This is a genomic window from Rhodococcus sp. 1168 (assembly GCF_002091955.1).
Classification (GTDB): Bacteria; Actinomycetota; Actinomycetes; order Mycobacteriales; family Mycobacteriaceae; genus Rhodococcoides.
In genome coordinates this window covers 1-115,343 of record NZ_MKKY01000073.1, presented here as the reverse complement: position 1 = coordinate 115,343, position 115,343 = coordinate 1, and the positions used below count along the sequence as shown (strand labels likewise).

99 protein-coding genes, 4 tRNA genes and 1 pseudogene (1 of these 104 running past the window's edge) are annotated in these 115,343 nt (G+C 61.8%); 34 read left to right on the top strand and 70 right to left on the bottom strand.

Going from position 1 to position 115,343, the window contains the following annotated elements:
- The 18 genes from BJI47_RS16685 to BJI47_RS16600 all read right to left on the bottom strand — a co-directional run.
- A protein-coding gene (locus BJI47_RS16685) for a ComEA family DNA-binding protein (protein ID WP_088944766.1) crosses the window boundary here: on the bottom strand, positions 1-307 show its beginning. The gene continues 569 nt to the left of window position 1, outside the view; only the first 307 of its 876 coding nucleotides appear in the window; the start codon lies at positions 305-307; its stop codon lies beyond the left edge, outside the window.
- Positions 308-439: 132 nt separating this feature from the next.
- Complete coding sequence (locus tag BJI47_RS16680) at positions 440-1,273, bottom strand: DegV family protein (protein ID WP_088944765.1); 834 nt, start codon at positions 1,271-1,273, stop codon at positions 440-442.
- Positions 1,270-2,031, bottom strand: a complete 762-nt coding sequence (gene octT / locus BJI47_RS16675) for a diglucosylglycerate octanoyltransferase (RefSeq protein WP_254900644.1) — start codon at positions 2,029-2,031, stop codon at positions 1,270-1,272. Before octT ends, BJI47_RS16680 begins: the two co-directional genes overlap by 4 nt.
- A complete protein-coding gene (locus BJI47_RS16670; protein WP_088944764.1) occupies positions 2,018-2,683 on the bottom strand; it encodes a histidine phosphatase family protein in 666 nt (221 codons plus the stop codon). The genes octT and BJI47_RS16670 overlap by 14 nt, the downstream gene beginning before the upstream one ends.
- Positions 2,680-3,069 (bottom strand): ribosome silencing factor, encoded by a 390-nt coding sequence (gene rsfS, locus BJI47_RS16665; RefSeq protein ID WP_088944763.1) that lies wholly within the window; start codon positions 3,067-3,069, stop codon positions 2,680-2,682. Before rsfS ends, BJI47_RS16670 begins: the two co-directional genes overlap by 4 nt.
- The gene (gene nadD / locus BJI47_RS16660; protein ID WP_254900643.1) at positions 3,066-3,839 is read right to left on the bottom strand and encodes a nicotinate-nucleotide adenylyltransferase; all 774 of its coding nucleotides are present in this window, start codon (positions 3,837-3,839) and stop codon (positions 3,066-3,068) included. The genes rsfS and nadD overlap by 4 nt, the downstream gene beginning before the upstream one ends.
- Positions 3,840-3,914: 75 nt before the next feature.
- On the bottom strand, positions 3,915-5,333 hold the full coding sequence (locus tag BJI47_RS16655) for a VWA domain-containing protein (RefSeq protein ID WP_088944761.1): 1,419 nt from the start codon (positions 5,331-5,333) through the stop codon (positions 3,915-3,917).
- A 1-nt stretch (position 5,334) separates the two neighbouring features.
- Positions 5,335-6,222 (bottom strand): MoxR family ATPase, encoded by an 888-nt coding sequence (locus BJI47_RS16650; protein WP_088944760.1) that lies wholly within the window; start codon positions 6,220-6,222, stop codon positions 5,335-5,337.
- A gap of 21 nt (positions 6,223-6,243) precedes the next feature.
- A complete protein-coding gene (locus BJI47_RS16645; RefSeq protein WP_088944759.1) occupies positions 6,244-7,527 on the bottom strand; it encodes a glutamate-5-semialdehyde dehydrogenase in 1,284 nt (427 codons plus the stop codon).
- Positions 7,528-7,599: 72 nt separating this feature from the next.
- The gene (locus BJI47_RS16640; protein ID WP_088944758.1) at positions 7,600-8,562 is read right to left on the bottom strand and encodes a D-2-hydroxyacid dehydrogenase; all 963 of its coding nucleotides are present in this window, start codon (positions 8,560-8,562) and stop codon (positions 7,600-7,602) included.
- Positions 8,559-10,010, bottom strand: a complete 1,452-nt coding sequence (locus tag BJI47_RS16635; protein WP_368655901.1) for an MFS transporter — start codon at positions 10,008-10,010, stop codon at positions 8,559-8,561. Before BJI47_RS16635 ends, BJI47_RS16640 begins: the two co-directional genes overlap by 4 nt.
- Positions 10,011-10,108: 98 nt before the next feature.
- A complete protein-coding gene (locus BJI47_RS16630; protein ID WP_088944757.1) occupies positions 10,109-11,332 on the bottom strand; it encodes a M20 family metallopeptidase in 1,224 nt (407 codons plus the stop codon).
- Positions 11,329-12,600, bottom strand: a complete 1,272-nt coding sequence (locus BJI47_RS16625; protein WP_088944756.1) for a PLP-dependent aminotransferase family protein — start codon at positions 12,598-12,600, stop codon at positions 11,329-11,331. The genes BJI47_RS16630 and BJI47_RS16625 overlap by 4 nt, the downstream gene beginning before the upstream one ends.
- A 3-nt stretch (positions 12,601-12,603) precedes the next feature.
- Positions 12,604-13,818 (bottom strand): M24 family metallopeptidase, encoded by a 1,215-nt coding sequence (locus tag BJI47_RS16620; RefSeq protein ID WP_368655904.1) that lies wholly within the window; start codon positions 13,816-13,818, stop codon positions 12,604-12,606.
- 251 nt (positions 13,819-14,069) lie between these two features.
- Positions 14,070-14,795, bottom strand: coding sequence for a GntR family transcriptional regulator (locus BJI47_RS16615; protein WP_254900641.1), 726 nt, complete (start codon positions 14,793-14,795; stop codon positions 14,070-14,072).
- Between the two features lie 15 nt (positions 14,796-14,810).
- Positions 14,811-16,271: an NAD-dependent succinate-semialdehyde dehydrogenase gene (locus BJI47_RS16610; protein WP_088944755.1), complete on the bottom strand. Its 1,461-nt coding sequence runs from the start codon at positions 16,269-16,271 to the stop codon at positions 14,811-14,813.
- Positions 16,268-19,186: an FAD-binding and (Fe-S)-binding domain-containing protein gene (locus BJI47_RS16605; RefSeq protein WP_088944754.1), complete on the bottom strand. Its 2,919-nt coding sequence runs from the start codon at positions 19,184-19,186 to the stop codon at positions 16,268-16,270. The genes BJI47_RS16610 and BJI47_RS16605 overlap by 4 nt, the downstream gene beginning before the upstream one ends.
- Positions 19,183-20,448 (bottom strand): aspartate aminotransferase family protein, encoded by a 1,266-nt coding sequence (locus BJI47_RS16600; RefSeq protein ID WP_088944753.1) that lies wholly within the window; start codon positions 20,446-20,448, stop codon positions 19,183-19,185. The genes BJI47_RS16605 and BJI47_RS16600 overlap by 4 nt, the downstream gene beginning before the upstream one ends.
- A gap of 102 nt (positions 20,449-20,550) precedes the next feature.
- On the opposite strand from BJI47_RS16600, the gene BJI47_RS16595 reads away from it, so the two are divergent.
- Both BJI47_RS16595 and BJI47_RS16590 read left to right on the top strand, forming a co-directional pair.
- Complete coding sequence (locus BJI47_RS16595; protein WP_088944847.1) at positions 20,551-21,426, top strand: ribokinase; 876 nt, start codon at positions 20,551-20,553, stop codon at positions 21,424-21,426.
- Positions 21,423-22,313: a LysR family transcriptional regulator gene (locus BJI47_RS16590; RefSeq protein WP_088944752.1), complete on the top strand. Its 891-nt coding sequence runs from the start codon at positions 21,423-21,425 to the stop codon at positions 22,311-22,313. The genes BJI47_RS16595 and BJI47_RS16590 overlap by 4 nt, the downstream gene beginning before the upstream one ends.
- Before the next feature lie 79 nt (positions 22,314-22,392).
- On the opposite strand, the gene crcB (BJI47_RS16585) is transcribed toward BJI47_RS16590, so the two are convergent.
- Both crcB (BJI47_RS16585) and crcB (BJI47_RS16580) read right to left on the bottom strand, forming a co-directional pair.
- A complete protein-coding gene (gene crcB / locus BJI47_RS16585) occupies positions 22,393-22,764 on the bottom strand; it encodes a fluoride efflux transporter CrcB (protein WP_088944751.1) in 372 nt (123 codons plus the stop codon).
- Complete coding sequence (gene crcB / locus BJI47_RS16580) at positions 22,761-23,312, bottom strand: fluoride efflux transporter CrcB (protein ID WP_368655900.1); 552 nt, start codon at positions 23,310-23,312, stop codon at positions 22,761-22,763. Before crcB (BJI47_RS16580) ends, crcB (BJI47_RS16585) begins: the two co-directional genes overlap by 4 nt.
- Before the next feature lie 18 nt (positions 23,313-23,330).
- Here crcB (BJI47_RS16580) and BJI47_RS16575 point away from each other — a divergent pair, with 18 nt between their 5' ends.
- The 5 genes and pseudogenes from BJI47_RS16575 (at position 23,331) to BJI47_RS16560 (ending at position 28,893) form a co-directional block, all read left to right on the top strand.
- Complete coding sequence (locus BJI47_RS16575) at positions 23,331-25,436, top strand: ATP-dependent DNA helicase RecQ (RefSeq protein ID WP_088944845.1); 2,106 nt, start codon at positions 23,331-23,333, stop codon at positions 25,434-25,436.
- 135 nt (positions 25,437-25,571) lie between these two features.
- Positions 25,572-26,144, top strand: a pseudogene (gene ectA, locus BJI47_RS24735) (diaminobutyrate acetyltransferase); the annotation flags it as partial.
- 48 nt (positions 26,145-26,192) lie between these two features.
- A complete protein-coding gene (gene ectB / locus BJI47_RS16570; protein ID WP_254900655.1) occupies positions 26,193-27,467 on the top strand; it encodes a diaminobutyrate--2-oxoglutarate transaminase in 1,275 nt (424 codons plus the stop codon).
- 45 nt (positions 27,468-27,512) lie between these two features.
- Complete coding sequence (locus BJI47_RS16565) at positions 27,513-27,911, top strand: ectoine synthase (protein ID WP_088944750.1); 399 nt, start codon at positions 27,513-27,515, stop codon at positions 27,909-27,911.
- A gap of 118 nt (positions 27,912-28,029) precedes the next feature.
- Complete coding sequence (locus BJI47_RS16560) at positions 28,030-28,893, top strand: Sir2 family NAD-dependent protein deacetylase (RefSeq protein ID WP_254900640.1); 864 nt, start codon at positions 28,030-28,032, stop codon at positions 28,891-28,893.
- Here BJI47_RS16560 and proB read toward each other — a convergent pair whose 3' ends face one another.
- The 12 genes from proB to BJI47_RS16500 form a co-directional block, all read right to left on the bottom strand.
- Positions 28,894-30,000, bottom strand: a complete 1,107-nt coding sequence (gene proB / locus BJI47_RS16555) for a glutamate 5-kinase (protein ID WP_088944842.1) — start codon at positions 29,998-30,000, stop codon at positions 28,894-28,896.
- Between the two features lie 40 nt (positions 30,001-30,040).
- Positions 30,041-31,489: a GTPase ObgE gene (gene obgE, locus BJI47_RS16550; RefSeq protein WP_088944749.1), complete on the bottom strand. Its 1,449-nt coding sequence runs from the start codon at positions 31,487-31,489 to the stop codon at positions 30,041-30,043.
- Between the two features lie 181 nt (positions 31,490-31,670).
- Positions 31,671-31,934, bottom strand: coding sequence for a 50S ribosomal protein L27 (rpmA, locus tag BJI47_RS16545; protein ID WP_072802495.1), 264 nt, complete (start codon positions 31,932-31,934; stop codon positions 31,671-31,673).
- A 60-nt stretch (positions 31,935-31,994) separates the two neighbouring features.
- Positions 31,995-32,306: a 50S ribosomal protein L21 gene (rplU, locus tag BJI47_RS16540; RefSeq protein WP_084344673.1), complete on the bottom strand. Its 312-nt coding sequence runs from the start codon at positions 32,304-32,306 to the stop codon at positions 31,995-31,997.
- A gap of 231 nt (positions 32,307-32,537) precedes the next feature.
- On the bottom strand, positions 32,538-35,966 hold the full coding sequence (locus BJI47_RS16535) for a translation initiation factor IF-2 N-terminal domain-containing protein (RefSeq protein WP_088944748.1): 3,429 nt from the start codon (positions 35,964-35,966) through the stop codon (positions 32,538-32,540).
- Between the two features lie 508 nt (positions 35,967-36,474).
- Complete coding sequence (ndk, locus tag BJI47_RS16530) at positions 36,475-36,888, bottom strand: nucleoside-diphosphate kinase (RefSeq protein WP_084344669.1); 414 nt, start codon at positions 36,886-36,888, stop codon at positions 36,475-36,477.
- 81 nt (positions 36,889-36,969) lie between these two features.
- Entirely contained in the window at positions 36,970-37,374 is a 405-nt protein-coding gene (locus tag BJI47_RS16525; RefSeq protein ID WP_088944747.1) for a DUF4233 domain-containing protein, read from the bottom strand.
- Positions 37,371-38,750, bottom strand: coding sequence for a folylpolyglutamate synthase/dihydrofolate synthase family protein (locus BJI47_RS16520; protein WP_088944841.1), 1,380 nt, complete (start codon positions 38,748-38,750; stop codon positions 37,371-37,373). The genes BJI47_RS16525 and BJI47_RS16520 overlap by 4 nt, the downstream gene beginning before the upstream one ends.
- Positions 38,751-38,794: 44 nt before the next feature.
- On the bottom strand, positions 38,795-41,497 hold the full coding sequence (locus BJI47_RS16515) for a valine--tRNA ligase (protein ID WP_088944746.1): 2,703 nt from the start codon (positions 41,495-41,497) through the stop codon (positions 38,795-38,797).
- Between the two features lie 69 nt (positions 41,498-41,566).
- The gene (locus BJI47_RS16510; protein WP_254900654.1) at positions 41,567-43,492 is read right to left on the bottom strand and encodes an alpha/beta fold hydrolase; all 1,926 of its coding nucleotides are present in this window, start codon (positions 43,490-43,492) and stop codon (positions 41,567-41,569) included.
- A 132-nt stretch (positions 43,493-43,624) separates the two neighbouring features.
- Entirely contained in the window at positions 43,625-44,410 is a 786-nt protein-coding gene (locus tag BJI47_RS16505) for a SigB/SigF/SigG family RNA polymerase sigma factor (RefSeq protein ID WP_088944744.1), read from the bottom strand.
- Positions 44,410-44,832 (bottom strand): anti-sigma factor, encoded by a 423-nt coding sequence (locus tag BJI47_RS16500; protein WP_088944743.1) that lies wholly within the window; start codon positions 44,830-44,832, stop codon positions 44,410-44,412. Before BJI47_RS16500 ends, BJI47_RS16505 begins: the two co-directional genes overlap by 1 nt.
- Before the next feature lie 294 nt (positions 44,833-45,126).
- On the opposite strand from BJI47_RS16500, the gene malQ reads away from it, so the two are divergent.
- Complete coding sequence (malQ, locus tag BJI47_RS16495; RefSeq protein ID WP_088944742.1) at positions 45,127-47,259, top strand: 4-alpha-glucanotransferase; 2,133 nt, start codon at positions 45,127-45,129, stop codon at positions 47,257-47,259.
- Between the two features lie 65 nt (positions 47,260-47,324).
- The gene (fdhD, locus tag BJI47_RS16490) at positions 47,325-48,149 is read left to right on the top strand and encodes a formate dehydrogenase accessory sulfurtransferase FdhD (protein WP_088944741.1); all 825 of its coding nucleotides are present in this window, start codon (positions 47,325-47,327) and stop codon (positions 48,147-48,149) included.
- A 73-nt stretch (positions 48,150-48,222) separates the two neighbouring features.
- On the opposite strand, the gene clpX is transcribed toward fdhD, so the two are convergent.
- From clpX to BJI47_RS16465, 5 genes are all read right to left on the bottom strand, one after another.
- Positions 48,223-49,503, bottom strand: a complete 1,281-nt coding sequence (gene clpX, locus BJI47_RS16485; protein WP_088944840.1) for an ATP-dependent Clp protease ATP-binding subunit ClpX — start codon at positions 49,501-49,503, stop codon at positions 48,223-48,225.
- Positions 49,504-49,803: 300 nt separating this feature from the next.
- Positions 49,804-50,445, bottom strand: coding sequence for an ATP-dependent Clp protease proteolytic subunit (locus tag BJI47_RS16480; RefSeq protein WP_084344656.1), 642 nt, complete (start codon positions 50,443-50,445; stop codon positions 49,804-49,806).
- Between the two features lie 48 nt (positions 50,446-50,493).
- Positions 50,494-51,144 (bottom strand): ATP-dependent Clp protease proteolytic subunit, encoded by a 651-nt coding sequence (locus BJI47_RS16475; RefSeq protein WP_084344654.1) that lies wholly within the window; start codon positions 51,142-51,144, stop codon positions 50,494-50,496.
- Between the two features lie 81 nt (positions 51,145-51,225).
- Positions 51,226-52,602: a trigger factor gene (tig, locus tag BJI47_RS16470; RefSeq protein WP_176224914.1), complete on the bottom strand. Its 1,377-nt coding sequence runs from the start codon at positions 52,600-52,602 to the stop codon at positions 51,226-51,228.
- A 145-nt stretch (positions 52,603-52,747) separates the two neighbouring features.
- Positions 52,748-52,821: transfer RNA gene (locus BJI47_RS16465), tRNA-Pro, on the bottom strand.
- Positions 52,822-53,046: 225 nt separating this feature from the next.
- Between BJI47_RS16465 and BJI47_RS16460 the strand changes: the two genes are divergently transcribed.
- Positions 53,047-53,120, top strand: a tRNA-Gly gene (locus BJI47_RS16460).
- Positions 53,121-53,185: 65 nt separating this feature from the next.
- On the opposite strand, the gene BJI47_RS16455 is transcribed toward BJI47_RS16460, so the two are convergent.
- From BJI47_RS16455 to BJI47_RS16445, 3 genes are all read right to left on the bottom strand, one after another.
- Positions 53,186-53,938: a maleylpyruvate isomerase N-terminal domain-containing protein gene (locus BJI47_RS16455; protein WP_088944739.1), complete on the bottom strand. Its 753-nt coding sequence runs from the start codon at positions 53,936-53,938 to the stop codon at positions 53,186-53,188.
- 105 nt (positions 53,939-54,043) lie between these two features.
- Positions 54,044-54,841 carry an Fpg/Nei family DNA glycosylase gene (locus BJI47_RS16450; RefSeq protein WP_088944738.1) on the bottom strand — a complete coding sequence of 266 codons (798 nt, stop codon included), beginning with the start codon at positions 54,839-54,841 and terminating at the stop codon, positions 54,044-54,046.
- A gap of 2 nt (positions 54,842-54,843) precedes the next feature.
- Positions 54,844-55,347: a ribose-5-phosphate isomerase gene (locus BJI47_RS16445; protein ID WP_088944737.1), complete on the bottom strand. Its 504-nt coding sequence runs from the start codon at positions 55,345-55,347 to the stop codon at positions 54,844-54,846.
- A gap of 16 nt (positions 55,348-55,363) precedes the next feature.
- Here BJI47_RS16445 and BJI47_RS16440 point away from each other — a divergent pair, with 16 nt between their 5' ends.
- Positions 55,364-56,041, top strand: coding sequence for a DUF429 domain-containing protein (locus BJI47_RS16440; protein ID WP_254900639.1), 678 nt, complete (start codon positions 55,364-55,366; stop codon positions 56,039-56,041).
- A gap of 22 nt (positions 56,042-56,063) precedes the next feature.
- Here BJI47_RS16440 and BJI47_RS16435 read toward each other — a convergent pair whose 3' ends face one another.
- Positions 56,064-56,681: a DsbA family protein gene (locus BJI47_RS16435; protein ID WP_088944736.1), complete on the bottom strand. Its 618-nt coding sequence runs from the start codon at positions 56,679-56,681 to the stop codon at positions 56,064-56,066.
- Between the two features lie 154 nt (positions 56,682-56,835).
- On the opposite strand from BJI47_RS16435, the gene pepN reads away from it, so the two are divergent.
- On the top strand, positions 56,836-59,409 hold the full coding sequence (gene pepN, locus BJI47_RS16430; RefSeq protein ID WP_088944838.1) for an aminopeptidase N: 2,574 nt from the start codon (positions 56,836-56,838) through the stop codon (positions 59,407-59,409).
- 86 nt (positions 59,410-59,495) lie between these two features.
- On the opposite strand, the gene BJI47_RS16425 is transcribed toward pepN, so the two are convergent.
- From BJI47_RS16425 to BJI47_RS16415, 3 genes are all read right to left on the bottom strand, one after another.
- Positions 59,496-59,987, bottom strand: a complete 492-nt coding sequence (locus BJI47_RS16425) for a DUF5130 family protein (protein ID WP_088944735.1) — start codon at positions 59,985-59,987, stop codon at positions 59,496-59,498.
- The gene (locus tag BJI47_RS16420; protein WP_088944734.1) at positions 59,974-60,225 is read right to left on the bottom strand and encodes a hypothetical protein; all 252 of its coding nucleotides are present in this window, start codon (positions 60,223-60,225) and stop codon (positions 59,974-59,976) included. Before BJI47_RS16420 ends, BJI47_RS16425 begins: the two co-directional genes overlap by 14 nt.
- A 62-nt stretch (positions 60,226-60,287) precedes the next feature.
- Complete coding sequence (locus tag BJI47_RS16415) at positions 60,288-60,950, bottom strand: HNH endonuclease (protein ID WP_176224913.1); 663 nt, start codon at positions 60,948-60,950, stop codon at positions 60,288-60,290.
- Positions 60,951-61,233: 283 nt separating this feature from the next.
- Between BJI47_RS16415 and BJI47_RS16410 the strand changes: the two genes are divergently transcribed.
- On the top strand, positions 61,234-62,112 hold the full coding sequence (locus tag BJI47_RS16410; RefSeq protein WP_088944836.1) for a mechanosensitive ion channel family protein: 879 nt from the start codon (positions 61,234-61,236) through the stop codon (positions 62,110-62,112).
- Positions 62,113-62,163: 51 nt separating this feature from the next.
- Positions 62,164-62,559 carry a globin gene (locus tag BJI47_RS16405; RefSeq protein ID WP_088944733.1) on the top strand — a complete coding sequence of 132 codons (396 nt, stop codon included), beginning with the start codon at positions 62,164-62,166 and terminating at the stop codon, positions 62,557-62,559.
- Positions 62,560-62,564: 5 nt separating this feature from the next.
- Here the strand turns inward: BJI47_RS16405 and BJI47_RS16400 are convergent, their stop codons facing one another.
- On the bottom strand, positions 62,565-63,026 hold the full coding sequence (locus BJI47_RS16400) for a cupin domain-containing protein (protein WP_088944732.1): 462 nt from the start codon (positions 63,024-63,026) through the stop codon (positions 62,565-62,567).
- A gap of 161 nt (positions 63,027-63,187) precedes the next feature.
- Between BJI47_RS16400 and BJI47_RS16395 the strand changes: the two genes are divergently transcribed.
- Positions 63,188-64,771, top strand: coding sequence for an alpha-amylase family glycosyl hydrolase (locus tag BJI47_RS16395; protein WP_088944731.1), 1,584 nt, complete (start codon positions 63,188-63,190; stop codon positions 64,769-64,771).
- A 30-nt stretch (positions 64,772-64,801) separates the two neighbouring features.
- Here the strand turns inward: BJI47_RS16395 and BJI47_RS16390 are convergent, their stop codons facing one another.
- From BJI47_RS16390 to BJI47_RS16350, 9 genes are all read right to left on the bottom strand, one after another.
- Positions 64,802-65,488, bottom strand: coding sequence for a hypothetical protein (locus BJI47_RS16390; protein ID WP_088944730.1), 687 nt, complete (start codon positions 65,486-65,488; stop codon positions 64,802-64,804).
- A complete protein-coding gene (locus tag BJI47_RS16385; RefSeq protein ID WP_088944729.1) occupies positions 65,481-65,945 on the bottom strand; it encodes a thioesterase family protein in 465 nt (154 codons plus the stop codon). The genes BJI47_RS16390 and BJI47_RS16385 overlap by 8 nt, the downstream gene beginning before the upstream one ends.
- A gap of 53 nt (positions 65,946-65,998) precedes the next feature.
- Positions 65,999-70,855: an NAD-glutamate dehydrogenase gene (locus BJI47_RS16380; RefSeq protein WP_088944835.1), complete on the bottom strand. Its 4,857-nt coding sequence runs from the start codon at positions 70,853-70,855 to the stop codon at positions 65,999-66,001.
- Between the two features lie 120 nt (positions 70,856-70,975).
- Entirely contained in the window at positions 70,976-71,410 is a 435-nt protein-coding gene (locus tag BJI47_RS16375; protein ID WP_088944728.1) for a thioesterase family protein, read from the bottom strand.
- Between the two features lie 3 nt (positions 71,411-71,413).
- Complete coding sequence (gene ettA, locus BJI47_RS16370; RefSeq protein WP_084344622.1) at positions 71,414-73,093, bottom strand: energy-dependent translational throttle protein EttA; 1,680 nt, start codon at positions 73,091-73,093, stop codon at positions 71,414-71,416.
- Positions 73,094-73,103: 10 nt separating this feature from the next.
- Positions 73,104-74,294: a lipase family protein gene (locus BJI47_RS16365; protein ID WP_088944834.1), complete on the bottom strand. Its 1,191-nt coding sequence runs from the start codon at positions 74,292-74,294 to the stop codon at positions 73,104-73,106.
- A gap of 118 nt (positions 74,295-74,412) precedes the next feature.
- Positions 74,413-74,898 carry a single-stranded DNA-binding protein gene (locus BJI47_RS16360; protein ID WP_088944833.1) on the bottom strand — a complete coding sequence of 162 codons (486 nt, stop codon included), beginning with the start codon at positions 74,896-74,898 and terminating at the stop codon, positions 74,413-74,415.
- Positions 74,899-75,107: 209 nt separating this feature from the next.
- Positions 75,108-75,734 (bottom strand): YigZ family protein, encoded by a 627-nt coding sequence (locus BJI47_RS16355; RefSeq protein ID WP_088944727.1) that lies wholly within the window; start codon positions 75,732-75,734, stop codon positions 75,108-75,110.
- A gap of 35 nt (positions 75,735-75,769) precedes the next feature.
- Positions 75,770-77,512 (bottom strand): ABC transporter ATP-binding protein, encoded by a 1,743-nt coding sequence (locus BJI47_RS16350; RefSeq protein WP_303393531.1) that lies wholly within the window; start codon positions 77,510-77,512, stop codon positions 75,770-75,772.
- A gap of 160 nt (positions 77,513-77,672) precedes the next feature.
- Between BJI47_RS16350 and BJI47_RS16345 the strand changes: the two genes are divergently transcribed.
- Positions 77,673-78,098 (top strand): MarR family winged helix-turn-helix transcriptional regulator, encoded by a 426-nt coding sequence (locus BJI47_RS16345; protein ID WP_088944725.1) that lies wholly within the window; start codon positions 77,673-77,675, stop codon positions 78,096-78,098.
- Between the two features lie 12 nt (positions 78,099-78,110).
- Here the strand turns inward: BJI47_RS16345 and BJI47_RS16340 are convergent, their stop codons facing one another.
- Positions 78,111-80,174, bottom strand: a complete 2,064-nt coding sequence (locus BJI47_RS16340) for a cytochrome c oxidase assembly protein (protein ID WP_088944724.1) — start codon at positions 80,172-80,174, stop codon at positions 78,111-78,113.
- A gap of 255 nt (positions 80,175-80,429) precedes the next feature.
- Here BJI47_RS16340 and BJI47_RS16335 point away from each other — a divergent pair.
- The 3 genes from BJI47_RS16335 to BJI47_RS16325 all read left to right on the top strand — a co-directional run bounded on the left by BJI47_RS16335 (position 80,430) and on the right by BJI47_RS16325 (position 83,423).
- Positions 80,430-80,502, top strand: a tRNA-Arg gene (locus BJI47_RS16335).
- Between the two features lie 58 nt (positions 80,503-80,560).
- The gene (locus BJI47_RS16330; protein WP_217808554.1) at positions 80,561-81,706 is read left to right on the top strand and encodes a N(5)-(carboxyethyl)ornithine synthase; all 1,146 of its coding nucleotides are present in this window, start codon (positions 80,561-80,563) and stop codon (positions 81,704-81,706) included.
- A gap of 76 nt (positions 81,707-81,782) precedes the next feature.
- Positions 81,783-83,423 carry an MFS transporter gene (locus tag BJI47_RS16325; protein WP_088944722.1) on the top strand — a complete coding sequence of 547 codons (1,641 nt, stop codon included), beginning with the start codon at positions 81,783-81,785 and terminating at the stop codon, positions 83,421-83,423.
- Here the strand turns inward: BJI47_RS16325 and BJI47_RS16320 are convergent.
- Genes BJI47_RS16320 through BJI47_RS16310 form a run of 3 tightly spaced genes read right to left on the bottom strand, consistent with a single transcriptional unit; the run spans position 83,379 to position 85,994 of the window.
- Positions 83,379-83,606, bottom strand: coding sequence for a hypothetical protein (locus BJI47_RS16320; RefSeq protein WP_088944832.1), 228 nt, complete (start codon positions 83,604-83,606; stop codon positions 83,379-83,381). The genes BJI47_RS16325 and BJI47_RS16320 overlap by 45 nt on opposite strands.
- 41 nt (positions 83,607-83,647) lie before the next feature.
- Positions 83,648-84,832, bottom strand: coding sequence for an acyl-CoA desaturase (locus BJI47_RS16315; RefSeq protein WP_088944721.1), 1,185 nt, complete (start codon positions 84,830-84,832; stop codon positions 83,648-83,650).
- A 49-nt stretch (positions 84,833-84,881) separates the two neighbouring features.
- Complete coding sequence (locus tag BJI47_RS16310) at positions 84,882-85,994, bottom strand: ferredoxin reductase (protein WP_217808550.1); 1,113 nt, start codon at positions 85,992-85,994, stop codon at positions 84,882-84,884.
- Positions 85,995-86,204: 210 nt separating this feature from the next.
- On the opposite strand from BJI47_RS16310, the gene BJI47_RS16305 reads away from it, so the two are divergent.
- Both BJI47_RS16305 and BJI47_RS16300 read left to right on the top strand, forming a co-directional pair.
- Positions 86,205-86,846, top strand: coding sequence for a TetR family transcriptional regulator (locus BJI47_RS16305; RefSeq protein WP_088944830.1), 642 nt, complete (start codon positions 86,205-86,207; stop codon positions 86,844-86,846).
- On the top strand, positions 86,843-87,667 hold the full coding sequence (locus tag BJI47_RS16300) for an alpha/beta fold hydrolase (protein ID WP_088944720.1): 825 nt from the start codon (positions 86,843-86,845) through the stop codon (positions 87,665-87,667). The genes BJI47_RS16305 and BJI47_RS16300 overlap by 4 nt, the downstream gene beginning before the upstream one ends.
- Here BJI47_RS16300 and BJI47_RS16295 read toward each other — a convergent pair.
- Entirely contained in the window at positions 87,664-88,986 is a 1,323-nt protein-coding gene (locus BJI47_RS16295) for an MFS transporter (RefSeq protein ID WP_088944719.1), read from the bottom strand. The genes BJI47_RS16300 and BJI47_RS16295 overlap by 4 nt on opposite strands.
- 133 nt (positions 88,987-89,119) lie before the next feature.
- Here BJI47_RS16295 and BJI47_RS16290 point away from each other — a divergent pair, with 133 nt between their 5' ends.
- Genes BJI47_RS16290 through cmrA form a run of 3 tightly spaced genes read left to right on the top strand, consistent with a single transcriptional unit; the run spans position 89,120 to position 92,520 of the window.
- Positions 89,120-89,647 (top strand): PadR family transcriptional regulator, encoded by a 528-nt coding sequence (locus tag BJI47_RS16290; protein ID WP_088944718.1) that lies wholly within the window; start codon positions 89,120-89,122, stop codon positions 89,645-89,647.
- Complete coding sequence (locus BJI47_RS16285; RefSeq protein WP_254900638.1) at positions 89,644-91,680, top strand: NADPH-dependent 2,4-dienoyl-CoA reductase; 2,037 nt, start codon at positions 89,644-89,646, stop codon at positions 91,678-91,680. The genes BJI47_RS16290 and BJI47_RS16285 overlap by 4 nt, the downstream gene beginning before the upstream one ends.
- Before the next feature lie 36 nt (positions 91,681-91,716).
- On the top strand, positions 91,717-92,520 hold the full coding sequence (cmrA, locus tag BJI47_RS16280; protein WP_088944716.1) for a mycolate reductase: 804 nt from the start codon (positions 91,717-91,719) through the stop codon (positions 92,518-92,520).
- A 31-nt stretch (positions 92,521-92,551) separates the two neighbouring features.
- Here the strand turns inward: cmrA and BJI47_RS16275 are convergent, their stop codons facing one another.
- Positions 92,552-94,297 carry a helicase HerA-like domain-containing protein gene (locus BJI47_RS16275; protein WP_088944715.1) on the bottom strand — a complete coding sequence of 582 codons (1,746 nt, stop codon included), beginning with the start codon at positions 94,295-94,297 and terminating at the stop codon, positions 92,552-92,554.
- Positions 94,298-94,384: 87 nt separating this feature from the next.
- Between BJI47_RS16275 and orn the strand changes: the two genes are divergently transcribed.
- The 3 genes from orn to BJI47_RS16260 all read left to right on the top strand — a co-directional run bounded on the left by orn (position 94,385) and on the right by BJI47_RS16260 (position 96,205).
- Positions 94,385-94,987, top strand: coding sequence for an oligoribonuclease (gene orn, locus BJI47_RS16270; RefSeq protein WP_088944829.1), 603 nt, complete (start codon positions 94,385-94,387; stop codon positions 94,985-94,987).
- A gap of 86 nt (positions 94,988-95,073) precedes the next feature.
- A tRNA-His gene (locus tag BJI47_RS16265) sits at positions 95,074-95,149 on the top strand.
- 312 nt (positions 95,150-95,461) lie between these two features.
- The gene (locus BJI47_RS16260) at positions 95,462-96,205 is read left to right on the top strand and encodes a M23 family metallopeptidase (RefSeq protein ID WP_088944714.1); all 744 of its coding nucleotides are present in this window, start codon (positions 95,462-95,464) and stop codon (positions 96,203-96,205) included.
- 47 nt (positions 96,206-96,252) lie between these two features.
- Here the strand turns inward: BJI47_RS16260 and BJI47_RS16255 are convergent, their stop codons facing one another.
- Positions 96,253-97,407 (bottom strand): Ig-like domain-containing protein, encoded by a 1,155-nt coding sequence (locus BJI47_RS16255; protein WP_254900653.1) that lies wholly within the window; start codon positions 97,405-97,407, stop codon positions 96,253-96,255.
- Here BJI47_RS16255 and BJI47_RS24730 point away from each other — a divergent pair.
- Positions 97,310-97,510: a hypothetical protein gene (locus tag BJI47_RS24730; RefSeq protein ID WP_254900658.1), complete on the top strand. Its 201-nt coding sequence runs from the start codon at positions 97,310-97,312 to the stop codon at positions 97,508-97,510. The genes BJI47_RS16255 and BJI47_RS24730 overlap by 98 nt on opposite strands.
- Before the next feature lie 132 nt (positions 97,511-97,642).
- Here BJI47_RS24730 and BJI47_RS16250 read toward each other — a convergent pair whose 3' ends face one another.
- The 6 genes from BJI47_RS16250 to BJI47_RS16225 form a co-directional block, all read right to left on the bottom strand.
- Positions 97,643-99,088, bottom strand: a complete 1,446-nt coding sequence (locus BJI47_RS16250) for an NAD(P)/FAD-dependent oxidoreductase (protein ID WP_088944713.1) — start codon at positions 99,086-99,088, stop codon at positions 97,643-97,645.
- A gap of 113 nt (positions 99,089-99,201) precedes the next feature.
- Complete coding sequence (locus BJI47_RS16245; protein ID WP_254900637.1) at positions 99,202-99,834, bottom strand: TetR family transcriptional regulator; 633 nt, start codon at positions 99,832-99,834, stop codon at positions 99,202-99,204.
- A gap of 163 nt (positions 99,835-99,997) precedes the next feature.
- Entirely contained in the window at positions 99,998-100,765 is a 768-nt protein-coding gene (gene modA, locus BJI47_RS16240) for a molybdate ABC transporter substrate-binding protein (protein ID WP_088944827.1), read from the bottom strand.
- Positions 100,766-100,945: 180 nt separating this feature from the next.
- Positions 100,946-104,101, bottom strand: coding sequence for an HAD-IA family hydrolase (locus BJI47_RS16235; RefSeq protein WP_088944711.1), 3,156 nt, complete (start codon positions 104,099-104,101; stop codon positions 100,946-100,948).
- A gap of 96 nt (positions 104,102-104,197) precedes the next feature.
- Entirely contained in the window at positions 104,198-105,082 is an 885-nt protein-coding gene (locus tag BJI47_RS16230; protein ID WP_088944710.1) for a universal stress protein, read from the bottom strand.
- Positions 105,083-105,218: 136 nt separating this feature from the next.
- Positions 105,219-106,073, bottom strand: a complete 855-nt coding sequence (locus tag BJI47_RS16225) for a LuxR C-terminal-related transcriptional regulator (protein WP_088944709.1) — start codon at positions 106,071-106,073, stop codon at positions 105,219-105,221.
- Positions 106,074-106,198: 125 nt separating this feature from the next.
- Between BJI47_RS16225 and BJI47_RS16220 the strand changes: the two genes are divergently transcribed.
- The gene (locus BJI47_RS16220; protein WP_088944708.1) at positions 106,199-107,824 is read left to right on the top strand and encodes an acyl--CoA ligase family protein; all 1,626 of its coding nucleotides are present in this window, start codon (positions 106,199-106,201) and stop codon (positions 107,822-107,824) included.
- Between the two features lie 62 nt (positions 107,825-107,886).
- Complete coding sequence (locus BJI47_RS16215) at positions 107,887-108,552, top strand: phosphoribosyltransferase (RefSeq protein ID WP_088944707.1); 666 nt, start codon at positions 107,887-107,889, stop codon at positions 108,550-108,552.
- A gap of 29 nt (positions 108,553-108,581) precedes the next feature.
- Here BJI47_RS16215 and BJI47_RS16210 read toward each other — a convergent pair whose 3' ends face one another.
- The gene (locus BJI47_RS16210; RefSeq protein ID WP_088944826.1) at positions 108,582-109,610 is read right to left on the bottom strand and encodes an LLM class flavin-dependent oxidoreductase; all 1,029 of its coding nucleotides are present in this window, start codon (positions 109,608-109,610) and stop codon (positions 108,582-108,584) included.
- A gap of 136 nt (positions 109,611-109,746) precedes the next feature.
- Complete coding sequence (locus BJI47_RS16205) at positions 109,747-110,307, bottom strand: dihydrofolate reductase family protein (protein ID WP_088944706.1); 561 nt, start codon at positions 110,305-110,307, stop codon at positions 109,747-109,749.
- Between the two features lie 132 nt (positions 110,308-110,439).
- Between BJI47_RS16205 and BJI47_RS16200 the strand changes: the two genes are divergently transcribed.
- Positions 110,440-110,856 (top strand): VOC family protein, encoded by a 417-nt coding sequence (locus BJI47_RS16200; protein ID WP_088944825.1) that lies wholly within the window; start codon positions 110,440-110,442, stop codon positions 110,854-110,856.
- A gap of 268 nt (positions 110,857-111,124) precedes the next feature.
- Here BJI47_RS16200 and BJI47_RS16195 read toward each other — a convergent pair whose 3' ends face one another.
- Positions 111,125-111,916, bottom strand: a complete 792-nt coding sequence (locus tag BJI47_RS16195) for a hypothetical protein (RefSeq protein ID WP_088944705.1) — start codon at positions 111,914-111,916, stop codon at positions 111,125-111,127.
- A gap of 387 nt (positions 111,917-112,303) precedes the next feature.
- Here BJI47_RS16195 and BJI47_RS16190 point away from each other — a divergent pair, with 387 nt between their 5' ends.
- From BJI47_RS16190 to BJI47_RS16175, 3 genes are all read left to right on the top strand, one after another.
- Entirely contained in the window at positions 112,304-113,716 is a 1,413-nt protein-coding gene (locus BJI47_RS16190; RefSeq protein ID WP_088944704.1) for an MBL fold metallo-hydrolase, read from the top strand.
- Between the two features lie 235 nt (positions 113,717-113,951).
- Positions 113,952-114,221 (top strand): metal-sensitive transcriptional regulator, encoded by a 270-nt coding sequence (locus BJI47_RS16180; protein ID WP_088944703.1) that lies wholly within the window; start codon positions 113,952-113,954, stop codon positions 114,219-114,221.
- Between the two features lie 720 nt (positions 114,222-114,941).
- A complete protein-coding gene (locus BJI47_RS16175) occupies positions 114,942-115,334 on the top strand; it encodes a hypothetical protein (protein ID WP_176224912.1) in 393 nt (130 codons plus the stop codon).
- Positions 115,335-115,343 lie beyond the last annotated feature (9 nt).

The following is a 115,343-nucleotide window of genomic DNA, read 5'->3' as shown; positions in this document are numbered from 1 at the left end:
CCGACTCGCGCGTGACCACCGGAAGCGGTGGTACCGGAACGACTTCCGCCGAATCGCGAAGAAATCCGTAGCCGGCCACAAGAACGACGAGGAGACCGACTCCGCACAATGCGAACATGCCTTTTCGTCCCGGATCGAACCTGGCACCTCGCCAACGCTCCGGAAGATACGGCGAGAGTGCCGTCGTGCGCCCTTCTTCTACATCGAGCCAATTATGCTGTGTCGGAGCATCATCGATCCCCTCGTCGGAATCGAGATCGCTACCCGAACCAGCCAGTGATCGCAGTCGCTCTTCGGGTCTTGCCATGTCACGGACACTAACGATGGCGACATCACTTCGGCACAGAATTGCGTGGTCACCGATTGCCCTGTGGAACAAGGCCTCGCCTGTGGACAACACCCCTCGCGCAACCGCAAATTTCGTGCGACAGGACGGTGATCACCCCTGGGGACACACCGCGACGCCCACTGCGCCTGGACCCACGTGAGCACCCACAACTGCTCCGAACGGCAACGTTTCCAGCGTGTCGATCTGCGGGATGCGGTCGGCGAGCATCGAAGCGACAGTCGCCGCGCGGGCCTCGCACTGCATGTGGTGAACCGTGAGTGCAACACCCGTCTCACCCGATACTGCGGCAACCGCTTCGACGAGCTTGCCGAGTGCCTTCGTCGAGGTGCGAGTTTTCTCTTTCAACACGAGCTTTCCGTCCGCGAGGTGGAGCACAGGCTTCATGGCAAGTGCCGTTCCCAACAACGCTGCCGCTGCGCCGATCCGCCCGCCGCGGCGCAAATGATCGAGCCGATCGACCACGATGAAGCATCGCGTCCGGGCCGACACCGCCGCTGCTTCTGCATAGACCGAATCGAGAGTGCCGCCGCCAGCAGCAACACGCGCGGCCGAAAGCGCGGCATAACCAAGTCCCATGGCCACAGCAGACGAATCCACGACGCGGACGCGATCGCCCAGTTCAGCGGCGGCTTGCCGCGCCCCATCCCAGGTGCTCGACAGTCCACTCGAGATATGAACGGCCACTACTCCTGCACCGCCACTTCGCTCGAGTGCCGCGCCGTAGAGTTCGACCAGCTCGCCAGGCGAGCAGCCTGCGGTGGTCACCGGCCCGCCCGCGGCAAAGTCCGTGGGAATGTCGTCGACACTTTCACGGAGATCGACGCCGCCGACGAATACGTGCAGTGGTGCGATCGTGATACCCGCGCTGCGCGCGACACCAGGTTCGAGGCACGCCGAAGAATCGGTCACTACCGCGATGGTCATGGCGCGGTTGCCTGGGTCTTGCGAAGTTCGACCAGCATCGCTTCGGCTACGGCGACGTGGGCGTCCCAGCCCCAGTGGATCCCGTCCGGGTTGGCATTGTCGGAGTAGATGTTCTCGCGGACTGCTTCGGCAAGGTCGACCAAGGGGACGCCTGTGCTCTCACTCCAGGTTCTTAGTGCGCGCTCGGCTGCTGGTCGACCGGCATGGACCTTGCCGTATGCGTCGCTGCGATGCACGGAGGGCAGTGTGCCGATGACGGGAAGCTCCGGCCGAACGTATGCCAAAGCCGCGCGTGCCTGCTCGAGATAATCGACACTCAGCTTCGGTGGCAGCGCTACCGGCCAACGCAGATGTGCGAATCGCGGTTGTACCCACTGATATCCCGCTCGAACTACCCTCCGCAGCGCAGGTGGGCGGACGTAACGAATTTGCTCACGTAGTGCCGTCGGCAACGGTGACGGCAGAGAATCCATTCCGCCCACACCGAAAACGACTGCACCCGCTTTCGGGATGGCAGCCCAGACCCGCGGATCCTGGGTCAGAGCCCACCACACGTCACGACTGGTCCAGCCGATTCGGGCAACCAACTCGACCCGCCATCCGAGCTCGGCCGCGACAAGGTTCGGCCAAATTCTCGGATCGTCTACCGGCAGACCACCTTTGGGCCCGAAATAGCTGAGCGAATCGGCAAGCACCAGCAGTACCGGCGGAGCATCTTTCTCAGCCGCAGGCGGGGCGTAGTCGTCAGAGGATGTCACTGGCCACTCGCGCCGATGCATTCCAGACATCCAAGCGCCAACCGAGGGCTTCGCCCTCTCCGTGACTGCTCAGCTGTACCCAACTCGTGTTGGAGAGACCACCGAGAACCGGCCACCGATCGACCGGCAGGTCGAGTAGCGACGCGGTGAGAGCGGCGATCAATCCGCCGTGCGCAACGAGCACGACAGGCCGATCGGAGCCGTCGGCCCCCCACTCGGGTAGCTGCGCCAGAAGTTCTTCGACGACGGGCACACTGCGGCGGGCCACGTCGATACGGCTTTCACCCCCCGGTGGAGTAATCGACGCATCGGCGCGCCACTTCGAACGCGCTCCCGGTGCTTGCGCATCGACATCGAGGTGCGTGAGCCCCTGCCACTGACCCAGGTGCGTCTCACGCAACCGCGCGTCGGTCGAGACCGGCAGGCCCGAAGCTTCCCCGAGCGCGACGGCGGTGTCGAACGCGCGAGCAAGGTCCGAGGAGACCACGCGCAGCGGCGAACGCATCGCCAGTTCCGCTGCCGCAGTTTTGGCCTGGGTCCGCCCCAGCTCGGACAGATCGGTATCGAGCTGGCCTTGCATCCTGCTCGTCGCGTTGTATTCGGTCTGACCGTGGCGCAGCAGGATCAAATGCCGCTTGACGGCAGCGCTCACTGCTCCGTTTCCGGTTCAGCGCGCTCGCCGAGCCCCGGAACCTCCACAGTCGGGCAGTCCTTCCACAAACGCTCGAGGGCGTAGAAGTTGCGCTCGTCCTCGTGCTGGACATGGACGACGACGTCCACGTAGTCGAGCAGTGCCCATCGACCCTCGCGGGTGCCTTCCTTGCGCACCGGTTTGAAACCGGATTCACGCAGAGTGTCTTCGACGCTCTCCACGATCGCGTTGACCTGTCGCTCGTTCGATGCCGAGGCAATCACGAAGCAATCGGTAATGAACAATTGATCCGATACATCCAAGACAACCACGTTCGTTGCGAGCTTGTCGTCGGCTGCGAGTGCCGCAATTCGCGCCATTGCGACGGCCTCGTTTGTTGCAGTCACTTGACTTCTCTCCCACTGTTCAGGCTCGAGTCCTCGGTCACTGCGCTGGTGACGGACTCGGCCGGTTGCTGTTTTTGTGGCGCAGGCTCCGACATGGTGACGGAGCCGTCGAGACGCTGTGCGCCCCTGGGTCGGTATAGGTTTCTCTTCGAGATGTACTGCACCACGCCGTCGGGTACGAGGTACCAGACCGGGCGATTCTCGCTTGCCCGGAGCCTGCACTCGGTAGAGGAGATTGCCAGTGCAGGGATCTCGATGAGCGTAAGCGCATCCGGTGACAAGTCTTGCAGGTGATCCGCCAGGTGCTCGACACCCAATTCGAACCCCGGTCGCGAGACGCCGACGAATTTCGCCAGTTCGAAGAGTTCCTCCCAGTTCTGCCAGGTGAGGATACTCTCCAGCGCGTCGGCTCCGGTGATGAAGTACAGCTCCGCAGTGGGATGCTGCGCACGAAGGTCACGCAGGGTGTCGACGGTGTAGGTGAGCTTTTCGCGATCGACATCGACTCGGCTGACCGAAAACCGCGGGTTGGAGGCGGTAGCGATCACTGTCATCAGGTACCGGTCCTCGGCCGGACTGACAAGCTTGCCTTCTTTCTGCCACGGCACACCGGTCGGAACGAAGATGACCTCGTCGAGATCGAACGTATTCGCAACTTCGCTGGCCGCCACGAGGTGCCCGTGGTGGATCGGATCGAAGGTTCCACCCATCACGCCCAGCTTTCGGCGCGCTGCCGATTCGGTGGCCACGGCCGGAGATGGTTGCTGCACGATTGTCGAGCTTACTTCGCCCCGGCAATGCGTCGTCGGCCAGACACCGTCCGGAGGTCCCGGTGAGCTCGAAGATCACACAGGCAGCAGTCTCGACACGATGTCGGCCAGCTGTTGCGCCGAGCGGCATTCGTACATGTTGATGACCTCGCGATAGACATCGGCGGCAGAGTCGCCGGACCCCCATTGCCCGATCGGCTCCGGGTTGAGCCAATAGGCGTGCTTGGCAACCGACACCGTGTGGGCCAGGGCGGCGACCTTCGGATCACGGTAGTTCGTCCGGGCATCACCGAGTATCAGCACCGAGGTCCTGGAGGTGACGGATTGGGCGAATCTGTCGTCGAAGGTCTGGAACGCATTTCCGTAGTCCGAGTGCCCGTCGAAGGTGATCAGATCGGACTCGCGGATGATCCTCGACATCGCAGCGCCCAGATCGGCACTGGAATCGAAGAACTGTGTCACCTCGTCGGTGGAATCGATGAAAGCGAAGATGCGGACCTTCGAAAACTGCTCGCGGAGGGCATGCACCAACAACAACGTGAAATGGCTGAAGCCGGCAACCGAGCCCGACACGTCGCACATCACCACCAGTTCTGGCCTGGCGCGACGGGGCTTGCGCTGCACGAGATCGATCGGTACGCCGCCGGTGGACATGGATTTACGCAGGGTCCGACGCAGGTCGATGGAGCCGGCGCGGCTTCGGCTGCGTCGCGCGGCGAGCCTGCTGGCAAGAAGCCTGGCAAGCGGTGTGACGCTGCGTTTCAGTGCCACCATTTCGGTGTCGGACGCACGTAGAAAGTCGACTTCCTCAGCCAACTTGGGAACGCCGTAACTTGCTACTCGCTCGCGTCCGAGTTGCTCCGCTGCGCGACGCCGGGTTTCGTTGTCGATCATCTTGCGAAGGTCGGCGATGCGCGCTGCAGCGGTGCGCTTGGCGACCTCGTCCTCGTACGGCGACGAGGACCGGTCCGAACCGGTCTCCGCGTTACCGAGAAGACCTTCGAGAATTTTGCTCAGCAACGTATCGGGTGCGACGTCGCGTAGCGCTTGATACGCAGAGAACGACGGCCCGTTCGTCGAGGTGTACTGCCCGAGCTCCTCGACCATCTGTGCGGCGAGCATTTCGGTGAGGCTCACCGCCTCCGGGCTGCCGTCGACGAGCAGTTCGGTGATGAGTTCGCGCAGTGCAGTGATGTCGACTTCGCCGTCGGTCGTGCGCGGAAGGGCAGTGTCGATCTTCCCCGAGTCGCGTTGCCCTGACGCCGCTGGAAACCACAGGTCGAAAAGAGCGTCGAACGTGTCACGATGCGTGGGCCGACGAAGGAGTGAGCATGCAAGACCCTCGCGGAGCGCTTCGCGGTCCAGAATATCGAGCACCGAGAGCACTCGACCTGCGTCGATGGTTTCGGACGGCCCGACCGCGATCCCACGTTTACGCAACGCGGTAACGAAATCCACGAGGTGTCCAGGCAGACCGTGCGGAGGTGACTGCATGTCAGTTCAGCCGAAGCTCGGCCGCAGCTTTGATCTGGTCGGATTGGTGTTTGAGAACGACGCCGAGGGTGGCTCGGACCGCGTCGTCGTCGAGGGTGTCCATGCCGAGTGCGAGGACCGTGCGACCCCAATCGATGGTTTCGGCCACCGATGGAAGCTTTTTGAGTTGCATCGCGCGCAACACTCCGATTGTGCGCACCATCTGTTCGGCAATCGCTTCCGGAAGCTCCGGCACTCGACTGGCGAGGATCCGCAGTTCCAGATCGGCGTCGGGGAAGTCGAGATGCAGGTACAGGCAGCGCCGCTTGAGCGCCTCCGACAACTCACGTGTTGCGTTCGATGTCAGGATGACGAACGGCTTCCGCGTTGCAGTGATGGTCCCCAATTCGGGAATGGTCACAGCGAAATCGCTGAGTACCTCGAGCAGCAAACCCTCGATCTCGACGTCCGCCTTGTCCGTCTCGTCGATGAGCAAAACGGTCGGATCCGCGCGTCGAATGGCCTGCAGCAATGGCCGAGCCAGCAGGAACTCTTCGGAAAAGACGTCCAGCTTCGTCTCGTCCCAATCCTGATGCCCGGCCGAGCTCGACTGAATGCGCAATATCTGCTTGGCGTGATTCCACTCGTACAGCGCTCGTGCCTCGTCGACACCTTCGTAGCACTGCAGTCGAATCAGTTCGGCGCCGGTCGATTGAGCGACGGCACGGGCAAGTTCGGTTTTCCCGACTCCTGCCGGGCCTTCGATCAGAAGTGGCTTGTCCAGTCGATCGGCAAGGAACACCGATGTTGCTGTGGCTTTGTTCGCCAGATAGCCGGTCTCGCCGAGCCGGGTGACGACGTCGTCGACGCTTGCGAACAGCGGCGGCGACGTCGGTAGTGCTCGATCCACGTCTGCTCCTTCTGCTTCTTCTCAGACCGCGCGGGTATGTCCTTCGCCCCAGACGGTCCATTTGGTGGAGGTCAGTTCCGGCAGGCCCATGGGCCCGCGAGCGTGCAGTTTCTGCGTCGAGATTCCGATTTCTGCGCCGAACCCGAACTGCTCTCCGTCGGTGAATGCTGTCGACGCGTTGACCATCACGGCTGCGGCATCGACCCGGGTGGTGAACTCTCGGGCCGCGCTGAGGTCTGCGGTCACGATTGCTTCGGTGTGTCCGGTGCCGTATTCGTCGATGTGCGCGATGGCCTCGTCGATACCGTCGACGACCTTGAGTGCGACGTCGAGGGACAGATATTCCTCGGACCAGTCCTTTTCGGTGGCAGGCACGAGTCCGGGTCGGTCGCCGTGCACGACGACGCTATGGCTCTGGAAAGCCTGTAGGAGCTGTGGAACGGCGGTCTCGGCGATTGCCGCATCGACCAGGATCGTCTCTGCTGCATTGCAGACGCTGACGCGTCGAGTTTTCGAATTGAGAACGATCTTCTCGGCCATGAGAAGGTCGGCCGCGGAGTGGATGTAGATGTGGCAGTTACCCACTCCGGTCTCGATCGTCGGCACCGTTGCATCTCGCACGACAGCCGAGATCAGACCTGCACCCCCGCGCGGGATCACGACATCGACCAGCCCTCGCGCCTGGATCAAATGTGTGACGGAGGAGCGATCCGCGCTGGGAAGCAGTTGCACTGCGTCGACAGGAAGACCGCTTACTGCCAGCGAATTCTGCAACACCTGGACCAGTGCGGCATTGGAACGGGCGGCAGACGAAGATCCCCGCAGCAGCGCCGCATTTCCTGATTTGAAGGCAAGTCCAAACGCATCGACCGTGACGTTGGGGCGGGCCTCGTAGACCATTCCGACGACGCCGAGGGGTACCCGTACCTGGCGAATCTCGAGTCCGTTGGGCAAGGTCGAACCACGTACGACGCCGCCGATGGGGTCCGGCAGCCCTGCGACCTTCCGTAGTCCGGCAGCGATCCCGTCGATACGTGCGTCGGTGAGTCGAAGTCGGTCGAGCAGTCCTTCGTCTGTTCCGGCGGCGCGCGCGGCGTCGACATCGGCAGCATTCGCGGCCAGCACCTCGGGGACTGCAGCCAGCAGGGCATCCGCTGCGGCAAGCAGCGCAGCGTCCTTGGCTGCGGTCGTCATCAGCGCCAATGTCCTCGATGCCACGCGGGCGCGTCGGGCCGCGGCGTGGACCTGCTCACGCGTATCGAGTTCACCGATGGTCGCGTTCGCCGAAACAGGTGTGACCGTCATGCCCTACACAGTAGCCAGCGGCTTCTTCCATCAAGATGCGGTGCCCGTGAAACGAGGATCCTCAGCGTGACGCTACGGAACGAACCCCAACTTCTTGTCGACGACGTTCCGAAGTTCCTCCGCGTGCGCATATCGGTGAAAGTTGGACACGAAGACTTCGGCCAGTTGCCTCCGCCACCCAGTGGCATCACCGCTCATGTGCGGCGTCACAACAAGGTTCGCGGTGGTCCAAAGGGGATCGTCCGGCGACAGTGGTTCGCTGTCGAAGACGTCGAGCGCTGCACCGGCCACGTGTCCGCTACGCATGTAGTTCACCAGCGCATCGGTGTCGAGCAATTCGCCCCTACCGACGTTGATAACACGCACACCCGGCTTCGCTGCAGCCAGAACGCTCGCGTCGACGAGTCCTCTGGTTGCCTCGGTCAGCGGGGCGACCAGAACGAGATAGTCGACGTCGTGCACGACGTCGGCGAGGTCGAAACTGGCGTGAACGACGCCGAAATCGACATCTCCTGCCCGTGCCGTTCTACCCACGCCCGACACCGTCATACCTACCGCCGACAACAACCGAGCAATTTCACGCCCGATTGCACCGGTACCGACGATCATTGCGTGTGCAGTATCGATGCGCTCGGTCTCACGATGCTTCCAGACTCGCTGTCGCTGCAGCTCGGCTGATTCGGACGAATGCTTGGCAAAACCCAGAATGTGGGCGAGCACGAACTCCGCTATCGGGCGATCGAATACTCCTCGCGAATTCGTCACCACCACATCCGAAGCCACGAGATCGTCGAACATCAGGGAATCGACGCCCGCGGCAGCTATGTGGATCCACTTCAGATTGTCGAACCGATCCCACACTTGCCGCACGGCGGGCGAGAAAAAATCCCACAGCAACAGAACGTCCGCCCCGGACACCGCATCACCTAGGGAGTCCACTGTGGCGTAGCGCAGGTCGGCCACAGCGGCTACTGACTCGAGGCCTTCGGGGACATTATCGGCGTGAAATATCACGACGACGGGCCGGGTTGTCATTTCGATTTGTATCCAACCAGTTCGATGCCCTGAGCGGCCAGCTCGGCGTCGTTGTCACCGGGACGCTGATTTCCGCGAAGCGAACGCCCAGCCGTCTCCGGCATCAGAAGAATCGGCACGAATGCGATAGCCGCGGCCAGCATCATGTACCAGCCCGGGATCAGGTTCGATCCGGTCCGGTCGATGAGGAATGTCAGAATGAGTGGAGCTGTACCACCGAAGAGTGAAGTGGACACGTTGTAGCCGATTGCAAAGGCGCCGTAGCGAACCTGTGTCGGAAAAAGCGCCGGCAACGTCGAGGATACGCAAGACAACATGATCACGAGAAGAATTCCGAGCCCGAGCAGACCCACGGTCTGTCCGACGATGCCGGTATTGATGATCAGCAGAAACAGCGGAACACTGAACACGAAATAGCCAGCACAAGCAGTGAGCAACAGCGGCTTTCGACCGACCCGATCGGACAAAGCACCGATCGGATTGATGATGGCCATCAAGATCAGCATGATGACGACAAGCGTGAAATTCGACTGTGTGGTGCTGTGCCCCAACGTGTCGCTGAGGTAGGACGGCAGGAAGGTGAGCACCGTGTAGTACGCAATATTGAGTAGCAGCACGAAACCCATGAGGATGAGGATCCGTTGCCAGTAGGTCATCGTGGACTTCAGCGAGGCGATCGCTCCGCCCTGCGAGCCTTCCGAGATGGTCTCGCCGTCGGCCTTGGCCTCGGCGAATACCGGTGAATCTTCGAGTCGGGTACGCAACCACAGCGCGACCATGCCGAGAGGAAGAGTCAGCAAGAACGGTATACGCCAACCCCAGGCCTCCATGGTGTCGTCTCCGAGCCCGAGGTTCAGCAGGGTGCACAGCGTCGCGCCTGCGACAGTGCCTGCCAGCGTACCGAATTCGAGAAACGAGCCGAAGAAACCGCGACGCTTGTCGGGCGCATACTCCGCCATGAAGACAGCCGCACCACCGTACTCACCGCCGGTCGAGAATCCCTGCACCAGGCGGCATACCAACAAAAGAATCGGAGCGAAGATCCCGATGCTGTCGAAGGTCGGCAGTATGCCGATAGCCGCGGTCGCCAGGGACATCATCGTCACGGTCAGGACGAGCACCTTTTGACGACCGATTCGGTCACCTAGAGGTCCGAGTACGACCCCACCGATCGGCCGAATGATGAACGATGCCGCCAGAACTGCGAATGTCGACAGCAGGCTCGCTCCCCCATCCTCGGATGGGAAGAAATTCGCAGCGATGTACACCGCCAGGTAGCCGTACACGGCGTAGTCGAACCACTCGACGGCGTTGCCCAGGGCAGAACCACCGATGGCGAGGTGGAGAGTCTTGGTTTCTTTCGGGGTCAGTTCCTTGGTGTTCGGCGGATACCCGGTGATCGGGTGACCAACTGCATCTACAGTCGGGCTTTTGGGTGACTGTGTCACTGTCCAATACCTCTCGCTTTGTGAACAAATGGAGCGTCGGGTTGGTCCTGTGCAGCGATTCACGTTACTTGCGCGTAAGTCTCGGTTTCTTACAACCCCTACGTTGCCGCCATAACACCTGGTAACGCCACACTTCTGCACGCAATCAGTGCATACGCCGCTGCGCTGTCACACAATTGGCGCACCGACACGGACTCGTCGGGCTGGTGGGCCTGCAATTCGATCTCACCCGGACCCAGCACGATGGCGGGAATACCCATGTCTCGCACAATGAAACCGCCGTCGCACGACGCAGTCCAGATATCGGTGCCGTGATGACCGGCGGAATCGGCCACTGCAGTGACAGCCGATTGAACGATGTCGGAGTCCGTGCTGGTGAGAAAGCCTGGCATCTCCATCGAGACGTCCACTGCTACTTCGATCCCGTCGCCGATGATCCCGGCGGCGAGAATACGTCGATGCAGCTGTGCTGCCACGACATGGGCGTCTTCTCCTGGCAGCAACCGCCGGTCCACCGTGATCACAGCACAGTCGGCAACCATCGAGGTACCGGTTCCGCCGGAGACAGTTCCTACGTTGAACGTTGCCGCTCCCAGCACCGGATGGGCGTCGGCGCGTAACTCCTCGCCCATCGAATCGATGACCACGATGATCCGCGCGGCCGCCGAGATTGCGTTACGCCCGTTGGACGGCCGCCCCGCGTGAGCCGAACGACCCCGAACGGTGATCTCGAGATTCGCCGCACCCCGACACCCGACGATGGTCATCAGATCCGTAGGTTCGGCGACAATACACCGAGAATAGCTACGGCGCATGGTTGTTCGCACAAAGGATCGAATCCCCAGTCCGGTATCTTCCTCGTCGACCAGACACGCCAACGACACGGGTGCTGAACCTACTGCACCGCAACGCTTCAGGGCGGACATAGCGACTACGACGGCCGCCAGTCCCCCCTTCATATCGCATGCGCCCCGTCCGTACAGTCGCCCGTCGCGCACTGTGGCCGCGAAGGGATCTCTCGACCATCCGCCTCCCGCCGGTACGACATCGGAGTGCCCGAGAAACAACACACCAGGTTCTTCGCTTCCCCCGACCGACACCACGACGTTCGGCCGTCCCGGTGCAACGTCGTCGATCTCGATGTCGAACCCAAGCCGGCGACAGGTGTCAACCAGCACTCTGGCTACGGATTCCTCGGTACCACCGGGGTTTTCTCCCCCCGCATCGATCAGCGCCGACCCCAGCGCCACCAGCTCACCTTCGTCGATCGCAGCCAGTACCCGAGCCTCCAGTTCGGCTTGACTGTTCGATCTCCCCGTCATCGAGTGGAATCGGCATTTCGTCGAATGGCATGTGCGTTCCGCGGCGCGGAATCGAGGGATCGAATCGAGAGGGATTTGTCCACTGCCGCTGCCAACCGCTTGACGCCCTCGTCGATACGCTCGGGCGAGGAGGATGCAAAGCACAGCCGCAGGGAATCTTCGAATTTGCCGCCGACCGACAACGCCGGGCCGGGTATGTAGGCAACGCCTTCGGCAAGAGCGACTTCGAACAGCGCCTGCGTGGACAGCGCTGCGGCGTCGCCTCTCAGTGTCGCCCAGAGAAAGAAGCCGCCTTCCGGGTCGGTACTCGAGATCCGATCGCCGAAGTACTTGTCGAGACTGCGTTGCATGGCGATTTTGCGTGGGCGATACACCGCACTCAACGAACGCAGGTGCGTCGCGAGGTGTCCACGTCGGATGAATTCGGCGATCATTCGTTGCCCCGGAAGGTTGGTGCACGTGTCCATCGCCTGCTTGGCGTTGATCAACAGCTGTCGCGCCTCGGGCGCCGCGTCGACCCAACCGACCCGAAGCCCGGGGGCGATCATCTTGGAGAAGGTCCGCACGGAGAACAGGAGTGGATCGTTCGGGCTCAGAGATTGGAAGCTCGGGATGTGGTCACCCTCGAATCGGAGCAGACCGTACGGATCGTCGTCCAGAATCACCGAGCCCCACCCGTGCGCCAATTCGAGCAGTAGTTTCCTTCGCGCCAGTGACATCGTTGTGCCCGAAGGGTTTTGAAAGTTCGGAATGACGTAGATTATCTTGGGCAGCCGGCCTGCGGCCTCGACCAGATCGGGCAGCGCCTCCACCACGAGACCGTCGGCATCCATCGGTGCTTCGAGCACGTCGCCACCGTAGCTCAGGACGGTAGCGGTCCCGTTGGTGTACGTGGGACTTTCGACGATCACGAGGTCGCCGGGATCGACGAACAACTTGCACGCGAGATCGAGGCCCTGCATGCCACCGGAGGTGATGACGATGCGCTCGGCAGAGGACGGTTCACCGACCGAATCGAGATATCCCAGAAGCGCGTCGAGCAAACCCGGGTCCCCCTCAGTGGCCGCGTAGTCCATCGCGTCGGCCGTGAGGACGGTGGCGGCGATCTCGGAAAATAGCTCGGCTGGAACGGTTTCCGTAGCAGGAGAGCCCATCGCGAAACGAACGATGTCGTGCTTTTGAGCAGCGAGAAGCGATGTCGACGAGTCGATCACCGATCCCACCAGCTTGTCGGTGCGCAGGGCCCACGGAATAGTGGTGGCGATCATGTCTCACTCCTTCGTCAGTAGTTGCCGCGGGTAATCGGTAAATGTCTCCACGCCGCGTTCGGTCACGCGAACCGCCTCGGATACTTCGTATCCGTAGTCGTCCATCCACATTCCTCCGATGATGTGGAACGTCATGTTCTCGGTCAGGACCGTGTCGTCGTCGGTTCTGATGCTCACTGTCCGCTCGCCCCAGTCGGGTGCGTAGGCGATGCCGATCGAGTACCCGATGCGCGACGGCTTGTGCAGTCCATGCTTGGCAAGACTGACGTTCCATACCTGAGCCAGTTCGGTCGTACTGGCACCGGCGCGGACGGTGTCGAGCACCTCGTTCAGCGCCTCACCGGTGGCATGGGCCAGGTAGTCCAGTTGCTTGCTCGGCTTACCCAGAACAATCGTTCGGGCCATCGGGATGTGGTAACGCCGGAACACCCCGGCAAGTTCGACCACCGTGGTCTCGCCTTCGACGAACACCTGATCCGACCAGGTGAGGTGAGGAGTGTCCGCCCCTGCCCCGGTCGGCAGCATCGGCACGATCGCGGGATGGTCGCCACCGAAGTCGACTGTGCCCTTGATCTGGGCATTCATGATCGCCGCTGCCGCGTCGCACTGCCGCAGTCCGACGCCGATCGATTCGAAGGCCGCACCCATCGCCGACTCGCACACCTGTGCGGCACCCCGCATGAGTTCGATCTCGGCCGAGCTCTTGACCACGCGAACCCAATTGATCAACTCGAACGAGTCGGTGAACTGATACTCGGGCAGAGATTTCACCAAGGCTTCGAACGCTTTGGGGCTGAAGTAGTAGGAATCCATCTCCAAGCCCACCAGGCCGTGGGAGAAGTTGTTGACCATTCCCAATTCACGCAACTTCTGTGCAACCCACACGAACGGGTGTGTCTCCTTGCGCTGCACGAATGTTTCCGGATACCCGAACGTCTGCTCCCGAGGAAGCCAGGAGGTACGAAATGCGCCGTTGGCATCCATCTCCCTGGCGAAGAAGTACAGATTTCCCTCGAGCGGCACGTACAGAACTTGCGGTGTGTAGAAGGAGAGCGCGTTGTAACCCAACAGGTAGTAGAGATTGGACGGGTCCGTGACTATCAGCGCCGTGAGATGCTGCCGGGCCATTCGCTCTCGCACCGTGGCCAGGCGATGGGAGTACTCGTCTTCGGTGAACGTGATCGGCGTGCTGTTGGGAAGGTCTGCATACTCCGCCAGCCCGGGAGCATGGCGTGGACCGACAGCGCTGGTGAATGTGACTGCTGGTTCGACTGGATTGATCGGTTCGACTGGGAGCCCGGACTCGTTCACTCGTACCCCCTTTCGGGGCGTCGCGGGAGGCACTGAGACCCCACGTGCATTTTGCAGATTGTTAACAATCAGGCTATGCGGACGAGTCCTGGTGCTGCAAGAGAACTCGTGTTACTTCTTCGTTTCGATCAGTCGCACGCAATCCACCCCGCGCAAGCTCAGTCGGCCGCGGCGCCGACGCGGCCGCCGAGCCCATCAGTGGCCGCCTCTGCCTGCATGGACCGACTCAGGTCCTGAATCGCAGTGTCCATGTGCTCGTGCAGACCGGCTTCGAGTGCAGCCCAATCCGAACCCAGGAGTAGGTCCACCAACAATTGATGCTCCTCGACCAACGCCTCGGGCCGGAAGTAGGCCGTCTCCAGGTTGGTCATACAGATGCGCGCCTCCGCTGCCAATGTGGCGTACATCCTCGACATCCGACTGTTCGACGTCGCAGCAACCATCGCCGTGTGGAACGCCAGGTCCCGCTCGGCCAGACCGAACCAATCCGCTGAGTCGATGAACGGTTGCATCTGGTCGACGATTGCCGACAACTGAGCCGCCGTCGCCTTCAGGACGGTGATCTCGCCGTGGACGAGCGTCCATGCGGCACCGACTTCGATCGCCGCGCGGGCCTCGTATATCTCGGCGACGTCGTCGACGCTGAGCTCGACAACGAACACACCGCGATTTCGGTAGCTGATCAACAGGCCTTCCTGATTCAGCCGCTGGAGCGCTTCGCGAACCGGACCACGCGAAATCCCTAGCTCGGCAGCAACATTGGCTTCGTTGATCTGCTCGCCCGGTGTGTAGGATCCGTCGATGATCCGATCGCGAATCTGATCGGCTATCACCATCGACGTATTGCGGGCATCGATCGGGGTCAGTCTTCGGGAACCTGACATATGCAAAACCTCCTGCTAGGACCTCGGGATTACGAAGTATTTGTATTCCAAGAACTCGTCGATACCGACTTTGCCGCCTTCACGGCCGAGTCCGGACTGCTTGACGCCGCCGAACGGGGCAGCGGGGTTCGATACGAGACCGGTGTTGATGCCGACCATCCCCACTTCGAGCCGCTCCCCCATACGCAATGCGCGATCGATGTCCTGCGTGAAAACGTAACCCACAAGCCCCCATTCGGTGTCGTTGGCAAGCGCGATCACTTCGTCCTCGGTGTCGTACGGAACGATCGCGGCAACGGGTCCGAAGATCTCGGTCGACATGAGATCGGACTGGGAGTCGACATCGTCGAGCACCGTTGGAGGGTAGAAATAGCCTGGCCCAGAATCTTCCTGCCCACCCACCACCGCCCGAGCACCGCGCGCGAGCGCATCGTCGACGAGTCGTTGCACCTTGGCGCGGCCGCTGCGATCGATGAGCGGCCCCACTTCCACACCCGCCCTACTGCCGGCACCGACTGTCAAGGCACCCATGCGAGCAGCGAGCTTGGCAGCGAAGTCCGTGGCAAGCGATCGGTGGACGAAGAACCTGTTGGCTGCAGTGCAGGCCTCGCCCATGTTGCGCATCTTGGCCACCATCGCACCGTCGATGGCCCGGTCGAGATCAGCGTCCTCGGCGACGATGAACGGGGCGTTCCCGCCGAGTTCCAGCGACGTCCGCATCACGGTCGGAGCTGCCTGCGCCAACAAAATTTTCCCGACGGCCGTGGAGCCGGTGAAGCTGATCTTCCGGGCCGAGCCGCTGGCCATCCACGATCCGACGACTCCTGCGGCGTCGGTCGTCGGGACCACGTTGACGACGCCGTCGGGAACCCCTGCTTCGGCGAGGATGGCGGCCAGCGCTAGCGCAGTCAGCGGAGTCTGTTCGGCCGGCTTGAACACCACCGTGCATCCTGCGGCAAGCGCGGGGCCGATCTTTCGGGTGCCCATGGCCAGCGGAAAGTTCCACGGCGTCACCAGAATGCTGGGACCGACCGGGGCTCTGGTGACGATGATGCGGTTGTTTCCATCGCCGGTCAGCGTGTGGTCGCCCGAGATGCGGACTGCCTCTTCGGAGAACCATCGAAAGAACTCTGCGCCGTACGCGACCTCGCCTCGGGCGTCGGCGAGCGGCTTGCCCATCTCGCCGGTGATGATGGCAGCCAATTCCTCGGTCCTGGCGATGATCAAATGGAATGCACGAGAGAGTATTTCGCTTCGCGCCCGTGGCGCCGTCTGCGCCCAGGACTCCTGCGCTGCAACGGCCGCCGCCATCGCAGCCTCGGCATCGCTGATGTCGGCATCGTCGACCGCGGCGATCACTTCGCCGGTTGCAGGATCGACGACGTCGAACTTCCTCCTGCTGTTCGCTGTTCGCCAGGACCCGCCGATGAACAGCTGGGTCGGCGAGGTGATGGCCGGGCGCGTCATGGACGTCATAGCTGATGCCCCTTCCTGGGGGTCTGTGTCGAAGGTGCGGGATCGAGGAGTTGCGCGAGGTGCATCGAGGCGGACGCGCTCTGATTGCCGGTCAGTTGGCGCACCTGCATGTGACAGCTGAAGCCGTCGGTCAGGATCGGCCTGGTCGGATCAGCGCGTCGTACCGCTGGTGCCAGGGCCTGTTCTGCGACTTTCATGCTCATGTCGTAGTGATCCGGTTCGAAGCCGAAGTTGCCTGCCACCCCGCAGCAGCCGGTCGCCTCGTCGACGCTGCCGATCCCCGCGGCAGCAAGCGCCTTTCGCTGCGTGGCTTCGCCGAACACCGCGTATTCGTGGCAGTGGGTCTGCACGGTGACTGCTTCGGGGACGTCGGCCGACGGGCTCCACCCCGCGGCGGCCTGCTCTATCACCGCACCGGCGAAGCTCTGCACCCGTGCGGCGACCCGTCGAGCCGCCTCGGTGCCCACGAGTTCGGGCATATCCTTGCGGAGCGTTGCCGCACAGCTCGGTTCGGTTACGACGATCGGCCGATCGGTGCCATCATCGAGTGCGGCAACGGTTCTGCTCAACTGCTTCTTGGCGGTTGCCAGCTGCCCCGTCGAAATCCACGTCAACCCGCAGCACACGTCGGTCCTGCACTCTGATGTCCGGTTGCCCTCGGCGAGAACGCGAACCGCAGCTCCGACGATTTCCGGCCGAAACCCCTTGGTGAAGGAATCGACGAGCAGTACGACATCACCTCCCGGCGCGGATCCCTCTGTCTGCGTGCGTAGTTCCCGTCGAGAGGCGAACCGCGGCAACGATCGCTTGGTCGTGAGACCGCCGACTCTGGCCGCGATGATACCGGTTCGCGGAGTCATTGCGCGGTTGAGTACCGGTGCCACAATCGACGTCACTTTCAACCAGCGTGGCAACCAGCCCAGTGAGTAGTGCGCCATCGGGCGCAACTTCCCCGCGTAGTGATGATCGAGAAATTCCGACTTGTAGGTCGCCATGTCCACCCCGACGGGGCAGTCGGTTGAACAGGCCTTGCAGGACAGACACAGGTCGAGCGATTCCTTGACATCTTTCGAGGCCCACCCTGCCGCGACCGTCGCGCTACTGCGAACCATGTCCTGAAGGACGCGGGCACGCCCACGGGTCGAATCCTTCTCGTCCCCGCTCGCGCGATAGCTCGGACACATGACGCCACCGGAGGTGGACCGGCAGCGCCCGACACCGACGCATGCCTGGGTGGCGTGCACGAACGGATCCAAGTCCGGCTTCGTTCCGATCTGATGCAGCTCGAAGGTCGTCTTCCATTGACGGTTCGGAACACCCTGCAATGCAAGATCGTTCATCATCGGCATCGGATCGACGATGCTGCCCGGATTGAAGATGCCCGCAGGATCCCAGATGCGCTTGAACCGCGCGAACGCGTCGAGCATCGAGGTCGAGTACATGATCGGCAGCAGTTCCGACCGCGCCCGACCGTCTCCGTGTTCACCCGACAACGAACCGCCGTGCCGGACTACCAGTTCGGCTGCCTCTTGCAGGAAGGTCGCCATCACTGCTCTTCCTGCGTCACTGCGTTGGTCGAAAGTGATACGGACGTGCATGCACCCGGCGCCGAAATGTCCGTACATCACCCCGGTGAGCGAATGCACGGCAAGAAGGTCACGGAACTCTGCGAGGTACGCGGCCAAATTCTCGGGTGCAACCGCGGAATCCTCCCAGCCGGGCCAGGATTCACCACCACCGCCGGCAAGACGCGCCGACAAACCCGCGCCATCCTCCCGCACCCGCCACAGCGACTTTCGTTCAGCAAGGTCTGCGACGATGCGCCCATCCTTCAACCTGCCGAGCTCACGTAGGCGCTCGAGCAATCGGCCAGCCTTGTCCTCGACTTCGGCGACGTTCTCACCATCGAGATCGACGTAGAGCCAGGCGTTTCCCGAAGGCAACCCTTGGACCGAGTCCGCTCCCCTTCGGTGCTGCATCGTCTCGACGATCTTCTCGTCGATCCCTTCGACCGCCGCCGGCGAGAACTCGAGGATCGTCATGACGTCCTCGGCTGCTTCGACGACATCGGCGTATCCCAAACTCAACAGCAGCGCAGCGGGCGGGACAGGAACGAGCGCGACGGTCGCGGCGACGACGATCGCGCATGTTCCTTCGCTGCCGACGAGGGCACGGGCCACGTCGAAGCCGTTCTCCGGCAACAACGTCGACAGGTGAAAGCCCGAAACCTGGCGCGGAATCCGACCGAGTTCGAGTCGGAAGTCGGCCAGATTGTCGGAAACAAGCGTATGGAGTTCGGAGGTGATCCTGGCCGCTGCGGCGACGGCGACAGCGTCGTGAGGATCGAGGGCCGTGACACCGGAGCGTGTCGCCCGCAACACCACCCCGTCGACGGTGACCAGGTCGAGAGCGATCGTGTGGTCTGCTGTACGGCCGTACCGCACCGAATGATTGCCGCAGGCATCGTTGCCGATCGAACCACCGACGGTTGCTCGTGATTTGCTCGATGGGTCGGGGGCGTAAGTCAAAATGCCGCCGGTCGCCCCCGACACGGTCTCGGCGAGGTCCGAAAGCACGATCCCCGGCTCGACCACGGCCGACTTGGATTCGGCGTCGACCGAGAGCACGGTATTCATGTGCCGCGAGAAGTCCAGGACCACACCCTCACCGATCGCGTTGCCTGCCATCGATGTTCCTCCGCCGCGGCTCACGATCGGTATGTTGCCCTTCACACACGACTTCACTACCGCGCACACGTCCGCGGTAGTGCGAGGAAACACCACGGCGACCGGCGGCACGCGGTAGTTCGACGCGTCGTACGAATACTCGGCCAGGCGCCGCGAGGTCACATCGACGTCGACCCCCGCCCTGCGCAGTTCGTCGAGGACCGGTCCGACGCCGCCGATCACCGTCACAGTGCGCGCTTCAACGTTCGGGCGATGGCATCGAGCCCCTCGGCAACTTCGTCGTCGGTGACGACGAGTGCAGGAATGACTCGTACGACATTGCCGAACGCCCCGCAGGTAAGCAACAGCAACCCTTCCGATATTGCGGTCTGCTGGACGCGGCCGGCAGCAGCGGCGTCGGGTTTGCCGTTCTCGTCGACGAATTCGAGGGCCTGCATCAGACCGAGTCCGCGCGCGTCGCCGATCGCCGAGTACTGCGCTTGCAGTGCCACCAGGCCGTCGAGCAGCACGTCGCCCTGTCGGCGCGCGTTCTCGACGAGTCCTTCGTCGCGGACGACGTCGAGCGTGGCCACCGCGGCAGCAGCGGCGACAGCGTTTCCGCCGTAGGTACCACCCTGCGATCCCGGCCACGCCTTGGACATGAGTTCGGTCGACGCCGCGATCGCCGAGATCGGGAATCCAGAAGCCAGGCCCTTGGCCGTGATCACGATGTCGGGGGTAGCAGTGGAATGCTCGTGGCCCCAGAATTTTCCGGTCCGTCCGACACCGGCCTGGACCTCGTCGACGATGAAGACGATCCCGTGCTCGTCGGCGCGGCGACGCAGACCTTCGAGGAACGCGGGTGGAGTGGGCAGGTAGCCACCGTCGCCGAGCACCGGTTCGATGATGAATCCAGCGGTGTCTGCCGGGCTCGAAATGGTTGCAAGAAGGTAGTCGAGTTCTTGCAAAGCGAAAGCGATAGCGGTGTCCATGTCCCAGCCGTAACGGAAGGCATGTGGAAACGGTGCGATGTGCACCCCGCCCATGATCGGAGAGAATCCGGACCGGAACTTGGTACCGGCGGTGGTGAGCGATGCCGCAGCAACGGTGCGTCCATGAAATCCGCCATGAAATGCGATGATGTTCGGTCGACCGGTTGCCATGCGCGCCAATCGAATCGCGGCCTCGACGGCCTCGGAGCCGGAGTTGGCGTAGAAAACACTGTTGAGTCCGGCAGGCAGAAACTCTCCGAGTTTGTCGGTGAGTTCGAGCAACGGCTTGTGCATGACGGTGGTGTATTGCGCGTGGATGATCTTGCCTACTTGATCACGTGCCGCTTCGACGACGCGCGGATGACAATGCCCGGTGCTGGTGACACCGATTCCCGTGGTGAAGTCCAGATACCGTTTTCCGTCGGTGCCGTAGATCCAACTGCCCAGTGCGTGGTCCACGACAACCGGAGTCGCTTGCTTGAGTGCGGGGCTGAGGTGCGTGCGTGTCGGCGCGGTCATGCGGTCCATCGTGATGGAGCAGTTGCAGATTGTCAACAATCTGCAACGTGCAAACTGCATGCTCGTATACAGGACATCGCGGACGCCGCATATCGTCGGATGATGACGACTCCGCGCATCGTTGTCCTGGGCAGTATCAACATGGACCTGACGACAACGACTCGACGCCTACCCGAGCCCGGCGAAACCGTCCTGGGTGACTCCTTCGACACCGCGCAGGGAGGAAAGGGAGCGAATCAAGCCATCGCGGCGGCACGGGCAGGCGCCGACGCAGCATTCCTCGGGGCGGTAGGTGACGACACATTCGCTGCCGACCTCGAACGAAGTGTCATCGAAGCCGGTGTCGACGCGTCCGGACTCCGACGCACCGATGATCCGAGCGGAATCGCAGTTGTGACCGTCGACCGTCACGGGGAGAACTCGATCGTCGTCGTCCCGGGCGCCAACGCCACGATGTCCACCTTGACCGATCATGAACTCGATATCATCGCCGCCGCGGATATCCTGCTGTGCCAGTTGGAGATTCCCCTCGACACGGTCGTGGCCGGTGCGATTCACGCCCGAGCTCACGACACTGTGGTCATGCTGAACCCCTCTCCCGTTCGACCACTCCCGGAGGCCCTCGTCGACGTCGTGGACGTCCTGATCGTCAACGAGTCCGAAGCCGACGCAGTCGGCGACAGTGTTCTCGATCGCATTGCGCACGTCGTCACCACGCTCGGCGCCAACGGCGCTCGGTACCGCGGACCGGCGTCGACGTTTCACGCTCGAGCGCCACGGGTCGACGCCATCGACACCACCGGTGCCGGAGATGCCTTCACCGGGGCTTTGGCTGCCCGCTGGCTACAGGGTCCCGAAGAATCAGTCCGATGGGCCTGTGCAGCAGGGGCATTGGCTGCTACGCGTCGTGGCACCGGAGCGTCTTCGGGATCGCGAGCGGATATCGACGCGCTCATCGCGGATGCAGCCCGACGATGACACTGTCCCCACGGGTCCCCGATCTCGCCGCGCTCGACGTGATGGTCTCGGTCGCACGGCTGGGCAGCATGAGCGCGGCCGGACGGGAACACGGATTGAGTCAGCAAGCGGTCAGCGCACGAATTCGGGCAGCCGAGCGCGACATCGGTCTCCGCGTGTTCGACCGCACCAGCAGCGGCGTGGTGCTCACTCCCGAAGGTGTCGCTGTTCTCGAGTGGGCAGGGAACGTTCTCGGCGCCGCCGAAAAGTTCGCGACGGGTGTCCAATCCCTCCTGCGGGAGGAAAATGCAAGCCTCACCGTGGCCGCGAGCATGACTGTCGCAGAGCATCTGTTGCCGGGCTGGATCGTCCTGATGCGGGCTCGGTTTCCGGACGTGCGAACGCAGATGCGTTTGATGAACTCGGCCGAGGTTGCCCACCATGTCCTCGCGGGTCGAGCCGACATCGGATTCGTCGAAGGACCGCAGATCCCGGACGGCCTCGGGATTTGCGTCGTGGCGACCGACGAACTCGTCGTCGTCGTCCCACCGCAGCACCCGTGGGTGTCACGAGAGTCAATCACCGTCGATGAACTGGCCGCAACAGCACTCGTCCAACGCGAACTCGGATCGGGCTCGCGCACCACCTACGAGAGCACCGTGCACCCGACGGTTCCGCCGCTGCTCGAACTCAACTCGGTCACCGCGATAAAATCGGCGGTGGTGACTGCGAACGCGCCGACGGTCCTGTCTTCGCTGGCGGTCGCAGCCGACCTTCGCGACGGCCGATTGACACGCATCGACGCCGTGACGATGCCGCGGGAACTGTGCGCGGTGTGGGATCTGCGTGAACCTCTTCGTGGCCCACGCCGAGACTTCCTCGACATCGCCACCTCACAGCGGACCTGACGGACATTGGAGACGATCGAACTGTGCCGCAACCTACGGCGACGATACGTCTCGCGGCCGAGGATCGCTCCGTCCTTTTTCAGACGAAGCCTGCGAGCACGAACCCTGCGGCACAGGCTCCGACCGAACCAGCCAGGGTTCCGACCGCTGTGGCCAGCGCGAGCGAACGTCTACCGACCTGAACGAGTCGGACAGTTTCGAAGCTCGCCGTACTGAAGGTCGTGTATCCGCCGCAGAACCCGGTGCCGATGATCGTCTGCAGATCGGTCGACCCTTGCGCGAACACGACAAGTCCGGCAAGAAATCCGACGAACAGGGATCCAGAAATGTTGATGCCGACTGTCGCCCACGGGAACAGTGTTCCCTGCACCTTGGATTTGACGAAGGAATCGACAACGAATCGGCAGACTGCTCCGAGCGCGCCTGCCAGCGCCATCAGCAGGACGATCACCTCGCCGACCGATCGAAATGGATCGAAGCGCCCACGACGATCCCCGCCCACGCCGCGAGCGCACCGAGGAATACCGTCGATATTCCGTACACAAGCGCTGTCGAAAGGTGGCCGTCCCTTGTGAGTAGTACCGCTTCGAGCGCAAACGTGCTGTATGTGGTGAAAGCACCACAGAACCCGGTGCCTGCGAACAAGCGAATCCGTTGCCTGACACCGGCATCAGCACCGCGTCGCGCCATGTTCTCGAGCAGAACACCGAGCACGAATGCACCGAGAAGATTGATCGAAAACGTGGCAATGGGCCAGCCTCGGATCACCTGAGGGATCGCGATCTCGATTCCATAGCGCATCGCGGTGCCGATCACTCCACCGATGAAGACGAGAGCGAGTGCACTCGGCCGAAGATGCAGAGGCCTCGCAGGCGCGGTCATCTGCGCCGCGTCGTCGTCCACATCTGGATCGAACGGCAGATCTTTGTCGAACAAGAGCACCTCCTCGTGTGTTCGATGAAGCGTAATCGCCGTGCGGGCGGTGAAACTGTCGGACACGTGCGGCACGATGAACCGATGACCACCACCGAACCGTCGACGGTAGACCTGCGCGCAGATGCGGAGCGGCTCCTTCGGGAGCTGGCCGGGCCCGCTGCCAGTCTTCGCGAGGATCAGTGGACGGCAATCGAGGCGCTCGTTGTTCACCGCCGCCGCGCGCTGGTGGTGCAACGCACCGGATGGGGAAAGTCGGCGGTCTACTTCATCGCCGCAAAACTGCTCCGCGCTCAGGGACTCGGACCCACCGTCATCGTGTCGCCGTTGTTGGCACTGATGCGGAACCAGGTAGCTTCCGCCGAGCGCGCCGGTGTGCGGGCCGCAACCATCAACTCCGGGAACATGACCGAGTGGGAAGACGTCCATGCCGATGTCGCTGCGGGCAGGCTCGACGTGCTGCTCGTCAGCCCGGAACGGCTCAACAACCCGGACTTCCGAGACCAGGTACTGCCCTCGCTGGCAGCAGACGCGGGCCTCGTCGTCGTAGACGAAGCGCACTGTGTTTCCGACTGGGGACATGACTTCCGTCCCGATTACCGACGGATTCGAACGCTCATATCCGAACTGCGCGAGGGGATTCCGGTCTTGGCCACCACGGCCACTGCAAATGACCGCGTGGTCGCCGATGTCGCCGCACAACTCGGTGTCGGTGGCGGGGACACCCTCGTTCTCCGCGGAGGACTCGAACGCGAGTCGCTCCACCTGTCGGTGGTCCAGATCGAGAACTCCACCGAGCGCGCCGCGTGGCTCGCAGCTCACCTGGCCGAACTCCCGGGGTCGGGAATCATCTATGCCCTGACGGTGTCGGCAGCACGCGACCTCGCGAGCCTGCTGTCTGACCAGGGCTTCGTCGTGTCCGCGTACACCGGCCAGACCGACACCACCGAACGCGAATCGTTGGAATCGGACCTACTGAACAACGAGGTCAAGGCCCTCGTAGCCACGTCCGCGCTGGGCATGGGCTTCGACAAACCGGATCTGGGATTCGTCGTCCACATGGGCGCTCCTTCATCCCCCATCTCGTACTACCAGCAGGTCGGCCGTGCAGGTCGCGCCACCGACCGCGCCGAAGTCATCCTCCTTCCAGGCCACGAGGACAAGCAGATCTGGAGCTATTTCGCATCCGTAGCCTTCCCGCGAGAACACGTCGTACGGCAGGTCATCGACGCTCTCGACCCCGTCAAGCCGCAGTCGACCCCGGCATTGGAGCCGTTGGTGGATCTCAACCGGAGCCGACTCGAGATGGTCTTGAAGGTCCTCGACGTCGATGGTGCCGTTCAGCGAGTGCGAGGCGGATGGATCTCGACCGGTCAGTCATGGGCCTACGATGCACCGCGTTACGAGCGCCTCGAGCAAGCCAGGGACGCGGAGCAGCAGGCAATGATCGACTATCAGCGCACCGATGGGTGCCGGATGGAATTCCTGCGGAGACAGTTGGACGATCCAGGCCTCGGCGCCGAGCCGAATCCGTGTGGCCGATGCGACAACTGCACAGGAAAGGCTTACTCGACTCAGGTGGACGCAGCCGCCGTCGAGTCCGCGCGTGAACGTCTCGACCGCCCGGGACTCGACCTGCCTCCGCGAAAGCAGTGGCCCAGCGGGATGAAGAAACTCGGAGTCTCCCGCTCCGGCAAGATCACCGACGGCCCTGAACCCGGCCGGGTCCTGGGCCGCCTCACCGACCTGGGTTGGGGTGGCCGCCTGCGAGCAGCACTCGATGCACCCGACGGTCCAGCCCCCGACGCCCTCGTTCAGGCCTGTATCGCGGTGTTGGCCTCGTGGGACTGGGCGAAGAGACCGACCTCGGTGATCGCGCTGGAATCGTCGACGCATCCGATGCTGGTCCGTTCGATCGCCGGCGAATTGGCCCGCATCGGACGGCTCGACGATCTCGGAACGCTTACCCTTCGACCGGACCATCCGCGCGTGACGGCCGCGAATTCGGCATTCCGAGTGGCCGGGCTCGTCGATTCCTGGCTCGTTCCGGACCTGAACGGGGTCTCCGGACCGATCCTCCTGGTGGACTTGGTTACCGATACGGGTTGGACTTTTACTTGCGCTAGCTCCGCCCTCCGCGGCGCAGGTGCAGATTCGGTGCTCCCGTTCGCTCTGGCAACTCCGAAGTAGCAGCATTGATATCAGTAAGGCCGCACTTGGCATCGGACGGAATGGGCCGAGATATCGCACCCTCCTCGACCAGTTGTTACGGCAACAAGCCCAGTTTGTGACTAGTATCACATTCACGCTGCCACCTGCGAAAGGATGCGTGTTTTCCACACCAATTTTGCCAGGCACATGAAATGCCAAGGGCACCTTGTTACGTTTGCATTTGCTATGAAACCCGCACAGCTGAGAGCAACCACAGTCACTGCGCCGGACGCAGTGAAGTTTCGTAAGCCAAAGATCTCCGACGGAGTCCGGCTCTGGGAAATCGCAAGAGATTCAAAGGTGCTCGATCTCAACTCGAGCTATTCGTACGTTTTGTGGTGCCGAGACTTTGCAGCAACCTCGGTCGTATCCGACGTCGACTCTCGCGCAGTGGGATTCGTCACCGGCTACACCCGACAGGATTCTCCCACAACATTCTTCGTGTGGCAGGTCGCAGTCGATGCTGATCAACGGGGTAAGGGCCTTGCCGGCCGGATGCTGAACGAACTGCTCGATCGCCTTACCCCACAGGGCATCACACACCTGGAAACAACGATCAGCCCGGACAACGAAGCGTCGATCGCCCTGTTCACGGCCCTCGCTCGAACACGAGGGACCGACATTAGAAAAACAGACCTGTTCGCGCCCGATGATTTTCCTGATAGCCACGAAGCAGAGGAGCTCTACACAGTAGGGCCAGCCGACGTGCGCGCCAGCGAAAGGAACACGCAATACATGACAGACAAGACCGAGACCACCGAAAAGCCGGACGTATTCGAAACCATCGAATCCGGTGTTCGTAGCTACAGCCGCCAGTGGCCGGCAGTGTTCAAAACTGCCAAGAATTCGACGCTGACCGACGAGAACGGGCGCGATTACCTCGACTTCTTCGGCGGCGCAGGCGCACTGAACTACGGCCACAACAATCAGATCATGCAGGATGCATTGGTCGACTACATCACCAGCGACGGCATCACGCACGGCCTCGATATGTCAACGGTGGCCAAGCGTGAATTCCTCGAGACGTTCAAGAAGAACATCCTCGAACCGCGTGGCCTGGACTACAAGGTTCAGTTCCCCGGTCCGACCGGTACGAACGCCGTCGAAGCTGCGCTGAAGTTGGCGCGCAAGGTTACCGGTCGCGAGTCGATCATCAACTTCACCAACGCTTTCCACGGCATGACACTCGGTGCGCTCGCTGTCACCGGAAACTCGATGAAGCGCGCCGGCGCCGGAATCCCACTGGTGCACACCACCCCTATGCCGTATGACAACTACTTCGGTGGAGTCAACGAGGACTTCCAGTGGTTCGAGCGTGTTCTCGACGATTCGGGCAGTGGATTCAACCGTCCGGCAGCGGTCATCGTCGAAACCATTCAGGGTGAAGGCGGCATCAACGTCGCGCGGCCGGAGTGGTTGCGCGCACTGTCCGACCTCTGCTCGCGACGTGACATCTTGCTGATCGTCGACGACGTGCAGATGGGTTGCGGCCGTACCGGCCAGTTCTTCTCCTTCGAGGATTCGGGCATCACGCCGGACATCGTCACACTTTCGAAGTCCATCGGCGGCTACGGCATGCCGATGGCACTGACACTGTTCAAGCCCGAACTCGACGTCTGGGGCCCAGGCGAGCACAACGGCACCTTCCGCGGATTCAATCCCGGCTTCGTGACCTCGAAGGTCGCCATCGACCATTACTGGTCCGACGACAAGTTCGAGAAGGAGATCCTCGCGAAGGGCGAGCACATTCGTGATCGCTTCATCGCGCTGTGCGCCAAGTACGACGGCGTTTCCACTCGCGGTCGCGGCATGGTTCAGGCTCTCGTATTCGAAGATGCAGAACAAGCAGGCAAGGTCGCCAAGCTTGCTTACGACGAGCACCTGCTGGTGGAAACTGCCGGCCCGAAGGACGAGGTTGTCAAACTTCTTCCGCCGCTGACCACCACGATCGAAGAGCTCGATCGCGGACTCGACATCCTCGAAGCTGCGACAGCAAAAGTCTGCTCGTAGAACACTTCTCACGTGTCGAATGTTTGCTGAAGGGAGCTACACCACATGATCGTACGTACCACCCAGGAAATCACCGGAACTGATCGAGACATCGAGAGCGAGGATGGACAGTGGCGCAGTAAGCGCATCATCCTCGGCGGTGACAGGGTCGGATTCTCGTTCCACGAAACGACCATCAAGGCCGGGACGGTAAACAACTTTCACTATGCCAATCACGTCGAGGCTGTGTGGCTCATCGAAGGCGAAGGCACCCTCACCGATCGTGAAACCGGCGAAACCTACGAACTCGGTGCAGGATCGATGTACCTGCTGAACGGCAACGAGCGGCACACCGTCGAGCCGCGTACGCAGATGCGCATGTTGTGCGTGTTCAACCCTCCCGTAGTGGGGAACGAAACCCACGACGAGAACGGTGTGTACCCCCTCATAGAGGTTCCCACGTAGACAAGGTGTCCAGATAAGACGGGCTCCGAGTAGCTCCGCCCCGCTCGACTTCGGTCGAGCGGGGCTTCCTGCTGCTTGCGTCGATCCCCTACGTCCACGTGCGCGCTACCCTGGGGACGTGCCTGCCCCCGCTCGTTCAGCTACCGCAGCGACAACCCGATTCGGCCAGATTGTCGACCTGTTGTCAGGAAGATCCATCGCGGTCGTCTCCGGAGCCGGCATGTCCACCGATTCAGGTATCCCGGACTACCGGGGGCCGAACTCACCACCTCGCAATCCGATGACCTATCAGCAGTTCACCGGCGATCTCGAGTTCAGGCGCCACTACTGGGCACGGAACCATGTCGGCTGGCGGCATATGGATGCGGCAAGACCGAACGACGGCCACCGCGCGCTGGCCCAGCTCGAGCGCCGAGGGATTGTTTCCGGGATCATCACTCAGAACGTCGACATGTTGCACACCAAAGCAGGTAGCCGACGAGTCATCGACCTCCACGGCGTGTACGCGCGAGTACGGTGTCTGAACTGCGAGCGACTGGTTTCCCGCTTCGCTCTCGGACAACGCCTCGAGCGCGAGAACCCGGGATTCCTCGACAGCGTCGCGCCGGCCGAGGGTGTCGAGATTGCTCCCGACGCCGATGCGATCATCACCAGCACCGCACACTTCCGGATGGTCGACTGCGAGTACTGCTCCGGTGTTCTCAAACCGGACATCGTCTACTTCGGGGAGAGCGTGCCCAAGCCGAGAGTCGCCGACGCTTTCGACCTCGTCGCTCAGGCCGATGCGCTTCTGGTCGTCGGCTCCTCTTTGACGGTAATGTCGGGTCTGCGCTTCGTTCGACGCGCAGCGAAGGCCGACATTCCCATCGTGATCGTCAATCGCGGAATCACCCGGGGCGACGAGTTCGCTACTCTGACAAGCGATGCCGGGTGCTCGGAGACCCTCACCGCACTCGTGGACGCACTGCCGTCACTCGAATGATCAGACCGGCACCAGATCGTCGGCATGCACCACTGGACGCTGTAACTCGGGAGTGAGATCGCAACTGGACCTACCGAGCATTCCGGTCAGCTCAGACGCGTCGTACGCCACCACTCCCCTGGCCACCAGTTCGCCATCCGGGCCGATCAGCGACACGACGTCGCCGCCGTAGAACCGACCCTCGACGGCGGTGATTCCCGCGGACAGCAACGACCGCCGCTTCGTCGCGACCGCGTGTACGGCACCTGCGTCGAGGTATAGATCGCCTCGTGCATCCGCAGCATGACGCACCCAGAACTTGCGCGAGGACAGGCGAGTGGGACGTGCAGTGAAGGCTGTGCCCACCGCAGCCGTCGTCAGCGCTTCCGCTGCGTCGGCGGCGGCCGCCAGAAGGACCGGAACGCCTGCATCGGCCGCCAATCGGGCAGCGGACAGCTTGGACGCCATTCCACCGGTCCCGAGCGCACCGCCGGAACCGGCGACGACTCCATCGAGATCTTCCGGGCTCGCGACCTCCCGGATCAGGGTGGCGTCACCTTTGCGCGGGTCGCCGTCGTAGAGACCGTCGACGTCGGACAACAGGACCAGCGCGTCGGCACCGACGAGGTGAGCAACGAGCGCGGCGAGGCGGTCGTTGTCACCGAAGCGGATTTCCGTGGTCGCGACCGTGTCGTTCTCGTTGATTACGGCCACTGCGCCGAGCACACGCAACCGATCGAGCGTGCGCTGGGCGTTGCGATGATTCGTTCGACGCGCAATGTCCTCGGCAGTGAGCAACACCTGGCCGACCGTTCGTCCGTATCTGGCGAACGAGGTACCCCAAGCGTGTGCAAGAGCAAGCTGGCCGACGCTCGCTGCGGCCTGCTTCGTCGCGAGATCGCGAGGCCGGGTCGTCAGACCCAGTGGCGCGAGCCCGGCGCCGATCGCACCGGAGGACACCACCACGACATCGGAGCCGGCACGCATTCGTGCCTCGACCGCATCAGCCAATCGATCGAGCCTGTCGACGTCGAGTCCGCCGACCAGTGAGGTCAGTGCCGAGGAGCCGATTTTGACGACTACCCGTTTGGCACTGGCCACAGCAGTCCTGGCCCCAGTCGAATCCATTGCAACCGACGAGGATTCAGAATTCACCGGAACCTACACTTCACTCTTCGAGGTCGAGTCCGCGGCGGGCTCGACGGGCGTGTTTGCGCTCATCTGCACCGATTCGCTCCACCTGATCGAGCCTCGCGTCGGTGCCACGACCGGTCATGGTGATCTCCACACCCGCCGGTGTCTGTGGCTCCCAATCGAAGGAGACATCACCGATGGTCACGGATGCACCCGGCTGGGCGCCCTTCTTGATCAGTGCGTCCTCGACACCGAGGCGTGCGAGACGGTCAGCAAGGTAACCGACGGCTTCGTCGTTGCTGAACTGTGTCTGGCGCACCCAGCGCTCCGGGCGCGTGCCCAGAACGATGAACCCACCCTCGATATCGGGATCCTTGATGACCTGGAAACCCTCTTCGTTGCGTGCGACGGGACGTAGCACCGGTCGACGCTTCTCGGCCGGAGGGTGCGCCACTCGGTAGTCCTCGACCATTTTGGCCAGCGCGAAGATCAACGGCTTGAGGCCTTCACGGGTGACCGTCGAGATGGTGTAAACGGGCCATCCACGCGCCTCGAACTCCGGCGTCACCATCTCGGCGAGCTCGGCGGCCTCGGGGATATCAGCTTTGTTGAGCACGACGATGCGCGGTCGATCGGCCAGGTCACCCAGGCTCGCATCGCCCAACATCGCCGGCTTGTAGGCCGCCAACTCCGCTTCCAGGGCATCGACGTCCGAGACGGGATCCCGACCCGGATCCAGGGTCGCGCAGTCGACGACGTGCGCCAGAACGGCGGTACGCTCGAGATGTCGGAGGAATTCGAGACCGAGCCCCTTGCCTTCGCTCGCACCGGGAATCAATCCGGGAACGTCGGCCACCGTGTACGTGGTGTCACCGCTAGAGACGACACCGAGGTTCGGAACCAACGTGGTGAACGGGTAGTCAGCGATCTTCGGCTTCGCGGCAGAGAGCACCGATACCAGCGAGGATTTGCCCGCCGACGGGAACCCGACGAGACCGATGTCGGCGACCGACTTGAGTTCGAGCACCACATCGCGCTCGATGCCTTCTTCGCCGAGCAGCGCGAATCCAGGTGCACGACGCGCCTTCGAGGCGAGCGCAGCGTTGCCCAACCCACCGCGACCACCGGGCGCAGCAGCGTATCGAGTGCCCTCGCCGATCATGTCGGCCAGGATGCGACCGTCCTTGTCGAGCACCACAGTTCCGTCGGGCACCTTGAGGATCAGATCTTCACCGTTCGAACCTTCGCGGTTGCCGCCCATGCCTTGAGTTCCATTGCTGGCTTTGGCATGCGAGTTGAAGTGAAAGTCCAACAGCGTGTGGACATTGCTGTCGACGACGAAGATTACGCCGCCTCCCTGGCCACCGTTTCCGCCGTCTGGACCGCCGAGCGGTTTGAACTTCTCGCGGTGAACCGAAGAGCAGCCGTTGCCGCCTTTACCGGCGCTGACGTGCAGCACCACGCGGTCGATGAATCGTGACATGACTGCCTTCGATCCTTCCTCGGTCGAGTGTGCGACCGAAATATTTTTATGCCCACAAATACGATAAGGGCGGACCGGGCATTTTCACCCTGGTCCACCCTCATCGTCGAGCTCGAGCGCGTCGAGATTTTCGCGGCGTGAGCCTTGCGAAAACCATCCGACGCAGATTGTGCAGCGGAGACTAGGCCTCTACTGCGACCGGAACGATGTTCACGGTCTTGCGTCCACGCTTGGCGCCGAATTCGACTGCGCCTGCGGACAGAGCGAACAGCGTGTCGTCGCCACCACGGCCGACGTTCACGCCGGGGTGGAAGTGCGTGCCGCGCTGACGAACCAGGATCTCGCCTGCGCTGACGGTCTGGCCGCCGAAACGCTTGACGCCGAGGCGCTGAGCATTCGAATCGCGACCGTTACGGGAGCTTGATGCACCCTTCTTATGTGCCATGTTGCATACCCTCCTCGGGGTGAATGTCAGCGCTGAAAAGTCAGTACTGAACAGACCTGGTTACTTGATGCCGGTGACCTTCAGGACAGTGAGCTTCTGCCTGTGTCCCTGGCGCTTGTGGTAGCCGGTCTTGTTCTTGAACTTGTGGATGCGGATCTTCGGACCCTTGGTGTGCTCGACGACCTCACCGGTTACCGAGATCTTCGCCAGCTTGTCGGCGTCGGTGGTCAGATCGGATCCGTCTACGACGAGGACCGGAGCAAGCGAGACAGCAGTGCCGAGCGCTCCCTCGATCTTCTCGACCTTGACGAGGTCACCAACAGCGACCTTGTACTGCTTTCCGCCGGTCTTGACGATCGCGTACGTTGCCATCGGAGGGCTACCCCTTGCTTCTTCGAACTTGCTCGCATTGCCCATGGCAACGCGACTGGTCTGGATCGTGCATGTGATTCTTGCGGTATTTCGTGCGGTGTTACTTGCCACCGGGTGCGTCCGCCGCCGCACTCGACCGAAAGGCCGTCGAGGCACAGCAGAAAATTGTCACCGGCAGCGACCTTGTCAGGTTACGGCAGACGGGCAGTCGTGGTCAAACTGCCCGTCGACTCACATATCCGCGTCTACCGGTGGCCCTGCCGGGCGTGCCGCTGCCCGACGTCGGCGAGGCTTCTTCACGGGCACCTCGTCCGTGGTGGGAGCACTGGCCACCGGTTCGACGGCTGCCGTCACCGCAGGCTCCGGCAGGGCTGTCGGCTCCTCGTGTGTAGCCGGAATCACGAACACGGCAGCAGCTTCGGGAGTTTCGGCCGTCGGTGCTGCCGCCTTACGAGCAACACGGCGACCACGACGCGCTTTCACGACAGGCTCCGGCGACTCCTCGGCAACAACTGGGTCCGCAGTCTCCTCGACAGCGTTCTCCGGGACCGTGGGATCCGGCTGTACCTCGGTTGCCGCTGACCCGGTCGATGCTGCCTCGGTGTCCCTGCCCTGCACACGAGCCACCTCGGCGGCATCGATGATCTCCGGCTGCGAGGACGAACTCGGCTCCGAGTGTGCATCGAGCACCTCGGCCGGAGTGACATCATCGACAACATCGTCGTGATGCGCAGCCATGGCCAGAGCCACGGGGTGTGCACGCTTCACCGACGGGTCCGGTGTGTGCTCGTGTGCCTCGGGTTGGGCCTTCGGCGCAGAACCGTTCGTATTGTCGGACACATTGTCGAACTTGCTGTTGTCGGACTTGTCGTTGTCGGACTTGTCGTTGTCTGACTTGTCGTTGTCGGACTTGTCGCGACCGCGCCGTTTTCGCGGCGTACTCGAATCGGAGCGCGGTGAGGAGGATCGCGAGCCGTCATCGGTCTTCGCCTCGACAGGGTACGGGTGAATCATGATCCCCCGGCCCTGGCAGTGTTCGCACGTCGTCGAGAACGCTTCGATGAGACCGGTGCCCATCTTCTTACGCGTCATCTGAACGAGCCCGAGTGAAGTTACCTCGGACACCTGGTGGCGCGTCCGGTCACGACCGAGGGACTCGGTGAGACGACGCAACACGAGGTCGCGATTGGACTCGAGCACCATGTCGATGAAGTCGACCACGATCATTCCGCCGATGTCGCGGAGACGCATTTGGCGGACGATCTCTTCGGCGGCCTCCAGATTGTTCCGCGTCACGGTCTCCTCGAGGTTGCCGCCTGCACCGGTGAACTTGCCGGTGTTGACGTCGACCACGGTCATCGCTTCGGTGCGATCGATGACGAGCGTGCCCCCGGACGGCAACCAGACCTTTCGGTCGAGTGCCTTGGCCAGCTGCTCATCGACCCGGTGCGCTTCGAAGACGTCCGGTCGACCGGGCTCGGCGATGTGGCGCTCGAGCTTGTGCAGCATGTCCGCCGCTACCGTCTCGATGTACGAGGACGTCGTGTCCCAGGCCTTGTCACCTTCGATGACAAGTTTGACGAAGTCCTCGTTGAACAGGTCACGGATAACCTTGACCAGCAGATCCGGCTCCTCGTACAGCGCCTGCGGTTGAGAACCCTTGCCTGTTTCCGCCTTGGCCGACGCTTCTTCGATGGTCGCCCATTGCGTTTGCAGACGGATCACGTCCCGCGCGAGCTCTTCTTCACTGACGCCTTCGGCTGCGGTACGGATGATCACCCCGGCCTCGGGGGGAACGATGTCGCGAAGAATTTCCTTCAGACGCTTCCGCTCGGTGTCGGGCAACTTGCGGCTGATACCCGTCGAGCTGCCACCGGGTACATAGACCAAGTAGCGGCCCGCGAGCGAGAGCTGAGTCGTCAGACGTGCCCCCTTGTGCCCGACCGGATCCTTGCTCACCTGCACCAAAACCTGGTCGCCCGGCTTGAGCGCCTGTTCGATCTTGCGAGAGTTGCCACCGAGGCCTGCTGCGTCCCAATTGACCTCTCCGGCATACAGGACACCGTTACGGCCACGGCCGATATCGATGAATGCAGCTTCCATGCTCGGCAGTACGTTCTGCACGCGGCCGAGGTAGACGTTGCCGACCATCGACGCAGAGGCACTACTGGTGACGAAGTGCTCGACCAATACGCCGTCTTCGAGAACGGCGACCTGAGTGGTCACACCGTTGTCGGGGAATGACTTCTCGCGGACGACCATGACGCGGTCGACCGACTCACGACGTGCCAGGAACTCCGACTCGGTGAGAATCGGTGGCCGTCGGCGTCCGGCGTCACGTCCGTCGCGACGGCGCTGACGCTTCGCTTCGAGTCGGGTCGAGCCGGTGATCCCCTGGACCTCGTCCTTGCTGCGGGACTTGTTCCGCGGCTCGCGCTCGTGCACGACGGTGTTCGGTGGGTCGTCCTCGGTCTCGGTGGACTCGGACGAGGCGTCACCGGTGCTGCTGCGGCGACGACGACGTCTGCGGCGTCGACGACTCGAGCCGTCGGACGAATCCTCGTCGTCGTTGTCGTTGTCGTCGGCGGAGTCGACCGGCGAATCTACAGACTCTTCCGATTCCGTATCCGAAGCCTGTTTCTGGGCATCGTCGGTATCGCTGGATCTGGCGTTCGAACGACTACGACTACGGCGACGTGAACGACGCTCGCCTGCAGGCTTGTCCTCGTTCTCGGAATCGCTTTCCGAGGTGTCGGAATCGGCACTCTCGGAGTCTGCTACGTCGGATTCAGCGGTGTCGGATTCAGTGGTGTCGGATTCAGTGGAGCCGGATACGGGAGTTTCGGATTCGGACGAACGCGTGTCCGAGGATGACGACGCTGCGTCCTCACTCGAATCGTCGTCACTTTCGGTGGCATCGTCCGAATCGTCGTCCGAACTGCCGTCCGCAGACTGTTCCCCACGTCCGCGGCCACGACCACGGCGACCGCGCCGACGCCGCCTCGGCTGCGACTGATCTTCGTTGTCGTCCGAGTTGTCGGCGTCCTCGGAGGTGTCCGAGCTGTCGACTGTGTCCGATAGTTCGGATGTGTCAGCAGCTACATCCGGGGCGGCTTCGACAACGGGCTTACCGCGAACGGGAGCCTTGTCCGGCTCGATGACCGGATCGGCGACGAGACCCGATGACTCTTCGACGACGGGCGTCGACGCGGGCTCAGCGGCAGGACCTGCTGCTTTCCGGCTTCGTCGACGCTTGGGAGCCTCGACTATCGCTTCCGGCTGGAGGAACACCGGAATCGCGAACGCAGGGCGTGCGGGAGGACTGTCCACGGCCGGAACTTCGACAGCAGGCACAGGCTCGACCACGATCGGGGCGGCCGTTTCGACTGGTGCAGCCGGCGCCTCGGTCGCAGGTGAGAACGAGGAATACACCGTCTCGGCGACGTCGCGTCCAAGGCTGGACTGTGCGCTGCGCGCCTCTATTCCGAGCTCACCTAGTTTGGCGAGTACCTGTTTACTGGTGACGCCGAGAATCTTCGCGAGTGCATGCACTCGGAGGCGCTCGGGGAACGCCGGACTTCGGCTGGATGACGATTGGTCATCGACCGAACTTCCTGAGTTCGAATTCCGTACTTCTTCGGGCGGGGCTTGGTCGGCCACGTAAGTCTCCTCGGGCCCCCGGGCGCGTCCACCTGAGTCGAAGCTGGTGCGACGCGGCCACGCGAGAGCAATCCTAGTGTGCTGACGTCGGTTTGACGCCAGATCGTAAGTCGCGCTCCGCACGGAGTGCACCGTCCACAGCGAGTGGTCGGCGTACGGATGCACGGTGCCTGGCTGGATGGCTATGGTGTCCCGAGTCCGAGCGCCTGATCATCAAGCATGCCGACGCGTGGGAGGTCTTCCTACGTGATCGGCAGCGATGACGGGCATCGCACTGCGGGTGTCATCCGGTTACTTTCACGAGAACGGCACTGGCGTGACGCTCGTGTTCGGTGTTGCACAAACTGGTAACGGCAAAATTTTTTACAGAACAAACTTGTAGAGGTGAAGCGTGTGTTGTGAAAGCAACCTTCACGAGTATCCCACACCGGGTGAAGCGAACCCGCCACGCCGCTCCGATCTTGTAGTCGGCGGCATGGCGGGCGAACCCGATCAGGGCTGTAGAGAATCAGGAAAGGCTTGGAAACCACAGCGCGATCTCACGCTCGGCGGACTCGACGGAGTCCGATCCGTGCACGAGGTTCTGCTGACCGTCGAGGGCGAGATCGCCGCGGATGGTTCCTGGAACCGCCTTCTCGACCGGGTCGGTGCCTCCCCCGATCTGACGGAACGCAGCAATAGCTCTCGGTCCCTCCAACACTGCGGCGACGACGGGTCCAGAGGTGATGAACTCGAGTAGCGCAGGGAAGAACGGCCTGTCTTTATGTTCGGCGTAGTGAGCGCCGGCCAGCTCGAGTGAGACGGATTTGAGTTCCAGTGCTGCGATACTCAATCCCTTCTTCTCGATTCGGCCGAGAATCTCGCCTACGTATCGGCGGGCAACTCCATCTGGCTTGATCAGTACAAGGGTGCGCTCGGTCACGAAAGTAGACAGTAGTGGACGGACCCCGACGACCTACGCTCAGACCCACCGCGGAGTGTCCATGCCCGACAGGCCCGGGACTCAGTCTCGCTGACCTCTGAGCATGCCGCGTTCGATCCGGCGAGTGATGTCCCGCCGTAGGTACAGCAAATATATCCACACCGCGAGGAACACCACTCCCACGATTGCGATCGACAGGTGGATGAACCCACCGAGCAGAACGAACACCTGAAGCGCGAGGTTGATCTGCATTGCCTGCGGTCGTCCTTGCATACCTGCGGCAAGGATGAACGCTACGGCCATCCCCACCAGGTACAACGTAGAGAACCAGCCGAGGCCGCCGCCGACTGTCGACACGACGGGTAACGCGAGCAAAACAACGATGGCCTCGAGAACGAGGGTCCCTGCCATGACTCCGCGGAAGCCTTTCCACGGGTCGATTGCCGGCGGCTTGAACTCGCTACCGCCCTCCCCTGTCTCACTCATACGGGCTCCTTTCCGAACAATGTTCGTGCTGCTCCGGCGGTGACTACCGATCCGGTGACGATCACCCCGGCACCCGAGACAGCCTCACCGGGATCTGCAACTTCTTCGGCGAGCCCGATGGCGGTCTCGAGCGCGTCGGCGAGCGTCGGGGCGACGACCACGCGCTCGTCGCCGAACTTCGCGACGGCCAGGCCTGCGAGTTCCTCGACGTCCATCGCTCGTGGTGATCCGTTGTGCGTGACGACGATTTCGTCGAATACCGGCTCGAGCACCGTCAACATGGCCTCGACATCCTTGTCCCCCATGACACTGACGACTCCGACCAGTTTGCGGAAGTCGAATTCGTCGGTGAGAGCCGCAGCAAGCGCTCTGGCCCCGTGTGGGTTGTGTGCCGCGTCGAGAAACACTGTTGGAGCGTTGCGCACGCGTTCGAGCCTGCCAGGAATGACGATCGACGCGAATGCCGCTCGAACGATGTCCACGTCGAGTTGATGATCGGAGCCCGCGCCGAAGAACGCCTCGACCGCGGCGAGCGCCAACGATGCGTTCGTCGCCTGATGCTCTCCGTGCAGCGGTAGAAAGATATCGGTGTACACCCCGCCGAGACCTTGCAACTCGAGTTGTTGGCCGCCCACAGCGATCCGACGTGCGAGCACCCTGAATTCCGAACCCTGCCTGGCGACGGCGGCATCGGCTTCCACCGCGGCGCGCAACAGCACTTCGGCAACTTCGGGCTTCTGCTCGGCCAGGATGGCGACGGTGTCTCGCGGAACGAGTCGCTCCGGTGCCTTCTTGATGATTCCGGCTTTTTCTTTGGCGATTCCGCCGAGATCGCCCCCGAGGAACTCGACGTGGTCGATATCGATCGGGGTGATCACGGCTACTTCACCGTCTACGACGTTGGTGGCGTCCCATCTACCACCGAGTCCGACCTCCACGACGCCGACCTCGATCGGCGCTTCCGCGAATGCCGCGAACGCCATGGCAGTGGTGACCTCGAACTTGCTCATACGCGGTCCGCCTGCGGCCTCGGACTGCGCGTCGACCATCTCCACGAACGGGGCGATTTCGTTGTAGGTGTCCACGTACAGCCGGGGCGAGATCGGGATGCCGTCGATGCTGATCCGTTCGGTCGCCAATTGCAGATGCGGACTGGTGGTCCGGCCGGTTCGGCGATGAAAATGCGTCAGCAAGGCATCGATCATGCGGGTCACCGACGTTTTACCGTTGGTACCGGCAACATGGATCGACGGGTACGCCTTCTGCGGTGACCCCAGAAGGTCCATCAATGCCGCAATCCGCGCGGTCGACGGCTCGATCTTCGTCTCGGGCCACCGCTTGTCCAGTTCCGCCTCGACAAGCGCCAGCTCGGCCATGTCCACCGGACTGGGCCGGGAAGGAGCTGAATAGGATTCGGTCACTACTGCCCCATCGTTTCCAGCCGGGCATTGATTCGCGCAATCTCTTCGACCGCGATCTGCTGTCGGCTTTTGATCTTGTCGACCACGGCGTCCGGGGCCTTGGCGAGAAACGCCTCGTTGCTCAGTTTGCTCGTCGTCTGTGTCAGTTCCTTCTCGGACGCGGCGAGGTCCTTGACCAATCGCGCGCGCTCGGCGACGAGGTCGACGGTTCCCGAAGTGTCGAGTTCGACCGTCACCGTCGCCTTCGTCAGTCGAACCTCCACGGAGGCCGTAACGGTGAAATTTTCGGCAGGTTCGATCAGTCGTGCAAGAGCACGAGTGGCGTGAACCTGGTTGGACAGATCGGCGTCGGCGATCCCGACGAGCCTCGCGCCGACCTTCTGCGACGGCTTGAGACCTTGATCGCTACGGAAGCGTCGAACCTCGGTCACGAGCTTTTGCATATCTGCAACACGCTGTGCAGCAACCACATCCGCGACGTCTCCGGAAGGGGTGGGCCACGACGCGATGACGATCGACTCGCCGCCGGTCAATACCTTCCACAGCGTTTCGGTGACGAATGGGATGACCGGATGTAAGAGCCTCAGCAGCGCATCGAGCACGTTGCCGAGCACGGTGCGAGTCGAATCAGCCTGTGCGGGATCGCCGAACTGCACTTTGGCGATCTCCAAATACCAGTCGCATACTTCGTCCCACGCGAAGTGGTACAACCCCTCGCAGGCTTTGCTGAACTCGTAGCGCTCGAATGCGACGTCGACCTCGGCGCGTACTTCGTCGAGGCGATCGAGAATCCACCGGTCGGCGTCCGTCAGTTCCGCTCGCGCCGGAAGTGGTGCGGGCGCAGCGCCGTTCATCAGGGCGAACTTGGTCGCATTGAACAGCTTGTTGGCGAAGTTTCGTGAGGACTGCGCGTGATCCTCACCGACCGACAGGTCAGCACCCGGGTTTGCACCGCGAGCGAGGGTGAAACGCAACGCATCTGCCCCGAAGCGGTCGACCCAGTCGAGTGGATCGATGCCGTTTCCTCTGGACTTCGACATCTTCTTGCCGAACTGATCACGTACGAGCCCATGCAGGAAGATGTCCTTGAACGGCACCTTACTGCCGGCCTCCCCCGAACCCAGTGCCGGATCGGACGCGACGTAGGTGCCGAACATCATCATGCGGGCGACCCAGAAGAACAGAATGTCGTAGCCGGTGACCAGCACGCTGGTGGGGTAGAACTTGGCGAGCTCATCGGTCGCATCGGGCCAACCCATAGTGGAGAACGGCCACAACCCGGACGAGAACCACGTGTCGAGGACGTCGGGATCCTGCACCCAACCCTCGGGCGGCGTTTCGTCGGCGCCGAGGCACACCGTCTCACCGTTCGGGCCGTACCAGATAGGTATGCGGTGACCCCACCACAGCTGACGCGAAATGCACCAGTCGTGCATGTTGTCGACCCACGCGAACCAGCGGGGCTCCTGACTCGCCGGATGGATAGTCGTGTCGCCGTTGCGAATTGCATCGCCTGCGGCGGCTGCGAGCCCATCTACCTTGACCCACCACTGCAACGACAGTCGCGGCTCGATCGACTCACCGCTGCGTTCGGAGTGTCCGACGCTGTGCAAGTAAGGACGCTTTTCCGCAACGACGCGTCCCTGCTCGGCCAGCGCCTCACGAACCTTGACGCGGGCCTCGAACCTGTCCATGCCGTCGAACTCGGTTCCGGTGTCGGCGATCCGACCTGCCTTGTCCATGATCGTGGGCATGGGCAGGTTGTGCCGCAGACCCATCTCGAAGTCGTTGGGATCATGGGCAGGGGTGATCTTGACTGCGCCCGTGCCGAATTCGGGATCGACGTAGTCGTCGGCGATGATCGGGATCTGTCTGCCGGTGAACGGGTGCTCGAGCGTCGTTCCGAGTAGATGCTGGTAGCGGGCATCGTCCGGGTGAACTGCCACCGCAGTGTCACCGAGCATCGTCTCGACGCGAGTGGTAGCGACGATGACGTGGGGCTCGTCGTCGTTCAATGAGCCGTATCGCAACGAAACGAGCTCGCCTTCGACGTCCTCGAACTTGACTTCGATGTCGGAAATGGCTGTCTGCAGCACGGGAGACCAGTTGACCAGCCGCTCCGCCCGGTAGATCAAGCCGTCGTCGAACATTCGCTTGAAGATGGTCTGAACCGCCTTCGAGAGGCCGTCGTCCATCGTGAAGCGCTCGCGAGACCAGTCGACGCCGTCACCGATGCGGCGCATCTGGCCGCCGATGGTGCCTCCGGACTCACGCTTCCAGTCCCACACCTTGTCGATGAAGAGTTCCCGGCCGAAGTCTTCTTTGGTCTTTCCCTCGGCCGCGAGTTGCTTCTCCACCACGGTCTGCGTCGCGATACCCGCATGGTCCATCCCAGGTAGCCAGAGGACTTCGAATCCGAGCATGCGCTTACGACGGCTCAACGCGTCCATCAACGTGTGATCGAGCGCGTGACCCATGTGCAGACTTCCCGTCACGTTGGGTGGGGGAAGCACGATCGAATACGGAGGCTTGTCGCTCGTGGCGTCGGCTTCGAAGTATCCGGCGTCGACCCAGCCCTGATACAGCTCGGCCTCTACCGCGCTCGGGTCCCAGCTCTTCGGCAATCCGCCTGGGTCGCCACCGACGCTGCGGTCCTGGGCGTCGGCAGGGTTGGCTGGGTTCTCTGGCACTGAACTGGTCACCGGTCGATTCTAGTTGTCAACCGATTCGATACCGACAGGCCCACTACCGGCCCCACTGCCGGTGCCCGGTCAGCCCAATATCTCGGGGATCTCCGTCTCGATTCCGAGCACGTGTTCGGAAAGGAACGACAGCACGACCCCGTACCAGATCTTGGCGTGCTGTGGACCGAGGACCCAGTGATTCTCGGACGGAAAATACAGCAACCGATGGTCGGTCATTCCTTCGTCATCGGTGGGCAGTCCGGATTCACTGAGCAGCTCGAACCACAGGCGAAGGCCTTCACCGATGGGTACGCGATAGTCCTTGTCTCCGTGAATGACCAGCATCGGGGTGTCGATGTCCGCGACATACAAGTGCGGTGAATTCTCGAAAGCCATCTCGGGTGACATCTCGCGCTGCCAGTAGTACGCGGCGTCGGTGGTGGGACCGAACTGATCGAGCGCCCACAGGCCGGCGTGGGTGACGATCGCATCGAAACGGTCGGTGTGGCCGGCGATCCAATTCGCCATGTATCCGCCGAACGATCCGCCCATCGCTGCGGTGCGTGTGCCGTCGACCTCTTCGAGCGCGGCAGCAGCATCGGTGACGGCCATCAGATCGGTGAACGGTTCCTTGCCCCACCGCCCCCAGCCACGATCTACGAAACTTTGGCCGTAGCCGGTTGACAGCGCTGGATCCGGCAACAACACCGCGTACCCTTGCGCGACCATCACCCAGGGATTCCAACGCCACGACCACGTGTTCCACGAGGACAGCGGCCCACCGTGCACCCAGAGCAGCAGTGGTGCCTGTGCCGACTCCGACGCATCGGCCGGTAGGGCGAGCCACGCTCGAACATGTCGACCGTCCTCGGTTATGGTCTCGACCTCGGTCAGTGTTCCAGGCAGCGTCGGTAGCGGGTCCGGGAGTGTCAACGGATGCACGGCACCCGACTCGATATCGATCCGAACCGGATGCAGAGGTTGCCGATACGACGCCTCCAACGCGAACACGACCCCGGTCGACGCCACATGGAGGTGGCTGTACGCGGAATCGGTGGTGGTCACCGGGGTGGCCGCGCCGTCGCGCACCAGGAATACCGGGGCACGACCGCGGTCGTCGGCAACCACCAACACTCCGGTGCCGTCGGACAACCACACCGGATTCGACGGCCACCGATCCCATTCAGGGGCCAGATCGGACACCGTGCGATCTTCGAATACGTACTGTTGCAGTGTCATTCGAGGTGCTTGTTCGGGCGTAGACAACGATTCACGGACAAAGACCACTCGTGAACCGTCCGGTGAGATCGACGGCGAACCAAGATCTGCACCGTCGTCGTCGACGATCGTGGTGCGCGTTCCGGTGTCGAGATCGACTCGGACCAGCACAGTGCGCGACGTTGCCAGGGCTCCTCGAACAGTCCAGGTCGATACGACGAACGAACCGTCGGCGCTGATGCTGTAGGACGCTTCGTGAAGAGCTCCTTCGGCGGCAGGGGTGACCCGACGGGCGTCGCCGTCGCCGTCACCGACGTAGAGATGCGGAGTCGCCGGTCCGAGGTCTTGATCCCAATGACGAACGGGGTAACCGGCGTGCAGTATTGCGCCGACCTTCTTGTCCTTACGCAGCTGACGAAGCCGCTCGTCTTCCTCTTCGGTCCCGGCAGAGCGCATGACATCGGACGTCGCCACGAAACGGGGGGAACGGGTCGCTGCTTTCAAGCCGGAAAAGCCCGCACCTCGCTTCGAGACGACGTGGGCCTCACCGCCACCAGCGGGTAGGCACCACACCGCTGACGACTCGTCGTCCTGTGACGTTCGACGCAGAAAATAGAGGTCCCCGGCAGCGGAGAAAGCGGGACCGCTCTCACCGTGTTCGCTCCACGTCAAGCGGCGGGCCGGTGCCGAACCTTCGACGTCGACTTCCCAGAGGGCACCGACATAGACCGCTCTGTCGGTGTCGAGCCGGGAAACGACGACGACTACCCTCGATCCGTCCACGGACGTAGCCATGTCCGTTACCCGCGGCGTCGCCACGTATCGATCCAGGTCGTCGAACACTGTCGCTACTGCGGGTTGCACCTGGGCACTCCTCGAGGCTGAAGACATCGTCGACCGATGCTACGGCGCGCGGCGGACTCGAGGTCAGCTCGGCCCGAGTTCCTCGCGCAGTTGGCTCAGAGTTCTCGACAGAATTCTCGATACATGCATTTGTGAAATGCCCATACGATCGGCAATCTGTGTCTGCGTCATCGAACCGAAGAATCGCAGAATTACGATCTGCCGCTCACGCTCCGGCAGTTTCTCGAGCGCTGGTCGTACGGTGAGGTAACTTTCCATCTTCTCTAGTTCCGGATCGTAGTCGCCGAGCGTGTCCATCAGTGGCAAGCGATCTTCGCTCACCACCGAGTCGACGGACACAGTCTGATAAGCGCTGCGAGCCAGCAGAGCCTGCGACGCTTCCTTGACATCGATGCCAAGTTCCTCGGCTATCTCACTTGCCGTCGGAGCGCGGCCCAGCTTCTGCGACAACGAACCCACCGCTCCCGAGATCATCGAGTTGAGCTCTTTCATCCGGCGCGGGACTCGTACCGACCAACCAGCATCTCGGAAGTACCGCCGCGCCTCACCCATGATGGTCGGAACGGCAAAAGAAACGAAGTCGGATCCACGTTCGATGTCGAATCGGTCGACGGCATTGACGAGACCGAGTCTGGCGACCTGAAGTAGATCCTCGTGGGCTTCACCGCGGCCACCGAAGCGTCGCGCAATGTGCTCTGCGAGAGGAAGGCACCGAGTGATGATGCGGTCGCGAAGAACCTGCCGCTGCGGTGAGTCCTTGTCCAGCAACTGCATCTCTTGGATGAGAGGGACTACTTCGCTGTAGTCGTCGGACTGACGCCGCGCGGTCTTTTCGTACGGCGCAGGCACTAGGTGTTGCTCCTCCGCTTGACCACGTCCACCGAGACGGACGTTCCCTCTTGTGTGGACTGCTCGCTCATCGCGATCGAATCGGTCAATGTCTGTAGAACGTGCCAGCCGAAACTATCGGACTTCGGCACCTGATCGGCAACCAGGACCGAACTCGAAGAAATCCGAATGCCGACGTCACTCACGGTGAATGCACAGGTGAGCTCTGCACCGGGTAGCGCCCCAGCGATCAGTTCCGAGCACACCTCGTCGACTACCAACTTGATGTCGGCGATGTCGTCGAGGGTGAAATCACCAAGGACCGCAAGCGTTTCGGCAACCGCACGTACTACCGGCAATTGCTCGGCGTCCGCGACTACGCGCAGCTCGACCGGCGCGCCAGAGTTTCGCTCCAGCTCTTCGATCTTGCCGACGCCAGTCATCCGCTCTCCCTATCAGTCGTCCAAAAGTTTGTGTCGGTCGAAGTCATGTGGCCCCTTAGGAACGCAACTACATCGGCCGGAGTCAGAGTACCCGGGTCCTCCGAGTTCAATCCTTGCGAGTTGCTTCATCTCCCACGCCGGTCGATTTCGGGACCACGGCGACACAGACCTGGACGCTGAACGACGACCAACCCGACGGCGGGGCGCACCGGGTCGGCGCTCCGTCTCATGCGTCGAGCGGCGGTTGCGGTGTCAGCAGATGACGTGAGCTGTCGATACTGGCACGATCAAGCTGTGGACTACACAGCGCAGTTGGCCGAACTCGCCGAAAGATCCGGCATCTCGACTTCCTATCGAGGCTGGGATCAGACCGAGCACGAAGTATCCGAGCAGACGCTGGAGCAGATACTCCGAGCACGTGGCATCGCCGCCGAGACCGAAGCGGACGTTGCCCAGTCCCTCGTCGATATCGACGAGGCACCATGGCGCCGCATGGTCCCACCGGTCGTCGTGACGATTTTCGGTGAGCCGCAACACGTGGAAATCCATGTGCCCCATGGGGATCCCGTCACCGTTACGATCACGACGGAAACCGGAGATCTGGTTCCGCTGCAGCAGATCCAGATCTGGGTCGAACCACGCGACATCGACGGTGCCCCAGTCGGCCGCGCCACGTTCGACATACCCGGCGACATTGCTCTCGGCTGGCACACGCTGACTGCGGTGAGTACGCCTGATTCCGAACATGCAACGACGGCGCAGTGCCCGATTGCGGTGACACCGAAGAGACTCTCGACCAACGATGCCTTGACCCGTACACAGCGAACGGGTCTGCTGACGCAGTTGTATTCCATTCGCTCGAACCGCTCCTGGGGCGTCGGTGACTATGCCGACCTCGCCGACCTCGCTGCCGTGGCAGGTCGAACCCATGGGTTCGACTATCTCCTCGTCAACCCGATGCATGCCCAACGTCCCGCTCCACCGGTGGAGGCATCCCCCTATCTACCGACGACGAGGCGTTTTTTCGATCCCATGTACATCCGGGTAGAGGACATTGCGGAAACTGCGTACCTGAGCCGTGATCAGTACGCCAAGGTTCGCGAGTCTGCTCGGAATTTCGTCAAGGCGAACAAGCGCACCCGCAGCATCGACCGCGACCCATCCTTCCGTGCGAAACTCCGTGCCTTGAAGCGCATTCATCGCGTCGAGCGTTCCGCGGCACGCAAGAACGACTTCGATGCGTTCGTCGCGAGGGAAGGAAAGGGTCTCGACGATTTCGCCCTGTGGTGCGCGCTGGCTGAAAAATATCGTCCTGATTCACCTGTCTGGTCGAGCACGGCAGCGCATCCGAGTACCGACTTCGCCACCAGCCAGCGCAGGGACCTTGCCGAACGTATCGACTTCCACAAATGGTTGCAGTGGATCTGCGACGAGCAGCTCGACCGGGCGCAGCGAGTCGCCGTTGCGTCCGGAATGGACATCGGGATCATGCACGATCTGGCCGTCGGGGTACATCGACAGGGAGCCGACGCCTGGACTTTGGGCGATGCGCTCACTGCAGGAGTCACCGTCGGGGCGCCACCGGACAACTTCAATCAGCAAGGCCAGAACTGGAACCAGCCGCCGTGGAATCCGGACAGACTCCGCGAACTGGGCTACGCGCCGTACCGCGACATGCTGAGAACGGTGCTTCGTCATGCCGGCGGCGTACGCGTCGACCACATTCTCGGACTCTTCCGACTCTGGTGGATTCCCGAGGGTTCCGCTACCCCAGGCGAAGGGGCATACGTCCACTACGACTACGAGGCTTTGATCGGAATTCTCGTCCTCGAGGCCGAGCGTGCTGGGGCTGTGGTCGTCGGCGAGGACTTAGGAGTGTTCGAACCACGTGTACAGGAATATCTGGGCCAACGCGGACTCTTCGGAACCTCGATTCTGTGGTTCGAGAAAGTCAACGGCGAGCCGATTGCACCGGAGAATTACCGCACGTTGTGCCTGACGTCGGTCACCACACACGACCTCCCGCCCACCCTCGGGTATCTGAAGGGCGAACATATCGCCCTTCGCGATCGGCTCGGACTACTCGAACGAGATCTCGACGCCGAGATCGAGCAGGACACCGCAAGCCGGGAGGCAGTGCTCGATCTCGCCCGTGAGCGAGGTCTGCTCGGCGCAGGTGCCTCCGAGCAAGAGTCGATCGAAGCGTTGTATCGGCTCATCGTTCGGACCCCTTCGCTCTTGCTGGGAGTTGCACTCGTGGACGCAGTGGGCGAGAACAGAATTCAAAACCAGCCCGGCACCGACGAGACGCAGTACGAGAATTGGCGCATTCCACTGGCCGACCACAACGGCAAGGCCGTCTGGGTCGAGGACCTCGTCGACCATCCACGAATGCTGGCACTGGTGGCCGCGCTGAGACGGGGGTAGCCCGAGGTCTGCCGCCGAGAGGGCACAATCGAGGAATGAACCATCTCGCGAGAAGTGCTTGACCGATGGGACGCATCACCACCCGCAGGCCAGTGGTTCGACTGAGAGGGCGGGTCGAGACCTCCCGCCCGGACACCCTCGTCGTAGAGGAGCCGTTGGAGATCCGGGTGAACGGCACCGCACTGGCCGTCACCATGCGAACGCCCGGGCACGACGTGGAACTCGTACATGGTTTTCTGCTGACGGAAGGCGTCATCACCAGCCGTGAGGACATCCGGGTCGCGCGCTACTGCGATGGCGTGGACGACACCGGACAGAACACGTACAACGTGCTCGACATCGAACTCGCAGAGGGCCTCGCACCGCCTGCTCCTGGTGTGGAACGCAATTTCTATACGACCTCCTCGTGCGGGGTGTGTGGAAAGAGCTCACTCGACGCCGTCCGTTCGAAGACCGTGTACTCCCCTGCCGACGATGCCGTCCGCGTCAAGTCCGAGGTGTTGGCACTTCTGCCCGACAGTTTGCGTCAGGCTCAGAAGGTCTTCGACACAACCGGTGGCCTGCATGGCGCAGCGTTGTGCGACAGCGACGGTCGAGTCCTCGTTGTCCGCGAGGATGTGGGTCGGCACAATGCCGTCGACAAAGTACTCGGATGGGCGACCGGCGAAGGACTCGTACCGTTGCGAGGTCACATCTTGATGGTGAGCGCTCGGGCGTCGTTCGAATTGGCGCAGAAGGCAGTCATGGCCGGCGTCCCGATTCTTGCGGCAGTATCGGCGCCGTCTTCGCTTGCCGTTGATCTCGCGGAAGTGTCCGGACTCACGGTCGTCGGATTCCTTCGCGGAGAGAACATGAATCTCTACTCCCATACCGAGCGCATCCTGCGTTGAAATTGCACCGGCCGAGCTGCAGACGAGTCAAGCCCCGATCAGGTGATCGGGGCTTGACTCGTGCATGTACGAACTACGCGGACTTGTCGCGGCGCTCAGGACGTTCCGGCTTGCGTGGAACGATCGTAGGCAACACGTTGTCGTTGACGGTTTCGGAGGTCACAACGACCTTGGCGACGTCGTCGCGGCTCGGAATGTCGAACATCACCGGGTTGAGCACCTCTTCGAGGATGGCGCGGAGTCCACGGGCACCTGTCCCTCTCAGAATTGCCTGATCAGCAATAGCTTCGAGAGCGTCCTGAGTGAACTCCAACTCGACGTTATCCATCTCGAAAAGCCGACTGTACTGCTTGACCAGCGCATTCTTCGGCTCCGACAAAATGGTGACGAGGGATTCCTTGTCCAGATTGGTCACCGAGGCGACAACCGGGAGACGCCCGATGAACTCTGGGATCAAACCGAACTTGATCAGGTCTTCTGGCATGACCTCGGCAAAGTTGTCTTGGGTGTCGAGTTCGGCCTTCGACCGAACCTCGGCACCGAATCCGAGTCCGCGCTTACCGATACGGTCCGAGACGATTTTCTCGAGGCCTGCGAAAGCGCCGGCGACGATGAACAACACGTTGGTCGTGTCGATCTGAATGAATTCCTGGTGCGGGTGCTTGCGACCACCCTGCGGAGGCACACTCGCCTGGGTTCCCTCGAGGATCTTCAGGAGCGCCTGCTGCACGCCCTCACCGGACACATCCCGAGTGATCGACGGATTCTCACTCTTGCGCGCGATCTTGTCGACCTCGTCGATATAAATGATGCCGGTCTCGGCACGCTTCACGTCGTAATCCGCAGCTTGAATCAGCTTGAGGAGGATGTTCTCGACATCCTCACCCACGTAGCCTGCCTCGGTCAGCGCTGTGGCATCCGCGATTGCGAACGGCACGTTGAGCATTTTCGCCAGTGTCTGAGCCAAGTACGTCTTGCCACATCCCGTGGGTCCGAGCATCAAGATATTGGACTTGGCCAACTCGACGGTCTCACCCCGCGAATCGCGAGTTTTGTCTCCGGCCTGGATGCGCTTGTAGTGGTTGTACACGGCCACAGCCAGCGTGCGCTTGGCAGTGTCCTGACCGATCACGTAGTTCTCGAGGAAGTCGCGAATCTCGGCAGGCTTCGGCAGGTCGTCGAGTTTGACCTCGCTCGACTCCGCGAGCTCTTCCTCGATGATCTCGTTGCACAGGTCGATGCACTCGTCGCAGATGTACACCCCAGGCCCCGCGATGAGCTTCTTCACCTGCTTCTGGCTCTTACCGCAGAAGGAGCACTTCAACAGATCGCCGCCGTCACCGATGCGTGCCATATTCGAGGTTCCTACTTCCTTGTTCGCGTGCGGCCGGTGGACACCATCACGATGTCGATCCAATCGTCGGCAACTTCTCGATCCACAACTCGTTCGTGCCCTGAAGCGACCGTACCCGTGTTCGACGACCATGGGTGAGAGGTTTCCGGTGATTCGCTGCCCGACTTCTTCCGACCCGAACTTCTTGCTGGTCGGCACCAGTCGAAGCGTGTGAACGTTCGTGCTACCTCGGGTTGTCGGACGTAGAAGAGCGTGGCCTACGCCCGACAACAAAAGGTCTCGCGAAGATACCTGTTCGTACTACTTCTGTGCCGACAACTTCCGGTATTCGAAGACCGTGTCGATGATTCCGTAATCCTTGGCCTGCGCGGCGGTCAGGATCTTGTCACGATCGGTGTCCTTGCGGATGACGTCGGGATCCTTACCTGTGTGCCTGCCGAGTGTGGTCTCCATGAGACGACGCATGCGTTCGATCTCTGCAGCCTGAATCTCGAGGTCCGAGACCTGACCCTGAATTCCACCACTCGATGGCTGGTGAATCAGCACACGCGCATTCGGCAGAGCGGCACGCTTTCCCGGTGTACCTGCGGCGAGCAACACGGCCGCAGCCGATGCTGCCTGTCCGAGGCATACCGTCGCCACGTCCGCGCGCACGTACTGCATGGTGTCGTAGATGGCCATCAGCGAGGTGAACGAACCACCGGGCGAGTTGATGTACATCGTGATGTCACGATCGGGATCGAGACCTTCCAACACGAGCAGTTGCGCCATGACGTCGTTCGCCGACGCGTCGTCGACCTGGACGCCGAGGAAGATGATGCGTTCCTCGAACAGCTTGTTGTACGGGTTGGATTCCTTCATGCCGTAGCTGGAGTGCTCGACGAAAGAAGGCAAGATGTACCGCGAGGACGGCATCTGATTGGGATCGAACAGGTTTGTCATCGTTTCTCCAAGATGTAAGTGATCGAGGGATCGCCGGTCCGGGCGGATCTAGTCGCCGATTCCGCCGGCCTGCCGAGCACGGCTGACGACATGATCGACGAACCCGTACTCCTTTGCCGCCTGCGCAGTGAACCAGCGGTCACGATCGGAGTCTTCGGTGATCTGCTCGACGGTCTGGCCGGTGTGCAGCGCGATCAGTTCGGCCATTTCACGCTTGGTGTGCGCGAACTGCTCGGCCATGATGGCGATGTCACTGGCACTACCGCCGATACCGGCCGAGGGCTGGTGCATCATGATCCGGGCGTGTGGGAGTGCGTAGCGCTTTCCCTTGGCGCCTGCCGACAACAGGAACTGCCCCATTGATGCAGCCAAACCCATTCCGTAGGTAGCTACATCGCACTCGGCGAATTCCATGGTGTCGAAGATCGCCATGCCCGCGGTGACGGAGCCACCGGGAGAGTTGATGTAAAGAGATATGTCGCGGGTGGCGTCCTCAGCGGACAGAAGGAGAATCTGAGCACACAGCTTGTTGGCGATGTCATCGTCGACCTGAGTACCGAGGAAGATGATGCGCTCGCGAAGCAGACGCTCGTACACGGAGTCGCTGAGATTAAGGCCGGAGGAGGCCGAAGTCATGACGGGACTCTGCTGACGCGAAGCCGCCGAATTCTGAACAGTCACGGTACCTGCCTTTTCCATACGATCGTTGGTTCCTGATACAGACACTAACGAAAGAAGGCGGCTCCGGAGTCCCGGAACCGCCGTCGTTCGCTGTAAGCGTTACTTGTCTTGTTCACCCTCGGCAGAATCGCCTGCTGCAGGCTCATCCTCGTCGGCGGGGCTGCCGAAAAGCTCTGCGGTATCCACGGTCGCACCGGCTGTGTCGGTCACGTTGACGCGGTCGACAACGGAGGCCAAAGCCTTGCCGCGACGAACGTCGGCGAAAATGGCGCCGAGCTGATTGGCCTGCTGCACCTGCTGAATGAACTCCTCGGGCGAGATGCCGTAGCGCTGCGCCTGGAAGATGATCCGCTCGGTGAGCTCGTCCTGACCGACCTGAGTCTGTTCTGCTTCGGCAATTGCATCGAGGAGCAACTGCGTGCGCACCGACTTCTCGGCAGCTTCCTTGACGTCCTTGTCGAACTCTTCACGGCTCGAGCCCTGCGCCTCCAACATCTCGGCGAGCTTGGCTTCGTCGTGGTCGAGTCCGTGAATGGCCTCATGAAGCTGGGAATCGACCTCGGCCTTGACGACAGCTTCCGGAGCCGGGATCTCGAGGGTCTCGAGTAGCGTCTCGAGAACCTTGTCGCGAATCTGACCGGCCTGCTCGACCTTCTTGACTCGTTCGACGCGAGTCTTCAGATCGGCGATCAGCTCTTCGAGGGTGTCGAACTCGCTGGCGAGCTGGGCGAACTCGTCATCGGCCTCGGGAAGTTCGCGCTCCTTGACGGAGACGACCTTGACCGTGACGACAGCTTCCTTGCCTGCGAATTCGCCTGCAACGAGCGTAGAAGTGAAGTCCTTCGACTCGTCCACCGAGACTCCGATGATGGCATCGTCCAAGCCTTCGATGAGCTGGCCGGAGCCGACCTCGTGGGACAAACCGCTGGCCGAAGCCTCTTCGACCGTTTCGCCGTCGACTGTCGCCGAGAGGTCGATCGAGACGAAGTCTCCGGACTGCACGGGGCGAGTCACACCGGTCAACGTGCCGAAGCGCTGACGCAGCGACAACAGCTGCTCGTCTACCGCTTCGTCAGTGATTTCGAGAGGATCGACCGTGATATCGATGGTCGAGTAGTCCGGAAGGACGATCTCGGGACGGATGTCGACCTCGGCGGTGAAAGTGAGCTCTTCGCCGTCCTCGATCTTGGTGATCTCGATATCGGGCTGGCCGATGACCTTGATGTTCTCCGCGGAGACCGCTTCGGAGTAGCGAGTGGGCAGGGCGTCGTTGACGACCTGCTCCAACACAGCCCCTCGTCCGACTCGAGCTTCGAGCAGCTTCGCGGGAGCCTTGCCCGGGCGGAACCCCGGAAGGCGGATCTGCTGAGCAAGAGCCTTGTAGGCGCGGTCGAAATCAGGCTTGAGCTCCTCGAAGGGCACCTCAACGTTGATACGGACTCGCGTCGGGCTGAGCTGCTCGACGGTGCTCTTCACGGGACATGCTCCTTTTGGTGGTCTTACCTTGCTGTCTGGATCATCGTCTGCCTGGATCACCGTATGTCTGGTCCACCGACTAGCGGGCGACCCGGCGGTGATTCCTTGATCGAAGCCGGATCCGAATTGGATCCGGCTTCTCTTGTCGGGGTGACAGGAATTGAACCTGCGACCCTCCGCTCCCAAAGCGGATGCGCTACCAAGCTGCGCCACACCCCGTCTACCGCACAAACCTACAGGCACCATTGAACAGCAATTGCATGGACCTTGGAACAGCAGGTGCAGGACCCATTGAACAGTATGCACTATTCGGGGCCGTCAACGGGCCACCGTTACTACGTCCAACAGGTGGCCGATCCAGCCAATTTGTAATCTCGAACCGAGGTTCGGTAGAGTCTCATAACGCAAGCGGCGCAGATGGCGATCCCATCGAGCCGCTCGCATGCCGATGTAGCTCAATGGTAGAGCCCCTGTCTTCCAAACAGGCTACGCGAGTTCGATTCTCGTCATCGGCTCCAACAAGAAGCCCGGTCCTGATCTTCATGGACCGGGCTTTTTCGTGTCCGTACCTGCACGGTTCCCTTCAGATCTGTATTCCGTCGTAGAGCGCCTGCGCTACGGCACGATCGCCGACGATGTCGAGGCCGTCCAACGGTCGTCGACGCCAGACTGTAAGCATCAGGTTCTGCGCTGAACCACGCAGCGCCACATCGCCTTTCCGGTGTAGGCGAGAGACAGCAACCTCGTCTCCGGTGAAATCGAGGAACAACTCGGCATCGGTACCGTCGTCGGTGTGTAAATGGACTGTTCGTCCCGCCACAGCGGAAAGCTTCTCGACAGGAAACCTCGTGAGGAACTGCTCCGCCCACTCTACGATCGCGTCCGCAGCACCGACCGGATCGGCCGATTCGGGTTCTGCGCCCCCGCACTCGTAAATCGCATCCTGGGCATCGAATCGATGCACAGTCACCTCGTGCAGTTGCCTTCTGATCCAATAGCCGGCCGAATCGATCCCGGCCCACGTCGCAACTTCCCGCGTTGGATCCACTGCTCGATACGCCGCGAGCATGCGGGCGGCGGACTCTCGATAATCATCGAGAACTTGCGGTCCCCGCCCCGGCTTGGTCACGGCTCCAACCACTTTCGCCATTCCTTCGGATGCAGGTGTTTCGAGTGCAGCAACCGCTATGCGGTGCACGAAGCTGACATGGCGGATCAGCTTCTCCACGGTCCAACCGGGCATCGACGGAACTGGCAACCCGAGGCAAGTCGGGGTCAGCGACGCCATGCGGTCGCACTCACGGGACAGAAGTTCGAACTGCGGGACTGGAGTCATAGCGGCGATTGTCCCTCGCACAGGACACCTCCGCGCGGGTATCCACCGCGCCTGATGGATGAGTCCGATTTGTCCGGACGGCGGCGGCGAGGATCGAGGCGGTTTCTACCCCGCCTGACACATCGGGCACCAGAACAGGTTTCTTGCCTGCATCACCGAATGCAGGATCTCGGTCCCACACACACGGCACGGACGCCCTGCCTGGCGATAGACGTACGAGCGTGGCCGTTTCGCGTCGTATCCGACGTCGCCGTGGTCGTCTTCCGGCCGAATGGTGATGATCTTCCCGCGTCGGACACCGATGTTCATCAGGTCTACGAGGTCGAGCCACAGCGCGACCCATTCAGAATGCTCGAGGTCCTGGCCTGGACGCATCGGATTGATCTCGTGGCGAAAAAGAATTTCGGCACGGTAGACATTGCCTACTCCCGCCAGGACCTTCTGATCCATGAGCAGGGTACCGATAGAGGTGCGCGACTTCGTAATTCGTGCCCACGCTCGGTCGGGGTCGGCATTTTTTCGGAGGGGGTCCGGTCCGAGTCGCGCTTTGAGGGCGTCGACTTGTTGCTCGGTGTAAATCTCGCATGCGGTCGGGCCCCGAAGGTCGGTCCCGTACTGCTCCCCCACCATGCGCATGCGCACTGCCCCGACCGGATCATCCAGCGGCACGGCTTGTTCGGTGAACTTCCCGTACAGGCCGAGATGAATGTGCACGATCAAATCGGATTCGTATCGGTGAAGAAGGTGCTTGCCCCACGCCTCGGCCTCGAGAAGAACAAGGCCGTCGATCAACGCGGCGCCCGAGGTGAACCGTCCCTGAGGACTGCACACCTCGACCGGCGCCCCGCCGAATCGTCGTTGATGCAACCGAGCCAGTCGGTGCAACGTGTGCCCTTCGGGCACAGTTACGCAGGCTTCACATCGGAACCGAGGGCTTCGCCCCCGGGGACCGCCGGAGCTACACCACTGCGCTCGTACTCGGACAAAATATCGATGCGGCGCTGGTGACGTTCTTCACCGGAGAACGGTGTCGCGAGGAACGCGTCGACGATCGCCAGGGCCTCGGGAAGTGTGTGCATGCGCCCACCGATACCGATGAGCTGCGCGTCGTTGTGCTCGCGCGCCAGTTTCGCAGTCTCGACGCTCCACGCCAATGCGCATCGTGCGCCCGGCACCTTGTTGGCTGCGATCTGCTCGCCGTTACCCGAACCACCGAGGACAAGGCCACGGCTGCCCGGGTCGGCGACTACGCGGCGAGCGGCGTCGATACAGAACGCCGGGTAGTCGTCCACGGCGTCGTATTCGAACGCGCCGCAATCGACGGGATCGTGCCCGCTCGCGGTGAGATGTTCGATGATCTGATTCTTGAACTCGAGACCGGCATGGTCTGCCCCCAGGTATACGCGCATGCATAGAGTCTGACAGGTGGGAGTGCGCGCTGGAAAAACGGTTGCCGGAGTCGACGGAGCCAAGGGCGAATGGGTTGTCGCACTTTTCGACGGAGCTGTCGTCACCTGGAGTGTCGCGGGCAGTGTCGACGCTGTTCTCGACTCGACTGCCGGGTGCTCAGCGGTCGCGGTCGATATGCCGCTGTCGATGCCGGAAGAGTCGTATCGGATCAGTGAGCTCGCGGCGAAAGCATTTCTGGGCCCGGCGCGGTCATCGATCTTCCACACGCCGGTATCGGAGGTACTCGACGCCGAGGACTACCGCGAGGCATGCGACATCTCACGTCGGATCACCGGTAAAGCGATCAGTAAACAGACGTGGCACCTGCTGCCTTCGGTGCGGGCGTGGCGGGCAGCGGAGTTCGACCGCGATCGCGTCGTCGAGGTTCACCCCGAATGTTCGTTCCGTGCAATGGCGACGACGACTGATTTCGCGTCGAAGAAGACCGGGCGCGGTGCAGGTCAACGAATGGCGGCACTGTCGACCTGGATCGACCCACACAATCTTGCCGTGGGTCTCGCCGAACTACCGCCAGGCCCCGCGCTCGACGACGCGTTGGACGCTGCTGCAGCCACGTGGTCGGCGTGGCGGTACAGCCGCGGAGAACATCAGGTTTTCGGGGCTGCGACCGGGCCGGATCGCATCGTCTACTGACCCGGCCGCGTCCCGGTGCCGACTAATCGAACTGAGGATCCTCGTTGCGAGATCTTTTGAGCTCGAAGAAGTGCGGGTACGAAGCGAATATCACCGAAGCGTCCCACAGCTTGCCTGCCTCTTCGCCGCGCGGGATTCGTGAGAGGACCGGGCCGAAGAATGCGACACCGTTGACGTGGATGGTGGGCGTGCCGACGTCGGGCCCCACCTTGTCCATTCCAGCGTGATGGCTGGTGCGCAGGTCGTCGTCGTAGTCGGTACTGTCCGCTGCCGCCGCCAACTCCGCAGGCAGTCCGAGCTCCGCGAGGGACTGTTCGATGACCTCGGAGAAGTTCTTGTTGCCCTCGTTGTGAATTCGTGTGCCCATCGCGGTGTAGAGGGGCAAAAGAATCTGATCTCCCTCGGCGCGAGCCGCAGCAATCGCAACGCGAACAGGAGCCCATGCCGTCTTCATCATCTCGGCGTAATCGTCGGGCAGGTCCCTGCCCTCGTTGAGAACTGCCAAGCTCATCACGTGGAAATTGGCATCGATATCGCGGACCTTCTCGACCTCGAGGATCCACCGCGAGGTGATCCAGCACCACGGGCACAGTGGGTCGAACCAGAAATCCGCAGTGTCCTTCTGAGCACTACCGGTCACGTGACGCTCCTTCGAATGTTCGATTCACTAATTGCCTAGGGTCAAACCGCGGCGGCTTGCCACGAATTCCGCCGACGCCTGCACCAGCATGCCGGACCCTCGGCGTGATGGGATGGTGGCACTACTCATTCCTACTCGAGAAGGTGTCAATTCTGTGGTTGCTCCCAACCTGACTCGCGACCAAGCCGCCGAACGTTCCACTGTGGTCGGCAGTTCGGCGTATTCGATAGTGCTGGATCTGACCGACGGGTCGGGCAATCCCAGCGAGAAGACGTTTCTGTCGACCACGACCATCACCTTTGCCGCCACCGCGGGTGCCTCGACCTTCGTCGACATCGTGGCAGAGCGAATAAAGTCGGCGACACTCAATGGATCGGCCCTCGACATCTCTGGCTACGACGAGGAGACCGGAATTGCGCTGACGGATCTCGCCGAGAAAAATGTGTTGGTCGTCGAGGCCGACTGTGTCTATTCGCACACCGGCGAAGGATTGCACCGGTTCGTCGACCCTTCCGACGGTTCGATCTACCTGTATTCGCAATTCGAGACAGCGGATGCCAAACGGATGTTCGCGTGCTTCGATCAGCCGGACTTGAAAGCCACCTTCGATCTCGAGGTCACTGCTCCCGAGAGTTGGAAGGTCATTTCCAACGCTGCCCACGCCTCGGAACCTACTGCGGGCAAGCACCTGTTCGACACGACGCCGCTGTTGAGCACATACCTCGTCGCCCTGATCGCCGGACCGTATGCCGAGTGGACCGACACCTACAGCGATGAGCACGGCACCATTCCTCTTGGTCTCTACTGCCGCGCCTCGCTTGCTGAGCACCTGGACGCCGAGCGACTGTTCACCGAGACCAAGCAGGGTTTCGGCTTCTATCACGCGAACTTCGGCACTCCGTATGCGTTCGGTAAGTACGACCAGCTGTTCGTCCCGGAATTCAATGCCGGCGCAATGGAGAACGCTGGGGCCGTGACGTTCCTGGAGGACTACGTCTTCCGTTCCAAAGTCACTCGTTACTCCTACGAGCGTCGCTCGGAGACGATCCTGCACGAGATGGCACACATGTGGTTCGGGGACCTCGTGACCATGACGTGGTGGGATGACCTCTGGCTCAACGAATCCTTCGCTACCTTTGCATCGGTGCTGTGCCAGACCGAGGCGACCGAGTACACGAATGCGTGGACGACGTTCGCAAACGTCGAGAAGGCGTGGGCGTACCGCCAGGACCAGTTGCCGTCCACCCATCCGATCGCGGCGGATATCCCCGACCTAGCCGCGGTCGAGGTCAATTTCGACGGCATCACCTATGCCAAGGGCGCAAGCGTTCTCAAGCAGCTGGTTGCCTACGTCGGCAAGGAGGAATTCCTCGCCGGTCTCCGCAGCTACTTCGTCGACCACGCATTCGCAAATGCCACCTTTGCCGATCTTCTGGCTGCGCTCGAGAAATCCTCGGGCCGAGACTTGTCGGACTGGGGCACCCAGTGGCTGCGTACCACCGGGCTGAATACGCTGAGCCCCGACTTCGACGTCGATGCCGACGGCAATTTCACTCGATTCGCTGTAGTCCAGACCGGGGCCGCGCCCGGCGCCGGTGAGCGCCGGATCCACCGGATCGCGGTGGGGATCTACGACGACGTCGAGGGGAAGCTGGTCCGAACCGACCGCGTCGAGCTCGATTTGGATGCAGCCGAACGCACCGAGGTCCCCGGCCTGATCGGCGTGTCGCGAGGCAAGATCGTTCTCGTCAACGACGACGACCTCACTTACTGCTCGGTGCGTCTCGACCCCGAGTCCTTGGCGACTCTGATCGCACGCATCGGCGACATCTCCGAACCACTTCCCCGGACCCTGGCGTGGTCGGCGGCGTGGGAGATGACCCGCTCAGCCGAACTGAAGGCTCGCGACTTCTTCGCACTCGTCCAGCGCGGCATTTCCGCCGAGACCGAGGTCGGCGTCGTGCAGCGGTTGTTGTTGCAGGCTCAGACCGCGATCAACAGCTACGCGGATCCAGCGTGGGCGAAGGAACATGGTCAGCCGGAATTCGCCGACCTGGTACTCGAGCTCGCCCGCGCCGCCGACGCCGGTTCCGATCACCAGCTGGCGTTCGTCAACTCACTGACGGGTTCGTCGCTGTCCGAGCGTCACGTCGTCCTAGTGCAGGCACTTCTCGACGGCGATGTGAGCGGGCAAGGCCTCGACGGGCTGGAGATCGACACCGACCTTCGCTGGCGCCTGATTTCTGCTCTGGCAGGCGCTGGCGCTATCGACAGCGCCGGTCTCGAATCCCCGGTCATCGATGCCGAGGCAGCACGTGACAACACCGCAGCGGGCGCCCGTTCGGCCGCTGCGGCCCGCACCGTTCGGCCCGACAGCGCAGTCAAAGAACAGGCATGGGCGACCGTGGTCGACGATGACTCCGTCCCGAACATCACCGCGCGCTCGATCATCGGCGGTTTCGCCGGGCCCGATCAGTCGGAATTGCTCGCGCCGTACGTGGACCGCTACTTCGGAGCGATCAGTGATGTGTGGGCTCGGCGATCGAGCGAGGTTGCCCAGACAGTGGTCATCGGGCTGTACCCGTCGTGGTCGATCAGTGCCGAATCTGTCGCGGCAGCGGATCGATTCTTGGGCGGGGACCTGCCCCCTGCCCTCCGCCGGCTGGTGATCGAAGGACGCGCAGGAATCGTGCGTTCACTTGCCGCGCGGGAGTTCGACGCCCAATAGTGACGCCCTGACAACGAGCACATGTGCCGTTCGATCGAATAATTCGATCGAACGGCACATGTGTTTCGAGTAAGCCTGCTGATTGTTTACGGGCTGACGATGGCTGCACTCATGACGCGCACCGAGCTGACGAGCCCGTCGATGAGGTTGCCTTCACGGAAGGGGCCGATCGCTGCGGTGATCCCGAGCTGTGCCACTCGATCGGTGGCGCGATCCGATACGCGACGACCGGTACGGATCTCGATGGCCCTTCGGATGGGATCGACTGCGATGAGCAGTGAACGAACTGCATCGGGAGTACCGGGGAACACCGCGTCCGCACCTGCAGCCGCATCCTCACCCAAGTCACCGATATAGATGTTGAAGCGGATCTGGGTGGCGCGAGTAGCCTCGGTCAGCGCATCGTCGATTGCGACGAGGTCCTGAGTTGCAAAGGGAAGCTGGTTGGGGTTCGGGTCGCCGAAATGGTGGACCGCAGAAATACGGCCACTGGACGTCCGTGCCGCACCGTAGGGCAGGTTGTCGACACTGCCATCCGTGACAGCGACATCCGTACGAGTCAATTCACCACTTGCCACTTGCCGAACCTCCGATCGAGTCAGCTGTAGCGACGGCGTGCGAGCCGTGACCGCCGTGTGGCGTCACCTCGTCCGTTGCGCTCCACAGCACTGAGCCATTTACCCATGTGTCGGACAGGCGGTAGGGCGTGATGTCCAAGCCGGGCTGCCTTTTCGCCAGGAAAGACAACGCGCCGACGATTCCGACAATCGCGATCGGAATCACCCCGAATATCAGCAGAGTCTCCAGAATGCTCACAGGACAAGACCGTAGTCGACTTTTCCCTGCAGGTCGACGCCGGGTTCCATCGGTGTCGAGTGTCAGGCCGCGCCCTCGCCCAAGTAGGCGAGCCACGCTGGGTCGAGTTCCTTGTTGCCTGCCAACAATCGCCAGTGCGGCCCCTTGGGCGGAACCAGTTGCGCTCGGAGTGTCCACCCCAGCTCACTGAGCATTTTGTCGGCCTTGCGGTGGTTGCATGGCGCGCAGCACGCGACGCAATTCTCCCAGGAGTGTTCTCCCCCGCGGCTGCGCGGAATCACGTGGTCGACGGTCTCGGCCTTGGATCCGCAATACGCGCATCGGAAGCGATCACGATGCATCAGCGCGGCCCGCGTCATCGGCACGCGGGCTCGATACGGCACTCGGACGTACGTCCGCAGGCGAATGACGGAGGGCACCTGCACAGAAAAATCGGCGGATCTGATGAACGGTCCGGTTGGATCGTCATGGATGACATCCGCTTTGTTGCAGACGAGGAGAACTACGGCTCGGCGCATCGGCAGCGCGGTGAGCGGCTCGAATGTGGCATTGAGGAGAAGAACTCGGCGCTTGACCCAGGCGGGAAGGCTGTCCTCGCCTACATCTCTTTCCTCGGATGAAATCAACTGCAGTTCAGGCGCCCCGGATGCCCGTTCCCGCTGGTCTGCAGGGTGGTGGTCATCGCTGGGCTGGAGTTGTCGGTGACGATGTTGCTTTTTCTTCATGTGGTTCTCCAGGAAAAGTCAGCGCCCGCGCATGGCTTGCGTGGAACACGAGAGACAGTGGAACACGAATCGAGCGGTGTGCACACCCCTTTTGTCCACGAACAACGTGGCCGCGAGGTGAATTTCCAGGGTCTCGTCGACTGTTCGCTGCGGTGGCGTGATCGCGCCGCGTCCGTAGACTCTTCGAGTGTCTGTATTCAATTCTCTTCCACGCCCCGACATCGCAGCGTCCGCGATCGACTTGCGAGCATTCGAATTGACCGAGACCAGCCGCGATTGGCTGATGCACAGGCCTCTGCAGGTCCTCGGATATCTGGTGCTCGCCATTGTGCTTCGGATCGTGCTGCACAAACTGATCGATCGGTTCACTCATCGCAACGCCAGCGAATCGGGCAGGGCCCCGTTGCTGCTACGTCCGCTGCGAGAGAGGGCTCCGACCACCCTCAAGAGTTCGATTCTGGCCGAGCGCCGTAGGCAACGAGCCAAGACGATCGGTTCGGTTCTCAAGTCCGGCGTGTCCGTCGTCATTCTCGCGTGGTTCGTCCTGTCGGCGCTCGACGTCATCGGCATCAACGTCACACCGTTCATAGCCTCGGCAGGGATCGTCGGGGTTGCCCTCGGTTTCGGCGCTCAGAACCTCGTCCGAGACTTTCTGTCGGGAATCTTCATGCTCCTCGAAGATCAATACGGTGTCGGTGACATCGTCGATCTCGGCGAAGCGACCGGAACCGTCGAGAGCGTCGGACTGCGTGTGACCACCGTCCGCGATATTAACGGCACCGTTTGGTACTGCCGAAACGGTGAGGTTCTGCGCGTGGGGAACATGAGTCAAGGTTTCGCGGTCGCCGTCCTTGACCTGCCGGTCGCGCACACTGCGAACCTGGACGAGGCGTGCGCAGTCGCCGAAAGGGCGACGCTGGCCGTCGTTGCATCCGGTGATTTCGAGGACGACTTGCTCGGTGCACCCGAGATGCTCGGGGTGAACGCCGTGAGCGCTGACACGGTGACCATTCGGATCACCGTCAAAACCCGTCCGGGTCGTCAGTGGGCTGTTCAGCGACGAGTGCATCGCGAAATTCTGCAGGCATTCGACGACGCGGGCGTGAAAGCCCCGTACCCGCAAGGCCGGCAGGGCGGCATGCAGTCCGATATGACCGTATAGGGATACTGGTGACCTAGGCCCGCCCACCGTATGAGTAGAGAAAGAGCAACCATGACCGAACCGCAGCAGACGTTCTACGACGCTGTCGGCGGCGCGGCGACGTTCGAAACACTCGTCGCCGTCTTCTATGACGAGGTGTCGCGCGACGAGATCGTCCGGCCGCTGTACCCGGAAGAGGACCTCGGCCCGGCGGAGCGCCGAATGCGTATGTTTCTCGAGCAGTATTGGGGCGGCCCTCGCACCTATTCGGACGAGCGTGGACACCCGCGGTTACGCATGCGCCACGCAGGGTTCAAGATCGGCCCGATCGAACGCGATGCTTGGTTGCGGTGCATGCACATTGCCATCGCTTCGATCGACTCGAGCATTCTCGACGACGTGCACCGCACACAGTTGGTGGACTACATGGAGATGGCGGCGAACTCCATGGTCAACTCGGCACTCTGAGGACGTCACAGACCTCGTGGGCTCGGAGCGCTCTTTCCGCGCCCCGACACCTTGCGCAATGCCCCACGGATGTTTCGTGCGAAACCGAGTGCGCGCAAGACCGGAGCAGGCAGACCACTACGCAAAATCGCATGCTTGCGGACGTAGTCCGATACATGCCACTCCGACCACGTACCTGCGTGGAACAGTGCCGCGTCCCCGGCAACGAGCGTCCGTGGCGGAGAATCTTCCGCAGAGACCGTGACAGAACCGTCCATGATGTGCACGATCTCGTCGACGTGGAAGTACCAGTTGAATCGGCCGGCAGTGCAGTCCCAGACATTGAAGGTGGTAGTCCCGTCGAGGGTGCGCGTCCACTCCGCGGTTCGCGCAACGGGCTTGCCGTCGAGGATCCAGTCCGGGTTGATCGGGCTCGCGTTCAACTGAACTTCACTCAAACGCACGGCCTCCATAGCCAATTCGGTCATTACGGGGAGCTCTCCTTCATTGCGGCTGGATGGAAGGATACCGCACAATTCGGACAACAAGACTGTTTGCGCATGAAAACCGGGCCTCCGGTCTGTGATATCAGGCCAAACGCACTCCCTGGGTCGAGGCGAGTGGGTTTCGTTTGGCACACTTGCCAGTTGTGAACGATCCGACGCTCCACGCGCCCGAAGAAACATGGTGGAAGGAAGCGATCTTCTACCAGATCTACCCTCGATCGTTCGCCGACTCCAATGGTGATGGAGTGGGTGACCTCGGGGGTATCAGGGAGAAACTCGGGTACTTGGAACTGTTGGGTGTCGACGCGTTGTGGCTCAGCCCGGTCATGCGTTCCCCGATGGCCGACCACGGTTACGACGTCTCCGATCCGCGAGATATCGACCCTCTCTTCGGTGACTTGACCATCATGGACGCGCTGATCGAAGAGGCACACGTTCGTGACATCAAGGTCACGATGGATTTGGTGCCGAACCACACCAGCGATCGACATGCCTGGTTTCTTGCAGCCCTCGAGTCCACGCCGGGGAGCCCTGAGCGTGCTCGCTACATCTTCCGCGACGGTAAAGGAGACGGCTCCGAGCCGCCGAACAACTGGCCCAGCATTTTCGGCGGGCCGGCGTGGACGCGCGTCACCGATTCGGACGGGCGTCCAGGTCAGTGGTATCTCCACATCTTCGCGCCGGAGCAACCGGACCTGGACTGGACGAATCCCGAAGTGGCCGAGGATCTGGCGAAGACGCTGCGCTTCTGGCTCGACAGAGGTGTCGACGGTTTCCGCATCGATGTCGCGCACGGTATGGCCAAGCCTGCCGAGTTGCACGACATGAACCTCGAGTTGAACACCCTGATGAAGAACGACGACGACGATCCTCGTTTCAACAACGAGGGTGTCCACGAGATTCACCGCGGCATCCGCAAGGTGATGGACGAATACCCGAACAAAGTCACCATCGGGGAGATCTGGGTCCAGGACAACGAACGGTTCGGCGACTACCTCCGACCGGACGAACTGCATCTCGGGTTCAACTTCCGCTTGGCCGAGGCCGATTTCGATGCCGCCACAGTTCGGGATGCAGTCACCAACTCGCTCGCCGCGGTCGAGAGAGTCGGCGGAACACCGACGTGGACGCTGTCCAATCACGACATCGAGCGCGAAGTCACCCGATACGGCGGCGGAACCCGAGGAACAGGGCGGGCACGGGCGATGCTGCTCCTGGAGTTGGCGCTCCCCGGAACAGTGTTCGTCTACAACGGATCCGAACTCGGATTACCGAACGCCGTCCTACCGGACGATGTCCTTCAAGATCCGGTCTGGGAACGCTCCGGGCACGCCGAACGAGGCCGCGACGCGTGCCGCGTCCCGCTACCCTGGGAGTCCCCGGTGCCTCCGTTCGGCTTCAGTACCTCCCCGAATACCTGGCTGCCCATTCCACCCGAATGGGCGCCGTTGACCGTCGAGGAACAGCTGGAAGACGTCGATTCGATGCTCAACTTCTACCGGACAGCATTCGAGCTTCGTGAGCTGCGACCCGAATTCTCTGGAAGCGGAGTCGATTGGTACGGGAGCCCTCCCGGCTGCCTTGCGTTCCGCCGGCAAGGAGGACTCATCTGCGCCCTCAATGCGACCGATGCCGCCATTGCACTTCCGCCCGGTGAGCTGCTGATGTCGAGCGCACCTCTCGTCGACGGCCAGCTCCCCGCCGATGCCGCTGCGTGGCTCGTCTGACGGCGCTGGTGATGGGTGATCCGTCGGAAGTCAGCGTTCGACGCTGAGCGACAACGGATTCCCGCGTCTACAGAAGACCGATCCGTAGCGTGCATCGAGACGCAACCACACCTTGGTGGCCCGGACGCGCACGAGCTCGTCGACGTCGATACTGGTGAGGTCGACGTCGACGGTCAACGGGTCCACCCCCGTATGGGGAACGAAACCCATTGCGGTAAGAGCGAACACCGTACGCATAGCGATCGACACATCACCGCCCGGGCCGTCGACGTGCAGTACTTCCTGGTCGAGGAGCGATACCGGTGGACCGTGACTGCTCCCGTGCTCCTTGGCCAGGGCTGCACCCCGCTGAGCAAGGTCGATCAGGACGCGTGCCGGAACGTCGTCCACATGTTGAAATCCGCTGTCCGGAGGCAGTGCACCGCGCCATGCCGAGTCCATCGAGAAGCCAGGATCCACGACCCCGTCGGATGCCGATTGCAGGGCAGCAACGAGTTGATCGGCAGCGGCCGACGTGTCGTCGGGCACGATCGTTCCCGTAATGACCCGCACCGCGAGTGCATCGAATCCGGTTGCAGCCCATACTGATACACGGCCGTCGGCACGGGTTCTCATACGTACGACAGAAGCCTCGTCGAGCCGAACTGCCTTCTCCAGGAAGGCCACGAGGTTCTTGCGTTCGACGGGATCAGGAATGGTGAGGACACGCTCAAACACGTTGCCAGCTCTCCAGATACGTCCGCTCTTCGGCTGTGAATCTCCGCAGCCCCTGAGTATTCATGTCGAACGCCGCTATTTGCGTCGACGCAACGATCGCGGCGGGTGTATCGAGAGACTTACCCTTCGCCCGAACCTCGTAACCTGCAACGAAATCCACCGCTCGGACCTTGTCCACCCACATGAACACGTCCAGCGGACCGTCCTCGTGACGTAGTTGACCCCGGTATCGAACATGCAAGTCCGCAATGACGGCACCGTGACGCAGGTTCGCCGTAGGTTTACCATCGACCAGCAGCCACGGAATACGTGCCTCCTCGAGGAGCGTCACCATGCGGGCATGGTTGATATGTTGGTAGGCATCCATATCCGACCATCGAACCTCGACGCTGGTGTGAAATCCGATTCGTTGTTCGGGGTCTCGCTCGTTCGACAGATGATTCTTGGGCACAGTCAAGTCGGTTCTCTCTCTTGTATCGGTGTCTGGTGTTCGCGGACGATCGGTAAGGATCAAGGAACCATGCTGCGGACCTGACGGGCTGCCACCGACAGCGAGGCAAGATCCAGAGTGCCCGAGTCTGCGATCTCGGCAAGCGCTGTTCGTGTTCGCATCAGCCTGGATGAGTTCATCGCTTCCCATTCGGCGATCTTCTCGGCGGCACTCTCATGCGGTTCTCCGCCCAGCACGACCACTTTGGTGATCGCTCGGAGTGAGGAGTAGAAATCGTCACGTAAGGCCAGCCGGGCCAACGAATGCCAACGGTCGCCACGCGGCAGCCTCGACACCGATGTCAGCAGCCAATCGATGCCGATGTGGGCATCCAACGCGAAGTACAACTCAGCAACTTCGGATAGGTCGTGCTCGGTGATGTCGGCGACATCGATGATGTCGAGCAAACAGAACACGTCCAGCAGTTGATAAACCGCACTCGCCAATTCCTTCGGTGTGCCCCGCTCGACCGAAGCCGCCACTCGATCGTTCAGATCTCGCACCTGGTGCCCGTCGATCCAGCCAGCTACCCGGCTCCTCAGGGAACGGACCTTGGATGCATACCTGCTGATCTCGGCACCTACGGCAAGTGGCTGGGGACGGTTGGTGAGCAGCCACCTGGCGACGCGGTCCAGCACGCGTCGAGATTCGAGCAGAAGTTCATCGGACGATGCAGTCGACATGTCGGCCGATCGAATTTCCTGCCAGAGCTCCTCGAGGTCGAAGATCTCGGTCGCGGCAGCGAATGCGCGCACTGCATCGGTACCGCTCGCCCCGGTGTCCTCGGCAAGTCGATAGACGAAGCTGATCCCGCCGCGGTCGACGGTCTCGTTGGTCAACGTCGTCGCCACCAGTTGCCGCCGGAGCGGATGAGAGGTGATTGCGCTGGAGTACTTCTTACGCAACGGCTCCGGAAAATACTTGGGCAGCCTCGGCGCGAACACGTCACTGTCCGGCAGTTCACTGGCAAGCAGGTCGCTCTCGAGAACTAGCTTGACGTGGGCCATCAACGTAGCGAGCTCAGGCGAGGAAAGACCTCGCCCGTCCTGCGCACGCTTGCGAATGTCGATATCCGAGGGCAGCACCTCGAGTTCGCGATCCAATCCGCTGCGTGCTTCGAGATCCTCGATGACACGTCGGTGGACGGTCAGCAGCGCAGGCGCGTCCGAGCGGGAAGTGCCGAGCAGCTCGTTCTGCATGATGTTGTCCCACAACACCAGCCTGCTCACCTCTTCGGTCATGGACGCAAGCAGGTCATTGCGGTCGGCGGGGTCGAGGGTGCCTTCGGAGATGGCTGTATCGAGCAGGATTTTGATGTTGACCTCGTGATCGGAACAATCGACACCTGCCGAATTGTCCACCGCGTCGGTGTTGATCCGGCCACCGGCAATGTCGTACTCGATGCGTCCGAGCGAGGTGGCACCGAGATTGCCACCCTCACCGACGACGGTGGCCCTGATCTCGCTCCCGTCCACCCGGATTACGTCGTTGGACTTGTCACCGACATCGGAGTTCGACTCGCTGGATGCCTTGATGTAGGTGCCGATTCCACCGTTCCACAGCAGGTCAGCAGGTGACTTCAGGATGGCCCGGATCAGGTCGGGTGGCGCCAATTCGGTTGTCGACTCGTCGAGACCGAGAGCCGCGCGGGCCGCGCGACTGACCGGCACCGACTTGACCGAACGTTCCCACACGCCACCGCCGTCGCTGATCAGTTGCGAATCGTAATCGGCCCAAGACGATCGAGGAAGGTCGAACAGTCGGGCACGTTCGGCGAATGCCGCCGCGCGATCCGGGTTCGGGTCGAGGAAAATGTGTCGATGATCGAACGCGGCGAGCAGGCCGATATGCTTGCTGAGCAGCATGCCGTTTCCGAACACGTCACCGCTCATATCTCCGATGCCGACGACCGTGAAATCCTCTGTCTGCGTATCGATGCCGACTTCACGGAAATGACGTTTGACGCTTTCCCATGCGCCCCGTGCGGTGATGCCCATCGCCTTGTGGTCGTAGCCTGCCGACCCGCCCGACGCGAACGCGTCACCTAGCCAGAAGTCGTACTCTCCGGCAACCGCATTCGCAAGGTCGGAGAACGAGGCGGTCCCCTTGTCCGCTGCCACCACGAGGTACGTGTCGTCACCGTCGCGACGTACGACGCGGTCCGGCGGAAGAACTGCGCCCGTCGCACGATCGAGATTGTCGGTCACATCGAGAAGACCGGCGATGAACAGCCGATAGCACGCCCGCCCCTCCTCGGTCGTCGCGGTCCGGTCCGTGGCCGCGTCTCCAGTCGCTACCGGCGGGCGCTTGACGACGAAGCCGCCTTTGGCGCCGACCGGCACGATGACAGCGTTCTTCACCATTTGTGCCTTGGCCAGTCCAAGCACTTCGGTCCGATAATCTTCACGTCGATCGGACCAGCGAAGCCCCCCACGCGCCACCGCGCCGAATCGCAGATGCACGCCCTCGACTCTCGGGGAGTACACGAAGATTTCGAACCTCGGCTTCGGTTTCGGCAGTTCGGCAATGAACCGAGGATCGAACTTGAGAGACAGAAAATCGCGTGGCGCGCCGACGGAATCGACTACATAGAAGTTGGTTCGCACTGTTGCGCGGATCAATTCGAAGATTGCACGGAGGATCCGGTCGGCGTCGAGACTCACCACCTGATCGATGAGTGAGCGCAGTTCCTTGTCGAGTTCCGCTGACCGATCCTCGGCAGCATCTTCGGGGTCGAATTGAGACTCGAACAAGGTCACCAACAGTTGGGCGGTCCTCGGGTGAGACAGTAGGACACCTTCGATATTGAACTGGCTGTACGGAAAGTTGGCCTGCCGCAGGTACTTCGCATATGCACGCAGGAGGTGCGCCTGCCGCCAGTTCAGCCCGGCACGCATAACGAGTTCGTTGAATCGGTCTGGCTCGGCCTGACCGTTCCACACCGCCGTGAATGCGTCGGTGAATCCGAGTTGCACGCGGCTTTCGTCTTCGAGTGCCCCAGCGTTGGGAAGGTCGGAGTCCAGATCACTGTCGATCGCTGCACGCAGCATCTCTCGTGAGGCGCTGACACCGAAATCATATATCCAGCAACGCATTCCATCCGGCCTACTGATGGGGTACGGACGTTCGTCGTCGACCTCGACTCCGAGACTCTGCAGGATCGGCAAGACTTGACTCAACGAGACACCTCGCCCACCGATGTACAAACTGAACCGCCAGCTTCCGACCGTGGAATCCGAGTTGCGGTACAGCTGCATGTCGATCGTTCCGTCGGCGAGAGCTTCCAGACGCGCGATATCGAACACGGCACGTTCGGGTCCGAAATCTTGCTTGTAGGCCTCCGGGAACGAATCCGTATACCGACTTGTCGAGATCGCGTCGACACTGGTGTCGTCCACGATCGCCTGCGTAAGCCCGTCTTCCCACGTCTTGATCGTCTCGGTGAGAAGTGACTCGATACGAGCGAGGTTGTCGCGAGAGAGATCAGCGCCGACCTGGTTCCGATCGTCGCGCCGAATAGTGACGTGCAACAGGGCCATATCGGACTCGGTGACCCTCGCGGTGTAATCGATACCTGTGCCTACGAGTTCACGCAACAAGCAATCTTGGACGGCGAGGCGCACTCTCGTCGTGTAGCGGTCACGCGGCAGATAGACCAAGGCCGAAACGAAGGCGCAGTTGGAGTCCTCACGTAGAAATACTTTGACTTTGCGGCGACGTCCGATAGCGAGCACCGCAGTCGCATTCTCGAACAGCGCTTCCGTGCCGGAGGCAAACAGCTCCGATCGCGGCATCGATTGCAACACTTCGAGCATCGCTTGGCCGGAGTACGAGTCGAGATCGTAACCGGCTCGGTCGATGATCGAACGCACGCGGCGCTCGATAACGGGAATGTCGAGCACGCTCTCGTGCAACGCCGTCACGGTGAAAACACCCATGAAGCGATGCTCGCCGAGCTCAGGAGCCGCACGATCCATCACCGTCACGAAGTACGGGTACACCGCGCGATGCACAGTCGCCGGGCTCGAACCCTGTGTGAGAGTCAGAAGGTCGAGACGTTCACTGATATCGAGCGACTCTCGATCGAGCGCATGATCCTGGCGCAACACACCGAGTCCACTCCCCGAAACGGACCGTGTCAGCAGCGATCCGTCCTGTGCCGGTTGCACGTCGTAACGGCGATAGCCGAGCAGGGTGTAGTGACCTTCGGCCATCCACCCGAGCAGGTTTGCCGCGTCTCGAAGCTCGGTTGCGCGTTCATCGTCACGTCCTACGGCCGAGTCCGCGAGAGTCCGGGCCACCGAAGCTTGGAGCCCGCGCATCGCTTCGGTGTCGGCGATGACCACGCGGACGTCGTTGAGAACGACGGCGATCTCGTCCTCCAGCACGTCCAGAAGAGATCCGGGCGTCGAGTGATGCAGCGAAATGTGCATCCAGGACTCCCGCCGGGCCCCGCCGTCACTGCCGTTGACTGGTCCCACACGGGTCAGATTTCCACCGCTGTCTCGAACGACGCCCACTATGGGGTGGACCATGTCGGTGACGTCGACGTCGAGTCGAGACAGTCGCGACATAACGGATTCGACCAGTAAAGGCATGTCGTCGGTCACGATCTGCAACGAAGGCCCGATTGCTCTGCCCGTAGCGTCCTCGCCGAGGCGATGCAGACGAATCTTGGCGTCCCCGGGAGCTCTGCGAGCCGCCAACTGCAGATGCATGCGGACGATGGTGCGCTCGGCCTCGGCAGCAGGACCGGTGTGCTCATCGGTGTCGACGTGCGCGAAATAGACTGCCTTCACTTCGGGCAAGGTAGTCACCAACTCTGCGGGCAGTCCGCTCGACCAGTCGATGTCCGTTGTTCCCGCCGCGTCAGGCATGTGTTGAACCACTCCCTTGTGAGGATCGCCGGCGCGGCCGAAACAGCCGCCCGCAACACGAGCCTATCGGGGAACAAGTCGAGGCGGTGCCCTTGTGGGCTAATCGGATTCGGAGTGGGATTACTCGGATTCGGACCGGTCTTCGGACGCGTCGAGGTAGTCGCTGAACACGGCCCTCTCCCGATCCGTTACCGGACGCGGAGCCTGTTCTTTCAGATCGAACATGACCATGACAGCCTCCGCATCGGCGCACAGTGCGCCCTCGACGTCACGAACGAGATGCCGAATACCGTAGGAAGTTCGTCCTATACGCGATATCGACACCTCGATCTGCAACGGCCCCGAGGCGTCGAAAATCGGGCGCAGGAAGTCGACCGTAAGTTTCCTCACGACCGACCCTCCCCGCGCCCCACCCGCAGCCTGCATGCACTCGGTGAGGAAGTGCGCGCGTGCTTCTTGCAGATACTCGACGAATCGCGTGTTGTTGACGTGCCCGAGTCGATCCGAGTCGCTCCAGCGAACCTGGAGGCTGTACCCGAACTTCTTCCCGGACAAGCGTCAGTCCCTTGTCAGTTTGCGGTGCGTGACGCGGTGCGGACGCGCGGCGTCGGCGCCGAGTCGCTCGATCTTGTTGGCCTCGTAGCCCTCGAAGTTGCCTTCGTACCAGTACCAAGCAGCTTCGTTGTCGCCGAAGCCGCCTTCCCACGCCAGGATGTGCGTGCACGTCCGGTCCAGGAACCAGCGATCGTGCGAGATCACTACGGCACAACCGGGGAACTCTTCGAGAGCATTCTCCAGTGAACCGAGCGTCTCGACGTCGAGGTCGTTGGTCGGCTCATCGAGCAGGATCAAGTTGCCGCCCTGCTTCAGCGTCATCGCCAGGTTCAGCCGGTTGCGCTCACCACCGGAGAGAACACCGGCCGCCTTTTGCTGATCGTGACCCTTGAATCCGAACGAGCTGATGTAGGCGCGCGAAGGGAATTCGGTCTGGCCGACCACGATGAAGTCGAGTCCGTCGGAGACGGTCTCCCAAACTGTCTTCTTCGGGTCGATGCCGCTGCGGTTCTGGTCGACGTAGCTCAGCTTGACAGTCTGACCGATCTTCACCTCACCGCCGTCCGGCTCTTCGAGACCGACGATGGTCTTGAACAGCGTCGTCTTACCGACACCGTTGGGGCCGATGACGCCGACGATTCCGTTACGCGGAAGCGTGAACGAGAGGTCTTTGATCAGCACGCGGCCGTCGAAGCCCTTGTCGAGGTTCTTGACCTCGACCACAACGTCGCCCAGACGCGGAGGGGCCGGAATCTGGATCTCGTCGAAGTCGAGCTTGCGAGTCTTCTCCGCCTCGATAGCCATCTCTTCGTAGCGATCCAGACGAGCCTTGCTCTTCGCCTGACGAGCCTTGGCGCCGGAGCGGACCCAGGCCAGTTCGTCTTTGAGCCGCTTCTGTAGCTTCTGGTCCTTCTTACCGGAAACCTCGAGGCGAGCGGCCTTCTGCTCCAGGTACGTGGAGTAGTTGCCCTCGTAGGGGTAGAGGCGGCCGCGGTCGACCTCACAGATCCACTGCGCTACATGATCGAGGAAGTACCGATCGTGAGTGACGGCGAGGATAGCGCCGGGATATGCAGCGAGATGCTGCTCCAGCCACAGAACCGACTCGGCGTCGAGGTGGTTGGTAGGTTCGTCGAGGAGGAGCAGATCGGGCTTGCTGAGCAGTAGCTTGCACAGCGCAACGCGACGCTTCTCACCACCGGAAAGGTTGGTGACGGGCGACTCGGGCGGCGGGCAACGGAGAGCATCCATTGCCTGCTCGAGCTGAGAGTCGATTTCCCAGGCGTCGGCGTGGTCGAGCTTTTCCTGCAGCTCGCCCATCTCCTCCATGAGTTCGTCGGAGTAGTCGGTCGCCATGAGCTCGGCGATCTCGTTGTAGCGCTTGAGCTGCACCATCGTCTCGCCGAGGCCATCCTCGACGTTTTCACGGACAGTCTTGGTGTCATCGAGAACCGGCTCCTGCATGAGGATGCCGACCGAAGCCCCGGGAGCTAGGAACGCCTCACCGTTGCCGGGCTGGTCGATCCCGGCCATGATCTTGAGAATGCTGGACTTGCCGGCACCGTTGGGGCCGACGACGCCGATCTTCGCTCCTGGGTAGAAGCTCATCGTTACGTCGTCGAGGATGACCTTGTCGCCGTGCGCCTTGCGCACCTTCTTCATGGTGTAAATGAATTCCGCCATGTGCGCAAGCCTATCGGTGCGAACGGGTCCAGGCACCATCGCCCGATCGGAGAGGAAGCGAGCGCATTTGCACAGGGTCGAGCAGACGGTGCACGAAAGGCGTCGAGTCGATCATGGAAGCGATCATCGATCCCTCGTGTCCGACGAATTCACCGCCCGAATACAGGTACGGAACGTACGTGACGTCCTGACCGTGCGCGATGAGTCCGGCGACCAGCGGGACCGACAGCGGCGAAGGCACCATCGTGTCGAGGAGTCCTTGGCCGAGGAAGATCGGCCGGTCGTAGCCGTCGACCGGTACTGAGAGATACTCCGTCAAAGCCTCGAACATCTCGGTTCCCGCCACCGGGCGCGAGAGCAGCGCGCCTACCGACCCGTGGTGCTTTCGGAGGTCCCCCGGACAGTTCGCCTCGACATTGCCCACTTCGGAGCGCCCGAAGTCCGTCAGGTAGCTGTCGACATCGAGATCGGGTCTCGATTCGCGCAGCCCCGCGAGCACGTAAGCGGCGAACACGTTCAACCCGTCCAACCCGAGGTCCGGAATCCACGGCCCACCGATCTGAAACGCATATTCGAGGTTCGACGGCGCTCCCGTGGCCACGACTCCGCGATAGTCGAGTTCGGGCGCATAGCTGGTCGCGATGCGAGCGGCTTGCAGTACTGCGTGGCCGCCCTGGGACTGCCCGATCGCCATCCACCGATCCGACAGTGCCGATTCGACGGACCGTGCTGCACGAACCATGTCGATGACGCTCCGTGCCGCCGAGGTCTTCTCGAGGTAGGCGTGTGGCCCGGGGGTACCCAGGCCCGCGTAGTCGGTTGCAACGACGGCATATCCCTCCGAGATCCAGTGGCTCAGATACTGCAGCTGGCGTCCCTGATACGGATTGCGCGACGGCGCACACTGATCTCCGACACCGACTGTTCCGTGTGCCCACGACATGATCGGCCATCCCCCGGCGGGGGCTTGACCGTTCGGTACGAAGACGGTTCCGGAACTGAGCGCGGGCGTACCCGTCGGACCCATAGTCCAGTAAGTGAGGAGGTGGGCTCGGGCTGTACCGGGCAGCCCGGCTTCCGCGGCGAGCGGCTGCACGGAGTGCACTGTTCCCGGCGCGGTGTCGACGAAATTCTGTGTCCTCCCAGAGTCCGCAGTTGCGACTCCCCCGGCGCCGATGCCCAGCAAAATCGAGAGCAACATAGTAAATACCAGTCGCGCCCACCCTCGTGTGTCGGTCCGCATGCGGTAACGATAGCGATGGACGACGAACTGTCGGGCCCGAATGGTTTCGCACGGGCCCGACACGGGTGATGTTCGGCTACACCGCCGCAGCGTGTTCGATCGGCTCGGAAACCGAATCTTCGTCGAGGTCTTCATGCTCGTCGAAGGTGTCGATACCTTCGTCGTGCGTCTCTTCCGGTTCGTCCTGCGGTACCGCCACGGGCCGTGCGCGTTCGACCTTGACGATGCATCGGGCGAGGTCGGGGCCGACGGCGCTGGCCGTCATCTCGAGATCGGACCTTTCGGCACCGTCTCGGGTGGTGTATTCGTTCGTCCTGAGCTGCCCGTAGGCCACCACTGGGTCCCCCTTCATCAGCGATCCGCCGACGCCCTTGACCAGCCGTCGCCAGCAGGTGACACCGAGATACAGCGTGCCGCCGTCGCCCCATTCACCGGTGGCTCGGTCCTGTCTCCGCACGTTACTGGCCATCCGGAAGTTCAGTACTTCGTCACCGGACGCGGTCTGTCTCTTGATCGGATTGGTGATGACTGTCCCTACAACCGCACATTGCGCCTCGTACATCGTCCGTCCCCTTGTCGCTCGGTCATCTATCTGCTCGGTGATCTGTCTGTTCGACGATCCGGTTCGGCAGCGCCGATCCGAGGACACCGACTTTGCCGTGAGCTGCGGGCGAAATGTGATGGGAATCGACATCTGTGGATAGGTACCCCGGTTGTGGACAACGGTCGTTTCCGACGGGGCTTCGGGGCTCAGTGTGTCGGTCGAGCGTGCTAGAGGAGCGCGGACTCGATATATGTGTGTCCGACGACCTCGGGACGGGCCGTTCCCCCGGTCAGGCCGGCCAACATGCCGATCACTGCGTCGACGTCCTCGACCTGAACCGTCATCACCGCACGAGAGCGATAGTCGATGGACACGATGCCGACCCCCCGCGCCCGAAGTTCCGATTCGACTCGGCCGACCTCTGTGTAATCCAGTTGGACCTGCAACAGCTCACGACGCTCGCGCCGCAGGAGTCGGGCGTTTACGAGTGCGTGCGTGACCGCATCTCCGTAGGCCCGGGCAAGCCCGCCGGTGCCGAGCTTGACACCACCGAACCAACGAGTCACGACGGCAATGACATTGGTCATCTCACGCCCGAGGAGGACGTCGAGCATCGGGCCACCGGCAGTACCGCTCGGTTCCCCGTCGTCGTTCGTCCGAAGGATTAGATTGCCCGGCACATCACCGACGACGAATGCCGAACAATGATGCCGAGCAACAGGATTGGCTGAGCGGGCTGCAGTGATCACCGCTCGCGCTGTTTCTTCCGACGCTGCGCGTTCGACCACCGCGAGGAACTTCGATCGCTTGACCTCGATCAGCGCCTCGACGCGATGTTCCACAGTGAAAAACAATGCATCCTCGCCTTCGCAATCGGGGGGACAGAGGGTTACGCGGCAACCTGCTCCGAGTTGGCAGTTTCCGATGCGTGGACGAGCTCGGCGTAGTGGCTGCCCGACGCCGTCAACTCGTCGTGGGTACCGGATTCGAGGATTCGACCGCTGCCGAGAACTGCGATGCGGTCCGCGGATCGTACGGTCGAGAGCCGGTGCGCGATGAGGATCGTGGTGCGTCCCGCCATGAGTTCGTCGAGGGCGTCTTGCAATGCACGCTCGGTCCGAGTGTCGAGGGCGCTGGTCGCCTCGTCGAGTACGAGAATCGGCGGGTTGCGCAGGACGGTCCTGGCGATGGCGAGTCGCTGCTTCTCCCCACCGGAGAATCGGTATCCACGCTCCCCCACCAGCGTGTCGTATCCCTCGTCCAGTGCTGTGATGAACTCGTGGATCTGGGCTATCCGAGCCGCGTGTTCGATCTCGGCATCGGTTGCTTCAGGTTTGGCGAACCGGAGATTCTCGCGGATCGACGCATGGAACAGGTACGTCTCCTGCGATACGACGCCGACGAGCTCGGCCACAGTCGTGGTCTGCAGGTCCCGTAGATCGACGCCGTCGATGGTGATTCGTCCGGACGTCGGGTCGTGAAGCCTCGCAGCGAGGTACCCGAGCGTGGTTTTACCCGAGCCTGTCGACCCGACCAGGGCCAATGTGCTCCCTGCTGGGACCTCGACGTCGATGTCGGTCAATGTCGGTTGCGATGCGTCGGTGTACGAGAAGCAAACATGGTTGAATGCGACGTCGCCGCGTACGTCTTGCCTGGCCAGAACCTTCGGATTCTTCGGTTCGGCGATGTCGATCGGCAGGTCGAGATACTCGAATACCCGGCCGAACAATGCCAGTGAGCTCTGCACTTCGACACCTGTGCCGAGCAGCTGCATGGTCGGTCGGAAGAGTTGAGTCTGCAACGTTGTGAACGCGACGAGTGTGCCCACGGTGAGTGCGCTTCCATTTCCTATGGTCACGCCGGCGAACCAGTACACGAGGGCAGGCATGATCGCGAAACTGATCTGCATGCTGGCCATTCGCCATTTGCCGGCCATCATCGCTTTGAGTTCGACGTCGGCGACTTCGTCGGACCGACTGGCGAACCGATCGGTCAGAACGTGCGCGGATCCGGTGGTCTTGCCGAGCAGGATGCCACTGACGGACAGGGATTCTTCGATCTGCACGGAGAGTTCTCCGAGCAGTCTCTGTCTGGTGACGGAGATCTTTCGGCGCTCGTTGCCGATGCGACGCGCTATCCGGACGAAGACCGGCAGGATCGCCAGCGAAAACAGGGCCAGACGCCAATCGAGGAGAAACAAGGCGACGACGGTCGCTGCCACGGTGGTGACGTTCTGGGCTATCGACGTCGCGGTATTGGTGACGACGGATTGCATTCCACCGATGTCGTTGGCGATCCGAGACTGCACTTCACCAGTTCGGGTGCGGGCGAAGAAGCCGAGCGACTGCTTCTGTAGATGTGCGTAGACGGAGACTCGCAGATCGTGCATGAGCTTCTGGCCGACGCCGCTGGACATCCAGGTCTGCACGACGCCGAGTGTGTTGGTGACGATGGCGACTGCGATCATGCCGACGGCGATCAGCGTGACGAGTGTGACGTCGCGATCAGGGATGGCATGGTCGAGCAGTTCGCGGAGTAGTAGAGGTGAGGCCAGTGCGATGACTGCACTGAGGACGATGATCGCGGTGACGACAGCGATACGTGCTCGGTAGGGGCGGAAGAGTGCGAGCACTCGGCCGACCGGGGCTGGATCGGTGACCGGCCCGGTGTCAGGAGCGGCGACTGCAGATTTCGTGAGTGGGCGTACCAAGAAGACCTCCAGGTTCGATGAACGACATAAAGCAGAGGTTACCTCATTATGAGGTTGCCAGCAATGAAGCTATGCTTCGGACATGCCTACGGGAGACAGCCCGACCATCGCCGATTCGTTCATGGCAGTCGCACGGCGAATACGCCACACCCACATGAATGCGCTCGAGCCGTTCGGTCTGAATCCGTCGCAATCTCGCGCTCTTCACGTCCTTGCCCGCGAGGGGCAACCGATGCGGTTGAGCGCTCTCGCCGACCGATTGCGCATCGTTGCTCGCTCGGCCACGGACATCGTCGACTCGCTCGAATCCGCGGCGCTGGTGATCCGTGAACCGGACCCGCAGGACCGACGCGCCGTACTGGTCTCGTTGACGGACTCCGGGCGCACCCAGCTCGACGCGATCGACTCCGCACGTCGGGCTGTCGCCACCGAACTGTTCGACACGCTCGATGCCGAAGAACGCAAGCAGTTGGCTCGGATCCTCGACAAGATCACCGCGGCCTGGTGAGCTCGAGAAAAGTCAGAGTCCGCTTTCGCGATCACGCTTCGCTAGCTCGGTGAACATGGCGTTGTGGGCGGCCAGATCGGCGTCGTGATCGCGTTCGGCGGCACGATCGGATCGGGTCGCGTTTCGGGTGTCACTGCGGGACCACTGGATCAGCAGCGAGAGCATGACCAGGACGAGCGGTATTTCGCCCGTCGCCCAGGCGATACCCCCGCCCAATTGCTGGTCGCCGAGCAGATCTGCGTTCCAGTCGAGTCCGAGGGAGCGGTAGAACCAGCCGCCCATCACCGTGGTCTGGCTCATCAGCGCCACACCGAAGAACGCGTGGAACGGCAGCGACCCGAACACCATCGCGAGCTTGGTAATGGGTTGGATCGGCCTCGGTGACGGGTCGACTCCGATGACCACCCAGTAGAAGAGGTAGCCGCTGAGGATGAAGTGCGCGTTCATCAACAAGTGAGCTGTGTGGTTGTCGAGGACAGCACCGAAGATCCCACCGAGATAGAGCACGTAGAAGCCGCCGACGAACAGCACTGCGGCAACTATCGGTTGGGTGAGGAATCGGGAGACTTTGCTGTGCAGACCGATCAGCAGCCATTCCCGCAACCCAGGAATTCCGTTTTTCCCTGCTGCCGGCAGAGCGCGTAACGCCAGCGTCAGCGCGCCACCGAGCGCCAGCAGAACCGGGGCAAGCATCGATAGCGCCATGTGCCCACCCATGTGCACGCTGAATACCGCAGACGAGTACTTGCCGACCCCCGAGGATGTGGCGATCAACAAGGTCAGGCAGCCGAGCATGAACGCAACAGTGCGGCCCATCGGCCACGCGTCTCCTCGTTTCCGGAGCCGACGGACGCCGAGCAGATACATCACCGCGAGCAGTATCGACGCGGTACCGAAGATCAGATCGAATCGCCAGTCGAATGCCAGAAGCGCGAGGGTCGGTGGTCCGTCCAGGTTGTAACCCAACGCGGCCTCGGTAAGCGAAAGGTTCGGATTGATATTCGAAGGCGGAGGTGTGCGGCCGAGTCCGACGGCAAGTCCGATCGTCGCAGCGAAGACGAGCACCTCAGCGCCCGCGAATCGGATGAGTGCTCCGCGAGACTCGGGGTCGGCAGCCAGGGCCGGAAGCGACCTACGCCGCTGAATCCACCCGAAGAATCCGAGCACCGTCAACGCCGTGATCTTCCCGAGAACCAGCAGACCGTACGTGGAGTCGAAAAGGTTCGACACCGATACCCGGACGAACGCGTTGATGACACCACTGACGGCCATCACCACGAAACACACAGTTGCGATCGTGGAGAACCGTCGAGTAGCGACATCGGTATGTGCGCCCTTGCGGCGTGCGTGAGCCAACACCGCGAAGAGTCCACCCGCCCACAGCGTCGCCGCGACGAGATGCAGAATCAAGCTGTTGGTTGCAAAGTCGTGTGATCCACCAGAGGACGAATGGCCGGTGGCAGCGATCGGCATCAACGTACCGAGCGCAAACACGAGAAGCAGTGGTGTCCACGACCACCTCAGCACGGCGCGCGACGCGATCGCCAGGAGAACAGCAAGGATCGCAGTCCAGCGCCACGCACTAGCGATCTCGACCTGTTCGAGCGCGACCCACAGGTTGCTCGGTTGGATCGCCGTGGTGAACGGTTGACCCGACGTATCGGACAGGGTCAGCGGGACGAGCACCAAGGCACACGCGGCCCAGATGATCGCTGCCACGGATCCCGTACGAACCGCCCGATAGCCACCGACGTCGAGGACCCCGCTCTTCTGCGGCGGAACCAAGAACGCCGCGAGCAAGAACGAGCCGATAGCAATGGATACGGCGACCTCACCGATCGCGCGCACCGCAGGAAGTCCGTAGACCGTGGCCGGTCCTGGATCCGGAATACCGAGCAGGACCAACGCGTCCGAGGCAGACAGCGTCACCACCAGCGCTGCGACAATGCCTGCTATCGCGCCCGCGGCAGCGAAAACGGACGTCGTCGCCGACCCCGACATAGCCTTGGAACCTGGCCCGGCCTCGGCTCCAGCCATGCTCGACGTCTCGGTCCGATCCACTTCCGGTGCTGCCATACCCTCCAGAGTAGGAGGTCCGCGCCGCGGCGGGAACGCCAGCGCCCGCAACTGCTACGAGCCGTCGTAGATCATGTGGCCCGCGCCACGAGCGAGGCGCGAGAAAAACCCCCTGCTGCGGTCCGCGAAAGCACCACCACGCGAGGAACTCGACACTCTCATCGAGGCGAACCCCTCCGTGCGGATCACCTTGCAATACGGAATGTAGACTGACCCACCGTGCTCGGACGGATTTATTTGTGTTGTCCGAGCCACGCCTCCGTAGCTCAGGGGATAGAGCAATGGCCTTCTAATCCATTGGTCGCAGGTTCGAATCCTGCCGGGGGCACTCCAGCCGAGAAGTGAGCACGTCCGATTGTGGTTGACTGAGCTCAACCGAAGGGGCCATAGTGCACCAGCTCACCCTCGGCGTCACGTCACGGTCGAGTAAGCCGAACGAACGCCGACTTCCCATTCACCCGCTCCATCTCGATCGCATCGCCGCCGACCTCAGAGCTCGAATGTATTTCGAAGCTGGGTACGGCGAGCCGTTCGGAATCTCCGACGACCATATCGGCACACTCGTTGCCGGCATTCGTACTCGCGAAGAACTCGTCGCAGAATGCGATGTGATTCTGCTCCCGAAGCCACTTGCCGAGGACCTCGGGACGCTGCGACCCGGTCAAGTTCTATGGGGGTGGCCGCACTGCGTGCAGGACGAGAAGTTGACGCAGATCGCTATCGATCGCAAGCTCACCCTCATCGCGTTCGAGGCGATGAATCATTGGACCTCGGAGGGTTGGTTCAACCTTCACGTCTTCCACAAGAACAATGAGCTCGCCGGATACTGCAGCGTCCTTCATGCGATGCAGCTCGTCGGTGTGACCGGGGACTACGGCCGCCGACTTCGCGCTGCAGTCATAGGTTTCGGAGCAACTGCTCGCGGCGCTGTCACGGCACTCAACGCGCATGGCATTCACGACGTGGATGTCCTCACCCAGCGCGGAGTAACCGCTGTCAGCTCACCCATACATTCCGCACGCATCGTCAATTTCGACTTGGACGGCGACAATCCGCGCCGCAGCCGCGCCTTGACCGAAACAGGCAGGGTGCCGCTGTCCGGGTTCCTCGGCGATCACGACATCATCGTCAACTGCGTACTGCAGGACACCAACGCGCCGTTGACATTCCTGATGAACGACGACTTACCGTCGATCAATCCGGGAACGCTCGTTGTCGATGTGTCGTGCGACGAGGGAATGGGGTTCGAATGGGCCCGGCCGACCTCGTTCACCGATCCCATGTTCACCGTCGGCGACAACGTTCGGTACTACGCAGTCGACCACAGTCCGTCCTATCTGTGGGACTCCGCTACATGGGAAGTCAGCGAATCGCTTCTCCCCTATCTTCGGATCGTCTTGGACGGGCCTGCGTCGTGGGACAGTGACGAAACGATAAGGAAGGCAATCGAGATTCGCGAGGGCGTAATTGCCAACCCCAACATCCTTGCGTTCCAACATCGCAGTCCGGAGTACCCACACCCCGCCGTGTAGGCCATTGCCATGAACGCGTCTGGGTTACAACTTTCGATTGATGCGCGTCAATCGACGTGAAATCTAAAGTGACACCGTGACGAAAAGCGAAAAGGCCATTGCAGTCCCTGCGGCTCCACGCGTATCGAAGTGGTGGAGCCTCGTCGTCCTCGCGTTGGGCCTGGCGATGATCGTCATGGACGGCACTATCGTCGCAGTCACACTCCCGACGATCATCGACGACTTGGGCCTGAATATCACCGATGCACAGTGGGTGAACTCGCTCTACTCGATTGTGTTCGCCGCACTGCTGCTGACCACCGGCAATCTCGGAGACCGCCTGGGCAGGCGCAACATATTCATCGTCGGCATCGCACTGTTTCTGGCCGGCAGTTTCTGGGCCGCGAAGTCCGGCAGCGCGGAGATGCTCATCTCCGCGCGTGCACTTCAGGGCGTCGGCGGCGCGTGCATATTGCCATCCACGCTTTCTACGGTCAACGCGACCTTTCGAGGCAAGGACCGGGCCGCCGCGTTCGGTGTCTGGGGTGCGGTCATGGCCGGTGCCGCCGCTATCGGCCCGCTGCTCGGAGGCTGGCTCACCAGCGCGTTCAGCTGGCAATGGATCTTCTACGTCAACGTCCCCATCGGCGTTGTCCTGATAGTCGCGGCGGTGGCCGTCGTCCCCGAGACCCGCTCCAGTGACAACCGCCCCGGCTTCGACATGGATGGGCTGTTGCTCAGCGCGATCGGTTTCGGTGCGCTGGTCTTCGCGATAATCGAGGGCAGTTCCCTCGGTTGGTGGCAGCCCCTCCAAGACTCGAGTCTTTTCGGCGTGACGTGGTCGACGGACAAGCCCATCTCGATCGTGCCGGTCTTGTTGCTCGTAGCCGCCGTCGCGCTGACGCTGTTCGTCTTTTGGGAACGCCACCGCGCCAGGGTCGCTCGATCGGCGCTGTTGGATCTGCACATTTTCTTCACCCCCACCTTCAGCTGGGGGAACGTAGCGGCGATGATGATCGCGGTCGGCGAGTTCGGTCTGATCTTCGCGCTGCCGCTGTTCCTGATCAACGCCATCGGCCTCGGCACCCTCGGCGCGGGGTTCGTACTCGCGACGATGGCGGCCGGCGCATTCCTCTCCGGCACCATGGCACGCCACCTGGCGGCCATGATCGGCGCGGCCGGCACAGTCGTTGTTGGCGTCGCACTGGAGATCATCGGTGTGCTGGTTCTCGCTGTGGTCCTCAGCGCAGACACCTCCCCCGTCACGATCGGCGCTGTGCTGGTGATCTACGGCGTGGGCCTCGGCCTGGCATCCGCGCAACTCACCAGCACCGTCCTGGCCGACATCCCGGTGGACCTGTCCGGTCAGGGTTCTGCCACGCAGAGCACCGTCCGGCAAGTTGGCTCGGCGCTCGGCTCTGCGGTAGTCGGTGCCGTGCTGTCGGTGGGGCTGGCCCACTATCTTGGCGGGATCGAAGGTCCGGCGGAAAAGTTCGCCGATGCCACTCGAGAGTCCGCAGGTGGCGCGATCACCGGATTGCGCGAAAGCCACGCTCCCGACGAAATCGTCCGGCAGTTGTCCGAGGCTTTCGCTTCGGCGACTCAGTGGTCATTGTTCGCCGCACTCTCATTCCTCGTCTTCGGCCTGGTCGCCTCCCTACGTGTACTCGAGGTCTCACGTAGGGAGCGACCCTCAGCGGCTCTCGAACTCTCCGTTGATGACCGTGCCGCCCGGTGAATCATCTCGGGCCTTGCGTGCAGCCTCACGCATTTCGACACCGTCGGAGACCCAGTCGCCGATCTCGCGGGTCACATCGCGCACTGCTCCGGCGATGATGACAGCGATTTTGCCGACGTGTGTGGCTGCGGACTCCGTCAATTCCTGAATTGTGTCCTTGTTGCGCTCGAACTTCCCTACCACCTCTGGCCACCCCTGATTCGGTCGGAACTCGGCTCCGGTCACTATGCAGCTACCTTCTTGCGCTCGACGATAACACCGACTGATGGCTTCGCACCGGTGAGTGAATTGGGCAGTGCGAGCTTGAAAATCTTGCCCCAGACGGACCCGATCTGGTTGAAGAACCCACCGGAGTTGTACGGAAATCCGTACTTTTCGCAGAGCGCTTCGACCTCGGGGGCCAACTCCGGGTATCGGTGCGCAGGTAGATCGGGGAAAAGGTGGTGCTCGATCTGATGCGACAGATTGCCGGACATGATGTGGAACAGCGGACTTCCCTCGATGTTCGCGGACCCAAGCATCTGGCGGACATACCACTCACCCTGCGACTCGTCGGATGTCTCGTTCTCGGTGAAGGTCTGCACGCCGGTGGGAAAGTGCCCACAGAAAATGATCGAGTAGGTCCACAGGTTCCGCATCAGGTTCGCCCCGACGTTTCCCACGGCTGTGGAGGCGAAGAATGGCCCGCTCAGCGCTGGGAAGATGAGGTAGTCCTTAAGAACCTGTTTGCCTGCTTTACGCCACATGCCCGCCAGCAATGGCTGGACGTCGTGCCATTTGCGCTTGCCCTGGACGACGTTCTCGATCTCCAGATCGTGGAGCATCACGCCCCATTCGAAGAGCAGCATCAGGAAGAACGCATACACCGGGTTGCCGAGGTAGTACGGATTCCACTTCTGCCCCTCGTCCATGCGAAGCAGGCTGTATCCGATATCGCGGTCCTTGCCGACGATATTGGTGAAGGTGTGGTGCATGTAGTTGTGCGAGTGCTTCCACTGATCGGCCGGGCATACCGTGTCCCATTCGAAGACCTGGGAGTTGAACTCCGGCTCACGCATCCAGTCGTACTGACCGTGCATGACGTTGTGCCCGATCTCCATGTTGTCGAGAATCTTCGACAGCCCCAGTGCACCGACTCCGGCCAGCCATGCCGGCGGCAGGAACGGTAGATACATCAGGGCGCGGCCAGTAATTTCGAGCCCGCGCTGCGCCTTGATGACCTTGTAGATGTACTCCCGGTCCTCGCTGCCGAGCTTCGCGACGGTGCGAGCTCGCATCTCGTCCAGCTCGCGGCCGAGCTCTTGGACTTGTTCGTAGGAGAGCGTTGTGGGCACGGGTTGCTCTCGGGGCGAGTCCGAAGTACTCATGAATGGCAACAGGGACAACGATGGTGATGGAATTCCGAACATTGAACACTCTCCGTTTCGGATCGATGTGTAGCGGCGCGCGGTGAACTGCTCAGATCTCGATGGCGACATCACCGACCGGCACCGAGACACACAGCTGGATCTTCTTGTCCGGCTCACTGTCCGTCTCACCGGTTTTGATGTTTTTGGTACATCCGGATGTCTTGACCGAGGTGCAGGTGAAACAGATCCCCATCCGACATCCGTATGCGGGGGTCAGACCCGCCTCTTCGGCCTGCTCGAGAAGTGTCAGACCGGAGTTGTCACCGACCTTGCCGCTCTCGGTGAAGGACACCTCGCCTTCGACGTCGCCGGTGACCACTGCCAGGGGCGGCGCAAATTCTTCGAGGTGAAGACGGTCTTCGAGACCCAGATCGGCATACACATTTTCGACGCCACGCATCAGTCCGGGCGGGCCGCACAGATACGTCTCGGCGTCCGCGTACCAAGGTGCGGCGGATCGGAGGTGCTCGGCGCCGAAGAAGCCGTGCAGATCGCCGCCTTCCTCCTGATCGGTGTAAGCGAACACGATGCGGATGTTGTCGCGTCCTGCTGCAATGGCGTCGAGCTCACTCCGATGAGAGACGTCGCTTTCGGTGTACGCGTAGTGCAAGAAGGTGAGGTCGCCGCTGTACCCCTCGTCCAGCAGCGTCCTCAACATCGACAGCACGGGAGTGATTCCGCTACCGCCGCTGATGAGAAGTACGCCGGCCGGCCTTGGCCGCGGGAGGTGAAAGGTCCCGCCCGCCTGGGAAAGACTGACAACCAGCCCCTCGCGGGCGTTTGCATGCAGATACCGAGAGACCAACCCTTCCGGATGCGCCTTCACGGTCAGTTCGATTCGACCGTCATCGCGGTACTGGGAGCAGCTCGGCGAGTAGCAGCGGGTGTGACGGACACCGTCGATGACGACTCCGACCTGCACGAATTGACCTGCCTCGAAACCTCGCCACTGCTGCGTTGGGCGCATTGTCAAGGTCACCGTGTCGCGAGTGGAGCGATGCACCGCGGTGATCTCGGCGCGAAGATCGCGGACCGTGGTCATCGGGTCGACGAGTTCCAGATAGCGATCGAGCGCGTGCGGGGTCGCCATCGCCTCGAACAAGGACAACAGAGAGAAAGTGCTCGGCAGCCGCGATCTTCGCGACTTCTGATGAAGTGTCATTTCGCCTCCCGGTACCGGTCGAAACGGCAGAACCATTTCAGTGTACGGATGTGCACTAGAATGAGTGTGGCAGATCGACACCCCGAGCTGTCAACGTCAATGTGACAGCAAGAACAAATACGCGCACGGTATGACGTGCATCACGTCCCTGGAAGAATCGAGCTCAGGACCGGGAGTACGCGCTCAGTGGACAGTCATAAACTCGAACCCGTGACAGAACCGGGCACCCGAGCCGAACGCAAGGAACGCACCAGGAAGGCGCTCATGGACGGCACTCTCGAACTGCTGAGAGATCGCTCCTTCGCAAGCGTGAGTCTGCGCGAGGTGGCTCGATCGGCGGGGATCGTTCCTACTGCGTTCTATCGCCACTTCTCATCGATGGAAGACCTGGGTGTCGCCCTGGTCGAGGATTCGATGCGAATGCTGCGACAAATGTTGCGCGACGCGCGTAAGGATCCGAGCGTCAAGAATGCGGCCGAATCGTTCGCGATCCTGGTTCGGCAGATGCGTAGCCACGAAGAGCAGTTCCGATTCCTCTCTCGAGAACGATACGGCGGCGTCACCGCGGTACGACAAGCATTCGCGACCGAACTGCGAATGTTCGTCAGCGAGTTGACCGTCGATCTCGCCCGCATGCCAGGTCTTGCGGCATGGGATGTCGCCGACTTGGAGATGGCTGCGGACCTCATCGTCTCCACGATGTTGACCGCGACCGTCGGCCTGTTGGAGATCGACCGCCAAGGAAGCCCGGAAGAACAAGAACTGGTGCGCCGCACCGAGCAGCAAGTCCGCCTCATCGTGCTCGGCATGGGATCGTGGAATCCGCGACACCGAGTGGAAGGAAACCGATGACGATGGAGACCATCACGATCGACGACCTCGTGTTCGACGTTCGGGTCGAGGGTCCCGACGATGGAACACCGGTCGTCCTGCTGCATGGGTTTCCGCAGACGTCGCTCGCCTGGAAAGAGGTAGCTCCTCGTCTGCACACCGCCGGTATGCGCACACTCGCCTCCGACCAGCGCGGCTACTCCCCCGGAGCGAGGCCGTCTGGTGTCGCGGAATACACCTCGGGCAAGCTCGTCGCCGATGTTCTCGGGTTGCTCGATGCGGTCGACCTCGAGTCCGCGCACATCGTCGGCCACGACTGGGGTGCGGCAGTGGCGTGGCAGTTGGCCGCCAGGCATCCCGAGCGCGTACGTTCCCTCACCGCGGTCTCGGTGCCGCACACAGCCGCGTTCGGTTGGGCACTGCGCGAGGACGAAGATCAGAAGGCACGCTCGAGCTACATGCAATTGCTTCGAATCGAGGGAAAAGCCGAACAGGTGCTCTTGGAGCACGACGCCGCTCGATTGCGTGCCATGTTCGGCAGCAGCTGTGCTGTCGACAGCTACGTCGAGCACCTCAGTGGACCCGGCGCTCTGACTGCAGCTCTCAATTGGTACCGCGCGATGACGAGCGACTTCGGTCGTCTCGAATCCGTCCAGGTCCCCACTACTTACGTGTGGAGTAATCAGGATTCTGCGATCGGCCGCGCCGCCGCGGAACGGTGCGCAGAGTTCGTCGACGCCGACTACACCTTCGTCGAACTGGACGGCATCTCGCACTGGGTACCCGAGGAAGCTCCCGAGCGGCTCGCGGACGAGATCTGCACACGCGCCTTATCGAGTTAGACCTTGTCCGGCGCCTTCACTGCCAGTAGCGCACCGAGGCCGACCGCGAGGACCACGAGCAGTCCACCGATCCCGGCGCGGTCCGAATCGAACAGCCAGACGAAGAGTCCGAACAAAGTGGGCGCGAGGAACGACACTGCTCGGCCCGTCGTAGCGTAAAGGCCGAAAAATTGTCCTTCCCTCCCTGGTGGAGCCAATCGCGCCAGGTAGGTACGTGAAGAAGACTGTGCGGGTCCGACGAACAGGCACAGGACGAGACCGAAGACCCAGAACATCAGTGGGCCGGACACGAAGAGCAGTACGACGCCCGCGAAGATCATCGACGCGAGCGAGAGGACGATGACCGTTTTCGGGCCGACCCTGTCGTCGAACCGTCCAGCACTGATCGCCCCGAGTCCGGCGACCACGTTGGCCGCGACGCCGAACAACAACACATCTGCCGTCCCGATGCCGTACACGCTCACTGCGAGTACCGCGCCGAAGGTGAAGACCCCGGCAAGACCGTCACGGAACAACGCACTCGCGGCAAGAAAATAGACACTGCGCCGATCCACCGACCACAGTTCACGGAGATCCCGAAACAGCACCTTGTAGGACTCGGCAATTCCTGCTTTGGCGGCATCCGGATCTGCACCCGTCGGCGGTAGTTCCGGCACCGCGAGGAAAACCGGAATGGCCGATACGGCGAACCACACGGCTGCAAGAAGGGCAACGAAACGGATGTTCAGCCCGCCGTCGGTCGTCAGACCGAACAGGCCACGAGTATCTCCATCGCCGGTGATGAAACCGAAGTAGCAGATCAGCAGCAGCACGATGCCACCGAAATAACCCATGGACCAACCGAATCCAGAGACCCGGCCGATGTTCTGCGGCGTCGAGACCTGGCGAAGCATCGAGTTGTACGGAACGCTGGCCAGTTCGAACAGAATCGAACCGAAAGCCAGCAGTACCAAACCGAGCCACAGATAGTGGTAGTCGTCCTTCACGAAGAACAGGCCCACCATGCTCAGAACGGTCAGCCCGGTCAGAATTCCCAGGGATCGCTTTCGACGCCCACGGGCGTCGAACCGCTGCCCGGAGATCGGGGCCAGGACAGCAATGAAGACCCCAGCCAGGCCGATCGACCAACTGAACCATGAGGTCGCCGAAATGGAACCCGGCAAGTCATCGCCGACCGCGTCGGTGAGATAGACCGAGAACACGAAGGTCAGGATCACGGCATTGAACGCGGCCGATCCCCAATCCCAGATCCCCCAGGCGAATACCTGCTTTCGGGTCGTCGCGACGCCCACGACGGCGGCATTCGCCTGTGCACTCATAGCGGAAGCCTAGGCGAGGGTCCCGCGTCGGGCGTCCCACTCGGGTATCGAGTCGACGTACCACTTCCGGCCGAGAGCGCGGCCGTTATGCACTTAGTTGCATAAGCAATTCGTTGCATACATACTTTGCTGCGTGGCACTCGAACACGCACTCCTCGTTTCCCTCACCGAACTGTCGGGGTCGGGGTACGAACTCGCCCGCCGATTCGACAAATCGATCGGCTTCTTCTGGAGTGCCACCCATCAACAGATCTACCGAGTACTGACGCGAATGGACGGCGCGGGTTGGGTGGTCGGCACCGCGGTGGCCCAGGAAGGACGACCGGACAAGAAGGTCTATTCCGTCAGTGCCGAAGGTAAGGCGGAACTCGACAGGTGGATCGCCGAGCCGACCGACCCCGCAGTTCTCCGAGACGAGCTGGCTGTCAAGATCCGCGGAGCCGCTCTCGGTGACATCGCGGCACTGAAGGTGGAAGTACGACGCCATCGCGACGTTCATCTCGAGCGCCTGCAGTTGTATCGATTGATCGACAAACGTGATTTTCCCGCTCCTGCAAGTCTTGTCGGAGCGGCCTTGCACCAATATCTGGTGCTCCGCGGTGGAATTCGAGTCGAGGAAGGTTTTGCCGAATGGTGCGAAGAAGTGTTGGAGAAGCTGTGAGCTCAACCGGTCGGTACCCAATCCTTTTGTCTCCGTTGAAGGTCGGCACGACGACGCTGAAGAACCGCGTCATCATGGGATCGATGCACACCGGGCTCGAGGACCGTGGCCGCGACACCGCCCGGCTCGCCGAGTATTTCGCCGAGCGCGCCAGAGGTGGCGTGGCACTGATCATCACTGGTGGATATGCGCCGAACAGAACCGGCTGGCTGTTGCCGTTCGGGGCCAAACTCACTAATCGGATCGAAGCCCGACGGCACCGACGCATCACCGACGCTGTGCATCGTGAAGGCGGGAAAATCGCCCTGCAGATCCTGCATGCCGGCCGCTATTCCTATCAGCCCTTCTCAGTATCGGCGTCGTCGATCAAGGCTCCCATCAACCCGTTTCGACCGAGAAGACTTTCCTCTCGTGGGGTTCGATGGCAAATCCGCAATTACGTGCGCTGCGCGCGCCTGGCACAGTCGGCGGGGTACGACGGTGTCGAAATCATGGGTGGCGAAGGCTATTTCATCAATCAGTTCCTCTCCGAGCGAACCAATCGTCGCCGCGACGAATGGGGTGGCAGCCCGGAGAATCGCCGACGGATAGCCGTGGAGATAGCAAAGAAGATACGCGCCGCAGTGGGTGCGGACTTCCTGGTCGTGTTCCGCCTGTCGATGGCCGATCTGGTCGAGCGCGGGCAGAGCTGGGACGACATCGTCGCACTCGCGCAGGAGCTGGAGCGGGTGGGAGTCGACATGATCAATACCGATATCGGATGGCACGAATCGCGGGTGCCGACCATTGTCACCTCGGTACCCCGCGCCGCATTCGTGGACATCACGGGAAAACTCGACAAACATGTCGGGATCCCGGTGGCCGCATCCAATCGCATCAACATGCCGGAGACAGCTGAAGCGATTCTCGCGCGCGGGGACGCCGAGCTGATCTCGATGGCCAGGCCGATGCTCGCCGACCCGTTCTGGGTGCGCAAGGCCGAAGCAAACGCTCCCGCCAGCATCAATACATGCATCGCGTGCAACCAAGCATGTCTGGACCACGCGTTCGCCCGCAAGACAGTCTCGTGCCTGGTCAATCCCCGAGCCGGTCGCGAGGTCGAATTGCAGTTGCTCCCCGCACGAAAGACGAAGAAAATCGCCGTCGTCGGGGCCGGGCCCGCAGGGTTGTCCGCGGCTCTCGAATCGGCGCGACGTGGCCACGAGGTCAGCCTCTTCGAGTCACGCCCGCAACTCGGCGGGCAGTTCGGCATCGCGGCGCTCATCCCCGGCAAAGAAGAGTTCGCCGAGACTATTCGATACTTCACCACCTCGCTTCGCGAGCAGAACGTCGCGGTACACCTCGGGCGCAAGGTCACTGCAGCCGAACTCCTCGCCGGCGGATACGACGAGGTCGTCATTGCGACCGGCGTAGTTCCCCGAATTCCGTCCATCCCCGGTATCGACCATCCGTCGGTGCTGTCCTACGCCGAGGTCGTCGAAGGGGGCATGCACGTCGGTAAGAGGGTGGCCGTGATCGGTGCGGGCGGTATCGGCGTCGACGTATCGGAGTTCCTCACCACCGACGCCTCACCGACGCTCGATGTGAAGGAGTGGAAGCAGGAGTGGGGCGTAACCGAACCCGAGGCCGCGCCCGGTGCGCTGACAACCCCGATTCCGGCCGCGTCTCCCCGCGAGGTGTATTTGCTGCAACGTAAGAGCGGGAGGATCGGGGCCGGACTGGGTAAAACGACTGGCTGGGTCCACCGCGCAGCATTGAAGGCCAAGGGCGTGCATGAACTGTCGGGCGTCAACTACGAACGTATCGACGACGGCGGTCTACATATTTCCTTCGGTGAGAAGCACGAACGGCCTCGAACTCTCGAGGTGGACACCATCGTTGTCTGTGCAGGCCAGGAGTCAGTCCGTGACCTGGTAGACGAGTTGGCTGCATCGACTATGAAGACGCACGTCATCGGTGGCGCGGACCTCGCCACCGAACTCGACGCCAAACGTGCAATCGAGCAGGCCACTCGGCTTGCGATGAGCATCTGAGGAGCCGAGGGCCCCGCTGCGCTAGCCTGTCTCATCGTGAGCCTGCCCAGTCCTTCCCCTGATGCCCGTGCCGTCGTCACCGGCGCCTCCTCCGGAATCGGAGAGGCCCTGGCCACCGAGTTGGCGAGGCGAGGACACTCGCTTGTCCTCGTTGCTCGTCGGGGTGAGTTGCTCGAAGCGCTTGCGACGAAGCTTCGCGCCGATCACGGCGTGACGGTCGAGGTTCGCGCCGTCGATCTCGCGGATCGTGTTGCTCGTGCGACACTGTCGACCGAGCTGGCCGGACGTCCGATCAGCATCCTGTGCAACAACGCAGGAATAGCGACGTTCGGCCCCCTCGCGCAGCTGGACCCTCAGTACGAGCGCGATCAGGTCGAGCTCAACACCGTTGCGGTGCATGATCTTACGCTCGCCGTCCTGCCCGGAATGATCGCGCGCGGCAGCGGCGGGATTCTGATGACCGGTTCAGCTGCGGGCAACATGGCAATACCGAACAACGCCACCTATGCGGCTTCGAAGGCCTTCGTCAACACGTTCTCCGAATCCCTGCGCCTCGAACTCAAAGACAGCGGAGTGCACGTCACGCTCCTGGCCCCCGGCCCCGTCCGCACCGAAACACCCGATCCCGCCGACGCGTCCATCGTCGACAAGCTCGTCCCGGATTTCCTGTGGATCGACAGCACCTACACTGCGAAGTTGTCGCTCGACTCGCTCGCCACGAACAAAATGCGCGTAGTACCGGGACTCCTCAGCAAGGCCATGTCCGTTGCAGGCCAATACAGCCCACGTGCAATTTCCGCGCCCATCATCGGAGGCTTCTACAAGAAGCTCGGCGGGTAGGAGGCCGCAGCTCCGACAACGATGCCGGACGTCAGCGCTTACGCCGCCGCCCGGTACCGAAGATGCTCCGCGATATCTCGCGGCCTGCCGCGGACGCCGCAGATCGCAGGAAGCTCTTCATGGCCGGATTGTCCATGATGCGCTCGGCGGCCGACGGCCCTTGCGGTTCCTCTCGCGGCAAGTCCGGTAGGTCCACCGGGAGTGGCGGTACGTCCAGGACCGGGTCCGTGTTCGGGGCATCGGACACCCGCGCTTGCAATCGCTCGTAGGCGGAGTCGCGGTCGATCGTCGCACCGTACTTCGACGTCAACGTGCTGGCGGAGGCGGAGGCCGAGATCGCGTCGTTGCCGATAGTGTCCATCAGCGAGCGTGGTGGACGAATCTTCGTCCACGCCACCGGCGTCGGGGCACCTTTCTCGGAAAGCACAGTCACAATCGCTTCGCCGGTACCGAGTGAAGTGAGGGCCTTCTCGAGATCGTAGACATCGGTGGTGGGATAGGTCCGGACAGTCTTGTTCAAAGCCTTCTGATCGTCTGGTGTGAACGCACGCAACGCATGCTGAATTCGTGCGCCGAGCTGAGAGAGAACCTCGTTGGGGATGTCCGTCGGTAGTTGAGTGCAGAAGATCACGCCGACACCCTTGGATCTGATGAGCTTCACGGTTTGTTCGACCTGTTCGAGAAACGCCTTGGACGCATCGGCGAACAGCAGGTGCGCCTCGTCGAAGATGAAGACCAGTTTGGGCTTGTCGATGTCCCCCACTTCGGGCAACGTCTGGAACAAGTCGGCGAGAACCCACATCAAAAATGTGGAGAACATGACCGGTCGCGACGCCTGAGCACCCAGTTCGAACAGTGTCACAATGCCTTTGCCGTCGCCGTCGACCCGCAGCAGGTCCTCGGTCTCGAGTTCGGGTTCGCCGAAGAAGGTGTCGCCGCCGTCGGCCTCGAGATTGACGAGCTCGCGAAGGATGACTCCGGCAGTCGCCGCCGATACTCCACCGATGCCCTTGAGATCGACCTTGCCTTCGTCCGAGGTCAGGTGTGTGATGACCGATCGCAGATCCTTGAGATCGAGCAGCGCCAACCCTTGTTTGTCGGCCCAGTGAAAAATGAGCCCCAGGGTGGACTCCTGAGTCTTGTTCAGCTCCAGCACTTTACTGAGCAAGATCGGCCCGAAAGCGGTGATCGTTGCACGGACCGGGACACCGATACCACCGGTTCCGAGAGAGAGGAACTCCACTGGGTAGCCCGTGGGCACCCAGTCCGATTCCCCGCAGTCGACGGCGCGGCTGCGTATCTTCTCGTTGTCTGCCCCCGGTACCGACAACCCTGAGAGATCACCTTTCACGTCGGCCATCACCACCGGAACTCCCGCGGCGGAGAGCTGCTCGGCGATGCCCTGAAGGGTCTTCGTCTTCCCGGTGCCCGTAGCGCCGGCCACCAAACCATGACGATTGAGTGTCGCCAGAGGAATTGCGATGCGAGCCGACGGGTCGCTGACGCCGTCGAGCATTACCGATCCCAGCTCGAGCACTGCGCCGTGCGATGCGTAGCCCGCCGCGATCGACGAGGTCACGCCCCCCGTCGGAGAGGAGGTCCCGGTCGCGCCTGCGGCGGCCTCCGCGTCGATCGCTTCCTTCTCGGCGGCGTCCGCTGCTGCGGCAGCCTCTCGCGCGATTCGGGCTGCTTCGAGTGCGACGGCTTTGGCTGCCTTTGCTTTCTCTGCAGGCGTCGAGGGCACCCCACCGCCCGCCGAATTCGGATCGACCGTCATCTTCCGTCCTCCTTGACACAGCTCATCTCGCAGTTGATCACCACCGCAAACCTTAGCGGTGACGACGCCCGCACTAGGGTGTGTCTGGTGCAGGACAAACTTGTGTGGATCGATTGTGAAATGACCGGGCTGGACTTGTCGAAGGACAAGCTCATCGAGATTGCGGCGCTCGTCACCGACAGCGAGTTGAACGTACTGGGCGACGGTGTCGACATCGTCATTCATGCCGACGACGACGCGCTGGCCGGGATGCCTGACGTGGTGAAGAAGATGCATGCCAAGTCCGGACTGACCGAAGAGGTGCGTGCATCTTCGGTCACGCTGGAAGAGGCACAGCGTCAGGTGCTCGCGTACATCCGCGAGCACGTCCCCGTTGCCGGGACGGTTCCCTTGGCCGGAAATTCGATCGGCACCGATCGCGGCTTCATCGCACGCGATATGGGTGACCTCGATACCTACCTCCACTACCGAATGATCGATGTCAGTTCCATAAAGGAACTCACCCGTCGGTGGTACCCGCGCATCTACTTCGGTCAGCCGACGAAAGGTCTGGCCCACCGCGCGTTGGCAGACATCGAAGAGTCCATCAAGGAACTGAAGTACTACCGCCAGACCGTGTTCGTGGCGCCTCCTGGGCCCTCTACCAGCGATATTGCTGCAGTTGTAGAGGGACTCGACACGCAGTCCTGATACCGATTGGCAACCAACGATTCGAACCGCTAGTATTGTCATCGCTGCTGAAACAGAACCCGCGAGGGTTTGGTCCGGTAGCTATGGTGGGTGTAGTTCAGCTGGTAGAGCACCAGGTTGTGATCCTGGGTGTCGCGGGTTCGAGTCCCGTCACTCACCCCATAGAAGCAAGAAAGCCGGTCTCCACACGGAGACCGGCTTTTTTGTGGGTTCTGCACCCCTTTGCTCGTCGTACGTCACGAAGTCGCGGCGAAAGTGCATCGAACGAGTTGCGAATTACGTTGTTGTAATTCAACTTTCGAGTGTCGCATGGGGTTCATGTGACGTACGGTTGCAAATGGCACTTTTGGGGAAGAAAAGTACCAACGTGAAAGCTGTGACTTGCACTGTTGATTCGACGCGCCCCCGAAACGCGCCACCGGTCATTTCAAGCCCCTCAGGCGATACCAGCCGAGCAGACTAGGAGCAGTTGCAGTGGGTCGAAAAGTTCACAGAGCGATCGCGGGTTCGGTGTTGTCGGCGGCGTTGTGCATCGGTTCCGCGGGTCTGATCGATCCGGCCGTGGCCACGGCGCAGCCGACCATCGACTTGCCCGTACTCCCCATCCCCCAACCCGACGCTCAGCAGCGAGCAGCAATCCTCTCAGCCGTACTCGACGCCACCGGCGTGCTGATCAACGAGGTCGCTGCGGTGATTCTCGATTCCGACTTCGGGCCGGCACCCGATACGAGCACCCCGTCCGCTCCTGAAGTCGTTCTCGCTCCCCCATCGGTCGGCCTGGGTGGGGCGATGCTGCCGTTGCCCGCGCGCAGCTACGAACTCTCTTCGAACTACGGCAGCAGGAACAACCCGACCGGCAACGGTGGTCAGTTCCACCAGGGTGTGGACTTCGCTGCCCCCTCTGGCACCCCGATCTACGCCGTGAACGGCGGAACCGTCGAACAAGCAGGTGACGCGGGCGATGGTTACGGCAATCTCGTGCGGGTCAAGAGCGGAAACACGGTGACTTATTACGGGCATCAATCCGCGATGAACGTCGGCGTCGGCGACACCGTGGCGCCCGGCGATCAGATCGGTGAGGTCGGCAGCACCGGCAACTCGACTGGCCCTCATCTTCATTACGAGGTCAGAAACAACGGCTCGAGCATCGAACCGGTCGCCTACTTGAAGACGCTGGGAGTAGATCCAGTGAGATATCAGAATCTGGATGCACACTGAGTCCATCGGGTGCGGGGTGACGCCCGATTCAGGGCGCCCCTGATCACTCACATGGTGTTGGCGTTGCCGGCCTTCCAGTCGCTCCAGGGGATGTTCCAGTCGCCGAGGCCGTCGGTACCCGACAGTGTGCCACCGACGGTGTTCTGCACGACGACGATGTCGCCACGCTTGGTGTTGTCGTAGACCCACTTCGCGTTCGCGGGACTCAGGTTGAGGCAACCGTGACTGGTGTTGGAGCTCCCCTGTTGGCCCACTGACCAGGGCGCAGAGTGGAAGAAGATACCGCTGTAGGACATGCGGGTCGCCCAATCGACGGGCGTGCGGTAGCCGGAAGACGAATTCACCGGCACGCCGTAGGTCGACGAGTCCATCACCAGGTGATCGAATCGGTCGCCGATGATGTAGACGCCGTTGTCGGTGGGGGTACTGTCCTTCCCCATCGAGGTGGGCATCGTCATGACGTTCTGTCCGTTGACCGAGAAAGTGACCTGCTTGGTGTTGTCGTCCGCGGTCGCGACGACGGCGTCACCGATCGTGAACGACGTCGACGAGTTCTCCTGGCCGTAGATGCCGTCACCTAGGTCACGGCCATAGACGTTGACCGCGACATCGATGCGAGTGCCGGACGCCCAGTAGTTCTGCGGACGCCACCGAACCTCTTTGCTGTTGACCCAATAGAACGCGCCTTCGACGGGAGGCGTCGTCGTGACCTGGATGGCGTTCTGCGCTGCGAGCTTGTCGGCGATCGGCTCGTCGAACTGCACCGCGACGGGCTGACCGATACCGACGACCGCACCCTCGTTCGGCAATACGTAGGCCTTGGTGAAGTTGCCGGGCTGATTGGTTGTGAAGTTGTTGACCGTACGGGTAGCACCACCGATCCCGTACGCATCTGCGTGCACGCGGTAACGGCTGCTGTACTGGAGCTGCTCTGTGTTGGACCAGGTCAGGCCATCGGGAGAGAGGATGCCTTCGATCTGCACGCCGTCCGAATCCATCACAGTGACGTCCGCGAGCTTGCCGTCGGCGACAGAGACTGTCACCGGATCTGCGGGAGAGAATCCGACTGCCCCATCAGCCACGCTCGAGCTCACCTTGGGCTTCATGAGTTCGGCAATGGGGTTCGAGTCGATCGGAGCGGTTGCGGCCGTCGAACCCGTCGTCGTCGCCGTGCATCCCGCCAGGACGATAGTTGCAGTCAACATCGCGACCGCGGCGGTCCCGATCCCGCGAGAGAACCTCATCAAACGCTCCACTTCCACACACCGATTCGGGGCACGTACCCGGCCCGACAGTCACGATTGAATGTTGCCAGGTCACAGCTTGGCTATCCAATCGAAATGCCACACCTCGAGTAACGTTCGAATACCAATCGCGCGGTTTCGGCTTCGTGTTACTTCACCGATTGCGTTGACGAGCCCAGTGATGAGTCACCGGTCAGCGCATACGCATGTTGTCATCGACGAGTTTGCCGTAGCGCAGTGAGGGAAGGTCTCTGAAATAGTTCATCCGCAGGCGCCATGGTGCGACCGAACCCTGCTTGGGAAAGGTGTCGACCGAACGTAGAACGTATCCGGCAGCGAAATCCAGAAACGGTTCCTCCCCGACGGTTGCGTCCCGTTCTAGGCGGACCTCCCGGTGGCCCTTGCTGTCCATGTGTGCGAGAAGGCGCACGATGTAGTCGCACACCAGATCTGCCTTGAGCGTCCACGAGGCATTGGTGTAGCCGATGACGAAGGCGAAGTTGGGCACGTCGGTGAGCATCATGCCCTTGTAGGCCATCGACTCGGTGATGTCGATCTTCTTGCCGTCGACCCGCAGGGCGACGTTGCCGAGGGCGACGAGGTTCAGACCCGTCGCGGTGATGACGATGTCAGCGTCGAGATTTTCCCCGGACGTCAGCGCGATCCCCTTCTCGGTGAAGCGCTCGATGTGGTCGGTGACGACGTCTACCTTTCCCTCTCCGATGGCCGTGAACAGATCACTGTCGGGAACGAGGCAGAGCCGTTGATCCCAAGGATTGTATTTCGGTGTGAAGTGGGTGTCGAGATCGTAGCCGTCGGGCAACCAGCCCTCCTGAAGCTTGCGAATCCGCCCCTTCATGAAGTTCGGGTAGCGCTGACACAGCACGTACATCCCGATCGAGGCGACGGCGTTCTTCATTCGAGTGACCCCATAGGCCACCCGTGACGGCAAGTATTTGCGCAACGCCAGCGCAATCGGATCCTTCGACGGCAACGACATGATGTAGCTGGGTGAGCGCTGGAGCAGTGTCACGTGTTCGGCGTCACGGGCAAGGGTCGGCGCCAGCGTGATAGCCGTGGCACCGCTACCGATCACGACGATCTTCTTGCCGGCGTAGTCCAAATCCTCCGGCCACAACTGCGGATGCACGACGGTTCCGCCGAAGTCTTCGAGGCCCTCGAAATCCGGCGTGAATCCCTTTTCGTAGTCGTAGTATCCGCTGCAACACATCAAGAAGGAGGCAGTGAACACTGCAACCTCGCCTGATTCACCCACCTTTGCCTCGACCGTCCATGTCGAGGTCGCAGTGGACCATTCGGCCGACACCACTGTGTGATGAAACCGAATATGTCGGTCGATCCCGGCTTCACGCGCTGTGTCCTCGATGTACTCGCGGATGGATGCGCCGTCGGCGATGGATTTGTCGCCCACCCAGGGGCGAAAGTTGTAGCCGAGGGTGTACATGTCCGAGTCGGATCGAATCCCTGGATACCTGAACAGATCCCACGTTCCGCCGATTGCGCCACGGCTCTCGAGGATGGCATAGCTCTTGTGCGGCAGGGCCGACCGAAGATGATGCGCGGCACCGATTCCGGACAGGCCCGCGCCGATGATGAGGACGTCGACTGTCGTGGTCATCACGAAATGTTCGCGAGCATAGTCATGGCAAGAACTCCATCGTGTGGTTCGGGCCCCCCGGATCCGGGAACTTCGACGTGTCGCTTTTCATTCTGTCAGCGTCTTTCATTCTGTCAGCGTCGCGGCGATACCGGGGCCTGCCAGATGCCTACCGTGGCGTCGATCAGATCGGTTCCGCAGTCGGCCCAGTTCGGTGGACACTCGGGATGCTGTGCAAATTCGAGTTCATTTTCGGCGCAAATATGCATCATCATATTTCGGGCCATGTCGCTACGTGCTCGACGTACCTCTGCCGGTAGATCCGGTAGGCATCGATGGAGGCCGACGAGGGTCTTCCTCAACGAGGACGACACCCCTGCCTGTTCATACATCAGTGGCCGCAGCGTCGGATCGGTCATGATCTGTACTGCACATCGTGCATACCAGCTGGGTTGTCCCAACGTCGCCAAGTGATCGGTGTACGGCGCGATGAGGCACGAGACCCAATCTCGAAGCCTTGCCGAATCCCCGTTTCGAAGCACAAGCGTGCTCCGATTCTCCTCGATCACGACCGAATGACGTTCGACGATCGCGCGTACGAGGTCCGCCTTCGTACCGAAGTGGTACCCGACCGCCGCGTTGTTGCCTTGCCCCGCGGCCTCGCTCACCTGCCTGTTGGACACCGAGTGAAGTCCATGCTCGGCATACAGTCGTTCTGCCATCAGCAAGATCGACTCGCGCGTCCCCGCCGTGCGCGCTGAACGCACGCCGCTACTCGTCATCTCGGGGTCGACCCTTCGCTACCATCGCTTTTCGAACCGGACACACTCTCGAGTGAACTATCCCACCGCTCAACATTCAAGCACGTGTCTTAGCCGGAGTAGATCACCCGCGCGACTGTAGTCTCGATCGCTTGCGATCTCACTTTCGTCAGGGCGCGGTGAATCCGGCATCTGCCAAAATTTTCTGCCCCTCTTCGCTCATGACCAGCGCTTCGAACGCCTTCGCCGCCGCACTGTTACCCGAATCCGACAGCACCGCAATCGGGTACGTGTTGACTGCACCGGACGACTCTTCGAAGGCGACCGAGGTGACCTTCTCACCCGCGCCTGACGCATCGGTCACGTAGACCAGACCTGCGTCGGCTTGACCGGAGGTGACCTTGCCGAGGACGTCGGTGACGGACGACTCTTCGCTCACTGGGGTGATATCGACTCCGGTCGTCTTCTCCACCTTCGTGGTAGCGGCGCCGCATGGCACCTGGGGGGCACAGATGACGACCTTATTGTCCGTATCGGCGAGGTCGGCGAAGGAAGCGATGCCCTTCGGATTCCCGGGAGGGGTGACGATGATCAGCGTGTTCGTAGCGAAGTTCTCGGGCTCGCCGGAGATCAGATTCGCATCGAGCGCCTTGGTCATGTTTGCGATATCCGCGGAAGCGAAAACGTCTCCCGGTGCGCCCTGCGTCAATTGTGCGACCAGATCCGAAGAACCGGCAAAGTTGAACGCGACGTCAGTCCCGGGATGGGCTGCTTCGAACATGGTGCCGAGCTGAGTGAAGGTCGCCTTCAGCGACGCTGCTGCGAATACGGTGATGTTCCCGCTGACCTCACCTGGAGCAGCGGAACCGGACTCCGGCGCCGTGGAATCACTTCCGTCCACACCACTCGAACAGCCTGCAACCAGTAATGCAGACATGGCGAGGACTGACCCGAGCCGCCCGTAGATGTTTTTCACTATGCTCCCTCGATAGACCGATTCGGTGGCTCCTCACATCCGCATTAGCGGACCGAGACCAACCATAGATCAGTATCCGCGGATAGAAGATTGGGGTTGTCCCGCGGGCATAGAATCGTCACGCGTCGCGTCATAGCTTTTTCATGAGGCGAGGTAGGCAGCAGAAACCGATTCACCGCCGTTCATCACAAACTCCTGTCCGTCGATATCGATCCGGATCGCCGGGGCACTGCACGGGCTCGTCGTAACAGTGGTCGCTGCACCGTTGCATCTGATACGAACCCAGTGGTCGCGATATCGGAGATCGAATTCGAGTGATCGAAGCTCGGTCGGCAACTGCGGATGAAGTCTCAATGTGTCGCCTCGCACTTCGATTCCGGTATAGCAGCGCTGCAAGATGTCCACACTTCCCGCCATTGCGCCCAGGTGGATTCCCTCCCGCGTGGTTCCCTGTTGACTGTCGGCAAGATCGGCCGCGCACGATTCACGCAGCATGTCCCACGAGTCTCGACGGTTACCTCGCGCGAGCACCCAGGAGTGCGCGACTCTGCTCAGAGTCGAGCCGTGCGTCGTTCGAGCGAGGTAATAATCGACGGTTGCCGGAATCGTGCTCGGCTCGAAGTCGTACCCCATTCCCGCAAGCAATTCGGTGAGTTCCTCCGCGGTGAACAGATACAGCAGCATCAGGACATCGGCCTGTTTGGACACCTTGTAGTGTGCGCAGGAGTCATTTTCGGCTTCGAGAATCAGATCGAGTCGGCCGATATTTCCATACCTCTTGCGGTAGTCATCGAGGTCGAGTTCGCGCAGTTCGCCGTACCCATGAAATTGTGCGAGTAATCCGTTGTCGAGAAACTCCACTCGCAGCTTGCATGCCAGGTTGTGCCATGCGCCCAATTCCGACGAGCTGACATCGAGCCCAGCCCACAGGCCCACACCGTCGTCACGGCCGACGATCGTATAAGCGTCCAACGCGCGCCGGATGCTCCACGACGCCATCACGTTGACGTAGGTCGAGTTGTCGATTCCCGCACCGGGATGACCGGGGTATCCGTCGTGGAATTCGTCAGGTCCCATGACGCCACGAATATCGAACCGATCGTCGACGGCATCCCACACCGCGAGACTGACCCAAAATCGTGCATTCTCAACGAGCATCTCGGCCCCGTACGAGGCTAGAAAGCCGAAGTCTGCTGTCACTTCCCAGTAGTGCCACACGTTGTAGGCAACCGACAACCCGACATGGAATTGCCGACTGGAGTGATCGGGCATCCACCGTCCTGATCGTGGATTGAACAGCACCTGCGGTGTTTCCTCGCGGCCGTCACTGCCGCTCTGCCACGGGAACAAGGCGCCGCTACAACCGATTTCTCGTGCCCGCCGTTTCGCCGCGGACAGGCGTCGATAGCGATAGATCAACAGAGATCTCGACAACTCTGGAATGCGCAGATTCAGTAACGGAAGCACGAACAATTCGTCCCAGAAGATGTGCCCGCGATAGGCCTCCCCATGAAGGCCACGCGCGGGTATTCCGACGTCGAGATCCACGGTGTGCGGAGACAAGCACTGGACGACATGAAAGAGCTGAAGCCGAACCGCTCGGACGATCTCGTTGTCGGAGCATTCGACAACGAGATCGTATCGATGCCACAACCGTTTCCATTGCCGTCGGTGCTCGTCGAGGAGCACGGGAAAAGATCTTGCCTCGGTGAGGCGAGAGAGTGCAGCACTCAACGGATCGGCGATAGCCCGATCACGAGAGCAATACAATGCGACGATCGTCGATACTTGCACGCCGACGTCCTGCGTGACGTCGGCCGAGGTTTCATGGGAGATACTCGTCGGGGTGCTGGTGGTGTTCCGTACTGGGGTGACCGAATCCATCCGAGCAGCGAGTGTGAGTGCGATCCGTGATTGCCGAGTATGCATCCGGATCCACACCTGATCCTTTGCCGCAGAACCTGTTTCACATTCGGTCAGATGAGAGTTGTTCAAGGCACGAAATTCGGCCACGTTGCCATTGGTGACATCGCCGTCCAGAGTCGCGCGCACAACGATCGTTCCCGTGTAATTCTCGGGCTCGAGTCTGGTTTCGAGCGCTGCCACGTGCGCCGATGCCATGGATACGAACCGTATCTGCCGAAGCCACGTGCGCCGCCCCTGCGAATCTTCGAGAAGGCTTTCGCGTCGAAGAACGGCTTCTCCCATGTCCAGGGCGAGGTGATGGTGTCGCAGAAGTTGATTGTCGGTAGTGAGCCATTCACCGCCGTCGATATTGAACGTGGTGCCCAGCCAATTCGGCCAGTTTGCGATGGACTCGTCCTCGTAGTCGATACCGCTGAGGGTCGAAGTGAGCCTGTTGTAGCACCCGGCGAGATACGTCCCCGGGTAGTGAATGCCGTCGGCTCTCGCCTCGGGCAGGGCACCCCTGGTAGCGAAATACCCATTTCCAAGGGTGCAGAGACTCTCGCGAATTCCCTCATCCGCGGCTATCGCGCCGCGGTAATGCAGCACCCACGTCGATTCCGCGTCGGTCGAGCACAACTCACAAGCACCGTTGTATTCAGCAGGGCTGTCCGGACCGATGTCGATATCGAGTTCAGTGAGATCGCCGACGACCACATCGGCATCCAACTCGACTGCCGCAGATGCTCGTTGAAGCCCGATGACCAATCCGAACTTTCCGGCCCGCGCACCTTGGATACCAGCCACCGCATCCTCCACGACGGCAGAAAAATTGGGTGCAATTCCGAGCCTGCGGGCGGCCTCGAGGAACATATCCGGGGCCGGCTTACCCGCCAAGTCTCGACGCAGTGCATCGGTGCCGTCGACGCGCGCATCGAACAGTCCCCCGACGCCGGCAAGGGCCATCACCTCGCCCGCGTTTCTGCTGGCTGACACCACTGCTGTCGGAATCCCCGCGAGCCGCAGTTGGCGAAGCACATCCAACGTTCCCGGAATCGTGCGAACACCTTCAGAAGTCAGCGTGCGGAGATAGTCCTCATTCTTGCGATCGGCCCATTGCCGCACGCTCCCCAATGCCGTGTCGCCGTGCGCAGTCTCGGGAAGAGCCAGTCCACGTGCACGCGCGAATCCGCGCACCGCATCGAGTCGCTCCCGTCCATCGATGTAGATCGAGTAATCCTCGTGCGTGAACGGCCGATCCCCTTGTCCGGCAGCTTCGAGTAACGCATCGAACGCGGTTTTCCATGCCCGCTCGTGAATCACAGCCGTGTCGGTGACGACGCCGTCCAGATCGAACAGGACAGCATCGATCCGGCGTCCCTGGATTCTCACGGCGACTCGATACCCGAATCGACGACCGCCGCTCGGAACCCTATGGGGTGCCTACTTTTTCCGCGCGAGTTACCGACGGAGATGCACCACGAGGTCTCACTTACGCACTCGGCAGATCATGACCGGGCAGCGCGCGTGGTGTGCGAGATTGCTACTGGTAGATCCCAGTAGGGCGCTTCTCACCGGACCTCGGCCTCTGCTTCCCACCACGACGAGTTGGGCGTGCTCGGACAGGTCGACGAGAGTGTGCGCGGGGTTGCTCTGTCGGAGAACACGTTCGACTACTACGTCTGGGTACTTCTCCACCCACCCCGCCAGGCTTTCGGCGAGGAGGACCGACTCCTCCTTCTCGATGGCAGCCCAGTCGATGAGGAGCGGCAATGTGACGCCACCCGCCTGCGATGCGGCACTCCACACATGCGCAGCGATGAGTGGCACCTCCAGCCGCGAGGCTATTTCGAAGGCCATCGCTATCGCAGCGGCGCTCGTGGCGCTGCCGTCGATGCCGACCACGATCGGGGAATTCGGGTCACCGGTGCCTTCGCGCCACACGACGACAGGGCACGCTGCGGTGTCGGCCACCACTTTGGCAGTGCTACCGAGCAAAGTCGACAGCACAAGGCCCGTCCCGGAGCTACCAACCACCATCAGCCGCGCCGAAGCCGACAGATCGACGAGCATTTCGGCGGGCGATACAGCGTCGACATGTGTGGCCACGCTGAGGTACGGATGTCGTTCGAGGATGGCTTTCGCTGCCTCGTCGACAATCTCCTCGGCGGTTCGACGTTGCTGCTCCCACACTTCCTCGGGTATCACCATGACGGACTCGGCCATGTAGAACGTCGGTTCCTGAACCGCGCACGCGATGTGCAGCGGAGAATCCAAACGGTCCGCCATGGCTGCAGCCCACAGGGCCGCAGCTGTGCTGGTGGGTGAACCATCTACTCCGACAACGATTTCCTGATGATTCGCCAAGACCATGTCAGCCTCCCGACAGATAAAAGGGTGCGGCGACCTACCGCCGATGATCACCACGATTGCACGGCTGAGTTACGCAGACGAGAGCACAAAGTCCTCTGATGTAGATGTTGGACGCGCCAACGCGATTCAATGCGCTCTAGCCGAGCAGACCGTGCCGACGCGCCTCGACCACGGCCTCTTGCCTGGTGGCTACGTCCAACTTGCCCATCAGGTTTCGCATGTACGTTTTGACGGTATCGACGCTCAACGACAGTCGCGCCGCAATCTCGGCGTTGCGGCAACCGAGCGATGCATATTCGAGAACTTCGATTTCCCGTTTCGACAAGGTCACCGAAGAGGTTCGTCGATCCGTCGGCAAGATTCGACGCAGAGTGCCCTCGACGGCCATCACCTCAGCCTCGAGGTCGGTGTCTTCGATGCGGTCGGCGATGGATCTCAGCGCTAGATAGCTTTCAATGATGGCATCCATCTTGCGGTCGTCACGCGCTATCGGGGCTTGCACCCTTCCCGAGGCCGCAAACATGGCAAGTCTGCGGTCGACCTCGTCACGAATATCGATTTCCCGTGCGAGCTCATGCGCACGCTCGACGACGACGTCCGTCAGACGGTCGCTGAGGGGTTGATTCACCCGCAACCCGCCGTACAACGCTCCGCGTGTCCGTCCGCGCACGACCACGGGTACCGCCAGCAGGGTCTCGATCCCCTCCGCTCCGACCTGATGGTCGTATTCGTGAGTGATCGAGAGTGAGTTGGCATAGCCCTGCACGCCGATCGGCCGTTGCTCGGCCATTGCGCGGCCGCCGACGCCGCATCGAACGTCGATCACGAGGTTGCGCAGGATGGTGCTACGCGTGCCGACGAACCCGGACAAGGTGAGATTCCCGTGTTCGACGGTGCCGCCGAAGAGCACCGGAAACGGGGTCGCCGCCTTGAGCGTCCGCAATTCCGCTTGCAACGCATCCCGGTCGCTCGGCCTCAGATGTCGACTCACGATCCCTCTCATACCCGCCCGATACCCACTCTTGGGGGTAGCGGCGTTCTCCCTGCTGTGGATAGCGTCAACGGTAACGTGTAGTGCGCGTCACAAGACTATCGCTTTTCGAAAGGTCTCACCCGATGCTCGATTCGACACTGTCGTCCGCCGAACTGTCTTCCGCCAACAACACACCGCTCAGCCCGTTGCGTTTTCTGGCGCGTTCGGCGAGCGTATTCCCGAATCGGGTGGCTGTGATTCACGGCGACCGCCGCTATACCTACAAGCAATTCGGTGACGAGGTCGACCGTCTCGCCCGCGTCCTGTCGAGCCGTATCGAACCCGGCGACCGCATCGCATACCTCAGTCCCAACACCCCGGAAATGCTGTTTGCGCACTTCGCGGTTCCCCTGGCAGGGGGCGTCCTCGTCGCTCTCAACTCGCGCCTGACGGGCAGTGAACTCGACTACATCCTCGACCACTCCGGCACCAAGATCTTGTTCGTCGATTCGGAGCTGGTCGGATCCGCCTCCGGTGCCCGCGCGGCAGTGCCGTCGCTGCAGGAAATAATCGAAATCCCCGACTCCACTATCGCTCCCCCCACCGTTCCGGAAGGCGTTGTCACCGGGCAGTATTCAGACCTTCTTGCCGAGTCGGGCAACCTGGTCGATGCACCGCCGTTGGTGTGGGGCGTAGAGGACGAACAGCAAGTCATAGCAATCAATTACACCTCCGGAACCACGGGCAAGCCCAAGGGTGTGATGTACACCCATCGTGGCGCCTACCTCAATTCGCTCGGCGAAACGTTCCACAACGGTTTCACCGGCTCGACCAAGTATCTGTGGACCCTCCCGATGTTTCATTGCAACGGCTGGTGCACACCCTGGGCCGTCACTCAGGCCGCCGCGACCCACGTTTGTCTACGCGCGGTTCGCGCCGATGCAGTATGGGATGCAATCGACAATATCGGCGTCACACACCTGTGCGGCGCGCCGGTTGTCTGTTCGACCATCGCCGAAGCACCCCAGGCACATCACGTGGACGCCCTGCACATCACCACCGCCGGAGCGCCACCAGCACCGAGCATCATCGCCAAGCTGGAAGGACTCGGAATCACCGTCGTCCACGTGTACGGGCTGACCGAGGTATACGGGCCGTACACGATCTGCGAAGTTCAGGACGACTGGAGCGAGCTGAAATCCGACGAGCGCGCCGAGCTGATGTCCAGACAGGGCGTCGGGATGATTCAAGCCGAGGACGCACGCGTCGTCGACCCAGAAATGAACGACGTCGCGGCCGACGGACAGACGATGGGTGAAATCGTCCTTCGCGGCAACAACGTAATGCTCGGCTATTACCGGGATCCGAAGGCCACAGCGGAAGCCTTCGCCGGTGGCTGGTTCCACAGCGGCGACCTCGGGGTAATGCACCCGGACGGCTACATCCAGGTCAAAGATCGCGCCAAGGACATCGTCATTTCGGGCGGCGAGAACATTTCGACCGTGGAAATCGAGCAAGCCCTCATGTCCCACCCGGCGGTTCTGGAAGCCGCGGTCATCGGCGTCCCGCACCCGAAGTGGGGAGAGCGCCCCAAAGCATTCGTGATCAAGAAGAAGGACGCCGAAGTCAGCGCCGAAGAATTGATCGAGTACACCCACGGCCGTCTCGCGAAATTCAAGGTGCCCGACGAGATCGTGTTTCCACTGGATCTCCCCCGTACGCCGACGGGCAAGATACTGAAATTCGAACTGAGGAATTCGACGGCCTGAGGGCCGGAAAGAACCGCCGGATCGAGGAGTTTGTGCCTCGATACCGCGGGTAGCCGTCGTGCATGGGGACGAGACCGTTCCGCGACCGAGCCGACGCCGGGCAGGCGTTGTCGGTCCTCCTCGACCCCGAAGAGTTCTCCGACGACGTGCTGGTGCTCGCCTTGCCGCGTGGCGGAGTGCCGGTCGCCGCCGCAGTCGCTACGGCATTGCACGCGCAGTTGGACGTTCTCGTCGTGCGCAAGCTCGGCGTACCCAGGCACCCAGAGCTGGCGATGGGAGCCATCGCCGGTGGTGGAGCGACGGTGATCAACGAAGACGTGATCCGCGCCGAGAAGGTGAATTCGCTCGAGCTGCAACAGGTGATCGCCGACGAAACCCGCGAGCTGAAGCGTCGCGAACAGCTATACCGCGGAAACGCACCGCCCGCTCGGATCGACGGGAGGTCGGTGATCGTCGTCGACGATGGTGTCGCTACCGGAGCAACTCTGCGAGTGGCGCTCGAGGTTGTGCATCGCTACGGCCCCACCCGCGTCATTGCGGCCGTGCCGGTGGCTTCGACGTCGAGCCGCGCTGCACTCCGAGACCTGGTCGACGAATTCGTGTGCGTCTCCACACCTCGCCGGTTCTTCGGGGTGGGAGCGTCGTATGCACGATTCGAGCAGACCACCGACGAAGAAGTGCGCTCGACACTCGCCGACGCGGCCGCACGACATCAGCATGATCAGTGATGTGCCGCCGGTAGCTATCAGCGCAGACGTCAGGCCTTCGCCACCAGTGGGGCGACCTCGGTGCCGAGCAATTCGATGCCGCGGAGTAGGTCGCCGTGAGCGAGCCTCGGATTCGTCATCTGCAGCGACAACCGGTCGACACCGCCCAACTGCTCGCCGACCCGCAAAATCTTTTCGGCCACCGTCTGCGGGTCTCCCATGAAGAAGGCACCGTCGGGCCCGGATGTGGCGTCGAACTGCTGGCGGGTCGGTCGGGAGAAACCGCGCTCCCGGGAGATTTTGGTGAACATTTCGTTCCAACCGGGGTAGATAGTGTCCGCTGCCACCTTCGTGGACTCGGCGACGAAGCCGAATACGTGCAGCCCCACCTGCAGCTTCTCCGGGGCATGGCCGGCCTGGGCACCTGCGCGCCGGTACAGGTCTACGAGCGGGGCAAATTGGCGCGGCTCACCTCCGATGATCGCAACCATCAGTGGCAGTCCCAGCATGCCAGCGCGGGCGAACGACTCCGGGGTTCCACCGACGCCGACCCAGATCGGCAAAGGATCCTGCACCGGCCGCGGATAGATGCTCTGTTGGACCAGAGGTGGGCGATGCCGACCGGACCAGGTGACCTCGACGTTGTCGCGGATCTGCAGCAACAGTTCCAGCTTCTCGGTGAAGAGAGAGTCGTAGTCGGCGAAGTCGAGGCCGAACAGCGGAAACGACTCGGTGAAGGACCCGCGGCCTACGACCAGGTCGATCCGGCCCTTCGTGATCAGATCCAGGGTGGCGAACTCTTGGAATACGCGCACCGGATCATCTGCGCTGAGCACCTTGACCGCACTGCCGAGGCGAATCCGTTCCGTCCGAGTGGCCGCGGCGGCCAAAATGATCGACGGCGCCGAATCGTAATATTCGCTACGGTGATGCTCACCGATGCCGAACGAATACAGCCCGACCTGGTCTGCAAGAGCGATTTCCTCCAGCAGGTGCCCCATCCGCTCGGCCGGCCCGACCACGCGGCCGTCCGTCGGGTCTGTCACGGAGGAGACGAAGCTGTCTACGCCAACATGCATGATGCGACCTCTCGATTCAGGGCGGACGGATCCACCCAGCATTGAAGTCGATTCAACCACTCCGGATGAACGAGTTCCGGGTCGCAGGCCAGATCGGTTGTCGCACGGTTCACCCCGATGTCGGCGGAGTCTTCGACTACTTCGCCTCGTAGCGCAGCAAGACCGCGCCTCCGGGGAAGGTGCGGTTCTCCACCAGTCTCATCGAGATCCACGACGGCAGGGTCGGAAAGAACGGTATGCCGCCGCCTACTGCGATCGGCGCAACCACTATCCGGAACTCGTCCACCAGTCCCGCCTGCACAATAGGTGCGGCCAACGTCGCCCCGGCCACCGCCAGCCTGCCGTCGGTTTCGGCTTTCAGCTTCCTCACCACCTCGACCGGGTCGCCGCGTTCGAGGCGAGAGTTCCAGTCGACGGACTCCAGGGTGCGAGAGAACACGACCTTGGGCATGTTGCACCAGATGTGCGCGAAGTCGACGATCGTCGGGTTCGTGTCCGGGGACTTGTCGGCGGTCGGCCAGTACGCGGACATCAGTTCGTAGAGCCGCCGCCCATAGAACGACAAGGCAGTCTCCCGCTCGAGGTCGTTCCAATACTGATGCAGTTCTTCGCTCGGTTCGGACCAGCCGATGCTGCCTTGGGCGTCGGCGATATACCCGTCCACCGATACGTTGAAGCCATAGCTGAGTTTTCCCATGCAGCTGAAGACTGCACCGGCGGGCGAAACTCATCGGGATCCGCACACCGCCAGTTCTCGACCGACTCTTCATCACAGCGACGAAAATCGTTTGCCCCTGTGCTCGGCAACGACCCGTGGAATAGTACGCAAATGTCTTCGTCCTGGCCCGCTCATCTTGATGTCGGCGCAGTTCGATTTGCGCGTCCCACCGCCAACTACGAAGAGGTACTTGCTTTCTACCGCGACATTGTCGGACTACGGGTGCTGGCGCAGTGGCGAAATCACAGCGGATACGACGGAGTCGTATTCGGTTTGCCGGGCGCCCCCGTTCACATGGAGCTATTGCAGTTCGGCGAATCGCCACGCATTCCTGAGCGGGACCCCGAAAATCAGCTGGTCCTCTACCTCAAAGGGCCTGAAGCCTTGGCGGCCGCATGCAAGCGTTTCGCCGATGACGGTCAGACCCCGGTTGAGGCGGCCAATCCATACTGGACGGACCACGGTGCCGTGTTGTTCGAGGACCCCGACGGGTGGCTGGTGGTGTTGGCGCCCTGGACATTCGAGTAGGGCACACCTGCGTACCGAGGACTACCTCATCGAGTGCGTGCGCAAGTACCTCACGCCCGGCGCTGTGGTGATCGGACACGCAATCCACCCTGCCGTCACGCATGTCCACCCGAAATTACTCGACAACATTCGAACTAGAGAACTGACATTGGTGACCCTGAACGACGTGTACTCCCCCATCCGATAACCCGGACCAACGCCGATTGCTTCGAGCTTCGTCAGGAGGCCCCCGGACAGACAAAATTGCCTCTAGCTGCGGTGAGATCAGTTAAAATCCTCCACCGAAATCAGACCCGCCACCGCCACCGAAATCGCCACCGCCTTGGTCGTACCCACCCTGGTCGTACCCACCCTGGTCGTACCCGCCCTGGTCGCCCTCGAAGTTTCCAGCTGTGTCGTACCCACTGTCGGTGCCGTCGCCGTAGCCGCCTTCGAAGGCTTGGGTGTCGTAGCCGACGCCGGACATCCCCGAGAACATCGAGGAGAACAACAACGCCGACCCCAGTCCCCAAGCGCCGCCGACAAGCGCGGGTTTCCACCAGGGCTCGGAGTACCAACCCGCTGGCACAGGCCTACCGGCGACCCGTCCGCCAGGGTAGTAATTCGGGGTCTGATCCGATGGGTTCGGTGATGCGGCGACTTTCCTTCCTTCGAAGTCGACTTTCCGATCTTCGGTCACCTCACCGGCCGATTTCTGACCGTCGATTCCCACAATTTCTGGGCCAGGGTCCATGCCCATAGCCAGCCGAGCCGCGCGGATGTAGTACAGCCCCTCGAGGGCGGTCTGCTTCGCGAGCCGCGCCTGCGCAACAGTCTTCGACTGCTCGATTTGCGATCCCGCGGCAATATTTCGTTCCGATGCGTCGGCGAGCGCTTGTTTGGAGGCGAGGTCGGTGCCCGACAAGTTGTAGATCTGACCTCCGAGACGCTCGATCGATTGACGTGCGTCTGCTTGGGCATCCTCCAATTCGTGGGCTTTGGCCGCAGTGGATCGTCGCTGGCCGGCTACAACCAGAACGATGAGCGCAGCTAACACGATGACAATGAGGAGGTACGCCACGGGAGACCTTTCGAAGCACGAGACGGAGGCCATGCCCTCCACAGGATACGCCGGAAACTGCACGAGGCCTGGTCCTAGAGGGGGTCATCTGCCTCGACAATCCGGACTGACGCCCGCACCTGAACTGGGCACGTTCGCGTTGTTGTGACCTGATTCTCCCGACCCAAGCCGGGCGGATGCGGTCATGGGACCACCTTGTTTCCTGAACCGACGGATATGCAGTGGTCTTCCAATTGCCCAGTCCTGCTTGATGTCCGAACGCTCGTGACGAGGCCACAAATCGAGGTGTGTCCACTCTGCTTGCATACCCCATGGGGTACTTGACATACCCCATGGGGTATCTATACAGTCTCCATATACCCCGAATATCGCAAGGAAGGTTGTCCGATGATTCTCGAGCAGTACTACATCGAGTGCTTATCTCATGCGTCATACCTGATCGGCGATGAGACCACCGGCAGAGCCATCGTGGTAGATCCGCGTCGCGACATCACCGAGTATCTCGATGACGCAGCCAAATACGGACTGACAATCGAGGGGGTAATCAACACCCACCTTCATGCAGACTTCGTTTCCGGTCACCTCGAGCTTGTCGACGCCGTGGGAGCGTGGGTCGGGTTCGGCGAATCCGCTGATACCGAGTATCCGATCCGCAGGTTGCGGCACGGCGAACATGTGTCGCTCGGGACAGTCGACATCGAGATTCTCTCCACCCCCGGCCACACGTGGGAGTCGATCAGCCTGCTGGTCCGAGAGAATCCGCTTGCTGCGCCGTCTGCCGTGCTCACCGGAGATTCGATGTTCATCGGCGATGTCGGCCGCCCCGACCTGGCCAACCTCGCAGATGGCACCAACACCGATCTTGCACGGGCGATGTACCGCACCGTCCACGAGACTCTCCTGATGTTGCCCGACTCGGTGACCGTCATGCCCGCTCACGGCGCCGGATCGTCCTGCGGCAAAAACCTCTCGTCCGAGCTGACCTCCACGATCGGTGAGCAACGACGCACCAATCCGTCGGTGCAGCCCATGACCGAGGACGCCTTCGTCGCACTCGTCACGGACGGTCAGCCTGCGGTGCCGGCGTACTTCTCGACCGATGTCGCCTTGAACAAGTCGAATCGGGCGCTGCTCGATCAAGGTCGGCACATCCCCGCGCTGTCGCCGACTGAACTGCGCACTGGATTGGCTGAGGGGATTCGAGTCCTCGACGCTCGCACGCCCGACGATTTCGCTGCCGGACATGTGCGTGGCTCGATCAATGTCGGATTCGACGGCAGGTTTGCCGAGACCGGCGGCATGGTGGCAGACATCGGCGGCCGAATCGCTCTCATCACCTATCCGGGTCAGCAACAAGATGCAGCAATGCGGCTCGCGCGAATCGGATCCGACAATGTCATCGGGTATCTCACCGTCGACACAGACGGCACCTTCCCCGACACACTCACCGACCTGGTGCGTACTGCACCGCGCACCGAAGTGGTCGCGCTGGACTCGCTCCTGAGTGCGGACGCGATCACACTGATCGATATTCGTAATCCCGGTGAGCGCGAAGACGGCGTCATCGCAGGCGCTCAGCCGATTCCGCTCGCTCAACTCCGCTCCCATCTCGACGATCTGCCACAAGACAAGCCCATCGTCGTTTATTGCGCCGGCGGCTGGCGCTCGTCCGTCGCCGCATCGCTACTGCGTGCCGACGGTATCGAGAACGTCAGCGACCTGGTCGGTGGCTACACCGCCTGGATCGAATCATCTTCCACATTGGTTGATTCGCAAGAACTTTCATCCGTCACCGAGTGACGCAGACCAGACAAGGAATCCCCACCATGTGCTACCCCGAGAAGTGTTCTTCCTGCTCCAAGACCACCTGGGCCGGATGCGGTCAACACTCCGACGACGTAATGAATAGCGTTCCCACAGCGCAGCGCTGCACCTGCGCTGCTGCCGATACAGCAGGGACCGGCTTCTTCCGCTCTCTGCTTCGGCGATGACCCGCCCAACACACAGCACTGATTCATCTTCGAAGGGAACTCTCATGACCGGCGACGAGGACAGCATCGCGTTGGTACTCAACCGACTCCGGCGAGCACACGGTCAGCTCGCGGGAGTGATCTCGATGATCGAACAGGATCGTGATTGCAAGGATGTCGTCACGCAACTCGCTGCCGTGTCCCGTGCACTCGACAAGGCCGGCTTCAAGATCGTCGCCACCAGCCTTCGCGAATGCATCACCGGCGACGGCTCCAGCTCCACGGAACCGATGACCGAAGCCGAACTCGAAAAGCTCTTCCTTACCCTCGCCTGAATGGTGCGTAGCCGTGGCGCCACGGGCGGTGTCGAGCGGAACCGCACACAACCAACCCTCGTGGAATGACCTGGCGGCTCATCACAGTCGCGAGCAGGGGAATTTTCCCCACTACGGTCGCTGGTCGCTCATCGCTGGCGTCGAAGGGCCACTAGTACCCGACTCACCGAGCAAAAAATATGCCCCCGAACAGCATTTCTACTGCTCGAGGGCATATTTTGTGCGCCATCAGGGATTCGAACCCCGGACCCGCTGTAAAAGAGGTAACAATTCCAGTGGATGCATCCGCGTCCACCGCAGGCCGGTTGAACAGGTTGTTCGGCGATTCGAGAGACCACTCACGTGCGGGTGCATCCACCCGAATACGCCTCAAAGTGATGAGTAAAAGATGACCACTGGTGACCTGCTACCGGTCCACCTGCGTCCCGCATAGTCCCCCGTCGTCCAAACGGACCGCCATGGACATTCGACTCCACCACGATTCAAAGTGATGAGTTCGAGCGACCCTGAAACATCGACCTCAAGGAGCTGCACCCAGGCCCGCTCGGACCAAAAACCTGGCAATTTTGCGATGCGGCACGCTAGCGAAAGCAAAAGACCCGGGTCAGCTGCCAGAGCTGAATACCGGGTCTTTCGAACTTCTTCAACCGGGTCACGTCCTCTGACGTAGCACCGGCCTGTGCCCAACGATCATAGCTCCATCTGGTAGGACTGCCAACCGTGACAACACAAGCACCCGGCCCCTGGGTCGAACAGTGGCTGAGTCCCGAACGGTTTAGTACCTACCTGCGACTCGCCGGCGGCAGCCGGATCCGGGCGCTCACACTGCACGAGTGGAACACCTGCGTGAACGCAGCACTTCTCCACGACTTTGCCCACCTCGAGGTGGGCCTACGCAACATGTATAACCGCGCACTGCTCGGCGCTCATATCCAGGGTGACAACCACTGGACCGACACACGCTCCACCGCTCTCCTGTTTCCGCACGCCACCCGAACCCACGCAGATATGGAGAAAGCCCGCAGAGCCGCTGGTGGCCCCAGCGTGTCGCTTGCCAGGGTGATGGGACCACCTGATTGCCAGAGGGTAGGGACCACCGTGGCGCGTTATTGAGGATGCTCG

Bases quoted from the DNA above. Each gene is read 5' to 3' on its own strand.
- BJI47_RS16345 (WP_088944725.1), top strand. From the start codon at position 77,673: ATGCCTACGGGAGACAGCCCGACCATCGCCGATTCGTTCATGGCAGTC.
- BJI47_RS16640 (WP_088944758.1), bottom strand. From the start codon at position 8,562: ATGACAACCCGGCCCGTCGTCGTGATATTTCACGCCGATAATGTCCCC.
- rplU (WP_084344673.1), bottom strand. From the start codon at position 32,306: ATGGCAACGTACGCGATCGTCAAGACCGGCGGAAAGCAGTACAAGGTC.
- obgE (WP_088944749.1), bottom strand. From the start codon at position 31,489: ATGTCACGATTCATCGACCGCGTGGTGCTGCACGTCAGCGCCGGTAAA.
- BJI47_RS16340 (WP_088944724.1), bottom strand. From the start codon at position 80,174: ATGGCAGCACCGGAAGTGGATCGGACCGAGACGTCGAGCATGGCTGGA.
- BJI47_RS16405 (WP_088944733.1), top strand. From the start codon at position 62,164: ATGACCGAACCGCAGCAGACGTTCTACGACGCTGTCGGCGGCGCGGCG.
- fdhD (WP_088944741.1), top strand. From the start codon at position 47,325: ATGGGACGCATCACCACCCGCAGGCCAGTGGTTCGACTGAGAGGGCGG.
- rpmA (WP_072802495.1), bottom strand. From the start codon at position 31,934: ATGGCACATAAGAAGGGTGCATCAAGCTCCCGTAACGGTCGCGATTCG.
- BJI47_RS16200 (WP_088944825.1), top strand. From the start codon at position 110,440: ATGTCTTCGTCCTGGCCCGCTCATCTTGATGTCGGCGCAGTTCGATTT.
- BJI47_RS16215 (WP_088944707.1), top strand. From the start codon at position 107,887: ATGGGGACGAGACCGTTCCGCGACCGAGCCGACGCCGGGCAGGCGTTG.
- BJI47_RS16520 (WP_088944841.1), bottom strand. From the start codon at position 38,750: ATGGCCGAGCTGGCGCTTGTCGAGGCGGAACTGGACAAGCGGTGGCCC.
- BJI47_RS16400 (WP_088944732.1), bottom strand. From the start codon at position 63,026: ATGACCGAATTGGCTATGGAGGCCGTGCGTTTGAGTGAAGTTCAGTTG.
- BJI47_RS16500 (WP_088944743.1), bottom strand. From the start codon at position 44,832: ATGACTGGCGTCGGCAAGATCGAAGAGCTGGAGCGAAACTCTGGCGCG.
- proB (WP_088944842.1), bottom strand. From the start codon at position 30,000: ATGGATTCGACTGGGGCCAGGACTGCTGTGGCCAGTGCCAAACGGGTA.
- BJI47_RS16210 (WP_088944826.1), bottom strand. From the start codon at position 109,610: ATGCATGTTGGCGTAGACAGCTTCGTCTCCTCCGTGACAGACCCGACG.
- BJI47_RS16365 (WP_088944834.1), bottom strand. From the start codon at position 74,294: ATGTTGCTCTCGATTTTGCTGGGCATCGGCGCCGGGGGAGTCGCAACT.
- ettA (WP_084344622.1), bottom strand. From the start codon at position 73,093: ATGGCGGAATTCATTTACACCATGAAGAAGGTGCGCAAGGCGCACGGC.
- BJI47_RS16615 (WP_254900641.1), bottom strand. From the start codon at position 14,795: ATGTCAGGTTCCCGAAGACTGACCCCGATCGATGCCCGCAATACGTCG.
- BJI47_RS16445 (WP_088944737.1), bottom strand. From the start codon at position 55,347: ATGCGCGTATACCTGGGGGCAGACCATGCCGGTCTCGAGTTCAAGAAT.
- BJI47_RS16680 (WP_088944765.1), bottom strand. From the start codon at position 1,273: ATGACCATCGCGGTAGTGACCGATTCTTCGGCGTGCCTCGAACCTGGT.
- BJI47_RS16230 (WP_088944710.1), bottom strand. From the start codon at position 105,082: ATGGTCTTGGCGAATCATCAGGAAATCGTTGTCGGAGTAGATGGTTCA.
- BJI47_RS16655 (WP_088944761.1), bottom strand. From the start codon at position 5,333: ATGCAGTCACCTCCGCACGGTCTGCCTGGACACCTCGTGGATTTCGTT.
- BJI47_RS16295 (WP_088944719.1), bottom strand. From the start codon at position 88,986: ATGAGTGCACAGGCGAATGCCGCCGTCGTGGGCGTCGCGACGACCCGA.
- BJI47_RS16625 (WP_088944756.1), bottom strand. From the start codon at position 12,600: ATGATCGCCACCACTATTCCGTGGGCCCTGCGCACCGACAAGCTGGTG.
- BJI47_RS16415 (WP_176224913.1), bottom strand. From the start codon at position 60,950: ATGAAGAAAAAGCAACATCGTCACCGACAACTCCAGCCCAGCGATGAC.
- BJI47_RS16220 (WP_088944708.1), top strand. From the start codon at position 106,199: ATGCTCGATTCGACACTGTCGTCCGCCGAACTGTCTTCCGCCAACAAC.
- BJI47_RS16630 (WP_088944757.1), bottom strand. From the start codon at position 11,332: ATGACGGGGAGATCGAACAGTCAAGCCGAACTGGAGGCTCGGGTACTG.
- BJI47_RS16475 (WP_084344654.1), bottom strand. From the start codon at position 51,144: ATGGAAAAGGCAGGTACCGTGACTGTTCAGAATTCGGCGGCTTCGCGT.
- BJI47_RS16525 (WP_088944747.1), bottom strand. From the start codon at position 37,374: ATGAGTGAGACAGGGGAGGGCGGTAGCGAGTTCAAGCCGCCGGCAATC.
- BJI47_RS16275 (WP_088944715.1), bottom strand. From the start codon at position 94,297: ATGACGGTCGATCCGAATTCGGCGGGCGGTGGGGTGCCCTCGACGCCT.
- BJI47_RS16205 (WP_088944706.1), bottom strand. From the start codon at position 110,307: ATGGGAAAACTCAGCTATGGCTTCAACGTATCGGTGGACGGGTATATC.
- BJI47_RS16480 (WP_084344656.1), bottom strand. From the start codon at position 50,445: ATGACAAACCTGTTCGATCCCAATCAGATGCCGTCCTCGCGGTACATC.
- BJI47_RS16315 (WP_088944721.1), bottom strand. From the start codon at position 84,832: ATGTTCGGAATTCCATCACCATCGTTGTCCCTGTTGCCATTCATGAGT.
- BJI47_RS16410 (WP_088944836.1), top strand. From the start codon at position 61,234: ATGCACAGGCCTCTGCAGGTCCTCGGATATCTGGTGCTCGCCATTGTG.
- BJI47_RS16590 (WP_088944752.1), top strand. From the start codon at position 21,423: ATGACACTGTCCCCACGGGTCCCCGATCTCGCCGCGCTCGACGTGATG.
- ectB (WP_254900655.1), top strand. From the start codon at position 26,193: ATGACAGACAAGACCGAGACCACCGAAAAGCCGGACGTATTCGAAACC.
- BJI47_RS16595 (WP_088944847.1), top strand. From the start codon at position 20,551: ATGACGACTCCGCGCATCGTTGTCCTGGGCAGTATCAACATGGACCTG.
- modA (WP_088944827.1), bottom strand. From the start codon at position 100,765: ATGTCTGCATTACTGGTTGCAGGCTGTTCGAGTGGTGTGGACGGAAGT.
- BJI47_RS16510 (WP_254900654.1), bottom strand. From the start codon at position 43,492: ATGGCTACGTCCGTGGACGGATCGAGGGTAGTCGTCGTCGTTTCCCGG.
- BJI47_RS24730 (WP_254900658.1), top strand. From the start codon at position 97,310: ATGAGTTCGGCAATGGGGTTCGAGTCGATCGGAGCGGTTGCGGCCGTC.
- BJI47_RS16300 (WP_088944720.1), top strand. From the start codon at position 86,843: ATGACGATGGAGACCATCACGATCGACGACCTCGTGTTCGACGTTCGG.
- BJI47_RS16250 (WP_088944713.1), bottom strand. From the start codon at position 99,088: ATGACCACGACAGTCGACGTCCTCATCATCGGCGCGGGCCTGTCCGGA.
- BJI47_RS16645 (WP_088944759.1), bottom strand. From the start codon at position 7,527: ATGACGGTCACACCTGTTTCGGCGAACGCGACCATCGGTGAACTCGAT.
- clpX (WP_088944840.1), bottom strand. From the start codon at position 49,503: ATGGCACGCATCGGTGACGGCGGCGATCTGTTGAAGTGCTCCTTCTGC.
- BJI47_RS16310 (WP_217808550.1), bottom strand. From the start codon at position 85,994: ATGACACTTCATCAGAAGTCGCGAAGATCGCGGCTGCCGAGCACTTTC.
- BJI47_RS16360 (WP_088944833.1), bottom strand. From the start codon at position 74,898: ATGTACGAGGCGCAATGTGCGGTTGTAGGGACAGTCATCACCAATCCG.
- BJI47_RS16180 (WP_088944703.1), top strand. From the start codon at position 113,952: ATGACCGGCGACGAGGACAGCATCGCGTTGGTACTCAACCGACTCCGG.
- BJI47_RS16190 (WP_088944704.1), top strand. From the start codon at position 112,304: ATGATTCTCGAGCAGTACTACATCGAGTGCTTATCTCATGCGTCATAC.
- BJI47_RS16575 (WP_088944845.1), top strand. From the start codon at position 23,331: ATGACCACCACCGAACCGTCGACGGTAGACCTGCGCGCAGATGCGGAG.
- BJI47_RS16380 (WP_088944835.1), bottom strand. From the start codon at position 70,855: ATGCCTGACGCGGCGGGAACAACGGACATCGACTGGTCGAGCGGACTG.
- BJI47_RS16565 (WP_088944750.1), top strand. From the start codon at position 27,513: ATGATCGTACGTACCACCCAGGAAATCACCGGAACTGATCGAGACATC.
- BJI47_RS16610 (WP_088944755.1), bottom strand. From the start codon at position 16,271: ATGACGTCCATGACGCGCCCGGCCATCACCTCGCCGACCCAGCTGTTC.
- BJI47_RS16600 (WP_088944753.1), bottom strand. From the start codon at position 20,448: ATGACCGCGCCGACACGCACGCACCTCAGCCCCGCACTCAAGCAAGCG.
- BJI47_RS16455 (WP_088944739.1), bottom strand. From the start codon at position 53,938: ATGACTCCAGTCCCGCAGTTCGAACTTCTGTCCCGTGAGTGCGACCGC.